At 55.2% G+C, this 114,245-nt stretch carries 105 protein-coding genes (2 of these 105 cut by a window edge); 52 read left to right on the forward strand and 53 right to left on the reverse strand.

Annotated features, from left to right (window positions below):
- Positions 1-372: the final stretch of a nucleotidyltransferase domain-containing protein gene (locus tag DTL42_RS17100; RefSeq protein WP_114370169.1), read on the forward strand. Its footprint begins 378 nt before the window's first position; the window shows 372 of its 750 coding nt (coding positions 379-750); its start codon lies beyond the left edge, outside the window; its stop codon occupies positions 370-372.
- 296 nt (positions 373-668) lie between these two features.
- Here DTL42_RS17100 and DTL42_RS17105 read toward each other — a convergent pair whose 3' ends face one another.
- From DTL42_RS17105 to DTL42_RS17115, 3 genes are all read right to left on the reverse strand, one after another.
- Positions 669-1,742: a redoxin domain-containing protein gene (locus tag DTL42_RS17105; RefSeq protein ID WP_114370171.1), complete on the reverse strand. Its 1,074-nt coding sequence runs from the start codon at positions 1,740-1,742 to the stop codon at positions 669-671.
- 295 nt (positions 1,743-2,037) lie between these two features.
- Positions 2,038-2,487 (reverse strand): carboxypeptidase regulatory-like domain-containing protein, encoded by a 450-nt coding sequence (locus DTL42_RS17110; protein WP_114370174.1) that lies wholly within the window; start codon positions 2,485-2,487, stop codon positions 2,038-2,040.
- A gap of 25 nt (positions 2,488-2,512) precedes the next feature.
- The gene (locus DTL42_RS17115; protein WP_114370176.1) at positions 2,513-3,544 is read right to left on the reverse strand and encodes a DUF1559 domain-containing protein; all 1,032 of its coding nucleotides are present in this window, start codon (positions 3,542-3,544) and stop codon (positions 2,513-2,515) included.
- 373 nt (positions 3,545-3,917) lie between these two features.
- Here DTL42_RS17115 and DTL42_RS17120 point away from each other — a divergent pair, with 373 nt between their 5' ends.
- Entirely contained in the window at positions 3,918-4,910 is a 993-nt protein-coding gene (locus tag DTL42_RS17120; protein ID WP_114370178.1) for a hypothetical protein, read from the forward strand.
- Positions 4,911-4,967: 57 nt separating this feature from the next.
- On the opposite strand, the gene DTL42_RS17125 is transcribed toward DTL42_RS17120, so the two are convergent.
- The gene (locus tag DTL42_RS17125; protein WP_114370180.1) at positions 4,968-5,339 is read right to left on the reverse strand and encodes an antibiotic biosynthesis monooxygenase family protein; all 372 of its coding nucleotides are present in this window, start codon (positions 5,337-5,339) and stop codon (positions 4,968-4,970) included.
- A gap of 125 nt (positions 5,340-5,464) precedes the next feature.
- Between DTL42_RS17125 and DTL42_RS17130 the strand changes: the two genes are divergently transcribed.
- The gene (locus DTL42_RS17130) at positions 5,465-5,902 is read left to right on the forward strand and encodes a MarR family winged helix-turn-helix transcriptional regulator (RefSeq protein ID WP_114370182.1); all 438 of its coding nucleotides are present in this window, start codon (positions 5,465-5,467) and stop codon (positions 5,900-5,902) included.
- Between the two features lie 292 nt (positions 5,903-6,194).
- Here the strand turns inward: DTL42_RS17130 and DTL42_RS17135 are convergent, their stop codons facing one another.
- Positions 6,195-6,419, reverse strand: a complete 225-nt coding sequence (locus DTL42_RS17135; protein WP_114370184.1) for a hypothetical protein — start codon at positions 6,417-6,419, stop codon at positions 6,195-6,197.
- Between the two features lie 263 nt (positions 6,420-6,682).
- Here DTL42_RS17135 and DTL42_RS17140 point away from each other — a divergent pair, with 263 nt between their 5' ends.
- The 8 genes from DTL42_RS17140 to DTL42_RS17175 all read left to right on the forward strand — a co-directional run bounded on the left by DTL42_RS17140 (position 6,683) and on the right by DTL42_RS17175 (position 18,879).
- Positions 6,683-8,080 carry a glutamate decarboxylase gene (locus tag DTL42_RS17140; RefSeq protein WP_114370186.1) on the forward strand — a complete coding sequence of 466 codons (1,398 nt, stop codon included), beginning with the start codon at positions 6,683-6,685 and terminating at the stop codon, positions 8,078-8,080.
- 338 nt (positions 8,081-8,418) lie between these two features.
- A complete protein-coding gene (locus tag DTL42_RS17145) occupies positions 8,419-9,066 on the forward strand; it encodes a hypothetical protein (RefSeq protein ID WP_114370188.1) in 648 nt (215 codons plus the stop codon).
- 182 nt (positions 9,067-9,248) lie between these two features.
- On the forward strand, positions 9,249-10,796 hold the full coding sequence (locus tag DTL42_RS17150; RefSeq protein ID WP_147274319.1) for a HEAT repeat domain-containing protein: 1,548 nt from the start codon (positions 9,249-9,251) through the stop codon (positions 10,794-10,796).
- Between the two features lie 183 nt (positions 10,797-10,979).
- The gene (locus DTL42_RS17155) at positions 10,980-11,849 is read left to right on the forward strand and encodes a hypothetical protein (protein WP_114370192.1); all 870 of its coding nucleotides are present in this window, start codon (positions 10,980-10,982) and stop codon (positions 11,847-11,849) included.
- Positions 11,850-12,959: 1,110 nt separating this feature from the next.
- On the forward strand, positions 12,960-15,884 hold the full coding sequence (locus tag DTL42_RS17160) for a ribonucleoside-diphosphate reductase subunit alpha (RefSeq protein ID WP_114370194.1): 2,925 nt from the start codon (positions 12,960-12,962) through the stop codon (positions 15,882-15,884).
- A 134-nt stretch (positions 15,885-16,018) separates the two neighbouring features.
- On the forward strand, positions 16,019-17,080 hold the full coding sequence (locus DTL42_RS17165) for a ribonucleotide-diphosphate reductase subunit beta (protein ID WP_114370196.1): 1,062 nt from the start codon (positions 16,019-16,021) through the stop codon (positions 17,078-17,080).
- Between the two features lie 575 nt (positions 17,081-17,655).
- Positions 17,656-18,099, forward strand: a complete 444-nt coding sequence (locus tag DTL42_RS17170) for a hypothetical protein (RefSeq protein WP_114370198.1) — start codon at positions 17,656-17,658, stop codon at positions 18,097-18,099.
- Positions 18,100-18,372: 273 nt separating this feature from the next.
- The gene (locus DTL42_RS17175; RefSeq protein ID WP_114370200.1) at positions 18,373-18,879 is read left to right on the forward strand and encodes a DUF6933 domain-containing protein; all 507 of its coding nucleotides are present in this window, start codon (positions 18,373-18,375) and stop codon (positions 18,877-18,879) included.
- 416 nt (positions 18,880-19,295) lie between these two features.
- Here the strand turns inward: DTL42_RS17175 and DTL42_RS17180 are convergent, their stop codons facing one another.
- The 3 genes from DTL42_RS17180 to DTL42_RS17190 are packed head-to-tail and all read right to left on the reverse strand — an operon-like array spanning position 19,296 to position 20,391.
- Positions 19,296-19,439, reverse strand: coding sequence for a transposase (locus tag DTL42_RS17180; RefSeq protein ID WP_114370202.1), 144 nt, complete (start codon positions 19,437-19,439; stop codon positions 19,296-19,298).
- Between the two features lie 14 nt (positions 19,440-19,453).
- The gene (locus DTL42_RS17185) at positions 19,454-20,056 is read right to left on the reverse strand and encodes a hypothetical protein (protein ID WP_114370204.1); all 603 of its coding nucleotides are present in this window, start codon (positions 20,054-20,056) and stop codon (positions 19,454-19,456) included.
- On the reverse strand, positions 20,053-20,391 hold the full coding sequence (locus tag DTL42_RS17190) for a hypothetical protein (RefSeq protein WP_147274320.1): 339 nt from the start codon (positions 20,389-20,391) through the stop codon (positions 20,053-20,055). Before DTL42_RS17190 ends, DTL42_RS17185 begins: the two co-directional genes overlap by 4 nt.
- A gap of 329 nt (positions 20,392-20,720) precedes the next feature.
- On the opposite strand from DTL42_RS17190, the gene DTL42_RS17195 reads away from it, so the two are divergent.
- The 3 genes from DTL42_RS17195 (at position 20,721) to DTL42_RS17205 (ending at position 22,207) form a co-directional block, all read left to right on the forward strand.
- Positions 20,721-20,969 carry a hypothetical protein gene (locus tag DTL42_RS17195; protein ID WP_114370208.1) on the forward strand — a complete coding sequence of 83 codons (249 nt, stop codon included), beginning with the start codon at positions 20,721-20,723 and terminating at the stop codon, positions 20,967-20,969.
- A gap of 36 nt (positions 20,970-21,005) precedes the next feature.
- Positions 21,006-21,386, forward strand: a complete 381-nt coding sequence (locus DTL42_RS17200; RefSeq protein WP_114370210.1) for a hypothetical protein — start codon at positions 21,006-21,008, stop codon at positions 21,384-21,386.
- Between the two features lie 149 nt (positions 21,387-21,535).
- Entirely contained in the window at positions 21,536-22,207 is a 672-nt protein-coding gene (locus DTL42_RS17205) for a hypothetical protein (protein ID WP_114370213.1), read from the forward strand.
- A gap of 260 nt (positions 22,208-22,467) precedes the next feature.
- On the opposite strand, the gene DTL42_RS17210 is transcribed toward DTL42_RS17205, so the two are convergent.
- The 7 genes from DTL42_RS17210 to DTL42_RS17245 form a co-directional block, all read right to left on the reverse strand.
- On the reverse strand, positions 22,468-23,535 hold the full coding sequence (locus DTL42_RS17210) for a hypothetical protein (protein WP_114370215.1): 1,068 nt from the start codon (positions 23,533-23,535) through the stop codon (positions 22,468-22,470).
- A gap of 475 nt (positions 23,536-24,010) precedes the next feature.
- Positions 24,011-24,178: a hypothetical protein gene (locus tag DTL42_RS26350; RefSeq protein ID WP_158545436.1), complete on the reverse strand. Its 168-nt coding sequence runs from the start codon at positions 24,176-24,178 to the stop codon at positions 24,011-24,013.
- A gap of 207 nt (positions 24,179-24,385) precedes the next feature.
- Positions 24,386-25,051: a hypothetical protein gene (locus DTL42_RS17220; RefSeq protein WP_114370219.1), complete on the reverse strand. Its 666-nt coding sequence runs from the start codon at positions 25,049-25,051 to the stop codon at positions 24,386-24,388.
- On the reverse strand, positions 25,017-27,041 hold the full coding sequence (locus DTL42_RS17225) for an RHS repeat-associated core domain-containing protein (protein WP_114370221.1): 2,025 nt from the start codon (positions 27,039-27,041) through the stop codon (positions 25,017-25,019). The genes DTL42_RS17220 and DTL42_RS17225 overlap by 35 nt, the downstream gene beginning before the upstream one ends.
- A gap of 53 nt (positions 27,042-27,094) precedes the next feature.
- Positions 27,095-27,934 (reverse strand): hypothetical protein, encoded by an 840-nt coding sequence (locus DTL42_RS17230; protein ID WP_147274321.1) that lies wholly within the window; start codon positions 27,932-27,934, stop codon positions 27,095-27,097.
- 72 nt (positions 27,935-28,006) lie between these two features.
- Positions 28,007-29,158 carry an ISAs1 family transposase gene (locus DTL42_RS17235; protein WP_114370226.1) on the reverse strand — a complete coding sequence of 384 codons (1,152 nt, stop codon included), beginning with the start codon at positions 29,156-29,158 and terminating at the stop codon, positions 28,007-28,009.
- A 942-nt stretch (positions 29,159-30,100) separates the two neighbouring features.
- Positions 30,101-30,880 carry a hypothetical protein gene (locus DTL42_RS17245; RefSeq protein WP_114370230.1) on the reverse strand — a complete coding sequence of 260 codons (780 nt, stop codon included), beginning with the start codon at positions 30,878-30,880 and terminating at the stop codon, positions 30,101-30,103.
- 621 nt (positions 30,881-31,501) lie between these two features.
- Between DTL42_RS17245 and DTL42_RS17255 the strand changes: the two genes are divergently transcribed.
- The 5 genes from DTL42_RS17255 to DTL42_RS17275 all read left to right on the forward strand — a co-directional run bounded on the left by DTL42_RS17255 (position 31,502) and on the right by DTL42_RS17275 (position 34,453).
- A complete protein-coding gene (locus DTL42_RS17255; protein ID WP_114370235.1) occupies positions 31,502-31,699 on the forward strand; it encodes a hypothetical protein in 198 nt (65 codons plus the stop codon).
- 46 nt (positions 31,700-31,745) lie between these two features.
- Positions 31,746-32,864, forward strand: coding sequence for a hypothetical protein (locus DTL42_RS17260; protein WP_114370237.1), 1,119 nt, complete (start codon positions 31,746-31,748; stop codon positions 32,862-32,864).
- Between the two features lie 114 nt (positions 32,865-32,978).
- Entirely contained in the window at positions 32,979-33,386 is a 408-nt protein-coding gene (locus tag DTL42_RS17265) for an ester cyclase (protein WP_114370239.1), read from the forward strand.
- 61 nt (positions 33,387-33,447) lie between these two features.
- Entirely contained in the window at positions 33,448-33,657 is a 210-nt protein-coding gene (locus DTL42_RS17270) for a hypothetical protein (protein ID WP_114370241.1), read from the forward strand.
- Positions 33,658-33,859: 202 nt separating this feature from the next.
- The gene (locus DTL42_RS17275) at positions 33,860-34,453 is read left to right on the forward strand and encodes a hypothetical protein (protein WP_114370243.1); all 594 of its coding nucleotides are present in this window, start codon (positions 33,860-33,862) and stop codon (positions 34,451-34,453) included.
- Between the two features lie 36 nt (positions 34,454-34,489).
- Here the strand turns inward: DTL42_RS17275 and DTL42_RS17280 are convergent, their stop codons facing one another.
- Positions 34,490-34,930 (reverse strand): hypothetical protein, encoded by a 441-nt coding sequence (locus tag DTL42_RS17280; RefSeq protein WP_114370245.1) that lies wholly within the window; start codon positions 34,928-34,930, stop codon positions 34,490-34,492.
- Positions 34,931-35,101: 171 nt separating this feature from the next.
- On the opposite strand from DTL42_RS17280, the gene DTL42_RS17285 reads away from it, so the two are divergent.
- The 4 genes from DTL42_RS17285 (at position 35,102) to DTL42_RS17300 (ending at position 39,377) form a co-directional block, all read left to right on the forward strand.
- Positions 35,102-35,314 carry a hypothetical protein gene (locus DTL42_RS17285; RefSeq protein WP_114370247.1) on the forward strand — a complete coding sequence of 71 codons (213 nt, stop codon included), beginning with the start codon at positions 35,102-35,104 and terminating at the stop codon, positions 35,312-35,314.
- 18 nt (positions 35,315-35,332) lie between these two features.
- Positions 35,333-35,854, forward strand: coding sequence for a protein-tyrosine phosphatase family protein (locus tag DTL42_RS17290; protein WP_114370249.1), 522 nt, complete (start codon positions 35,333-35,335; stop codon positions 35,852-35,854).
- A gap of 90 nt (positions 35,855-35,944) precedes the next feature.
- Positions 35,945-37,636, forward strand: a complete 1,692-nt coding sequence (locus DTL42_RS17295) for a hypothetical protein (protein ID WP_114370251.1) — start codon at positions 35,945-35,947, stop codon at positions 37,634-37,636.
- A gap of 91 nt (positions 37,637-37,727) precedes the next feature.
- Positions 37,728-39,377: a hypothetical protein gene (locus tag DTL42_RS17300; RefSeq protein ID WP_158545437.1), complete on the forward strand. Its 1,650-nt coding sequence runs from the start codon at positions 37,728-37,730 to the stop codon at positions 39,375-39,377.
- Positions 39,378-39,416: 39 nt separating this feature from the next.
- Here the strand turns inward: DTL42_RS17300 and DTL42_RS17305 are convergent, their stop codons facing one another.
- Both DTL42_RS17305 and DTL42_RS17310 read right to left on the reverse strand, forming a co-directional pair.
- Positions 39,417-39,920 (reverse strand): DUF3592 domain-containing protein, encoded by a 504-nt coding sequence (locus DTL42_RS17305; protein ID WP_114370255.1) that lies wholly within the window; start codon positions 39,918-39,920, stop codon positions 39,417-39,419.
- Between the two features lie 87 nt (positions 39,921-40,007).
- Entirely contained in the window at positions 40,008-41,171 is a 1,164-nt protein-coding gene (locus DTL42_RS17310; protein WP_114370258.1) for a serine/threonine protein phosphatase, read from the reverse strand.
- Positions 41,172-41,393: 222 nt separating this feature from the next.
- On the opposite strand from DTL42_RS17310, the gene DTL42_RS17315 reads away from it, so the two are divergent.
- A complete protein-coding gene (locus DTL42_RS17315) occupies positions 41,394-42,833 on the forward strand; it encodes a hypothetical protein (protein WP_234824248.1) in 1,440 nt (479 codons plus the stop codon).
- A gap of 306 nt (positions 42,834-43,139) precedes the next feature.
- Positions 43,140-43,538: a hypothetical protein gene (locus tag DTL42_RS17320; protein ID WP_114370260.1), complete on the forward strand. Its 399-nt coding sequence runs from the start codon at positions 43,140-43,142 to the stop codon at positions 43,536-43,538.
- 151 nt (positions 43,539-43,689) lie between these two features.
- On the opposite strand, the gene DTL42_RS17325 is transcribed toward DTL42_RS17320, so the two are convergent.
- On the reverse strand, positions 43,690-44,250 hold the full coding sequence (locus DTL42_RS17325) for a hypothetical protein (protein WP_114370262.1): 561 nt from the start codon (positions 44,248-44,250) through the stop codon (positions 43,690-43,692).
- A 282-nt stretch (positions 44,251-44,532) separates the two neighbouring features.
- Here DTL42_RS17325 and DTL42_RS17330 point away from each other — a divergent pair, with 282 nt between their 5' ends.
- Together DTL42_RS17330 and DTL42_RS17335 are read left to right on the forward strand one after the other, a co-directional pair.
- Positions 44,533-45,507: a sensor histidine kinase gene (locus DTL42_RS17330; protein ID WP_114370264.1), complete on the forward strand. Its 975-nt coding sequence runs from the start codon at positions 44,533-44,535 to the stop codon at positions 45,505-45,507.
- Positions 45,508-45,549: 42 nt separating this feature from the next.
- Positions 45,550-46,320 carry a response regulator transcription factor gene (locus DTL42_RS17335; protein ID WP_114370266.1) on the forward strand — a complete coding sequence of 257 codons (771 nt, stop codon included), beginning with the start codon at positions 45,550-45,552 and terminating at the stop codon, positions 46,318-46,320.
- Positions 46,321-46,405: 85 nt separating this feature from the next.
- On the opposite strand, the gene DTL42_RS17340 is transcribed toward DTL42_RS17335, so the two are convergent.
- The 3 genes from DTL42_RS17340 to DTL42_RS17350 all read right to left on the reverse strand — a co-directional run bounded on the left by DTL42_RS17340 (position 46,406) and on the right by DTL42_RS17350 (position 49,098).
- A complete protein-coding gene (locus DTL42_RS17340) occupies positions 46,406-47,395 on the reverse strand; it encodes an acyl-CoA desaturase (protein ID WP_114370268.1) in 990 nt (329 codons plus the stop codon).
- A gap of 245 nt (positions 47,396-47,640) precedes the next feature.
- Positions 47,641-48,096: a hypothetical protein gene (locus DTL42_RS17345; protein WP_114370271.1), complete on the reverse strand. Its 456-nt coding sequence runs from the start codon at positions 48,094-48,096 to the stop codon at positions 47,641-47,643.
- 108 nt (positions 48,097-48,204) lie between these two features.
- On the reverse strand, positions 48,205-49,098 hold the full coding sequence (locus DTL42_RS17350; protein WP_114370273.1) for a family 16 glycoside hydrolase: 894 nt from the start codon (positions 49,096-49,098) through the stop codon (positions 48,205-48,207).
- Between the two features lie 223 nt (positions 49,099-49,321).
- On the opposite strand from DTL42_RS17350, the gene DTL42_RS17355 reads away from it, so the two are divergent.
- The 4 genes from DTL42_RS17355 (at position 49,322) to DTL42_RS17370 (ending at position 53,482) form a co-directional block, all read left to right on the forward strand.
- The gene (locus tag DTL42_RS17355) at positions 49,322-49,684 is read left to right on the forward strand and encodes a TraR/DksA C4-type zinc finger protein (protein ID WP_158545438.1); all 363 of its coding nucleotides are present in this window, start codon (positions 49,322-49,324) and stop codon (positions 49,682-49,684) included.
- Positions 49,685-49,735: 51 nt separating this feature from the next.
- On the forward strand, positions 49,736-50,410 hold the full coding sequence (locus DTL42_RS17360; RefSeq protein ID WP_114370277.1) for a leucine-rich repeat domain-containing protein: 675 nt from the start codon (positions 49,736-49,738) through the stop codon (positions 50,408-50,410).
- Between the two features lie 766 nt (positions 50,411-51,176).
- Positions 51,177-52,061, forward strand: a complete 885-nt coding sequence (locus DTL42_RS17365) for a phytanoyl-CoA dioxygenase family protein (RefSeq protein WP_114370279.1) — start codon at positions 51,177-51,179, stop codon at positions 52,059-52,061.
- A 131-nt stretch (positions 52,062-52,192) separates the two neighbouring features.
- The gene (locus DTL42_RS17370) at positions 52,193-53,482 is read left to right on the forward strand and encodes a hypothetical protein (RefSeq protein ID WP_114370281.1); all 1,290 of its coding nucleotides are present in this window, start codon (positions 52,193-52,195) and stop codon (positions 53,480-53,482) included.
- Between the two features lie 7 nt (positions 53,483-53,489).
- Here DTL42_RS17370 and DTL42_RS17375 read toward each other — a convergent pair whose 3' ends face one another.
- Together DTL42_RS17375 and DTL42_RS17380 are read right to left on the reverse strand one after the other, a co-directional pair.
- On the reverse strand, positions 53,490-54,350 hold the full coding sequence (locus tag DTL42_RS17375) for a CBS domain-containing protein (protein ID WP_114370283.1): 861 nt from the start codon (positions 54,348-54,350) through the stop codon (positions 53,490-53,492).
- 407 nt (positions 54,351-54,757) lie between these two features.
- Positions 54,758-55,648 carry an alpha/beta hydrolase gene (locus DTL42_RS17380; protein WP_114370285.1) on the reverse strand — a complete coding sequence of 297 codons (891 nt, stop codon included), beginning with the start codon at positions 55,646-55,648 and terminating at the stop codon, positions 54,758-54,760.
- 211 nt (positions 55,649-55,859) lie between these two features.
- On the opposite strand from DTL42_RS17380, the gene DTL42_RS17385 reads away from it, so the two are divergent.
- From DTL42_RS17385 to DTL42_RS17400, 4 genes are read left to right on the forward strand one after another with little or no spacing between them, the layout of a single operon-like run.
- Positions 55,860-56,897, forward strand: a complete 1,038-nt coding sequence (locus DTL42_RS17385; RefSeq protein WP_114370287.1) for a DUF3500 domain-containing protein — start codon at positions 55,860-55,862, stop codon at positions 56,895-56,897.
- A 33-nt stretch (positions 56,898-56,930) separates the two neighbouring features.
- On the forward strand, positions 56,931-57,515 hold the full coding sequence (locus tag DTL42_RS17390) for a TIGR00730 family Rossman fold protein (protein ID WP_199590165.1): 585 nt from the start codon (positions 56,931-56,933) through the stop codon (positions 57,513-57,515).
- 2 nt (positions 57,516-57,517) lie between these two features.
- Positions 57,518-58,105 carry an AAA family ATPase gene (locus DTL42_RS17395; RefSeq protein WP_114370289.1) on the forward strand — a complete coding sequence of 196 codons (588 nt, stop codon included), beginning with the start codon at positions 57,518-57,520 and terminating at the stop codon, positions 58,103-58,105.
- A complete protein-coding gene (locus DTL42_RS17400) occupies positions 58,098-58,322 on the forward strand; it encodes a hypothetical protein (RefSeq protein WP_114370291.1) in 225 nt (74 codons plus the stop codon). The genes DTL42_RS17395 and DTL42_RS17400 overlap by 8 nt, the downstream gene beginning before the upstream one ends.
- On the opposite strand, the gene DTL42_RS17405 is transcribed toward DTL42_RS17400, so the two are convergent.
- The 3 genes from DTL42_RS17405 to DTL42_RS17415 form a co-directional block, all read right to left on the reverse strand.
- Entirely contained in the window at positions 58,293-61,142 is a 2,850-nt protein-coding gene (locus DTL42_RS17405) for a hsp70 family protein (RefSeq protein ID WP_234824249.1), read from the reverse strand. The two genes, DTL42_RS17400 and DTL42_RS17405, sit on opposite strands and share 30 nt — an antisense overlap.
- A 305-nt stretch (positions 61,143-61,447) precedes the next feature.
- Positions 61,448-63,235: an Hsp70 family protein gene (locus tag DTL42_RS17410; protein WP_114370294.1), complete on the reverse strand. Its 1,788-nt coding sequence runs from the start codon at positions 63,233-63,235 to the stop codon at positions 61,448-61,450.
- A 3-nt stretch (positions 63,236-63,238) separates the two neighbouring features.
- Complete coding sequence (locus DTL42_RS17415; protein ID WP_114370297.1) at positions 63,239-63,781, reverse strand: DUF2760 domain-containing protein; 543 nt, start codon at positions 63,779-63,781, stop codon at positions 63,239-63,241.
- A 348-nt stretch (positions 63,782-64,129) separates the two neighbouring features.
- Between DTL42_RS17415 and DTL42_RS17420 the strand changes: the two genes are divergently transcribed.
- From DTL42_RS17420 to DTL42_RS17440, 5 genes are all read left to right on the forward strand, one after another.
- Positions 64,130-65,608: an MFS transporter gene (locus tag DTL42_RS17420; RefSeq protein WP_114370300.1), complete on the forward strand. Its 1,479-nt coding sequence runs from the start codon at positions 64,130-64,132 to the stop codon at positions 65,606-65,608.
- A complete protein-coding gene (locus DTL42_RS17425) occupies positions 65,538-67,610 on the forward strand; it encodes an AAA domain-containing protein (protein ID WP_147274322.1) in 2,073 nt (690 codons plus the stop codon). The genes DTL42_RS17420 and DTL42_RS17425 overlap by 71 nt, the downstream gene beginning before the upstream one ends.
- A 161-nt stretch (positions 67,611-67,771) precedes the next feature.
- Positions 67,772-69,043 carry a Gfo/Idh/MocA family oxidoreductase gene (locus DTL42_RS17430; RefSeq protein WP_114370305.1) on the forward strand — a complete coding sequence of 424 codons (1,272 nt, stop codon included), beginning with the start codon at positions 67,772-67,774 and terminating at the stop codon, positions 69,041-69,043.
- A gap of 113 nt (positions 69,044-69,156) precedes the next feature.
- Complete coding sequence (locus DTL42_RS17435) at positions 69,157-69,828, forward strand: SGNH/GDSL hydrolase family protein (protein WP_234824250.1); 672 nt, start codon at positions 69,157-69,159, stop codon at positions 69,826-69,828.
- An 11-nt stretch (positions 69,829-69,839) separates the two neighbouring features.
- Entirely contained in the window at positions 69,840-70,712 is an 873-nt protein-coding gene (locus DTL42_RS17440) for a hypothetical protein (protein WP_114370307.1), read from the forward strand.
- Positions 70,713-70,828: 116 nt separating this feature from the next.
- Here DTL42_RS17440 and DTL42_RS17445 read toward each other — a convergent pair whose 3' ends face one another.
- The 3 genes from DTL42_RS17445 to DTL42_RS17455 all read right to left on the reverse strand — a co-directional run bounded on the left by DTL42_RS17445 (position 70,829) and on the right by DTL42_RS17455 (position 74,367).
- On the reverse strand, positions 70,829-71,818 hold the full coding sequence (locus DTL42_RS17445; RefSeq protein WP_114370309.1) for a DUF1559 domain-containing protein: 990 nt from the start codon (positions 71,816-71,818) through the stop codon (positions 70,829-70,831).
- A 601-nt stretch (positions 71,819-72,419) separates the two neighbouring features.
- Positions 72,420-72,617 carry a 30S ribosomal protein S21 gene (gene rpsU, locus DTL42_RS17450; protein ID WP_105328512.1) on the reverse strand — a complete coding sequence of 66 codons (198 nt, stop codon included), beginning with the start codon at positions 72,615-72,617 and terminating at the stop codon, positions 72,420-72,422.
- Positions 72,618-72,879: 262 nt separating this feature from the next.
- Positions 72,880-74,367, reverse strand: coding sequence for a deoxyribodipyrimidine photolyase (locus DTL42_RS17455; RefSeq protein ID WP_114370311.1), 1,488 nt, complete (start codon positions 74,365-74,367; stop codon positions 72,880-72,882).
- A gap of 434 nt (positions 74,368-74,801) precedes the next feature.
- Between DTL42_RS17455 and DTL42_RS17460 the strand changes: the two genes are divergently transcribed.
- Positions 74,802-75,959, forward strand: coding sequence for a hypothetical protein (locus DTL42_RS17460; protein ID WP_114370313.1), 1,158 nt, complete (start codon positions 74,802-74,804; stop codon positions 75,957-75,959).
- Positions 75,960-75,966: 7 nt separating this feature from the next.
- Here the strand turns inward: DTL42_RS17460 and DTL42_RS17465 are convergent, their stop codons facing one another.
- The 3 genes from DTL42_RS17465 to DTL42_RS17475 form a co-directional block, all read right to left on the reverse strand.
- Positions 75,967-77,334: a TIGR01777 family oxidoreductase gene (locus DTL42_RS17465; RefSeq protein WP_114370315.1), complete on the reverse strand. Its 1,368-nt coding sequence runs from the start codon at positions 77,332-77,334 to the stop codon at positions 75,967-75,969.
- A 279-nt stretch (positions 77,335-77,613) separates the two neighbouring features.
- The gene (locus DTL42_RS17470) at positions 77,614-78,627 is read right to left on the reverse strand and encodes an isocitrate/isopropylmalate dehydrogenase family protein (RefSeq protein ID WP_114370317.1); all 1,014 of its coding nucleotides are present in this window, start codon (positions 78,625-78,627) and stop codon (positions 77,614-77,616) included.
- A 387-nt stretch (positions 78,628-79,014) separates the two neighbouring features.
- Positions 79,015-79,509 (reverse strand): SixA phosphatase family protein, encoded by a 495-nt coding sequence (locus DTL42_RS17475; protein ID WP_114370319.1) that lies wholly within the window; start codon positions 79,507-79,509, stop codon positions 79,015-79,017.
- 197 nt (positions 79,510-79,706) lie between these two features.
- Between DTL42_RS17475 and DTL42_RS17480 the strand changes: the two genes are divergently transcribed.
- Positions 79,707-81,350 (forward strand): Ppx/GppA phosphatase family protein, encoded by a 1,644-nt coding sequence (locus DTL42_RS17480; RefSeq protein ID WP_114370322.1) that lies wholly within the window; start codon positions 79,707-79,709, stop codon positions 81,348-81,350.
- A 5-nt stretch (positions 81,351-81,355) separates the two neighbouring features.
- Positions 81,356-82,297, forward strand: coding sequence for a CHAD domain-containing protein (locus DTL42_RS17485; protein WP_114370324.1), 942 nt, complete (start codon positions 81,356-81,358; stop codon positions 82,295-82,297).
- A gap of 655 nt (positions 82,298-82,952) precedes the next feature.
- Here DTL42_RS17485 and DTL42_RS17490 read toward each other — a convergent pair.
- Positions 82,953-83,522 carry a hydrolase gene (locus DTL42_RS17490; protein WP_114370326.1) on the reverse strand — a complete coding sequence of 190 codons (570 nt, stop codon included), beginning with the start codon at positions 83,520-83,522 and terminating at the stop codon, positions 82,953-82,955.
- Positions 83,523-83,653: 131 nt separating this feature from the next.
- Here DTL42_RS17490 and hslV point away from each other — a divergent pair, with 131 nt between their 5' ends.
- Both hslV and hslU read left to right on the forward strand, forming a co-directional pair.
- The gene (gene hslV, locus DTL42_RS17495; RefSeq protein WP_114370328.1) at positions 83,654-84,193 is read left to right on the forward strand and encodes an ATP-dependent protease subunit HslV; all 540 of its coding nucleotides are present in this window, start codon (positions 83,654-83,656) and stop codon (positions 84,191-84,193) included.
- Positions 84,193-85,536, forward strand: a complete 1,344-nt coding sequence (gene hslU, locus DTL42_RS17500) for an ATP-dependent protease ATPase subunit HslU (protein WP_114370330.1) — start codon at positions 84,193-84,195, stop codon at positions 85,534-85,536. Before hslV ends, hslU begins: the two co-directional genes overlap by 1 nt.
- Positions 85,537-85,753: 217 nt before the next feature.
- Here hslU and tsaE read toward each other — a convergent pair whose 3' ends face one another.
- The 5 genes from tsaE to DTL42_RS17525 all read right to left on the reverse strand — a co-directional run bounded on the left by tsaE (position 85,754) and on the right by DTL42_RS17525 (position 90,854).
- Positions 85,754-86,227 (reverse strand): tRNA (adenosine(37)-N6)-threonylcarbamoyltransferase complex ATPase subunit type 1 TsaE, encoded by a 474-nt coding sequence (tsaE, locus tag DTL42_RS17505; protein WP_114370495.1) that lies wholly within the window; start codon positions 86,225-86,227, stop codon positions 85,754-85,756.
- Positions 86,228-86,247: 20 nt separating this feature from the next.
- Positions 86,248-87,165: a thiamine-phosphate kinase gene (gene thiL / locus DTL42_RS17510; protein ID WP_114370332.1), complete on the reverse strand. Its 918-nt coding sequence runs from the start codon at positions 87,163-87,165 to the stop codon at positions 86,248-86,250.
- A 372-nt stretch (positions 87,166-87,537) separates the two neighbouring features.
- Positions 87,538-88,908: a trypsin-like peptidase domain-containing protein gene (locus DTL42_RS17515; RefSeq protein WP_234824251.1), complete on the reverse strand. Its 1,371-nt coding sequence runs from the start codon at positions 88,906-88,908 to the stop codon at positions 87,538-87,540.
- A 317-nt stretch (positions 88,909-89,225) separates the two neighbouring features.
- Complete coding sequence (locus DTL42_RS17520) at positions 89,226-89,933, reverse strand: hypothetical protein (RefSeq protein ID WP_114370335.1); 708 nt, start codon at positions 89,931-89,933, stop codon at positions 89,226-89,228.
- A 147-nt stretch (positions 89,934-90,080) separates the two neighbouring features.
- Positions 90,081-90,854, reverse strand: coding sequence for a 3-ketoacyl-ACP reductase (locus tag DTL42_RS17525; protein WP_114370337.1), 774 nt, complete (start codon positions 90,852-90,854; stop codon positions 90,081-90,083).
- A gap of 1,712 nt (positions 90,855-92,566) precedes the next feature.
- Here DTL42_RS17525 and DTL42_RS17540 point away from each other — a divergent pair.
- Positions 92,567-93,586 (forward strand): ParA family protein, encoded by a 1,020-nt coding sequence (locus DTL42_RS17540; protein WP_114370344.1) that lies wholly within the window; start codon positions 92,567-92,569, stop codon positions 93,584-93,586.
- 372 nt (positions 93,587-93,958) lie between these two features.
- On the opposite strand, the gene fliG is transcribed toward DTL42_RS17540, so the two are convergent.
- From fliG to DTL42_RS17565, 5 genes are all read right to left on the reverse strand, one after another.
- Entirely contained in the window at positions 93,959-94,987 is a 1,029-nt protein-coding gene (gene fliG, locus DTL42_RS17545; RefSeq protein WP_114370346.1) for a flagellar motor switch protein FliG, read from the reverse strand.
- Between the two features lie 166 nt (positions 94,988-95,153).
- Positions 95,154-95,633: a chemotaxis protein CheX gene (locus DTL42_RS17550; protein ID WP_114370348.1), complete on the reverse strand. Its 480-nt coding sequence runs from the start codon at positions 95,631-95,633 to the stop codon at positions 95,154-95,156.
- 301 nt (positions 95,634-95,934) lie between these two features.
- A complete protein-coding gene (locus tag DTL42_RS17555) occupies positions 95,935-96,420 on the reverse strand; it encodes a 6-pyruvoyl trahydropterin synthase family protein (protein WP_114370350.1) in 486 nt (161 codons plus the stop codon).
- A gap of 24 nt (positions 96,421-96,444) precedes the next feature.
- Positions 96,445-97,302, reverse strand: coding sequence for a triphosphoribosyl-dephospho-CoA synthase (locus tag DTL42_RS17560; protein ID WP_114370353.1), 858 nt, complete (start codon positions 97,300-97,302; stop codon positions 96,445-96,447).
- A complete protein-coding gene (locus DTL42_RS17565) occupies positions 97,299-98,204 on the reverse strand; it encodes an alpha/beta fold hydrolase (RefSeq protein ID WP_114370355.1) in 906 nt (301 codons plus the stop codon). Before DTL42_RS17565 ends, DTL42_RS17560 begins: the two co-directional genes overlap by 4 nt.
- A 377-nt stretch (positions 98,205-98,581) precedes the next feature.
- Between DTL42_RS17565 and DTL42_RS17570 the strand changes: the two genes are divergently transcribed.
- A complete protein-coding gene (locus tag DTL42_RS17570) occupies positions 98,582-99,262 on the forward strand; it encodes a PEP-CTERM sorting domain-containing protein (RefSeq protein WP_147274323.1) in 681 nt (226 codons plus the stop codon).
- A gap of 10 nt (positions 99,263-99,272) precedes the next feature.
- On the opposite strand, the gene DTL42_RS17575 is transcribed toward DTL42_RS17570, so the two are convergent.
- From DTL42_RS17575 to DTL42_RS17595, 5 genes are all read right to left on the reverse strand, one after another.
- A complete protein-coding gene (locus tag DTL42_RS17575) occupies positions 99,273-100,046 on the reverse strand; it encodes a zinc-dependent peptidase (protein WP_114370358.1) in 774 nt (257 codons plus the stop codon).
- Positions 100,047-100,110: 64 nt separating this feature from the next.
- The gene (locus DTL42_RS17580; protein WP_114370360.1) at positions 100,111-100,743 is read right to left on the reverse strand and encodes a DUF4203 domain-containing protein; all 633 of its coding nucleotides are present in this window, start codon (positions 100,741-100,743) and stop codon (positions 100,111-100,113) included.
- A gap of 148 nt (positions 100,744-100,891) precedes the next feature.
- Positions 100,892-102,202: a BBP7 family outer membrane beta-barrel protein gene (locus DTL42_RS17585; protein WP_114370361.1), complete on the reverse strand. Its 1,311-nt coding sequence runs from the start codon at positions 102,200-102,202 to the stop codon at positions 100,892-100,894.
- A gap of 292 nt (positions 102,203-102,494) precedes the next feature.
- On the reverse strand, positions 102,495-102,899 hold the full coding sequence (locus DTL42_RS17590) for a DUF2809 domain-containing protein (protein WP_114370363.1): 405 nt from the start codon (positions 102,897-102,899) through the stop codon (positions 102,495-102,497).
- A gap of 15 nt (positions 102,900-102,914) precedes the next feature.
- Complete coding sequence (locus DTL42_RS17595) at positions 102,915-104,444, reverse strand: hypothetical protein (protein ID WP_114370365.1); 1,530 nt, start codon at positions 104,442-104,444, stop codon at positions 102,915-102,917.
- Positions 104,445-104,640: 196 nt separating this feature from the next.
- Between DTL42_RS17595 and DTL42_RS17600 the strand changes: the two genes are divergently transcribed.
- The 5 genes from DTL42_RS17600 (at position 104,641) to smc (ending at position 111,858) form a co-directional block, all read left to right on the forward strand.
- A complete protein-coding gene (locus DTL42_RS17600; protein ID WP_114370367.1) occupies positions 104,641-105,630 on the forward strand; it encodes a DnaJ C-terminal domain-containing protein in 990 nt (329 codons plus the stop codon).
- A 14-nt stretch (positions 105,631-105,644) separates the two neighbouring features.
- Entirely contained in the window at positions 105,645-106,052 is a 408-nt protein-coding gene (gene rnpA / locus DTL42_RS17605) for a ribonuclease P protein component (protein ID WP_114370369.1), read from the forward strand.
- Positions 106,049-106,288 carry a membrane protein insertion efficiency factor YidD gene (gene yidD, locus DTL42_RS17610; RefSeq protein WP_114370371.1) on the forward strand — a complete coding sequence of 80 codons (240 nt, stop codon included), beginning with the start codon at positions 106,049-106,051 and terminating at the stop codon, positions 106,286-106,288. The genes rnpA and yidD overlap by 4 nt, the downstream gene beginning before the upstream one ends.
- Before the next feature lie 128 nt (positions 106,289-106,416).
- Positions 106,417-108,195, forward strand: a complete 1,779-nt coding sequence (locus tag DTL42_RS17615; RefSeq protein WP_114370373.1) for a flagellar basal body P-ring protein FlgI — start codon at positions 106,417-106,419, stop codon at positions 108,193-108,195.
- A 60-nt stretch (positions 108,196-108,255) separates the two neighbouring features.
- Complete coding sequence (gene smc / locus DTL42_RS17620) at positions 108,256-111,858, forward strand: chromosome segregation protein SMC (RefSeq protein ID WP_114370376.1); 3,603 nt, start codon at positions 108,256-108,258, stop codon at positions 111,856-111,858.
- Positions 111,859-111,864: 6 nt separating this feature from the next.
- Here the strand turns inward: smc and DTL42_RS17625 are convergent, their stop codons facing one another.
- The 4 genes from DTL42_RS17625 to DTL42_RS17640 all read right to left on the reverse strand — a co-directional run.
- A complete protein-coding gene (locus DTL42_RS17625; RefSeq protein WP_147274324.1) occupies positions 111,865-112,344 on the reverse strand; it encodes a hypothetical protein in 480 nt (159 codons plus the stop codon).
- Between the two features lie 16 nt (positions 112,345-112,360).
- Positions 112,361-112,876, reverse strand: coding sequence for a hypothetical protein (locus DTL42_RS17630; protein ID WP_147274325.1), 516 nt, complete (start codon positions 112,874-112,876; stop codon positions 112,361-112,363).
- A 114-nt stretch (positions 112,877-112,990) separates the two neighbouring features.
- A complete protein-coding gene (locus DTL42_RS17635; protein WP_114370382.1) occupies positions 112,991-113,890 on the reverse strand; it encodes a hypothetical protein in 900 nt (299 codons plus the stop codon).
- A gap of 54 nt (positions 113,891-113,944) precedes the next feature.
- A protein-coding gene (locus DTL42_RS17640; protein ID WP_114370384.1) for a hypothetical protein crosses the window boundary here: on the reverse strand, positions 113,945-114,245 show its 3' portion. 227 nt of this gene lie beyond the right edge of the window; 301 of the gene's 528 nt are visible here — the last part of the coding sequence; its start codon lies off the right edge, out of view — the gene reads right to left on this strand; the stop codon is at positions 113,945-113,947.

Genomic DNA, 114,245 nt, shown 5'->3' on the forward strand with positions numbered 1-114,245 from the left:
CACTATCTCGGTTTCGCTGCCAACCAGTGGAAGCTGTTCGCCCAGGAAGAGCCTCCGCGCGTCAAACCGCTGCTATACGTTTACCGCGTGCTGCTGACCGGTATTCATTTGATGCGCACCGGAGAGATCGAAGCGAACCTCGGGCGGCTGAACGAATCGTTCCGCTTGCCGCAATTGCCAGAATTGATCCAGCAAAAAATAGAAGGGCCTGAGAAAGGGACCCTCGACCAAGCCGACATCACGTTTCACCAGCGCGAATACGATCGACTCATCGCAGAACTAGAAGCCGCCTATGCGGAGAGCAAGCTGCCAGAAACTGCCAGTGCTGCGGAAGCGTTGAACTCGCTGTTGATAGAGGTGCGAGTCGGTTAGTTTGAAGTGTTCAGGGGCTGCGAGTTTGAAGTTTTCAGTGTTCCGATTTCAGTGAAGAGTTGCAGATAGATACTTTACTAAGTTAGGTACTCTTCTCTGGTCTCGCCGGGGCTTCGCTAGTGTTCAGTGGGGGAGTAGCCGTTGGTTGCCTTAGCGTGCTGCCGCCCCTCACCCTAGCCCTCTCCCCGGAGGGGCGAGGGGACCGGAAGAGAGCGCGCGGCGGGTGGGGGCTTCTGCTGGCAATTCCCACTGAAAACGGAACACTGAAAACTTCCAACTCGCGCGGCACGAGCGCCCTATTCGGTTAGCAGCGCTTCGATCTTCGAACGCATGTACTTCTCGCCGTCGTTGCCTTGCCATTTTAGTTCGCCGGCCCATTGTTCGCGGAGGTAGCCTTGTTTGTCGATCACGTAGACGCAGGGCCACATCGAGTTGCCCCAGGCGTTCCAGTTTTCTTTCTTGGCGTCGATCAGAATCGGAAAGCGGAACTTGGCTTCGGTCGCTTTGCGGCGGACCGAGGCGCTGTTTTGTTCGGCGTTGGTTTCCGGGGTGTGAATGCCGACGATGACGACCTCTTGGTCTTTAAACTTCTCGCTCCATTCCAGGTACCAAGGGTAGTTGCGAATGCAGTTGATGCAGCCGAACGCGTAGAAGTGGACGACCACCACTTTGCCACGCAGTTCTTTAAGCGAGAGAGGCGAAGAGTTGAGCCATTCTCCTGCGGTGCTAAAGTCGGGGGCGCGAAAGTGAGGTTGGCTCGTTTTTAGGCCGGTAAAAGGTTGCCCGACGACCTTACGCAGCGCGGATTGCTGAATGGGAGTGAGAACCCCCAACAGCTTCTTTTGCTGGCGTTCCAGCAGCTTGGTGTACTCTTGCTGGGCGGCTGTGCGGTCTTTGGTTTGGTCCGCTACCGCTTGACGCAACGCTGCGGCGGCTTCGTTGGTTTCAGCGCTGATCTTTTCGAGCTTGGCCTGCTGGGCAGCGTTGTACTTCAGCCGGTCGACGACCAAGGGATGCAGAAATGCGTCGTTGCCAAGCCGCTGTAAAACCAATTCCTGGTAACGTTGGAACTGTTGCGGTTCGAGCAAGTCTGACAACTTCTCGCGTGCTTCTGCGATGATTTTAAGCGTGCCAGCGGTGGCGACTTCTTTCGTTTGATTGCGGAGCGGAAAGAAACGCAGGTCGAGATCGTCTCGCAGGGCATGAAACGCTTGCTGCTGGTCGGCGTTTAATTGCAATTCTGCAATCGCCGCCGGCTCGTGCAGCAGCGACCAAAAAGGATCGTTCCAGGGTTCCGTTTCCGCAGCTTCGACCGTGCCAGTTGTGGTGCCGCAAAGGCCCAAAACAATTAAAAGCAATCCCCAACGCATCGTTCGCCTCGGTAACTAAGATGAGTAAACCGGCCCCCCTGCCGCAGCAACATCGTACCAAGAACGAACGCCCCTTGTTGTGAAATAGAATACGGCGCTGCGCGAGTTTTCAGTTTGAAGTGTTCAGTGGGAGTTACCGATGGTTGTTTTTACGTACTGCGGCCCCTCACCCTAGCCCTCTCCCCGGAGGGGCGAGGGGACGGGAGAAGAGCGCGCGGCGGGTGGGGGCTTTTACTGGCAATTCCCACTGAAAACTGAACACTGAAAACTTCAAACTCGCGAGGCCACGAGCGCCCTACTTTGTTGTTAAGGCGATCACTCCCATATCAATCGGTTCGTTGCCGGTGACTTCTAACGTGATTGGGGTTTTGTCAGGCTTGGCGTAGCGGTTTTTTAGTTTGTCGGGACCGCCATAGCTGCCTGAGATCGGATTGAACTTTCCCCAAAAGAAAGTGACTTGGTATTTACCGGCAGGGATCCCGTCTCCTTCTTCGTAGGTGGAAAGGTTGAAGGTTCCTTCCGGGGTGGTCAGGGCTTGGGTGACCGAAGGATGCTCGGTATCGAGGCCACCTTCGGGATGACATTTAATAACGATCGGGCTGCCAGGGGCCACGCCGTCGACGGTTACCTTGCCGGTAACCGGGACGGTCGACTTGGCGAAGTACTCGTGCTCGTTCGTGCTACACCCAAGGGAGCACAGCGATACCGTCAAGCACAAGAAAAGCAACTGCATGGGCGAACGCATGAAGAGTCCTTCTGGGGAAATCTAACTAGTTGTTGGCAATGACTTCACCGTTTTTAGCGGTGATTTGCGAAGCAAACGTGTGGGCCGAGACGTTCGACGAAACGAACTGAACCGAGCCATCCCCCATTAAGAATTCCGCCCCGCCGGGGTGAAACGAAAAGAACCCGTGCGAGCGCATGTTCGAACAGTTGATCGGGCACGGGCCACCACTGGAAGTGTACGAACCGTCGTACAACGAACCGGCCACCCAATGCTCGCCATTGAGAACGTCTGCCCAGGCTCCCCCTTGCGTCGACCCCAGTTGCGAGGTCAGCGTCGGGTCGATCTGGCGTTTCTTGTAAACATTCGAGCCTCCAAGCCGTTCGCCAACCAGGAATGTGTTCGAGGTGCCGTCTAAGATATCGGCCATCCGCGAAGCTTTACTAGCGGCTCCGTAGCCGGTGTTGGTCAGGGCTCCGCTACGGTCGCTTTGGCCGACGCCTGAGTAGGCCAGTGTGCTGAAATCGCCGAAAACGCCTGATGTGACGATGTAATCGCTCCGCGATGCTTTCCAGGTTAAATCCATCGGCGGAATGCCGCTGGCCATCGCCCCTTGAGGAATTTTGTACTCGTGCGTTTCGGCTTCGGTGGCCGAAGGGCACATGAACATTTCGACCGGGGTGGCAATGGCCGCCAGGTTCGAGGTGACCGAGGCAGACGGAAAGCCCATTGATGCCGCTTCGTTGAACGAAGGAACCTTGGGATCAATGCGGTCTGCCAGGTTGCCTTGTTCCATAAACGGCAGCAGTTGGGTTCCCCAACTCGAGGCGTTCATGTCGGTGGTAAAGTTCCAACTGAACGGGAAGCTGCGGAACGTATCGTGGTAGTTGTGAAAAGCCAGACCTAACTGCTTGCAATTGTTAGAACATTGCATCCGCCGCGCCGCCTCGCGGGCTTGTTGCACCGCCGGTAAAAGCAGCGAGACTAACACCCCGATGATCGCAATGACCACCAGTAATTCGACCAACGTAAAGGCCTGTTTCCGATCTGTGGAAACACGTTGCGCTCGGTAACTCATAGGAGCACCATTCCTTTGAAGAGAAAGAAGAGAAGAGGAGTAGACTCAGCAAAAGGAGAAAGCCAGCGAAGCGTTTATCGACTTTACCTGTGAGAATCTGATTTTCATGATGTGAAATTTTGACGAGAATGACTAGGGAATTCGTTGTACGGAGAACCCTGTATTTTTACAAGCGGAATATGCCCATATAGATCGACGGTGCCTTATTTGAGAAGTAACCCCGCACGGCTGGAGTAGTTTCTCGACGGGCGATCAGGAAACGTTTTCGGCCAGCCGGAAAACGATTTCCCGAGCGATCAAATTCGTTGACGCCGACTTGGCCAAACCTCATATTGCAGCGAACGCGGATGTTACTACTTGGGGAGGATGCGCTATGCAGTACGGCGAGGGGGCGGAATTGGTTCGCAGGCGACAGCATTGGCTAGTCGTCGTCTGGCTGACGGTTGCTATCAGTGGTTCAACCGCTTGGGCGGAAGAGGGGGACCGCGAACTTCTGGAAGCCATCGACGTGGCCCTGCGGACCCAGGCTCACGAAATCAAAACGGCCCGGGTCGTTTGCAAGTATCTTAACGGCGGGGCGCGCGCTGCGATTTCCGGCCCGAAAGTAGACGCAGCCATTGTGAAGCTTCGTCAGGCCTTGGCAGGGGAAGACGAGGCAGCACAACGGGAACGGTTTAAGGAAATCGTCTCAGAGCTAATCGGTACCCAACCGTGGAGCGAATTGGTGCTGGTGCAGCAAGGCGAATCGATCCGGAATCAGCGGAAGTTGGCCAGCAGCGGCTACGTGCGAGATGTGGCAACGCATGACGATCATCGCACCTACTACTGGGAGGACAACGGAAGAAAGCAGGCCGAGATCGAATCTACCGAGCAGCGTGCCCAACGTTCTATCCGTTCGGTTGGGCTTCTGCGGGTGAACCTGGGGGAGCTAGATGACACTTGGAAGGTCATACCTTCCGCTTCGCCCGGCACGGTGAAAATTGGGCGGACGGAAAACTACCCGTTCTTTGTGTCGTTCGACGAGCGCTCGAAAGTGATGACCCAGGGGATATTTGGGATACCGACGACGACCTACATGGTATGGGGCGGCCTAACGACCTACCCCGGCGACATCGTGATGCCAACGTGTGGTTTCGATATCACGGTGCTCGACGATAAGGTCAAAACGTTTGAAGCATTCGTCGTCGAGAAAGCCGAATACAACGTCGAGCTGACCGAAGACCAAGTGCGTTTGCAAGTTGCAAAGGGAACTCGGGTAATCGATCGTCGCGATCCCCAGAACCAGCGCCATTTCCTTGCCCCGCGTGCAGGCGATGCCGTAACCCTGGCCGATGAACATGCTGCCGACCTCGAAAAACGGAAATGAGCACCAGCCAAACGGGCACGTAGGCCAGCCGCCGAGACAGCCTGACCTACGCAGCGGTCAACCAACACAGTGTCCCGGCACGGTCATTTTTGTGAACAGATGGGGTGATGCTACCGCGCTGGCGGGATAGTCTGCGATTCGTTTTTGGAATTCTGGGTTAAGAAACGCGTTGCGAAAGCTCTCAACGTTTTCCCAAATCGCGTAGTTGACAAATGTTGGGCTGCCACCGATTCCCTTGTGCATTTGCGTTGAGATGTATCCCGGTTGCTCCCGCATAAAGTCAGCATCATGCTTCCACGCCTCGATCAATGCCTCTTCATCGGCAGCATCGACCGTAAATACGTTTATCAGCACTACCGGACCATCGACGGTCGCTTGCAATTGTTGGGCAAGAGAAGTGCTTTCGTTGAGTTCTTTGAATTCTGGCACCTGTTTTCCTTTACGGTCAGGGGATTTGTTTTGCTGCTTTACCGAGAGTAAAATGACAGCATGCTGTCGATGTTGAATTGTTTCGCATTGACAACATGCTGTCAAGATTCAAAAGGGAAAGATGTATGAAGAAAAATGGCGAGCGGTTTACCGAGTTGGTGCTTGAGGTATTCAAACTCAACGGATTGCTGTTGGCTGAGGGGGATCGCATTGCCGGAGAATACGAGCTGTCCAGCGCACGTTGGAAGGTGCTTGGTTCAGTGGCGATCAGTGGACGCCCGATGACGGTCGCCCAAATCGGACGGCATATGGGGCAGGCCAGGCAAAGCGTTCAGCGTATCGCCAACGAGATGGCGGAAAGCGGTTATTTCACTTGGGAGGATAACCCCAGCGATAAACGGGCGATGCTGTTAAAGCTGACCGCCAAGGGGAAGCGAGTCTACAAGCAGCTTGAAGCGGAGCAAGCACAATGGGCAAACGAAGCCGCAAGCGGATTGCCCCCAGACGAGCTTGATTCCGCACTCAAAGTTTTGCGCCGTCTGAGCGATCAATTTGGCACATGACGCGAACGTTCAACCGGCAGCCACTGGGGATCATGCATTACAATATGCCAGACTTCGCCGCTCGGCCTGCTGATAAACTGCCTAGCTGGATAGACCACAGCGAGTAGACGAACCCGGTGGCATTTCTCATCCGTCGAATCGTGGTCACTTGCAGGCAGCTATTTTGAACAAGCCCGATAATTCGGATGCGTTTGAGCTTCTTTTTGGCTGAGGGGGTGTTGCGGTTTAGCTGCGATTCCCAGTCCCGCTGGTCGGTTGATCTCAAAACGACTCTCCTCCTAGCCTCTCTTCTCTAATCCCCAAACGGTGTCCAGAAGGCGAAGACCAAGCAAGCCGCGACCATGAAAAATTGGGCCGCGATGCAGGTCCAGTAGAGTGGCGGATTGTTCTCGCGCGTGACCTTGAACCAGGCCCACCAGGGGAAGATGCTGACGGTGTCGGTGCGATGTCGCTGAATGTCTCTGATGGTCGCGAGCAAGATGAACGTTCCCCCGACCAGCCAAAAAAGTACATACATTCGTCGATTTCCCCTGTGGTACGAAGAGCGACGCGATCGCTGGAGCGACGTGAACAGCGTATGGTTTTCGTCTGACGGGCAACGAAAAGTCGCTAAGCAGAATCGCAGCCGCCGAAGGATGCCCCACAACCCTATATGCTAGCGAGTCTGCCAGAGGTTGCCTAATAGAAAGACTGGCGTTACGACCATGGAAAGTCCCCACAGGACGCCGCTTACGCTATCATGGGGGCTTCTCGATTCACCATCTAAAAGAGGGAGTTAACATGACTTTGCATTCGAAGAAGTCCGCACGGGAGATTGTGGACGACGACGTTTACGCCTCGAAAGATCTGCGGCGGGGACTTCCTAAATCGCAGTTTCCGCAGCAAGAACGCGACCCGTCTCACGTTTATTCGGCGATTCATGACGAGTTGATGCTCGATGGGAACTCGCGGCAAAACCTGGCCACGTTCTGCCAGACGTGGGTCGAAGACGAGATTCATCAGTTGATGGACGAATGTCTCGACAAGAACATGATCGACAAGGACGAGTACCCGCAGACTGCTGAGATCGAGGCCCGCTGCGTACGGATGCTGGCCGATTTGTGGAATTCTCCGGCAAACGCCAATTCGGTCGGCTGCTCGACGACCGGTTCCAGCGAAGCGGCCATGCTGGGTGGCATGGGGATGAAACGTCGCTGGGAAGCGAAACGGAAAAAGGCAGGCAAATCGATCGACAAGCCGAATCTGATTACCGGGCCGGTGCAAATCTGCTGGCACAAGTTTGCCCGCTATTGGGATATCGAACTGCGTGAGATCCCGCTGGAAGGTGACCGGCTGATCATGACGCCAGAGGAAGTGCTGAAGCGATGCGACGAGAACACGATTGGCGTGGTGCCCACGTTGGGCGTGACGTTCACCTGCCAGTACGAACCGGTGCAAGCGGTGGCCGAAGCCCTCGACAAGTACGAAAAAGAAACCGGCATCGACATTCCGATTCATGTCGACGGAGCGAGTGGTGGTTTTCTGGCGCCGTTTTGTGCCCCCGAGATCGTGTGGGACTTTCGCTTGCCGCGGGTCAAATCGATCAATGCCTCTGGCCATAAGTTCGGGCTTTCCCCGTTGGGCGTCGGCTGGGTGATTTGGCGGGACGAAGCCGATTTGCCGGAAGACTTGGTCTTTTGGGTCAACTACTTGGGAGGCAACATGCGCGACATCGCATTGAACTTCTCGCGCCCTGGCGGCCAAGTGGTGTGCCAGTATTACAACTTCCTGCGGCTGGGCAAGGAAGGCTACAAGAAGATCCATTCGGCCTGTTACGAAACGGCCCATTACTTGGCCGAAGAGATCGCCAAGCTGGGACCGTTCGAGATCATCTATGGCGGCGAGATGGATGGCGGCATTCCGGCGCTGTGCTGGAAAGTCAAAGAAGGGGTGAACCTCGGCTTCTCGCTGTACGACTACGCCGACCGCCTCCGCGCTCGCGGCTGGCAAGTTCCCGCTTACAGCCTACCGGCGAACCGCCAAGACCTGGTGGTGCAGCGTATTTTGGTCCGCCACGGCGTCAGCCGCGACTTGGGCTTGCTGCTGCTCGGAGATATGAAGCGCGCCTTAGAGCACTTCGAATCGCACCCGGTTCAGAAGAGCTTGACCGAGGATGAAGCTTCAGGCTTTCATCATTAAAGGGTGTGAGTTTGAAGTGTTCCGTGTTCCGTGAAGCGTTGCCGGTAGACACCCCAAACAGGCTTCCGACCCCATCCTGTTCCCTCGCCCCTTCGGGCAGAGGGCCAGGGTGAGGGGAGGCAGCACGCCATGGTGACCATCGGTAACTCCAACGCTGAAAACGAGCGCAGCTCCCTTTTTTTCTTCGCGAATAAGTGATTCTTTGAAGAATTTTGCTGGTTAATTGCCCTATTTTACTTGTTTCATATACACGCACGATGCCGGCTTGTAAGCTAGGTTAATCCGTAGAGCCGCTCTTTTTCTTGCTGAGCGATCCGTGTGCTGTGAAAGTAAGCTATATGAAACAATTGATTTTATCGTTCGCATTGGTATTGGTAGCGTCTCCCGTATTCGCTCAGGGTTATCCTCCGCCATACTATCCCCCCTACGGCGCGTATACCAATACGGCTACTGCGGCCCAAGGGGCTTTGCAAGGGATGGCCGATGTGGCGAGTGCCGCTGGCTCGTACAACGAGCAGACATCGGAGGCCGATATCAATGAGGCCAAGGCCACGAGCCTGAACATCGCCAATGACCAGCAGTACGCGAACACCTACTATCAAATGCGTGCTCAGCACGATGCGTACGAAGCCAAGCAGCACCCAGCCCCGACCGAAGAACAAGTGGTTCAAATGGCGCGCGCTGGTATCCCGAAGTCACTTTCAGCCAATAGCTATAACCCGGTGACTGCCAAACTCGCTTGGCCTGATTTGTTGCAATACCCAGAGTTCGCCAAAGACCGTACCGAGATCGAGACGCTGCTGAAAAAGCAGGCGAGCCATGGTTCGCTTGGGGGTCAAGATTCCCAGCAATTCACGTCGACCATTGATGACATGTTGGTGATCCTGAAACGGGGAATTAAAAAGGTTCCGCCGCAACAGTTCATGCAATCCTACAACTTCTTGAACAGCCTCCTTTATTCGACTTGCAAGACCGAACTCCCCTAACGCTGGTTGAGTTGCCCAGGTCGACTACTGAAATAAGAGAAGCCCGTTGGCGGCGTCGTGCGTTCTTCAAGATCGCTCGCATTTTGTCCTCGGCCCTGTCTGAAGAACGGGCGACCGAGGCAGAGAATCAACCGCCTGCTAAGCTTCCGCTATCCCATACCATTCCCGAAGGAATACGTCTCGTGAATCGCACACCATTTATTTTTGCTTTCTCGCTTTTGGTAGCGGTAAGTTGTTTGGTCCCCGTTCAAGCAGCCACGCTAGAGCAATCGATTCAGGCCCTGGGTGCTTCTGAAGATGCTACCCGCGTTGCTGCTATGAATCACTTGGGCAGCCTTGGATCGGAAGCCGCCCCTGCGGTCGATCAACTGGTGGGATTGTTGAAAGACAAATCCCCTGAAATTCGTGCGCACGCTGCCCATGCGTTGGGGCAAATCGGCGTGAGTAATGACGAGACCTTGGAAGGCCTTGTCGAGTTGACCGGCTCGAACGAACCCATGGTTCGCCGCGAAGCCGTCTCGGCCTTGTTTGCTTTGCATCCGAGCCACCAAAAGTTGCTCCCGATCTTCACCAAGATGCTGGGCGATAGCGATCCGGCCGTTCGCTTGCGTTTGATGAATGCGATTACCGAGAGCGGCAAGGCTGCCGTGCCTGGTTTGATTTCGGCACTGCAAAACGAAAAGTCTGCCCTCTGGGCTTGTTTGATCTTGCGTCAGTTGGGGCCTGAGGCCGCCGACGCCGCCCCTGCCCTGGCCAAGCTGGTGGCCGACGGGAAAGGTATCGTTCGCCGTGAAGCTTTGCTCGCGCTGGCTTCGATGCCCAAAGCGGCGAGCGCCTATCAGGAATCGATCGCTACCTGCTTAGAAGACAGCACGTTGGTTGTTCCGGCAACGTATGCCTTAGGGCGTATCGGCAACATGCCTAACGATGTCGAAGCAAAGGTGAAAGCGAATGTCGAAAGCAAAGACCCGATGGTTGCCACGATGAGCGCCTGGGCTTTGGCGTTCACTCATCCTGATGACGAAGCCCTCAAGAAGGACGCCATCCATCGCCTGGCAACCGGCATTGGTTCGAGCAATCCCATCGTTCGCGCGATGTCGTCGCAAGGGTTGATCTCGCTGCAGGCCGAGCCAGAGACCTTGAAGGCGGAACTGCAAGATCCGCTGAACGAAGCCGGCGAGCCGGTCGTAAGCAATGCCGTTGGTTTGCTTTCGACCATGGGCCCCGCCGCCATCGACTATCTGCTGCAAGCGTTGAAATACCCGAGCACCCGCTACGACGCCATCGTGATCATCGGCAACCTGGGCGAAAAAGGGGAGCCAGCTACCGATGCATTGATCGAGTTGATCGACGACGACAACCCCCGCATTGCCAACGAAGCGATTGTTTCGCTTGGTAAGATTGGCCCGGCGGCGAAATCCGCAACGACACGTCTGACCAAGTCGCTTCAAGAAGGTCAGGGCGTTATCGCTCACAATTCGGCCATGGCTCTGGGACGCATTGGTCCTGCTGCTGCGGCGGCCAAGTCGACCTTGCTGAGTGTTATGAAGTCTGAGAGCGACCCTGCCCTGCAGTTGACGTGTGCCTGGGCTCTGCTACAGATCGACCCTGATTCAGAAACCACCAAGCAAGCCGTGCTACCGGTACTGAACGCTGCCAAGGCGTCGAAAAATCAGGTCATGCAAAAGGCCGCCACAGAAATGCTCGGCAGCCTCAACGGGGCGAAATAGCACTCGAAAGCAAACAGAGTAAGAACCGTGGGAGGGAAATGGCTCACGTAGGTTTGACGCCGCCAGCGATCAAATCTACCGGGACCATTTCCCTCCCCTTTTTGTTGTTGTGTCTTGGTGGAGGCGAATCGGGGAATGGTCCCCTGGTTGTCTTGCCCAGCCAGATACCGACAATCGAGTGGTATGCAGCAAGATAGACCAGTCGATCAGGACGAGTGTTTCCAGGCGGACGGTGTTGGTCCGTTTGTTTCGCATCGACAGGTGCGTTTGGCCGATGGTAGCGTGGGGGATTGGCTTTCGCGGCACCATCGCAAACGGTTGGTGCTGCGCAAGGTGCAAGGTGCGGTTCATTTCGTGCAGTTGTGTCTGGCCCAACTGTGGCAGCCGGGGCAACTCAACTGGTGGATTGGCGTGACCTTCGCGATTGGGGCTTCGCTGTTCATCCTAGGAAGCGTGCTAAACCTTTCGCCAGAGTTGGCTGCTGCCTTTTCGCTTTCGCCCAACGAAGTGAATGCAGTCTACTTTCTCGGTTCGATCCCCTTCACCACGGCGGCTTACCTGCAACTGTTTCAAGCCGCCAATGCCGACCCTGCCCCAGGCGAAGCGACCAACGATCGGCGTGGCTGGCAAGTGTTCGGTTGGAAGCCCCACGACATCGGCTGGCTAAGCTGTGCGCTGCAGTTTCCTGGGACGGTGCTGTTTAACTTCAACACATTCGACGGCTTGATCCCGTCGCTTTCCTGGTGGCAAAGCGAGCTGGCGGTGTGGTTGCCGAACTTTGTCGGCTCGGTGTTGTTCTTGGCTTCTGGCTACTTGGCCTTTATCGAAGTCACGCACCGTTGGTGGGCGTGGCGACCGAACGATCTTTCGTGGTGGGTGGTGCTGGCCAACTTGGCTGGCTGCATCGGTTTTATGATCTCGGCCCTGTTCGCCGTGGTGCTGCCTGGTGGCGAGATCGACTGGATGGCGACGGTAGCGACCGCGTTCACCCTGCAAGGGGCAATTGGTTTTTGGATCGGCTCGCTTTTGATGCTGCCAGAAGCGGCGGAGTAAAACAGAGTCGGCCCTTTGCGAGGGCAGAAGAAATTTAGTCAACCAGTCTGGTCGAAGAATTGCCTGCTCGGTCTCGTTTGCCTGGGCAGACAACCTTCTTCAACGAACGCTGCACGATCTCCCAGAGCCCCACAGGGGCGCCAGAGAATAGCCCAGGGCGTCAGCCCTGGGTAAGTGTTAGCCAATACCACGCCAGCCCCAACGGGGCGACACAACCTTTGCTGGCAGGTCCTCTGCCGCCCCTGTGGGGCTCTCTCTTCGTGGGGCCAACACTCCCAGGGCTGACGCCCTGGGCTATTCTCTGTCGCCCCGTTGGGGCTGGCGTTGGTGGGACTTGTGTTGTTGCTTAGCGGGTTGGTGGGGTTAGGTAATTTGTTGGGGGAAGATTATACCTGCGTGCCCCCAGATGTTGGGTGGGGGCTGGCGGTGCCCTGGCACAAGATATTGTGTTGCTCTGGTGAAGCTAGAGAGGGTGGCTGGATGAAATCTTCCACTTTTTTTCAGCGGGCGGGTCGGTTGGTGTCTCGCAGGCACAATATCTGGTGCTATCACGTGACCGATTCTGCTAAGTGTCGTAGTTTGAGGGACTTGTGGTGACTATTTAGGCCGTTGTTGGCAGCCTGCTTACTAGGTCTTGGGCATGCATTGCTAGCGAGGCAGGTGTGGAAAGAGTTGTCGGATGTTGACCTTACTTGTTGACTGACAACGTCTTACGGCATGTGAAGATAATGTGGTTGACGTTATCTGCTACCACGATATATTGGGCTCCCGTCGTCAAGAATGACTTAATTCGCCCCCAACATCTGGCGATAAATCATTTTCGACGGCCCAGGATATTGTGCCTTGGGGATCCAGTGATACAATATCTTGTAGTGGTGCACTCAAGGCAGTAAGACCCCGGGTGGTTAAACTGGGTGGGTGGCAAATGCCTCTCCTTGTGAGGGGATCGGAAGTCAGGAGTCTCAAGTTCTCGTCTAGAACAAGTCATGGACGACCAAGCAAAACCGCACGGGATTGCTTGCGCTTGATGCTGCCAAATTCGAAACGTTGTCATCCACAAGGTGTGGTTCATACAAGGTTTGTTTCTTCGCGGAACGTAAGGCGACGGCAATGGAATCGAAAAACAGCGCAGCCGGCATGAAACCGGCCAGCAACGAGCAACCTGTAGGAGACGATGTCATGACGACAGTGACGACCCAGGTATCTTTGGACGTCCGCAAACGGGATGGCCGGATCACTTCCTTCGAGCCGGCCCGCGTAGAGCAAGCGATCGAGCGAGCTTTCCGCGCCGAAATCGGTATCCCCGATCTTCAGCCGATCGAATTGGCTTTGAAGCAGCAGATCTCCGAGATCACGACGAACGTGGTCAACCAGATCGAGAATCGCCCGTTCAGCCGCGATGGCGTGGATGTGGAAACGATTCAGGACGCCGTCGAAATTCAGTTGATGCGGCATGGTCACTTCTCAGTGGCTCGTCGTTACATCCTGTATCGCGAGCAGCATGCCAAGTTGCGTGCTTTGCGTGCGGCGGAAGGGACCGGCGCGCTAGACGCTCCGCGGATCTTCGTGAAGCAGGAAGATGGCGAGAAGCAACTGTTCGACGCGACTCGCATGCGTCGTCGGATTTACTCGGCCGTGCGTGGCCTAGAGCAAAACTGCTCGGCAGAAGAACTGGTCGAAGAGACCTACCGCACGTTGTACGACGGCATCACGCCGCAGGAAATCTACCGCGCCATGATCTTGGCTTCCCGCAGCCGGATCGAACGCGACCCCGATTACGACACCGTCGCTGCCCGCTTGATGTTGATGGTGATCTACAACGAAGCCCTGGGACACATTCACCCCAGCGACGACTTGTCCGAAGTTTGCCAGCGGAAGTTTGAAGATTACATCGAAGTCGGGATCGAAGCGAAGCGTCTTTCCGAGAAGCTGCGTGAGTACGATCTGACGAAGATCGCCGCTGCCCTGCGTCCGGAACGAGACGCCGCGTTCCCTTACCTGGGTCTGCAAACGATTTACGACCGGTACCTGCTGCACGTTGAAGGTCGCCGCATCGAAACGCCGCAATACTTCTGGATGCGGGTTGCGATGGGCTTGGCCTGGAACGAAGACGACAAAGAAGCACGGGCGATCGAGTTCTACAACATTTTGTCGACCTTCCGCTTCACCTCGGCCACACCTACGCTGTTCAACGCCGGCACGCTGCACCCGCAGCTCAGCTCGTGCTACCTCGGCACGGTGATGGACGACCTGGAGCACATCTTCAAGGTGGTTGGCGACAACGCGATGCTCAGCAAGTGGGCTGGCGGTTTGGGCAACGACTGGTCGAACATTCGGGCCACCAACGCCCACATCAAGGGGACCAACGGCCAAAGCCAGGGCGTGATTCCGTTCCTGAAGGTGGTCAACGATACCGCAATCGCCGTCAACCAAGGTGGCAAGCGTAAGGGTGCGGTTTGCTCGTATCTCGAATCGTGGCACTTGGACATCGAAGAATTCCTCGACCTGCGAAAGAACACCGGGGACGATCGCCGTCGTACGCACGACATGCACACGGCCAACTGGATTCCCGACTTGTTCATGAAGCGAGTTCGCGAGAACGGCCAGTGGACACTGTTCAGCCCAGACGAAGTGCCTGACCTGCACGATCTGTACGGCAAGAAGTTCCAAGAACGTTACGAGTACTACGAGCAGCAAGCCGACGAAGGCAAGATTCGCTTGTTCCGCCGGATCAATGCCGTGGAACTATGGCGGAAGATGCTGACTCGCTTGTTCGAGACCGGCCACCCTTGGATCACCTGGAAAGATCCATCGAACGTTCGTTCCCCTCAAGATCACGTCGGCGTGGTGCACAGCAGCAACCTGTGTACAGAAATTCTGCTGAACACCTCGAAGGATGAAACGGCCGTTTGTAACCTGGGCAGCATCAATATGGTCGCCCACGTGAAAGATGGTCAGCTCGACCACGAGAAGCTGCGAGAAACGGTGACCACCGCGGTTCGTATGCTCGATAACGTGATCGACATCAACTACTACCCGACGGTCGAAGCAGGCAACTCGAACCGCAAGCATCGTCCGGTGGGCTTGGGCCTGATGGGCTTCCAAGACGCCCTGTATGCCTTGGGCGTTGGTTATGCCAGCGAAGAGGCGGTTGTGTTTGCCGACCAGAGTATGGAAGCGATTTCGTACTACGCTCTGCTCGCTTCCAGCCAACTGGCTGCCGAACGGGGCACCTACGAGACCTACCAAGGCTCGAAGTGGGATCGTGGCATTCTGCCGATCGATTCGCTGGAAATCTTGGAGCAAGAACGTGGCGTGGCGATCGATATCGACCGCAGCCAGACGATGGATTGGCAAGTGGTGCGTGACGCGATCGCCCAGCACGGCATGCGTAACAGCAACGTGATGGCCATCGCTCCGACGGCGACCATTTCCACCATCATTGGTGTCGCCCAGTCGATTGAACCGGCCTACAAAAACCTGTTCGTGAAGAGCAACCTTTCCGGCGAGTTCCCGCAGATCAACCGCCGCCTGGTGCACGATCTGAAGGAACTGGGCTTGTGGGATTCCGACATGATCGAATCGCTGAAGTACTACGACGGCGGTTTGCTCGAAATCGATCGTGTCCCTGACGACATCAAGCTGAAGTACCTCACCGCGTTTGAAGTCGCCCCGCAGTGGCTGATCGAATGTGCGGCCCGCCGCCAGAAGTGGTTGGACATGGGGCAGTCGCTCAACTTGTACATGGCCGAGCCAAGTGGCAAGAAGCTGCACGAGATGTACTTCCTGGCCTGGAACAAAGGTTTGAAGACAACCTACTACCTGCGAACGCTGAGTGCGACCCAGGTCGAAAAGTCGACGGTCGACGTTAACCGGTTCGGGATTCAGCCTCGCTGGATGAAGAACCAAAGTGCCTCGGCCAACATCAAGGTCGATCGCGAGAAAGCCATCCCGGCGGACTTGGATCAACTTCCGGAACAACAACCGGAAGCCAAGGTCTGCAACTTGGACGGCGATTGCGAATCGTGCCAATAAGCGTCTTCGGTTGTGCCTGACCCATCATGCACGGTTAGGCCCCTGAGCCACAGCGCGTCGGCCGCCAGACCCAACGGCCGGCGCGATTGCATGACGCAATTTTCCTGAACCATTTTTCCTCTCGGAGAAACACGATGTCTACTCCAAGCCTTGGCTTTAATACGGAATTGACCGGAACCAAGCGTGTTCGGGCCAGCGAAAAGCGACTGATCAATGCCCATCAGGTCGACGTCAACCAGTTGATGCCGCTGAAGTATCACTGGGCGTGGGAACACTACCTCAACGGTTGTGCCAACCACTGGATGCCGACCGAAGTTCCGATGACCAAGGACATCGAAACTTGGCGCAGCGACAAGCTGACCGAAGACGAACGCAAGGTCATCATGCGGAACTTGGGTTTCTTCTCGACGGCCGAAAGCCTGGTCGGTAACAACCTGGTTCTGGCGATCTTCAAGCACGTGACCAACGCCGAGGCACGCCAATACCTCTTACGTCAGGCCTTTGAAGAAGCGATCCACTCGCACACCTTCTTGTACGTCGTGGAAAGCCTCGGCTTGAACGAAGGGGAAGTCTTCAACATGTACCACGAGGTCCCGGCGATCACGCAGAAGGACGAGTTCGAGATGAACTTGACCCGCGAAGTGCTCGACCCCGACTTCCGCACCGACTCGTACGAAGGAATTCAAACGTTCCTGAAGAACCTGATCGGTTACTACATCATCATGGAAGGTATTTTCTTCTATACCGGTTTCGTGATGGTGTTGTCGTTCCATCGCCGCAACCTGATGACCGGCATCGGCGAGCAGTTCCAGTACATCTTGCGAGATGAAACGGTTCACCTGAACTTCGGTATCGACCTGATCAACGGCATCAAGGAAGAAAACCCCGAAGTCTGGACCGAAGAATTCCAGCAATCGATCGTCGACCTGATCAAAGAAGCGGTTGAACTGGAAATCAACTACGCCAGCGACTGCCTACCCAACGGCATCCTGGGCCTCAACCGCGAACTATTCCGCGACTACGTCCACCACATCGCCGACCGCCGCCTGGAACGCATCGGCCTGGCCAAACAGTTCAACCAACCGAACAACCCGTTCCCTTGGATGAGCGAAACAATGGACCTGGCCAAAGAAAAGAACTTCTTCGAAACCCGCGTCACCGAATACCAAAGCTCCAGCGGTCTCAGCTGGGACTAACCGGCAGCTTTTGCCAAGTCATGGATTGTGTCTCGTGACGGACCACAAAGGCCGTCTGTCCTGCAAAGGACGGACGGTCTTTTTTTGTGCGTGCGGCTTTTTCATGGGTACAAATTCAATCCACCGCTCGGGTGCCCCGGGCATCTTGCCCGGGTGGTCCTGCTAACCGGGTACCCACTTCGCACGGGCAAGATGCCCGGGGCACACAGATTTAGCCAAGCCCCCTAGCGTGCGTCTCGACGCACCAAGCCGGGTGCCATGCTCACGTCCGCGTGAGCATGCGGCAGTGGAAATGGTTGTGCTGTTTGATAGACGTGCGAACAATGGGGAGAAGTACCCCAGGGGTGGCCTGGTGATGGCATGCTTGCGAAGGCGTGAACCTGGCAACCAGCGCAGACGAACCGGCGGCCAAAATGAACCCCCGTGTTGTTGATACGATAAAAACAGGTAAATACGCTCCGCTGAATGATCCGCTAACCGGACGCGGAAATCTCTGGGGCTGGCCCCTACCGACGCAACTCTAAAATCCTAATAGCCATCGCTAAAATTGGAACGGAACACCAGGAAAATGCAGAATGATTGATCCTCAAAAAGTTCGATTGGCCTACTACGAATCGGGCGATGGGCCACGCATCATGTTATTTGGGCCAAGCCAGGTGGAATTGCAAGCACTTCAGGATTGTTTTTCAAGGCTAAGCAAAGATGAGAACTCAATTGACTTGCACGAGCAGCCCTTCGTGCATATAGCAGGTGATATACAATTACGACTTCAATCAGTAGGTTCAGCGTTTGGAAAGAAGAACCCCTGCACACTGCCCGGCTTGCGACGGAACCCTGAACACAGTAATTCTTTCATATGGACACGGACGGGCGAAGGCTGGGATTACCTTGCTGAGTTGATAGACAGTTCCGTTAGGGCAGTGACACCTGGCCACCAATATTTGACAAGCTATCCTAGCGAGGACGCAATTGTGGTTGTTTCAAAGGGAGAATACGGAGACGAAGTTCTAGATCGTTGAAGCGTTGTTGCCCGGAAATTAGCCACGCCGGGTGGTCCTGCTAACCGGGTACCCACTTCGCACGGGCAAGATGCCCGGGGCACACAGATTTAGCCAAGCCCCCTAGCGTGCGTCTCGACGCACCAAGTCCTGCTAGTTGACGATGGGCTTGCTTTGCGTGGGAACGAAAATAGGTGGCGGGCGGTTGCGTTGCCACGCGGTGACAAGGGATAATCGCTTGAGCAAATTCTGGTGCGTCGAGGCGCACCCTACGGGACTTGAAATGTGCTTGAAATGATTGTTCGTTTGACCCAGAAGCTGGGCAAGAAGCTTCACCTTTCGCCGACGAAGTCGTATCCTGCGGACGCGAATCCTTTGGCGGATTGGACGGCGCATCTTTTCACCGCCGGGCGAACGCAGTACATCTTGGTGACTAACACGCCGACGCTGTACTCGGCGGTCCTTTATGGCCGGGGAATTTCCAATGACGCCCGGTTTTTAGATGCGATTTTCGGCGCGATTCGCGAGGTGATGGAAGCAGACGACTTGAGCCTGGCCTATCAGAAACTGGTTGCCCCGGCGGCCGCAACGGTCTCTTTCTCGAAGACGTTCAGCCGTTCCGTGACAGGCTCGATGAATGACCATATTATGTGTGGCAAAGTCTATTTGACGGAAAGCGGTCTCTCGCTGCAGGAAACATCCTACCGCCTCAATTGCACACCCCTGTCGGCCATCGAATACTCAAACCCCAGGCAAGCCTGCCAGGCAATCTCTGCGGAATTGCTGGCGGAGTCGTCGTAGGTTAGTTTGACGAATCAGGGTTGCCTGTTGATGGCATGCTCGCGAAGACGTGAACTTTGTCCCAAGCGTATACGCTTTAGAAACAAATTACCTAGTAACATCTGAGGAGTGTTCACATGTTTTCAGTTCCGTAGGGTGCGTCTCGACGCACCAAGCCCTGCCAGTTAACGATGCGTTTACTGTTGCGTGGGAACGCAAATAGGTGGCGGGCTGTTGCGTTGCCACGCGGTGATAATGTATAATCGCTTGAGCAAGTTCTGGTGCGTCGAGACGCACCCTACGGGACTGGTGCATCAAAGGAACGGGCCAGAGGCACCGTGGCACACAGAGAGGTTTCATTGGTCAGTGCCACCCGTCGACAGCATGGTAGTCGCGTCGTCGCCGCACGGCTCCGGCGGTGGAGCCAGCTTGGCATGTCAGCTTCGCAGCGCGGCCTCGCAAACGTCGACCGTCTGACAGGCTTTCTTAAACGAGTACCCCTCTACAACCACCAATCGCACGGCGTACTCTTTGAACTCATCGCTGCACGTCGGCCGCTTCTTTTTCGCTTGTTCGTCCACCGTTCGGACCTCCTTCAGGAACCATTATCCCGGCCCTGGCCCCTGTCCGAAAGTCGTGGGCTATCGCACTCGACCGACTGTCTCTCTAGGCTTTCCGAGGTTCGTGCTTCAGCAATAAACATTGCCAGAACACCGAAGCCATGTGCAATCACAATTAGAGACAAGACTTGTCCGATGGCAATAAAAGGTTCTCTTCTTGAATCCCCATGGACGGTTTGACCTGTTATGACGTTGATCGTCGGGCCACCGAATGGATTAGCAATCTTGTGTTCTACCGGCCCACCCTTGTCTTCACGGGGGGCATGCACAAGGGTAAAGATGTTATCGAATAGAATGAATGTTATTGGCTTGGAGTGATTGGTTGCTGTTACAGAGTCGACATCAGGAAGTAGCATGCATGCAACAATAACTAAAGTAGCAGACATCCAATACGTGCGACATAGTCCGTCACTGGCAATAGAAAAACATATGCCCAGCAGCACTAGCGCACTCAAAACCGTAGTCCAGCACAGTGCAATCCACTCAGATGGAAATGCCAACGATGCTAAAGCCACACATGAGAACGCCATGAATGCCACTAGCGATTTAACGCCATATACAAGGCGAGGCATTTTCATTCAGGGAACCTCCATTCGCCAAGATCGCTAAAGTAAACAAATTCTGCGGAATCCACATCTGCCGGACCCTGCCCGCCCCAAACTCCCTTGAACATTTCAGCTACTTCACCAATCCTTTTCCTGACTTCTTCGTCTTTCGAATGCAATGCATCTCGCGCAAACATAAGATCTATATACATATAGGTGAAATCAGCACGCAGCGGGTTTGGATCGGATCGCCGCATCCTATTGGCAAGTCTCCATTGCTTGTCGGTCGCCTCTTTCCCATTTCCTTCTTCCAGTAATGTCTCTTTGTTAAGCTTCGGTTCATCACCGACCATGCGATAGGGACACACGGCGATTGCGCCATGATGGGTAATCTGCGATGCTTTGGCAATGGCAATCAGGCGTTTCTGTGACAGAGAAAGTTGCGGTCTGATGCGGTTTTGCTAGGTGGCGTTTCATGTCGTCACGTTCGGCGGGTGACACTGCCTAATGAAACCTCTCGGTGTGCCACGGTGCCTCTGGCCTGTGTTTTGGAAAGCGGGGATATGGTCCGTCGGCAGTCAAGCAGCCAGTCCCGGGCAAGTGACCACGCTGGAAATTCTGGATTTACCTTCAATACCGGTGGCTTTAAAATTAAGCCATAGTGGTTTTGAGGGCTTTTGGCTAAAAGGCAATCGTCATGGATCCTCATCGTGGTACTTTAATCCTTGTTTTCGGCTTGCTAAGTTTGCTGGGTATTTTCCTGCCGCTGGCACCGATTGCTTGGTGGATGGGGACTGTGGACGAGCTCAAGATGGAAGAGGGCACCATGGATTCAAGTGGACGAAAGGCTACGGAAGTCGGACGATTCCTCGGCATGTTTGTTACGATCGTGGTGCTCGTATTCCTCTTAGGAGGTCTTTTGCTTAACCTTTTCCTGGCAAGCTGATTAGGTTTTGGCTCTCTCAAGCCAAACCATGTCGATGTGGACGGCTTCAATCCGCCGATCTCGGACGATGACGTATTGGGGGATAGTGCCGACAACTACTTCGAGTACAACAGCGACCGGCGCGTTACCAAAGAGGTTGTTTATGGAGGCTCCCAGACGTTCCTCTTCGACGATACCCCCTCTGGCAATACGAGCGATTACAACCCCTGGGCAATGAAGACTGTCGAAACGCTGCAGGATGGTAGCGAGATGAAAGTCTACACGAATTTCATCGGCGAGGTCCTGCTGAAAGAACTCAGCTCCGACGGGGACCGTTGGATCGAATACTACCAGTTCGACGGCGCTGGCCACGAAATCTTGCGGGCCGAACCTTCGGCGATCAGCAACTACATCAACACCCTGGCCAACCTGGGATAACGCTCAAGTCGAGCGAAGATCTCATTCGCACGACCGAGTATTATGCCCCAACCTACGGCAGCTCTTCCAGCAGTGGCCCTCTTGGACCGCTTGGCTACAAGAAGTCGGTAAGCCTCCAGAAAGGAAGCAGCGGCACCCCCATCCTGCAGATGTCGTGGGAATATGCCAACCCAGGAAACTACGGCAGCAATATCCTTCATCCCAAGACAAAGGAAACGGTCTACCGCAACGAAGATGGCACCAGGGCGATCGAGACCTCCTTCGCCTACGAATACCATAGCAGTGCACGTCGGATGAAGCGGATCACCACCACGCTTCCCGCGATCCCCACCAGCCAATACGGCTCAGGCGTCGCCGCGACGACCAAGGTCTATCAAGACGAATACGGCAACGTTACATGGAGCATGGACGAACGAGGCTACATTACCCGGGCGGGTGGCATTGGCCGGTATGGAACACGAAGGGGGTTACAGTTACGCCGGACAGTTACGGTTCGCCAAGAAATCCATTGCCACTTGATCGGCTACAACATCGTCCGCGCGGCCATGATCGCGTCGGCACTCAAATTCCAGCGTTGTCCGAACAGGCTAAGTTTTACCGGGTCCTTGCAAGCGATCGAGGAGTTCGCAGCTTCCCTTCGCCGACGCTCTGGCCGCTATCGCGAACAGTGGGAATGCGTGCTGCGAACGATCGCTGAGTTAACGGTAGGCGATCGCCCTAATCGCAAAGAACCACGCCAGATCAAAAGCCGCCCGAAACCGTACAAGCTCCTGCAGTCAGCCCGAACGTCGATCAAAACTCGGGAGGCTACCATGAGTTAGAGATTAAGCTCGTGCCATTCAGTCCTGACACCTTTTTCTCTTCCCCTGCCTTTGATTTTTTCTTCGCAAATTCGCGTTACGCTTTTGATCCGTCGTATTTTCGTTGGGATTTGTATGCGATACAGCCATGGCTGTCGCTCTTTGGGGGCTGTTGGATTGGTCTCTTGCAGCCAATACCAAATTGCGACAGCTTTTTCGATACAAATTCCCCCAACTTGCCAAACTAACGCCTTGTGCGCCAGACCAGGATTAGGCTCTCCCTATTTTTGAAACGGAAAAGGAAAGCTTGGCGTGCGCATCGCTACAGCTTGCTGAACGTTGGCAAAAGATGCTGGCAGTGGATAGAATCCTTTTTTAAGGATTGCAGCTTGTCCTTGTCGGCTGAGGATGAACTTAACAAACTCGGCCTCTAGCGTTGGTCGATTTCCTTTGCTGCTTGGTTTAATCCATAAATAGAGTGGACGGTTCAAAAGCGGTAGTTCCGGTGCATAGGGGAGATCTTTCTCGCCACTGCTTCTAAACCACCAAGGTTCGTCTGAATCGTCCACATAGATCGGCACACTTCTTATCTCATCGGTGAGCATGCTATGAGACGTGAAACCGATACCATATTTATCTTTGGTCACCGATTCCACCATCGCATCAGCCGAAGCAACAATATTGACATTGTTGATATTCTTGTCGTCTAGCGGGGAAAGCATCCTTGGGCCCGGTATCACGGTTATGCCACCAGGTGTATCACCTACGGTTCGACTCTGGAGGAATGCTCGGTCGTCCGTAAAGCTTCTTCGCTGGTACACGTTAATTGGAGCAGTTTCAAACTTGGGAAGACGCTCAGTGCCGAACTCCTTCCAGTGAACAATTTGGGGATGGTCGATAAATGCGGCATATTGATCTGATGTGATCCCGGGAATAGATCTGCTCTGGGTAGAATAGATCCAAGCGACTTCATGGATACCAAGTCTATCGATCGGATTATTTGGATGAACGATTATCTCGAGTTGATCCACACCAACAACAACAGGCCAAGTAAAACCGATATTGTGTCCTATCTGGCCAAGGACTTTGGGTACCGGCCCTGAGCCTTCAAAGCATACCGCCGACAGATCCCTGATTCTTCCAAAACGCACATGGTCAAAACCGTTGTCGCCCGTAACTTTGGTGAGATTTATTTGGGCATCGGGATAAATCTTTTGAAATTCTGACGCCCATCGAAGGACAAGAGATTCAGTAAGGCGAGAGCACATGATGTCGTACTTACCACTCACCCCCTCCGGAAGTGGCCGATACCCAGGCAACGACTCATCCAGCTTTGAAACGACTGCCATGGACGGTGCCTGGGTCGTATCGGCATTATGAGATGATTCGGGACCAGTGGCGAGTGTTGCCCCCGCATGAGTGAACAACAAACAGAATATGACAAATCGTGCTCTCATAGAGTGCCCCTAACCAATTTGAAAGTCAGCATATCTCAGAAAATTGTTTTACGGAGAACTTTCCGGAGGAGGAGACGTCAATTCAAATGGCTGGTACCCCACGGATATCTCCCATTCCGCAGGACTTAATGGAGCCTGCTCCTTCTTTAGAGATTTCACAATTGTCCAGAATTCCTGAATGTCATTTCCATTCTTATCTTGTCCGACGCGCCACTCAGCTTCAATGTCCCAGTTTTGATTTTCCTGTGTAACAAGTGTATTAACGTATTTAACATATTCGTCTGCGCGTGTTTTTGCTTCGTCTTGGTTTTCTCGTACCCATTCTAGTAGCTCTTCCCATGCTTTTCCCGGCGCGTCCCTGCGAACCTCATTTGCCAAAAGCACCAGGGCTGGTCAGGCGATCGGCCGCGTCGTAGCCGTAGGTGCTGGTGGCGACCAGTTCGGTCCCGGCCAGGTCGGCGTAGCGGCTGATGGAGGTAAACTGGTACGCATCTTCCGCATCGTAGCTGAAGTCGGCCCGCATTGTTCTACCCATTTGAGTGGTATGTCACGGGCCGAGCGGAGGAAAAAAGAGTCCTGACACCTTTTCTTCTCCGCAACCATGAAACGTTTGTTGATGGATTCAGGGTAGCATGGGTGGGGAGATGCGGTTGGCCGGACGGATGCGGCGAAGTTGCCAATCAAGTACGCGAAGCTGTTTAGACTGAGGGAAAATCGTTACTGGCGTTAGGTGCCACTCCAGCTACCCGTACAAAAAATCAAGCTCCATTGGTCCAAATAGCGTCTCAATTTCATAACGCAGTGATTTAAATCCAGCAGAATTCTCAAGCGATTCTTCAAAGATAAATGCATCAGTCGGTGTGGACCGTCCCCAGAAGCAATAGCCAATATTGAACGGCCAATACGTCACATGATCGTTCTCTACTCTTGTTAAGCGACTAGGCCCGATTTTCAAAAAAAAACTGTCTAACGTCAAGTCCCCGCGAATATTCGCCGGAACATCGATGTTTTCAATTGAGATCATCCGGCCTACGATTCCCGCCTCATCGTCAAACGCCAGTATCGTTCGGCCTGGGATGTAGAACGGAAGTAGACAGGAATCGTGAACAACTACATTTTCTCCTACGCATTCGCCTTCGTCCTCCGCGTCTAGTGAAACGATGAATACCTCAGAAATCTCTCGCATTCGCGATTGAAGGGGTGCGAGCTTTATCGCTTCTATCAGCTTCTCATCCTCTACCGTACCGGTAAGCCAAAGTTCAGTGCTTACTGCCATTTCTAGATTGATACTCCACAAGGCTTGGGACTCGCAGTTCTTCTCACGCGCCGTGCAAGAATAACCCGAGCTTTCGTTAACTTTTGCGCGGAAAACACTACTCAGGACAGGGATCGGGATCACTGATTTCATCTAAGATCTGTTTCTGCACCGTAAGCGCCACACCTCGAGCGACAGCACCATTGCCAGTTAAGTCTTCGAGCCAGGGGCGAAGATCAAGATGAATCCAAACCTGAATTTTTGTCGGATCATTGCCAGCTTTTTCTCGTTCGACGATCAAGTTTCTCATTCTTTCCTGGTCCTCTGCTGTGGCTACTGTTGTCATAACCGTTATCACGCCACCAACTGCTCCAGCGGTGATTCCGAGCTTCTTAAGTTTTGTGGCAATATCGTCAACTTTGTGCCATCCCTTGGCCGCAGTGTAGCCCTTGGATGGCTTAATAATTGCAGGTTTCTTTCCAGTGACTTTTTTCTGACGAATAAGTTGCGCGTTGCCAGTTTGTTTCACTTGGCCGACTTTTGCATCATAGACGCTATGAACTTTTGATTTATCGAATTTGTCACCAGGTGCCAATTCGCCATCATAGACAATAATGTCTAGCTGAGTGCTTTTCGCTGAACCAGCACCTGTTCCAATGCTCTCAACTTTTCCATTCTTCACAACCACGTCCGTATAGTATTTTCCGCCACTCTTGCTTGTCTGTCCGTTTGCTTTTGCAAAAAGCCTGCTTTCAAACTCTTTACCGTATGCACCTGGATCGCCTGGATTGTTAGGCTTCCAATTCGCTGCTTCCATTTCCGCAGCAATTTCTTCCGCCCACTTGGCCATCTCTACATCATTTTGCCTAGACTTAGTCAGCTGACGATAGTCAAGTGGAGCAAGTCCATTCGGGTCTATCTTGCTCGTGGGCCCATTCCCCACATACCGATATAGATTCTCATCCCCCGCCTCGAACCCAATCGGGTCCTGGCTCATCCACCTGCCTAGCTGGGCGTTGTACCAGCGGTGGGTGTTGTATTGCAGGCCGGTCGCTTCGTCGAAGTAGCGGGCGGTGAAGCCGAAGTTGGCCGTATCGAGCGAGGCGTTGGATTCGCTTTGCACGTTGCCGAAGGCGTCGTAGGCGATGTGGTTGGCGACGCCGATCGTGTCGGTCAGGTCGTCGTACTCGGCCCAATCGCGGATCGTGTTCAGGTGATCGGTCAGGGCCCAATAGACATCGCCCGAGGCGTTCTCGTCGGCCAGAAGCTGATCGACGTTCGCCCCCCACAGCAGCCGATGGTCGACGTCGCCGTTGTCGTCGAGCTGAAGAATGATCTGGTTGCCGTCGTAGATAAACGTGCCCGACTGGTCGACGGTTCCATCCCCGTTGCTATCAAGTTCCCGCCCGATCAGCCGGTTGAAGATATCGTAGGCATAAGCCACCTTCTGCTGCTTGACTTCGGAAGCATTGAAATCGGTCACGCTGACCAGGCGGTTGCGATAATCGTACTCGTAAACCGTATAGCTGCTATCGGCGATGCTGGTCCGCTGGACCAGGTTTCCTTCGTCGTCGTAGGTGTAGTTGTACGTGCCGTCGGAGAGGATTTGGTTGTTGTCGCCGGTTGAGTAACTGCCGCCGGTGCGGTTGCCGTTTTCGTCGTAGGTATACGACTCGTCGGAGGTGGTACCGCTGCGATCGGCGCCGGTTAGCTGGTCGGTGTCGTCGTAGGTGTAGGTGGCGTCTTCGGCAGAGTAACCGGCAACCGTGAAATCGGTCAGGCGGTTCCCCTCGTCGTAGCCCCAGGTGTAACCGGCCAGCGTGCTGCTGCTGGAATCGGCATGGGTCAGGCTGGTGATCCGATCGGCCGCGTCGTAGCCGTAGGTGCTGGTGGCGACCAGTTCGGTCCCGGCCAGGTCGGCGTAGCGGCTGATGGAGGTAAACTGGCCCTTGTCTTCCGCGTCGTAGCTGAAGCTGGCCCGTTTCTCGGCGACCACGTTGCCGCCTGCTTGCGAACCTTGGGTGACCTGGGTCATGCGATTGAGATAGTCGTAGGCGTAGTTATTGATGAGATCGTCCGTGCCGTCGATCTCCGCGGCCAGGCCGGTGCGGCGGCCGAGGGTATCGTACGTGCCTGAAAACAATGACCCCCGTCCCCTTTTCCTTCCCGGGGGTCTTCTCTTTCCGCCTTGCCCTGTCACTGCCTCTTCACCATATCTTGATCGTCCAGCAAATCTCCTTTCCGAATGTTGTTTACCATAACCTCTGGAATCTGATTGCGAATCTCTTCGAGATCGCTGTGAGAAAACATTCCTCCAGTGTCTAGTTCACGCAAGTTCTTTAGCTTACCGAAGTCTGGAACTGTTCTGTCGGCCACACTCCCATAGATCTTCAGGATCTTGAGATTAGCAGGGAACCTTGAATGGATAAACACGTGACTATTAATTCGGCTGCTCGCAATTGAAATAGTTTCAACGGTACTTGGGGGCATGTGTTCGGCAAACACATAAGACGTAACAAGGCATCCGTCCAAGTCTAATGTCTTTAGTTTCTTCATTTTTGCTATGCTACTCGCAATGCTGTCGTCCGCATCGCTCTCTGACACCTCGAGATTCTCCAAGGCAGGGAATTCAGCGATCACCTTCAGTTTCTCGCTAGCATTGACTAAGCACTGGAATCGGAGTGTCTTAAGTTTTGGCAATGTTTTAAGTTGCCTAAGCTGCGCGACGGTCAAATTGATATCTCGGGTCTCAAGCACCTCCAGTGACTTTGCTTTCCGAAGCATAGCAATATCTGACTCAGTTGCATCCGGTGGCAAAATAGTCACGCAGTCATAGGCCACTTCATCTTCTGCACTTGGAAGCAGAATAATTTCTTTGGATTTACGAACGTCATCTATATCCTTTAGCGACCCTGAAAAAAAGATTTTTTCAGGTACCACGAGGGTGTTGTCCTGAGGAAATGCATTGCCGCACAAGGAATGCAGTGCGCAGATTGAGAACAACCCAACACTAACAATGTATCTAGATCGACTCATGACCATCATCTCCATTTCACGTTACATGATCAGCACAACGCGCATCCCCACGGCTAACGCACACTAACTCCTTTACACACCAATGATTTCGGCCAGGAAGTCCGCGTTCCAGCCGGCCATGCGGCGGCGCATGGCGATGCTTTCCTTGCTCGGTTGCTGTTTGAGTAGGGTGATGGCGAAGCGTTTTAGCCAGGCCAGGTTATCCGTCGCCAGGCGATTTCGCACGCGGCTGTCGTCTTCGCGGAAGGTCATGTCGAGGCACCAGTGCAAGGTGTTTTCAATGGACCAATGTTTGCGAACCGCTTCCGCAAACTGCTTCACCCCCAGCCGCAGCGAACTGATGTAGTAGCGGACATCGCTGGTGTGCTTACCCTTCTCTTCACTCATCCGAATCGCCACGCCGATCGTTCGCAGGCCCTTCCACTTCGCCTTGCCTGGCAGGTCTTTGGGCAGGCTCAGCTGATAATAGACGAGCGTTTCGGTACGCCCGTGTCCCTTTAAATTCTCCTCGAACTTGCGCGCCGTGACGTCGGCGAAATCGTTTTCCATGTGCTGCACGATATAGTCGCGAACATACGCGTGCAGCGTGCCTTGGTTCCCTTTCAGGGCCAGCACGTAGTCTCCGCCGCCGTCCATAATCGACGCGGCAATCTCCTTCTGGCAGCCTGCCGCGTCGATCGTGACGATCGACTTTTGTACGTTGATTTGCTCTAAAAGCTCGGGAATTGCCGTGATTTCGTTCGACTTCTCTTCGGTCGCCAACTGTCCCACGCTGATCCCGCCCCGTACCGCCCAGGCACTCACCAAGTGCATCGCCCCGAGTCCTTTCTTGGAATCATGCGAACGCCGCACCGTTTTGCCGTCGATGGCGATGATCCCAGGACAATCTTCTTCGACGGACGCATCTTCTCGCAAACTCTCAATCCACTTCTGAAAACATTGTTGGAAATAATTTGGTTTTAACGTCGCCAGCAACCGGCCGATCGTGTCGTGCGATGGAGCACCGCCAGGCAAGGCCAGGTACCGCTTGAGCCATTCCACGTTCGACGCTGCCCACATGCCAATCGATCGCGGCCCGTCCGCCCCGGCAATGACCGCCATGATGCAGATGACAATCAAGTCCCCCAGCAAATGCTTGCGATTGATCGAACTACGCGGGTCTTCGAGATCAGCAAAGTAATCGAGAATCGAAACCACATCATCCGATCCAAGCTCCATCTTCATCGCGCGTTTCCCGATCCAGGTTCCATGACAAAAGGAAAACGCCTCTCATGCCAAAAAGAGAACTGCCGCGCTAGCCCAGTTTGCCCAAAGTGCGCGCCGGCCGTGTGACTATCCCCAGAAGCATCATGACTGCACGAAGCAAATCAAGTCCACGGTATCTAGGATTTGAAATAGATGCAGTAGTCAAGATCGTATCTTGTGAATAGAGAGACCAAGTGGTTATTGAAACGGGAGTATGCGGAGTAATGACTATTCGTTTTTCGAGCGACTTTTTCTCACTGTCTGCGTCTTACCTCCAAACAAGGGTAGGTATCTTGCCGAAAACAGTCGAATAGCAGTACGGGTGGGGGTTATTGCGGCTGTGGTTAAGTAACCCGATGTGACTAGGATATTTGGGGGTCATGCATTAAGCAAGTAGTAAAATTGCGTTACTGTCCTGATTGTTAATGCGCTTGCAAACTCCTGTGACGCGGTTCAGGACCATAAGGGCGTCGGGGCGCCAGACGGAAGGATTGGGATCGTGGTTTCGCTCGTCGATATAGTCCATGATTCCCCAGCGCAACGCGGCGACGCTGCGAAATGCTCTGCGGTGGATGCGCTGATTAGTGATTTCCGCGAAGAAGCGTTCTACTTGATTGAGCTAGTTCCATTCGGTGCGTCTCGATGCACCAAGACCTGTCAATTGACCATCGGTTGGCTCTTGCGTGGGAAGGCAGATAGGTGGCGGGCTGTTGCGTTGCCACGCGGTGATTATGGATAATCGCTTGAGCAAATTCTGGTGCGTGCAAGACGGACCCTACGGGACTGGTGCATCAAAGGAACGGGCCAGAGGCACCGTGGCACACAGAGAGGTTTCATTGGCCAGTGCCACCCGCCCGTGCTGGCCGTGCATTGAACTCCGACCACGTTCAGAGGAAGTCGATATATGCAATGACCTGTGAGTTAATACGTGATGGCAAAGTTTAGCTTCGTGGCTAAATTTGAGAGGTCGTGTTCACTGAGGGGGGTGCGATAAATATAGAGTCGCCTCAGACTAGCCGATTTGCCCAAATGCTCCAGCGTTTTGACGGGAGTGCTGGTCCCGGAGAGATCAAGTTCAACAAGGTTTTCCATCTTGGAAATCGCAACGACCGTTTCCTCAGAAAGTTGAACATCGCCGATTCTTAATTCTTCCAGCCGAGGAGAGAACGTAATAAGTTGCCTAACACCTTTGTCGCCAACGTTTGTATAGGACACATCCACTTTCTTCAGCGATGGAAGCTGGGAAACAAATCCTAGCGAATTGGCGGAGATTTCGCACCCTGACAGATCCAAACTTTCCAGATGCTGTAGAGATGCCAACCGTCGCACGTTATCATCACTTGCGATGGGTTCCACAAACTTCAAGCTACGTAGTCGCGTCAGCATAGTAAGCGCTGCCATTTGCTCCTCGGCATCTATAGAATCATACTCGTATTCCAAAGAGAATTCGGAAACCCGATCGAAATACTCTGCACGACACCATGGCCGAAGAAGAGGATAGTACACGGGCAAGTCACGCGTGACGATGTACCCATGTTCAGGTGACGGAAGTTCGCTTAACGCGGCTTGCTCGCGCTTCCAGAAATAGCGAGCTGTTTGACACTGCCACGAAATAAACGCAAAGACGAAACAAAGAAGCGTGAAGCCCGCGATCAAATGCGTGAGTCGGAACTGAATAAACAGTTTGAACTTATCAAGCATCTCGCAGCTAACCTCTTAAAATCTGAAACAATTCTTCATAAAATCGCCGGCCAAGTCAGATGCATCAGCGCGGTGTGCTTGTCTTCGCGCTCCGGCATGTCTTTTGGCGGACCATGAACATGCATATGCGGAGTTGGCACGCTGGCCAGGCGGTTACGATGGCCGTGCTGGTAGTCGGTGTAGCTGGTGCAACAAAGGCACGGGCCAGAGGCACCGTGGCACACAGAGAGGTTTCATTGGCCAGTGCCACCCGCTCGATCCAAGTTAGTCTAAAAAAATAAGCCAAGCGACAAAAAAGGGCTGTTTAATTGCAATTCATCAGGCGTGCAAAGCTGGCGATTGAACGCCAGACCACAAAGCCCTAATCCCGCCGTACAAACAAAGAATTCAGGGTCATACCTATTTTTTTTGGTCCATCCGGCTTTTTCATGGGGCTGCTAGAATTCTCCGAGGAGAAGGGAGCATAAAGGAAGCGTTGCCTGGCGATTGTTGAACATGGTTATGCTACCCATTCGATCTTATCGAGGTCGGCGGCATCAATCCAACAAGGGTGACCAACGGAAGCCCTCGATTCGTGGCAAACCGGCGTGTTGCTAGGTTGGATTCCGAACGCAGGCATCCATGATGTTGGTGGTTGCCGCTGTGGTGGTAGCCCTTCTTTTGGCATTGGCGAGTTTGATGCCCACCGACTGGAACGGAAATGTTTTGATGGAGGAACGGATCAACTCGCAGGAGATCAAAATGATTGTCCTGCCAGACGAGCATGGAAGCAACGGTAAAATGATTACAGAATTATCCCTCGGCGCGGCCTTTTGTTAAACTCGTCTGAAGGACATTGCTCACCATTCACCAGTTAGACCGCCTCATGCTGATTCGCCAACTCTTTGCTTCGATTCTCTTACTGAATTTCGTCGTCCCCTTATTCGCCGACGATCCGGTTCCGCCGTTGCCTGAGTCGGCCCGGTTAGTTTTGGAGGAGGACTGGTCGAGCGGACGCATCGAGCCAGAGCGTTGGTACGTTCCCCGGAAGAAATGGGGAGACGGTAACCATGGCGTGGTACCAGAGAACGTCCAAATTCTTCCGGACAAAGTCGACCAAGAGGAGAAGAATGTCCTCGTCTGTGTCGCCCGTGGTGATCAATACACAGGGCCGATTGTGGGCTTTGAAGGGAATGCGGATCGGGTCGGCAGTTTGGTGGTCAGCCAGGCGCACTTTGCTTCGGGCCGGTTTGAAGTGCGGATGAAGATTGGCTCGTCAGAAGCTTACGCAGGGGGGCCGCACGATCCATTACGCCCTGCTGGCTGCATTCCGGCCGTATGGACCTTCGGTTATCGTTTCGTTGAAGGCCGCTCGAAGGATGAGTTTGATCCGGAGGTCCCCCTCTACAATCCCCACATGCCTGCCTATGGGATCGCCGCGAACGAATACTGGTCGGAAATCGACTTCCCTGAATTCGGCAAAGAGGGGAAATTTGATAAAGCGATGTACAACACGTTCCTGCAAAACCGTCACGACAGTCGGTTGTTCGACGTTTCCTCGGTCTTAGACGGCAAGTATCATACGCTCGTCACCCAGTGGCGGACGCACCTGCGAGAACTACCTGAGATTAAGGATGAACAAGTCGTTGCCGCTGATGGTTTTTGGTGGGTCCAGGACAAATCGGTTCCCTTTGAAACGTACCTTGGCAATCCGCTTAAGCGTCTGGGGAAAGATCGGTATGCCCTGTACGAAGGAACCGAAGCGATCCATTGGATCGACGGAAAATTGATCGCCCGTAACGACAAATGGGTGCCTGCCATGGCAGCCCAATTGAACTTGGGAGTCTGGCTACCCAGTTGGGCAGGACCGGCCCAATGGCAAAAGGCCGAAGTGCGATTCGCTTCCATTCGAGTATGGCAATTTGATGACGAAGGGGATGTTCGCGGAATCCTCTCGGGCAACCTGCAGGACAACTTCGACAAAGCTGGCCGTCCCCTGAACTAAGCTTGTCTGATTGCCGGAAGATCGGTGGTTGCTTTGCCACGCGATGATAATGGATAAGTGCTTGAGCAAATTATGGGGCGTCGAGACGTAGCCTATTAACTTGGTTGGATCTCTATGAAACCGTTGTATTCTGCGAAGATCTTGGCTGCGAACGTGGGGCTATATGTGAATGGCGATTTTGCTGCGGTGGAAGATTATTTCGCCACCGACTATGTTGCTCATATTGCCGGCGACGATTTGTCGTTGGGGCATGCTGGTATTCGGAAAGTCTTGAGCGTGTATCGCCGGGCGTTTTCTGATTTTCAGGTTGACGTTGAGATTCTCGTGCAGAGCAAGGACCGAGTTGCCTGGCAGCGAACGCTTCAAGGGACGCAGCTTGGCGCGTTCAAAGGGTTTCCTGCCTCGCAGAAACAGATTGTCTGGCGCGATATGGTAACCAGCCGATTTCAGAACGACCTGATCGCTGAGGAATGGATCGTGACAGATCTTGCCGAGCAACTTCTGGCTTCACGCAAACGCTGATTGCAGGGAACTCGGCTGCTTCTTGGACGCATATTTCCTATCGGTTTGAAAGAAAGTGGTTGTGCGAGCGTTTCTAAATCCCCTTTACATCTTGGCTGCGGTGGCGTTTCTGCTGCCGTTTGGGGTCAAATTCGTTTTCTCGGCGGTCGCCCAGCGGAGCATGTTTTTTGGCGAAAAAGTGGTCGTGTTTCTATCTCTCTGGTTGCTGCTGGTCCTTGTCTTCCGCTGTTGGTTTCAATTGGTTGGTAACGGCAGCAAAAACGCCAATTAGGCCGAGCACTTCTTGAAGTAGTTCAAGCTGGCCAGAGCGTAAGTCCGCGGAGGTAAGTCGGTAACTAGCCGCTTCGGCAGGCGGAATTTCCAAAGTGGAAATGATAGGCCGCTTGGATTAATTTACCTGAGAACCCCAGGGGAGGCTCACTTGGGGCTTGAAATGCGTTACGATAGTAGGTGAAAAAACTGAGATATCACGCATGAAAACCGCCATTATCGGTTGGGGGTCCTTGCTTTGGGACGACCGGCCACAATTCGATCAGCATCACGGGCCGTGGGTTTACGACGGACCACGTTTGCGGCTAGAGTTTTCGCGGATCTCGGTCCGGCGGCAAAAAGCGCTGACGTTGGTGATTGAGGATCAACTAGGGGCCGAGTGTTCGACTGCCTACACGGTGAGTCATCGCGAGGACGTGCGTGAGGCGATTAATGATTTGCGAATTCGCGAAGGGGCAACGCCCAAGCAGGTAGGCGTTTGGCGGAAAGATCCTTCTTCTGAAATTCCGCAGTTGCGAGAAGTCCCCCCGGCGATCGAACGTTGGGCACGGCAAACCGATTTCGATTATGTACTGTGGACTGGGTTGCCCAACAATTTCAAAGAGCTCAGCCCTGGTCAGGTCGACTTTTCGCTCGCAGCGGCGACGGCGCATATCCGTTCGTTGGACGAGGTTGGGCAAGCGAAAGCCGCAGAATATATCTTCCGGGCCCCTAAGTTCATTCAAACCCCGCTGCGTAGTGAACTTGAGGCGGCCGAGTGGTTTCGGCTATTGTGGGAACGAACGCGAAACGACTAGCTGACTTTGCGTTGAAAGCATCGCTCTGGCCATATCTCATAAGGGAGCAAACCCCGTCCCCGAGGCCACGAAAAAGCCGATGGCGCTCATGGGGATGAGTCCCAGGCAGATCAGGGTTGCAGGCCTCGGGCATTCTGAACGGAATGTAGCGATGCTCCCGGCTATTGCGATCCAAAACACCCCAAACCAGTACATGGCAGGAAAGTAGAAGAAGCACCAATAATAATCTTTCCACATTTGCATATCGACTTCGCTGGTAGTCACTTCTTCGAAAGGTAAGAGGCTTCTAGCATTCTCGGCCCAAAATTTGAACGGAAACAACTGACAAAGCAGCATCATTACCGATAGGCCCAATAAAAACGAAGCGGCGTATTCGATCGTCCGCATTCCAAGCTTGCTTTTGGATGGTTCGGTCTGCCTCTCCTTCACGACCTCGACCGGTGAGATATAGGAACTCTGTGGTTCTGCTTCATTCATGATGATGGGTTCCGTCTTTGTAGTATCGGTAGTTTTTTTGATGTCTGCGCCCGTAATCCAACATGGCAACGGACCGATTTGCCACGAATGCTGGGCTTCCGCTGGTCGCGTCTCTTGGATTGATGACGCAGACCTCAATAAACTGGCTTCGATTATATTCTATCGCCTGAGTTGCCCAACAATTTCAAAGAGCTCGGCTCTGGTCAGGTCGACTTTTCGCTAGCAGCGGTTACGGCGCATATCCGTTCGTTGGACGAGGTTGGGCAAGCGAAAGCCGCAGAATATATCTTCCGGGCCCCTAAGTTCATTCAAACCCCGCTGCGTAGTGAACTTGAGGCGGCCGAGTGGTTTCGGCTATTGTGGGAACGAACGCGAAACGACTAGAGTCCCCAAGAGAATTCAATGCACCCGAAGTTGATGGAAGCTTTGCAGCAAGGTGTTTACCCAATCACCACGCGGATTGCGATTGGTCGATTTGCGACGCCTGAGCGGGTTGCTTACTTGCAAGAGATGGGGATAACCCACATTTTGAATGTGAGCGACGCGGAAAGTTTGGCCACCGTTCGAGCGGCCGGATTTACTCAGGTCAAAGATATTCCGCTGGCCGATTATAGCCGCATTCCCACCGAGCAGGCACTTAACGCAATTCAAACGCTGCATGCGATGTTGAACCTGCCTGGCTCGCAGGTCTATGTGCATTGCCTGGCGGGGCAAATGCGCTGTCCCACGGTGCTGTGGTTGTACTTGATTGGCCTAGGCATGGGTGGGCGACCGGCCAAGCAACTGATCATCGACCGCTGTCCCGACGCCCATCCTGGGCACAATACGTTGGTCGATGCAGCCTTGATGCAAGCAGTAAACGACTGGGGCCGCAAGCTAGGCCATATCGACCGCGCGGCCCTGATGCAGCCGGCTGGTAAGTGACGATTTGTTTGCCTGGCTGGTTGGCATCTGTTACCGTCGAAGCAGCCTAATGTTTACCCTGCCCTGCTTGCTTCGGTTGGTAAGTTTTTGATGCCCCGATTTCTTCGTCAGTTTGGTCTGCGCACGCTGCTGTTGTTCTGCTTGTTGGTGGCGATTGTGTTTGGTCTGCTGCGGTGGCAGATGGATGGGATTCATCGGCAGCATGCGGTGGCGAAGGAGTTGCTTGAGAAGGGAGCTTCCATCGAATGGAAGACGTCGGGGCTGCGGTGGGTGCGAGATTGGGTTGGCGATTATTATTTCACCCAAGTCGTGGCGATTCATCTGCAGGAAAAGAAACTTCACGACGCCGATCTGCAGGTGCTAGAAGATTTGCCGGCGCTCGAGCGGCTTTATTTGGCTGGCAATCCGCTGATTACCGACGCGACGATCGGGCATCTGCAAGGGCTGAAACACTTGCGCCGGCTAGCGCTTTGTGCAACCGGCATCACGGACGACGGACTAACCAAGCTGGCAACGCTGCAGGAACTGGAAGCCCTTGATATCAAGCATACCCAGGTAACGCAGGCAGGGCTTTCGCGTCTGGCTCCGCTTCCCAATCTGGAAGAACTGTACCACCGATTTGAGTTCACCGACGAGGGGCTGGCAGCCGTCGCTCAGTTGCCGGTGGTTCACTTTCGAGAGTTGCAGGTACAGGAATTATCGGAACAAGGGTTTGCCCTGCTTCCTAAAATTCGGTTCAGTGGGATTACGCTACAAAGCCCGCAGGTGCCGGATTGGCCTCGATTTCTTTATCATCACCCCACGATGGGCCAGATTGTTCTTAGCGACGCGGCGATTACCGACGAGCAAGCAAAGCAATTGATCAAAACCAACGATCTCTACAAAGTGATACTGACGAACGTTCCTGTATCCGATCAGGTTTTGCCCGCCTTGGCCGCTTTAGGGAATTGGCTGTCGGTCCATGTGAAAGGAACCAAGATTTCGGCCAATGGGTTTCTGACTCATTTTGGTGATCGCAAGCCGTTGAAGATAAGTATCAGCGAGGAGTCCATTTCGATGTCATCCATGGGACTTCCATCGTTGTATCTGAGTTACACAGGACCGGTCCCCCTGGACGATATACCAGGGTTAGCCCACCTGAGCGATGCGGATTATCTCTCTGTGAGTTCTAAGAAGGTGGCAATCGACTTAAGTCATCTCCCTTCGCTGCCCAGCCTGAGTGGTTGTTATTTTGATGCGCCACTTAACGACACGGCCTTGGCGGGTCTAAGCCACCAGCCAAGCTTAGGTACGATTGCCGTGAAAACAGTCGGAGATCAGTTCACGCCAAATGGGCTGCGGGCACTGAAGGGTTGCCCTTGCCTTGAAACACTTCTACTGGACGCCGAGGTTCCGTTAACCGATAAACATCTTGCCGCAATCAGTGCATGCAAGCAATTGCAAAGCTTGGCCATAGTGTCACATGGAGAGATAACCCCGCAGGGCATCGCGTACTTGGCCGATCTGCCGCAGCTTACGGAGCTGTCTATCGGGTTTAAAGAGCAGCCCGACGGTGAGGTCTTAGCTGAGATTGCGAAGCTAAAGAAGCTAGAAACTCTGAAGATTACAGAGTCCATTATCAAAGATGAAAACATTCCGTCCTTGATGGAAATGACTCATCTTAAAGAGCTGATAGTTTTTAGGGCCCGCATGTCGGCAGCCGGGAAAGAGCGTTTACGTCTGGCGCTGCCCGGGGTGTTGGTGGAAGTGTATGACCAACTAAAACCGCGGTTTCCCCTGTAACGATTTGTTTGCCTGGCAGGTTGGCATCTGTTACGGTCGAAGCAGCCTAATGTTTACTCTGCCCTGCTCGCTTCGCTTGGTAAGTGTTTTGATGCCCCGATTTCTTCGTCAGTTTGGTCTGCGTACGCTGCTATTGTTCTGCACGTTGGCGGCGGTTTGTTTTGGTTTGTGGCGGTCGCACATGACGTGGGTTGATCGGCAGCATGCGATTGCCCAGCAGATTGGTGAGAAAAATGGTAGCGTGCGTTGGGGGACTTGGGGGCCTAGTTGGTTGCACGATGCGTTTGGGAGTCGTTATTTCTCGTACATTATCACAGTCGATTGGCAGCACAAGCTGATTATCAATCAAGATCTGGAACTTCTGCGTGAGCTTACTTCGTTGGAAGAACTGGACGTGGCGGGCAATCGAATCTCGAACAAAGGGCTGGAAGTGTTGGGCGACTTGCCCCATTTGCGGCGGCTGGCCGTATGGCGAACTCTTATCAGTGACCAGGGGCTAAAAACGATTGGCAAGTTGAAGCAACTAGAAGTTCTCGATATTCAGAGAACCGATATCACCGAGCAAGGACTTCGCTACTTGGGCGGGCTGCCAAAATTGAAAGTGCTGCGGCATAGCTTGGAGGTGACCGACGAGGGGATCGAGCATCTGGCAGCAATGCCTAGCCTAAGACTGACGACACTTTCCTGCCGAACGCTTTCCGAAGAGAATTTACGCTGGGTGGCGCAACAACCGAAGCTGCAAACGGTCACGATCGTTGCTCCCCAGGGGAACCGCTGGGCCGAAGCATTTGTCGGGCATCCGACACTTCAGTCGCTAACAATCGCTTTCGCCGACATTCAAGACGCACAGATGCGAAAAATCTTGGAGGCCAACACGCTTACCGAGATAGATCTGCTGAACGTTTCGGTCAGCGACGCTGGCCTGATTGCACTTCCCCCTGGCGGAAAACTGCAGCGATTCCAACTGATGAATACGAAAACGACCCCAGGCGGTTTTCTAAAGGTAATTGGCCCCACGGCGGTCAGAGTCCATATTGAACCTGGATGGATTACCCTCTTCGATAAAAATAACAACGCTAAAATTGAGTGGTACGGCAGGCTCACCGACGATCTCTGGCCGAATTTGGCCCATTGCACTTCAGCCAAGCAATTTTACTGCCAAGCAAAACTGCCTGCGGAAGATGTGCTAACGTCGCTTGGTTCGCAGAAGGAACTGACGAATGTCTTTATTCATTGTCCGATAAACGATCGGGTGATGGAGGCTTTGGCTGGGTTAAGTAAGCTAGAGATTCTTCGTCTGCATGGACAGCAAAATATTTCCCCCGCCGGGTACGGCTTGTTGGCTAAGGCAAAATGTTTAAAGACTCTGTCTTTATTGAAGTCAGAAACGAACGACCAGCACTTGGCAGAAATTGGTAAGCTGCAAAGTTTAACAAGCTTAGTCCTGTCTGGATGCCCTATCAGAGACCAAGGGATCCAGCACTTAGTTTCGTTATCGAATTTAGAAGGGCTGCGGCTGGTGAATTGTCCGCTGCTTACGGACGATGCCTTCCGCGAGATCGCCAAGCTGCCTAAACTGCAATTTCTCACTGGTAAGGGTCAGTGTTTCAGCGATGCTGGGTTGCAACATCTACACGGGATGCCCACGCTGAGAGACGTGCAATTTAAGGGCTACATTTCTTCTCCTGGCTTGCAAGCGCTGAGGGATTCGTTGCCAATGGCCGGTAAGGCTAGTTACTAAGCATCCGTTGGTGAAGAGATTGAAGACGATGCTTACTCGTTAAACCGTCTCGTTTTCTGTCGGGGCGAACAACTTGACGAGAACCGCTCGCTGGGGATTGTGCGGAGCCAAGGCTACCTCGACTTTGGCACCAACACGCAGGGCTTCGCTGGCGGCTGTTTTGGTAAGCAGCAAAAAGGGCGTGTAGGTTTGGTTGAGATACGCGTACGTCAATTCAACCTGTACGCCGTGTTTACGAAAATTCCCCTTGGTAACGGTGGCTTCCACCCGCGGGCCAGCGGTTAAAATGTGCCGGATGCTGGAAACGCGCCAGCAGAGAATCGCCGCACCGATCGCGAACGCCACGATCCCCAGGAACGTCCAGCCCAGCGCGCTGCTGGCCGACAACTGCCAGATGTTGCCCTGGTTCTGCCACTGGTTGCTCCACTTGAGCACCAAGATCAGGCTAATGCCAATCGGCAGGTAACTGCTCAGCCAAATACAAAACGGATCGTTCTTGACGATGGTGGCAAAAGAAAACGATTCCGGTGGCGAAGCAGGCATAGCAGATCAAAACCAGCAAGGTACGGTGACACGTGTGCGCGAAAACGTCGGCCCGCGCATTTTCGCTATAGGGGGAGCGAGCCTTGGTTAGGCAGGCTGAATTGGCAGCGTGAAGCACCACGAGGGGTGATTCCACCAAGGGGATTCGCCGGCATCGAGCTTCAAGGGGGAAAACGTGCGCACGGTGAGCGTCACGCCATCGGGTTCAAATGTGAGCAGCCGCATCCAACCATCGCCGCCGTTACTTTTCTCGAACGAACCACCCCCCAGCCCTTGGGCATTGAACAGCATTTGATGCACGGGCGTTCCTGCGGCGTTCGGATCGACTCGGCGGCCAACGTGGCTTCCCATCTCGTGCCCGTTGAGCACCATTTGAAATTGCGGGGCATCGTGAACGAGCGATTGCCACAGCTCTTCACCATCGTGAGTGTTGCCGTTCTTGCCGTTGGGATAGGTATGCGGATTGCCACCGCGCTGGTGGTTGCCATCTTGGCCGTCGCGGATGGAGTCTGGCGTAAGGAAGTCGTGCACCAGCAGCACGCCGGTGTGGTTGCGATACGCTTCGCGCTGAACGAGCTGTTTCGCCCAGGCAACCGCTTCCCGTCGAGGGCCCCATTCCAAAGCGACGACCAATAGCTTGCGGCCCGCTGGCAAGGCGACTTCGTAAGCGGCATTTTCCAGCGATGGTTGCCCGAGGGCGTTCGGGCACGTTTCAAGCAAGATGCCGCCCCCTTGCCCGTCAGAGACAAGCTTGTTTCCGGTGATGGGGAAGTAATCGTTGACCTGGGTTTCGCGCGATTCCGAGTTGCGAATTCCATAGTCGTGATTACCGGTGGCAAAGACGATAGGGACTTTGTTTTCGAGTATGCCTAAAGCCCGTTTGGCACTTTCCCACTGCGACTCGGAATGTTGATCGCCACCACCTTTGCCGCCGCCGGTAGGGATGTTGTTTTGCTCGACGAAGTCCCCTTCGTGCAGCACCAGACCAATTCGCCAGGCATCCAGATGTTGGTCGACCCAACGGCACATTCGCTCGAAGTGGGCCTGGTTGCGCTGGTACTTGGCATAGTTTTGCGTGTCGGGGAAAACGACCATCGTCCACCCTGCGCGGATACCACGACTTGGATCGGTCGGCAGATGAAGGGGCGTGGTTTCTTGTGCGAACAAAGAATCGGTTTGGCTCAGCAAAGGGAAGCTGGCCATTCCAGAAAGAAACGTACGTCGATTCAACGCAGGAAAATTGCGTGGCATGGTGTTTTCGGCAGGCGAGAGAGAAAGAAGCTAGGCAAAGTGCTGCACGTTATTTTGCACAAAGGACTCGTGGCAATCAATTGCCTGAGAGGAGGGTCTGCCAGCAGAGTGAGGCTGGCGCGGTACGACATTTTTCTTGACACGCCCCGTGGATCCGATAGCTTGAGGCAAACCTCCTCCCCTCCCCCTGCCTGCAAACCTTTGTTGCTATTGGAAGTTGCCATGCCTCGTCTGATTTGCGTTTCGCTGATTGTTGTGCTTGGTTTTCTGGCCGCTTGTTCTGCGCCGCTGAGAGGGGCGGAGAAGCTTTTTCAGGCCGGCGCCGCGACCAGCAACATCACGCCGCCGCTCGGGGAAATGATTGTCGGCAATTGGGAGCCGATCCCGGCCACGCATATTCACGATGAACTGTTTGCCCGCTGCCTGGTGCTGGACGATGGGAAGACGAAACTGGCGATTGTGCTCTGCGACAACGTCGGCATACCAGAGCAGGTATTCGACGCCGCAAAGTCGTTGGTCACCGCAGCGACCGGGATTCCGGCTTCGCACCAGTTAATGGCTTCGACCCATACGCACTCGGCGACGACGGCCCGGGGTAAGTCGAAGATGCTGACCCAGGCCGAGCTTTCCGACTACCAGAAGTTTGTGGTCCAACGTATCGCCGATGGAGTCCGTCGTGCGGTCAATCAGTTAGAGCTAGCGACGATTGGCTGGGGCTCGGTCGAGGAACCGAGCGAGGTGTTCAATCGTCGTTGGTACATGAAAGACTCGGCTCACACTGGCAATCCTTTCGGCGGGGTTGATCGTGTGCGGATGAACCCGCCCCTGGGTAGCGCATCGCTCGATCGACCAGCCGGCCCGACCGATCCGGAAGTGAGCTTTATCTCGGTGAAAAGTGTCGCCGGAAGGCCGATCGCGCTGTTGGCGAATTACTCGTTGCACTACGTCGGCGGTGTTCCTAGCGGAGACGTCTCCGGCGATTACTTCGCCTACTTCGGCAAGTTCATCGCCGAGAAACTAGCCGCCGAAGATCAATCGCCGCCGTTCGTGGGCATGCTTTCTAACGGGACTAGCGGCGATGTGAACAACATCAATTTTCAAGAGAAGAACCCCAAGCGGTACGCGGCATACGAAAAGATGCAGGAAGTCGCCGACAAGCTGGCCACCAAAGTCGCAGCAGAGAACGAGAAGATCACCTTTCACCCGTGGGTACCGCTGGGGGCTGCTGCGACTGAGTTGCCTTTGAAAGTTCGCCAGCCGACTGAGGAAATGAAAAAGCATTTCGCCGCCGTGAAAATCAAAGCCAAAGACGAGCCAGCCGGGCACCGCCGCGAGATGATTTATGCCGAGCGGATCGACGGCTTGAAAGAGGCCCCTGAAGTGGTCCACGTGCCGCTGCAAGTCCTGCGCATCGGCGACTTGGGGATCACGGCGATACCGTTTGAAGTGTTTACCGAAACCGGCCTGGAAATCAAAAGCCGCAGCCCGTTTGAAGACGCCTTCACGATCGAACTGGCCAACGGTTCGTTCGGTTACTTACCCACGCCAGAGCAACATCGCCTCGGTGGCTACGAAACCTGGCTGGGGACGAATTACGTCGAAGAGAATGCGACGGTGAAAATTGTCGATACGTTGATGAAGCTGTCGGATTCGTTGCGGTAGGCGAGTTTGAAGTTTAAGCTGCGCTGGTTTGAAGTTTTCAGTGAAGCGTTGCCAGTCGAAGCCTCCACCCGCCGCGCTCTTCTCCTGTCCCCTCGCCCCTACGGGGAGAGGGCTAGGGTGAGGGGGCGACAGCACGAACAGGCAACCAATGGCAACTCCCCTGCTGAACACTGAGCACTTCAAACTGAAAACTAGCGAAGCTCCATATTCTGGTACGCACAGCGTACCCTACGGAATGGAAGACGTTTGTTTAACCAACTATCAGCGAAAAAGTAATTCTGTTCGCACTCAGTGAGGGGTGTTTTTATGCCTGAGCTTTTCATCGTCCTGCGGCGCGACATTCCTGGGCTCGATCCTTCCGTTACCGGGCGGATGCTATCGGAGCGGGAACCGCTGTTGGCACGACTGGCTCGCAAGTTGAACGTGGTACCGCTAATGGAATTTGCCAGCCAAGATCCGGCAGAAGGAGCGGCATTGCTGGCCGAGATGGGAGTCGATCCGACCGAGATTGAATTGCCGGAAGAGGCTTGGTTTTCTTCCCACCAAGGTTTAGAAACCGTGCAAGTCCTGAGCGAGTACCTGCAAACACATCCGGCGACGATGCCCGATACCGATCGCATTCTGGAAGAACTCGCCGAGTGGGAAAAAGTCCTCAGCCGGGCAGTCGAGGAGAAAATCCCTTGGCATTTGGCCGTTGATTATTAGGGAACTCACGACGGTAATTCAGAACCTAGCCAACATAAAACGCCGGCCAGTGTGCCACGGGCCTCTGGCCCGTCCGGTCTGCTGAGTTGGTCTCTATTTCGCACTGGCAAGATGCCCAGTGACACACCGGAGTACCCTACGGGTGATTGTTTTATGTTAGACAAAGCATCACGCTGGTGATTACGGTTAGGCATATCAGCGAAATGATCGCCCCTTTCAGCGATACCATGTTCGGTTGGAACAACTGGCCGAGTTCTCCCAAGCGGTGCCAAAGCCAGAAGCCGGTCGGCAGGGTGATGGCGCCAAAGAGCCAGAGCGACCAGATGGGGCTGCCGTGCCGGAGCATTTCGCCGCAATCGCCGATGTGGGCCAACGAGCCAAGCCCGATGTAGGACCCGTTGGCAATCAGGCAGAAGCCGGCAAAGAACTGAGTGATCCCCTTTCCCCAGGCTAAGCGAGCCGGAATTGCCAGCCAGGCGAGCAGCGGCAGAAGGACACCCACCAGCGGGCCGCTCCAGACAACGATCAGCGGGCTGGGGTTCGGCGAAACATCGGTGCGGGAAATGGCCAACGGGTGCAGGACGACCTTCTCGACGGTTCCACCGGTAGCCAGCCCGGCCGCGACATGCCCCAATTCATGCACGCCCATCATCGCCAGCCAGCAGAGGCCCAGGATCGAAGCAGCAAACAGGTACGGGGCTAAGCGATTCATCCACTGGCCAATGAAAGGAGTCGAACGGGAATGGCTTCTATGATATTGTCCTGGCTGGGCAGAACCTAGCCAGGATGAACCGCCTGATCGTGTGCCACGGGCCTCTGGCCTGTGCGGTGCTGCTGAGTTGGGGTGATCTCTGTGGCGAATCTCTTGAGAGGGTGTAAGGCGGCCTCGGATTCTCGGCTGGGGGGTTTATAATAGGAAATTCTGCCCAATTCTTTATCATGGGAAGCATGTCCTTGGGCTCTGTGAACGTTCTGGAAAGACTGCCGAAATTTCATGTCTAGCCGCCGTCCTTTAGGTTTGCCGGTTACGATTGCCGTGATCATGATTGTGCTGCTGATCGCGATGATCATCGGCTGGGTGATTATTACGGTTTTCGCGGCGAAAGAAGATCCGAACTCGGCACCTTTTTACTTCACTTTTCTGCCGATTGGGGCGACATTTCTGGCGGCGATTTTGGCCGGGGTCGTCTTTTACATGATTCTCTCGATCAAGGCGATCAATCTGAACCAGCGTCAGGCCAACTTCATCGATAGCGTCACGCACGAGCTGAAAAGCCCGATCGCTTCGCTGAAGCTTTATCTGCAAACACTCAATCGTCGCTCGATTCCGCCAGAGAAGGTGGGCGGTTTCTACGAAACGATGCTAGAAGATGTCGAGCGTTTGGATCATTTGATCAATCACCTGCTAGAGGCTGGCAGGCTCGATCGTCGGCGCGATGATGCCGAAGAAGGAGAGGTCAGGCTCGATAAGGTGCTCGCTGGCTGTGCCCAATCGGTGACGTTGCTGTACCGAATGCCGCCAGAAACGGTCAGAGTGAAGACGGTACCCTGCACCGTTCAGGGGCTGCATGGCGATATTGAGATCATCTTTAGAAATTTAATCGACAACGCGGTAAAATATTCAGGCAAAGATCCCGAAGTAAGAGTGCAACTGCGGGTGAAATACAACGACGAAGCGGTGGTTGAGGTAACCGATAATGGTCCTGGTATTCCGATTTCGCAGCGGCGAAAGATCTTTGGGCGATTTGTTCGCTTAGGTTTGGAACTCCAACGCGAAACGCCCGGCACGGGTTTGGGGCTGTACCTGGTAAGGACATTGGTACGCCGAATGCGAGGTGAAGTCCGCGTGAAGGATTCGCCTAAAGGAACCGGAACGATGTTTGTCGTGACTTTGCCAGGGGCGAAAACCTTGGTCGAAGCTCGTGCGTCCGATCACTCTACCGAGCCGACCGACACGAGTGATCGTTAGCAGGACAACTTGGTCCGTGGTATGGGAAGACTGAGATAGACGATGAAATCGAACTCTGAAACGCATATTTTGGTGGTGGAAGATGAAGAGCATTTGGCCATCGGAATTCGATACAACCTAGAAGCAGAAGGCTATCATGTGTTTGTGGCGGAAGATGGCCGCTCGGCGCTACGGATTGTCGAGGAAAATACCGGGAAAATCGACCTGGTGATTCTCGATTTGATGTTGCCCGGCATGAGCGGCTACGCCGTGTGCGAAACCTTGCGAAGCAACGGCGAGGATATGCCGATCTTGATCCTCAGCGCGCGGACCCTTTCCGAAGACCGTACCCGCGGGTTCGATGTGGGGGCCGATCAATACATGATGAAACCGTTCGATCTCGACGAGTTTCTCAGCCGCGTGAAGAACCTGCTGTCGCTGCGTCGTCGCCGTCAGCCGCAGAAAGATCCCACGGAAGAGCTGCTTCATCAATACGGCTTCGGCGATGTCGAGATCGATTTCGATACCTTCCAGGCGTTCGTCAACGGCAAACCGATTCGCTTGACGCAGTTAGAGTCGAAGCTGCTGCATTACTTCGTCACCAATCCAGGGCGTATCATTCCGAAGCAAGAGTTGCTGCGGGAAGTGTGGGAAATGCCTGGTCACGTCTCGACCCGCGCCCCTGATCAGTTCATCGCCCGGCTGCGGAAGATGTTCGAGAAAGACAAGTCGAAGCCGAAGCACTTCATCACCATTCGGGACGCTGGCTACCAGTTTTTGCGCAACGGGGATGAGAACATCGCCGCCACTGACGACGCGGAAGCGGACGAGTAGTTCGCGTTGGCGAAAGAACTCAAAAAAAAAGGCTCGACCAAATTGGCCGAGCCTTTTTTAAGGCGATGACGCTAACGTTGGGTAATTAAACCTTCAACGCCCCGTCCTTGGTCTTTTGCTTGTAGTCGACCACGTCCCAGGCCAGACCGCACATTCGCATGAAGCGGATGACGTTCCAGGTGAGGTCGAATTCCCACCACTTGTGGCCATGCACGGCCATGCGGGGGTAAGCGTGGTGATTGTTGTGCCAGCCTTCGCCGAAGGCAGCCAAGCCAACCCACCAGAGATTGGTGCTTTTATCGGTGGTTTCGTAGTTGCGATAACCCCACATATGCGTGGCCGAGTTCACGAACCAAGTCACGTGCAGCAGGATGGTCAAGCGAAGGAACATGCCGTACACCACCATCGAGATCCCGGTGTACCAGCCGCCAATGGCGTAACCGGCACCCAGCAAAGCGGCACCTAGCAGCAAATGCCAGACAATGAAGGTCTTGTGGAAGAACCAAATGACCTTGTCTTTGCGTAGATCGGGTCCCCAACGCATGTGGAGTTCGTCTTTTTCGGCAGCGATGTGGTGCGGGAACAGCCAGATGATATGAGCCCACCATCCGCCATCGAGCGGCGAGTGAGGATCGTCTTCTTTGTCGCTATGAGCATGGTGCTTGCGGTGCGTCGCGACCCAATCCAAGGCCGAACCTTCGCCCGAGAGCTGACCGATAAAGGCCAACGCCCAGCGAACCGGCTTGTAAGTGCGGAAGCCAGCGTGAGTCAAATAGCGATGCAAACCTAAGGTGACGCCAACGCAGCCGGTAAAGTAGTACAGGAAGATGGCCGTAAACAAGCCAACCCAGGTAAAACAGAACGGAGCCGCCAGGGCACCCAAGTGAATCATGCCGATCCAACCGATCGTGGCCCAGGCTCCGCCGTGACGGAAACGCTGCGACATCGGCTTCGATTGCCGAGGGCGATTGGATTGCTTCTTCAGGTTTTTGATATTACGAGGTTTACGCTTCTCAGCAACAAGATTGCTTTCGCCGAGGAGGGATAGGTCTTCTTTTTCAGTGACGATCGACATGGGCTTTCCTTCAATCTCGATCTGTGCGGGGGGAGAGAAATGAGCACAACACTTGTGGCATTCCGGCTGAAGTGTTGCCTCGTTGCAGGAATTGTAAGGGGAATCGTCCAGACGAGAGTAAATGGCGTGTCGCAGCTGTGTAATAGTTATGTAAATGCGGCCTATTACACGACTTGCAGCCCCAGGATTAGGTTGGATGATGTCCCTATTGCGGGGGTTTTTGTGGCGTTTAGGGGAATGCAGAGCTAGCGATCCCCTTTGGCTGATCGCTTAACTGGCCATGGCTTGGCTTCTGCTGGCGTAAAAGACAGATCGGAGTAGAGCTTGTAGTACGTTCCTGCCCCTTGGGTGGCGATGGGGCCGTAATTGCGAAACGTTTCCTCAATTTCCTCTTTCGAGACGGTCGACTCGCCGAGAATCCCGACAGCATAGGCTTCCTTTCCGCGAAGTTCATGCGAGGGCAAGGCAATTTCTACACCCAATAAATCTGGGATTTTTGTGTCGGAGACTTTGCCACGAATCGCAATCAACTTCCCCACATACTTCCTGATTTCCTTGCCTGAAGTAAGCAGCGGAGGGGTCATTTCTAATGCCTTCGGACGGAACGCTTCGTCGAGATGCGTCTGCGGTTCGTCGCCTAGAAGAGCGGAGACACCGAAGGAAAATGACAAAATTGTGAGAATCAGAGTACGAACAAGCATCGAAGATCCTACCTAAAGAAAATCGACGCACGCTAATTGATATCTACCGAGAGACTTCGTTAACGTACGTCGATTGTGGGAAAATCTTGTTAGATTTGAGGAGGAAGGTTACTTCTCTTCTTTCGCGTCTTCCTTGGCCGGCTCTGCAGGCTTGGATTCAGGTTCGGCTTTTTCTTCCGGGGCGGCAGAAGTTTCTGGAGCAGGAGCCGTCTTCATCTTCTCGGTGCTCCAGTCGGCTTTGTAGCGGACCATCTCGGTGTCTTCCGGCACGAAGGTAGGCTCGATCGGTTTGATCTCGCGGACCCACATATTGCGGAACTTAACCGGGTTGCCATGGAATTGAAGGCCGATGCTCCCCTTTTCGCCGTGCGGTTCGTAAGCTGGCGGCTTGTGCCAGTTGGTGCTACCACGCACGGCGTAGCTGTTTTGCAGCACGACGCCGTTATGCAGCACGGTGATGTGAGCCGGAGCGATCACGTCCCCTTTGTCGTTACGCACCGGACGGTTGAAGATGATGTCGTACGTGTTCCACTCGCCTGGTTTTTTCATGGCGTTGACCATGGGGGGCGATTGCTTGTAGACCGCACCGGCCTGGCCGTCGAAGTAGGTCGGATTATCGTACGAGTCGAGGATTTGCACCTCGTATTTCCCCATAAAAAAGATGCCGCTATTGCCGCGACCTTGCCCTCTTCCCTTCACTTCTTCCGGAGATGCCCATTCCAGGTGGACTTGCACGTCGCCAAATTCTTCTTTCGTTTCGATGCCACCTTTGTCAGCCGTGGCGACACCCTCGGCAAACTTCCATTGGTCTCCCCCTTTCCAGGCCGACATGCCTTCGGAGCCGATCAAAATCGTGGCGTCCGAGGGGGCATCGGTCGGCTTTTCGCCTGGGGTAACGACTTGGGGCTCTGGCCATTCAATTCCGCTCAGAAATTCCTGACCATTGGCTAGCGAAACCCAGCCAAGGCAACAAACGAGCGCGAGAAAAACCGGTTTTGACATGCGAGGTGGTCTCCGAGGACGGGGATTTTTGTAACAATAATAGCATGGGGCTACCGATTGCGGCTCCTTATTTTAGTCGGACAAAGCTCCAAAAACGATAGCCACCCGTTCGCAGGCTGTGTTGCCCCAGAATTCCATGCTCAGAGAAATAAGCTGCCCCGATTGTCATTGGCACCGTTTGGTGGGAATAGCCGAAAAACTCCGGCTTTTGCACCAAATAGGGATGCTGCGCCGCGAAGAAAACCCCGATGCGGCAATCATTGAAGAATTGTTTGAACGCAGCGGCAGTAAGCTCGTTTGTGGCGAATGTAGCCGCGTGGGGCTGCGGATCGACTACCCCCGCGACGAGGAAGAAGATTGGGGAGATGGCCGCGTGTGCGAACAATGCCGCAAAACCATTCCAGCGGAACGCCTAGAGATCTTCCCTGATACCAAAATCTGCGTTGCGTGCCAGCAAAAAGATGATGACGGCGAAGACGATACGCAGCCAGATTTTTGTCCGAAGTGTGGCGAGATTATGATGTCTGGCACGTCGCGCGGGGGTGGTCTCACGCGGTATCGCTTGCGTTGTCCTCGCTGCGGTTAACGACTGCTCATGGATTGCCCCCTGCCCTTTTGTTTTCTAATCGAGAAAATCATGCGTGCTTTTTTGTTGCTCTCGCTTGGCGTGTTATTGACCGGCTGCTTTGGGAAACCACCCACCCCAGCGGTACAGCCGTTGGATGAAATAAGTTTCGCGCGGCAGTGGCAAGATGTCGAATCGGCGGCGACCGATAGCATTCATGTGGTCAATTCAGCAGTGCCGCTCGAGCAGCTTCAAGCGATGCAGCCAACGGCCAAGCTCCGCGAACTGCGGCTGGATCAAACCCCGGTTACCGATGCCGAGGCAGATGTGATTGCCCAAATGGATAGCCTGGAAATCGTGAATCTACCGGCCAGCCAGTTAACCGACGCAGGACTAGCCAAGATCGCCGCATTGCCGAATTTGGAATTGCTGCGGATTGGTTCGCCGAAACTAACCGATGCCGGCATCGAAAAAGTGGGCCAGAGCAAAACGATTCTTTACTTGCACCTGATCGATACGCCGATCACCGATCAAGCGTTGCCCGCGATTGCCCAAATGGAGCAGTTGCAATCGTTTTACGCGGATGGAACCCAGTTAACCGACGACGGTATGTCGAACCTGGTGAAGGCGCGGCCTCAGTTGCATATCCACTTTAACGATCTGCACCCCGCCGGTAGCCAGGCCGGACATACGCACGATCATGATCACAGTGATGGCCATGATCACAACCACGATCACAAGCATTAAAAGCCAAATCAGGTAGGGTCCGCTGTGCGGACCGGAGTTTGCTTACCACGATTGGGCAGGTTGGGCCCGCACCGTGTTTAGACCGGACACAAGGGGAACACCCGTTCGGACACATAGGTAACACTGAACTCAGGTTGTTTTTCGTCAAGCACGCCGATGCAGAAGTGGCCCTAGTAGACAATCCCATATGCCTGGCCCGGTTGTTTCAAAAAGGCCGATACGTCTACCAACCAGGCGTGCCCAACAGCCCCAAGGGGCGACCGTCAATAGCCAGGTGGCGGAAGCCCCTGGTCGACTTGACGGCTACGAACGCCCCGTTGGGGCTCAATTTCGAGAACGCATACTTCCCTGGGGCTTCCGCCCCTGGCTATTGACTGTCGCCCCTTTGGGGCTGAGGGAAAAGCGATTTCAAGCACGATGGAGAATGCCCATGTAGGGTCCCGCTGTGCGGAACGGAATGTGGTTTCTGTTGGTACTGCGTGTGCCTTCTGCTTGGTCCGCATAGTAGACACGATATGTTGAGAGATCGCGTCAGCGTAGGATAGCGTTACGTGGACTGGAGCTTGTTCACCCACCGCAGACCGTAACCTGTTTGCGCTACCACGCGCCAATAGGTGGGAGCGGTCCGCCCAGCGGACCCTACGGTGGTGTTGCTGCTTCGTTCAAGTGGGACTGCGAACGACTTGATTTCTGTGCGGTAGCTTGCGATAAACAAGCCTGCTGCTGAATTCCCACCCCTTCTCTCTTCCTGAGCGAGTATCTCCCCATGGCCCGAGACTGGTCTGAACTGCACGAACTTGCCACCGATTTGTTTGCCTGGCCGACCGATGCCGCCGGGTGGGAGCCGTATCGTTTGTCGGCGGCGCAGGTCGATACGTTTCATGAGCAAGGCTTTTTGACCGGGGTGAAGATTCTCGACGAGAAGCAGATCGAAGCGTTGAAGACCGAGTTGGCAGAGTTCTTCGAGGCAGATCACGAAGGGCAAGAATTGTGGTACGAGTACCACAGCAACGAATCGACCACGCCGGAAAAGGTTTTGTTTCATGCGTTGGGGGCGTGGCGATTGCGGCCAGCGTTTCACGATGTGTTGTGGGCACCTGGTTTTGTGATGGCGGCCAGTCAATTACTGGGGGGATCGGTCCGTTTCTGGCACGATCAACTTTTCTGTAAGCCTGCCAAGCATGGCGGCGTGGTGGCCTGGCATCAAGATTACTCGTATTGGACACGCACTAAACCGATTGCCCACCTGACCTGTTGGATCGGTCTGGACGACGCCACGAATGAAAACGGCTGCGTGCAGTATATCCCCGGTAGTCACCAGTGGGACTTGCTGCCGATCACTGGCTTGGCGGGCAACATGGAAGCGATTCAAGAGGTGCTTACCGACGAGCAGTGGGAGAAGTTTCAACATCCGGTTGCCGCTGAACTGAAAGCAGGCGAAGCGACGTTTCATCATGCGTTAACCGTGCATGGCTCGTTTGAAAACCGGATCGATCGCCCACGCCGCGCGGTGGTGATCAATGCTTTTCGCGATGGGGTGGTTAGCGATAAGAACGAAGAATTGCTAACTGGTGTCCCGCCGATAGCGCCTGGGGAAAAAATGGAAGGGCAGTTCTTTCCCCTGCTCTTCAACCCTGCGTCGATCGCGTAGCGGGAACGTTGGGCAGCCTGGGACGAAAAGTTGCTTGTCAATTTTGGAGAACCTACCTACGATACGGTGGGTCTTTCCGGTTGGACTTGTCTTCTGCATTTCTTGTTGCGTCTCAGGCGTGGGAGTATTTCGTGGCGTTGAAAACCCTGAGTAAATTTGCCCGCACGCTGACAATGGGGGGCTTGCTGGCCGCTACGTTGTTGGCCCCCATGCCATCGGTTCAGGCAGAAGATGCCGATGCGTTGATTGGGGAACTGCTGAAAGAAGGTTGGCAAGTCGGGCCGGCAGGCATGGACGTTGTCCGCCGCGGGGAAGCTTCAGCCGGGCAGCTGCGCGATCCGAATGTCTTTTATGCCACCGGCTTGGCTTTGTTGCGGCATCATCAGTACGACGAAGCCGCCGCTGCGTTTGACGCGGCGATTCAATTGGATCGCAAGCACTATCCCAGCTGGCGTGGCTTGATATGGGTGCGCACGCTGCAAGAGAAGTTCGACAACGCGTTGGTCTTCGCCACGCGGCTAGGCAAAGAGTTACCCACCAGCGAGTTGATGCCTGACCAGGAAGCCGAAGTGGTCGAGACGATTCGCTTAATGGGAAGGTTGTTCGGTTTCTACGAAGGGCCTCGTTCTGGTGAGGTCTCGGCCGCATTAGTGCAGCGGGCTCGCGACGCCATCGAGCCGGCGCTGGTCGGTTCTCGGCAAGTCGAGTTCGAGAACAACTATCAAGACGTGGCTACGCTGTTCACCGCCTCGACCACGTTACAGCAAGATGCCAAAGACGACGCTTTGCAACAAGAGAAGCTGCAAAAAATGCAGCAACAACAAGAGATTGCCATTCGTCGCAAGCAGATTGATATCGACAAGCAACAAGCGGCCGCTCGAGTCGATCAACTGCGTAGCGAGTGGACGCAAGAGCAGCAGAAGTTCGATCAGGCCGAAGCCCCGCTCAATGCGGCGCTTGGCCAGTTAGACGCGCAGCAGCGTGTCATTCGGAACGAGCTTGCCTTGTTGGTGGACGATATCTTTCGGCTGAATGATGAACTAGGAAGAACGAAAGACCCCAACCGCCGCGATCGCCTGCAACGCGAGATTTTTCGGTTAGAACGCCTGGTGAGCGGCTATGAGCAAGACTTGGCACTCGTTCAAGCCGAAGCGCGACGCTTGTCGGCAAATCGCGATAATTTGCGGACCCGGCGTCTGCAAACGCAACAGCAGTTCGAGGCCGAGATCAAACAGCAAAACGATCGCCAGCAAGATTTGGCACGTGCCGAAAAGCGTGTCGACTTGGAAGCCCGCCGCAACAATCGCCCGGCGGTGGGCAACACGGCCAAAGTTCGTGTTCTTTCGGCAAAAGCCAGCAGCATCCGCACATACGCAGACTTTCCTTTGGAAGTCGAACGATTGACGCTGCTGGGCAACTAACGCTTGTCTAAGTGCTCGCGTTCTGTTCGTAATTCGCCACGTATTGTAAGAGGTGCTCTTGCGAGATCACCCCGTTTTGCAGGAGATCGCGCGAACAGACCATGACGACATTGGCTTGCGCTTCATTCATCCATTGGGCGACGTCCCCCAAGGTGGTATTGGACGGCACGTGGTGGTTGGGCCGAATCAATTCGATCGCGCGAGTAACCTGGGCTGGCTTCTCATGATACAGCGTTTGCGCGATCTCGCGACACTTTTGCCGACGAAGATCCCGTTCCGAGAGAACCCCCAACGTGTATTCACCTTGCGTCACCAGACAATACTTGGCGTGGTGACTTAGCAGCTCGATCCGCATATTGTCTAAGGTGGTTTCCGAGTCGATCAAGTGCGGCAAGCGGTCGTAAATTTGGGAGACGGCAACATCCTTGGCGGGATGTTGGCTGTACGCAAATTCACGAATGAAATCACTGGTGGTGATCATACCGACCAAGTTTTCGCCTTGGGTGACCGGCAGCGAGTGGTAGCCACTTTCTAAGAAGCGTGCTAAGGCGGTTTGGCCTGTCTCTTGGGCATCGATGGTGACTAAGTGGGTTTGCATAATATCGGCAATCGATATTTGCAGCGAGTCGCGCGGCACCTGAAAGTTGGTGGAGGCGGCTTCTCTTTCGGCGGCAGCGCGGACGATATCTTGATCGGAAACAATCCCGATTAGTCGTTTCTCGTTATCGATGACCGGCCAATGATGAAAACCGGTGGAATAAAGTCTTTCCAGCAGTTCGTCGAGCTGGGTATCGCGGTGGATGCAGATGGGATTGAAGGTCACCAGCGACTCGATGCCGTGGCTGAGAAACGATTCGCGGACAATCATGATATTGTCTTGCTCTTATTGAGGACCGCGCTGCCAATCGTACGGGGGCGACCAACGTAAGTCCCGGAATTCGTGGATGAAATGACTGAACAAATTTAGATTACGTGCGCAGCCATCCATAAAATAACGTCGCAAGGCGGGGCTTGAGAAAGTGTACGGCTGAAGCTGCTATTTGCAGATAAAATGCCAAGCCGTAGCTAGAGATTTACGACGCGAATTCGTCGGAAGATAACGATTGTCAGGCGTGTATTGGCGATTCGCGTCCGAGGACGCTTCGCTGGGCATTCGGCGAGAGCGGCGGATGTAGAGTCCGCCGCAGCTCGCCGCTGACGGTTCGCCTTGCTTGGCAAAGAGATAACCGTGGTGTAGCTAGGCCATTAACTGGCCCAGCCAGCCCACGCAGTTGCTTATCGATCGGCGGGAACCATGCCTTGGGTTTTCAGCCAGGCCAAGCACAAATCTGGCCATGCTGCCGACCCTGGAACATCCTTCCCGAGGCCAATCCCGTGACGTCCTTTCTCGAAGATGTGCATCTCCGCAGGAACTCCCTTTTCTTTCAAAGCCATGTAGAAATCAACACTGTTTTGCGGAGGCACAGCGGTGTCTTCGGTGGTGTGAAATAAGAACGTAGGAGGCGTTTCGGCGGTGACTTGGCGTTCGCTCGACATCTCGGCAACCAACTCGGCCGGGGCGTCATCGCCCAGTAGATTTCGCTGCGAACCCTTGTGCGTATACGGCTTGTCGAACGCGATCACCGGGTAGCAAAGGATCATGAAGTCGGGCCGCGAGCTGACCTGTTCGACAGGGTCTTTGGAATCGGGATTCCCTTTGTCGAAGTGAGTACCGGCGGAAGAAGCCAGGTGCCCCCCAGCCGAGAAGCCCATGATGCCGATCCGTTTGGGATCTAAGTTGTATTCTTCAGCCCGGGCACGCACCGTGCGGATCGCTCGTTGGGCATCTTGCAGCGGAGCTGGGTGCTTGTAGCCACGGTTTGCATGGCGGTATTCGACCACGAACGCGGCTACGCCATGTTTGTTCCAAAATTCACCGATCTCGACCCCTTCGTGCCCGGTGGCTAAATGGCCGTAACCACCCCCTGGGCATACCACGATTGCGCAACCAGTGTTGATTTCGGAAGCAGGCATATAGGCGGTAATGGTGGGAATATCCTTATCTTCGGTACCATGGGCACCAGGCGCCCCTTCCGGCCAGAGGGGTTCTTTGGCTGGGTCGGCTGCGACAAGGGATGTGGTAGCAAGCAGGACGGCGAATAGTCCTAAGGCAAACTGAATTCGCATGATGAAACTCCGGAAGGGTAGAAAACAAAGGAGGTGTCAAACTTTGGTCGCAATTGGGGTCGCGGGATGCACCAAGCCATTTCACATGGTAACTTATTAAATTGTATGATTTCAGAAATTCACGACATTTTTATTCCCCCCCCAATCCTGGCAGCCGGTTGAATTTTACCGATCGGCTTCCCCTTGCCCACTGCCTTCCAAAGGATCTACCGTGCGAAAAAGTTTGCTTGCTGCTATTACGTTGGTTGTCGCACTGGTGAGCGGCACGACTGCTTACACCTATTATCGTTTGGCCGGGACCGGAACCAAGATGACCAGCGCGGCTACGGCCCTGGTCGATTCGCTGAACGCAGAACAGCGCCAAGCGATGTTGTTTCCCTACGATAGCGACAAACGCGTGGGCTGGCACTTCATCCCCAAGGATGAACGTAAAGGTCTGATGATGCGGGACATGACCGACCAGCAGCGGGCTCTCACGCACGATCTGCTACAGGTCGCGCTCAGCCAGATTGGTTACGACAAGACCGACAAAATCATGGCCAACGAGGCGCTACTGAAGCATGTGCAAAAGTCAGGGCCGATTCGCGACCCACTGCGTTATTACGTGTCGATCTTTGGCGAGCCGAAGGAAGGACAGCGCTGGGGGCTGAGCTTTGAAGGGCATCACCTTTCGCTGAATTTTGTGGTGGAAGGTGACGAGGTTGTTTCTTCAACGCCCCAGTTTTTCGCCACGAATCCAGCGGAACTGAAAGAAGACTACCACCTAGAAGGTTACCCGCAGGGGATGGCCATTCTGAAGAAGGAAGAAGACCTGGGGCTTTATCTGATCAACATGATGGCGCCGGCTCAGCAGAAGGTGGCGATCATTTCCGAGAAGAGCCCCTCCGAGATTCGCAACGCGGGCGAAACGCACCCACCGCAAACGGCTCCAGAAGGCATTGCCTGGGGGCACCTCAATAAGAACGAAATGGCCACGCTGACCACGTTGATCGATACCTACATTTCAGCGATGCCCCAAGACGTGGCCGCCAAACGGTACGCTGCTTTGAAGGAAGGTGGCTGGGAAAGCATTCACTTTGCTTGGGCTGGCGGACTGAAAAAAGGGGTTCCGCATTACTACCGCATTCAGGGAAAAACGTTTTTAATTGAGTTCGTCAACGCTCAGCCGGACGTTTCGGGTAACCCGGCGAATCACATTCACTGCGTGTGGCGCGACCTGCAAGGTGACTTCGCCCTTCCTGCGAAGTAAGCCTTGCGTGGGCGTCTCCAAAAATCGGCACCCATGATGGACAGTTTGTGCGTATTTTGCGGGTCGGCCTCTGGTAGCCGACCTGTTTACACGGAAGTCGCTTCTGAATTAGGCCGCTTGCTGGCCCAGCGGAAGATCCGTCTGGTTTATGGTGGCGGCAAAGTCGGCATGATGGGCGCCGTCGCCGATGCCGTGCTCGCTGCTGGCGGTGAAGTCGTCGGCGTGATCCCTGGGGCTTTGGTCGAACGCGAGTTAGCTCACCACGGTGTGAACGAGTTGATCGTCGTCGACTCGATGCACCAGCGCAAAGCGAAGATGGCCGAGCTCTCCGACGGGTTCCTGGCCTTGCCGGGCGGGTTCGGCACGCTGGAAGAATTGTTCGAGGTGGTGACCTGGGCCCAGCTTGGTTTTCATCACAAACCGTGCGGCCTGTTGAACGTGGCAGGTTTTTTCGACGCCTTGCTAGCGATGCTCGACCACGCCCACGACGAGGCGTTTCTGTACCAAGGCAATCGCGAACTGCTGCTCACCGCGAACGAGCCCAACGCAATTTTAGAACAACTAATCGCCGCCCACCCGCCGCAGAACCCCCGCTGGATCGATCGGACGGAGACGTGATTATGTCGCGCAATGTCTATGTGATCTCTGGGCCAAATGGTGCCGGCAAGACGACTTTCGCCACGAAGTTTCTGCCCGAGTTTGTGCAGTGCAAGCAGTTTCTGAATGCTGACCTGATTGCCGCCGGTTTGGCCCCGTTCGATCCCGAGTCGCAAAACTTCGCGGCAGGGAAGCTAATGCTCAAGCGGATCGATGAATTAACCGCCCAACGGGAAAACTTCAGCTTCGAGACCACCCTTTCTGGGCGAGCCTATCTCCGGCGATTTCAGGCGATGAAACAAGCCGGGTACCAGATTCACCTCTTCTTTCTGTGGCTGCCCAGCGAAGAAGTCGCCATCGCCCGCGTTGCCAACCGCGTGAAGCAAGGAGGGCACAATATTCCGGAAGCGGACATCCGCCGTAGGTATCATTCAGGAGTGCGGAATTTTTGGCAGTGGTATGCTAAAGAAGTGGACTCTTGGCAACTATATAACGCGATGATCATTCCTCCTAAGTTAATTGCCGAAACGGTGAACGACACGATAACCGTTTACGATAAGACCGCCTTGGACACTTTTAAGAACAGTGTGGAAAGAAGCCGTGATGCCTGAGAAAAGCGAAATGGCGAAGAAAGCTGCCTCCGGATTCCGGGTGGCGATGCTCTCGGTGATCGAAACCTGTCAGCGCACCCAAACGCCGCTGATTACGGAGATCGACGGCCAGGTGCGGCATATCCCTTACGATCAGATTGAAGACTTCATCGACATCGCTGCGCTGCGGCAGGAGGAAGCCAACGGTTCAGCGGACCAGCGTGAGGCCGGTCGGTAGGCTCTCGCCGAAAATTTGCGATTGCTCTTCTTCGTCCAGTTGGCCACCTTCGCGGACGATGCGGACCCAGTGTTCGGGGGCTTTCTCCCGTTCTAGCCACTGGGAGGCTGCCGAGCGGGTTGCTTCGGTCAGGTCGCGGTAACGGTCGCCTGTTTTGCGGGCCAGCTGCATGACGGCCAACAGGTCGGCGCGGTCGGTTGTCTTTTGCTGCTGGAACACATCCAACCACTTGGTGACGATCTCTTTCGGAACGAGCGTATTGAGCGGACCGTAAACGGGAACGCGCGTGCCCAGGCGGCCAATCGTCCACCCCATCGCGCCGCGGGCTGGTTCCAGCTTCTTCTTCCCCAGCAAATCGACCAGCATCCGGCCGATCTCAGTTTTTTCTGAGGCGCCTAGCAGTTCGAGGCTCCCCAGCAGACGCCACGCTTCGATCGCTTGCTGCGGCGTGAACGTAGCGGTCGACGTGCCACCACCACCGCTGGTCATTCGCTTGTGCATCACCCGCGTGGCGAGCAAAAGAGGCTCGGCGACGGCCAGTTGTTGCCCGCGATTCAAGCCGCCAGCGATGCGCCGCCAGAGAATGAGGGACTGATTGCGGCAGTTGTCGTCGTTGTGCAGCACTTTGCCTTGCAGTAACTTCCAAGTTTCGGAAACGCGCCAATCGTCCAAGGCCAGCCCGTAGCCGGGGCGCAAGCAATAGCCGGTCAGATTGAGCCACCGCGATTCATGGGTCGGGCTCTTGCTGCGGCCAGCTGCAAGGTCCATCAGGTGTTCCCACATCCGCCGCAACAGCGAGGTCGGCCAGGCATCGCGTGGCATCTCGAGGGCTGCTTCCAAATCTTTGATCAGCTGCTGCGGCTTGCGGACCGGGTTGTCGCCGAAGGTCTCGTCGAGCAACTTGGCCGCTTCGTTCCACAGCGATTCGTCGAGCATCCCTTCCGCTTCGCGGGCCGACTCATGGGCGGCGACATCGGTTTGCGTGGCGCTGCGGATGTCGAACTGCAGCCGCCAGGTGCGATCGGAATCGACCTCGCCGCACCAAAGCTCGATGGTGCCGATCTCGGTCAGCTTGGCGTGCAGATGAACGGGGATGGTCTCGGCTTCGCTGCGGCGGCGGGCCCGCAAAACAGTGCGAATCGGCGGCAACGCTTTGATCTGCTGTGGATCGATCGGGACCAATTGTCCCGGCTTATCAATCAAACGGGTACTGGAAACAAACAGCGGGAACTCGACCGGTTCGGAAACGCGCAGTTGGAAGTTGTGCTGCAGGTCGATCTCTTGGCCTGGCTCGGTTGTGGCCGGCAAGAGGCACATTGCTTCGGCCTCGCCTGACGTGGTCGAGCCGACGCCAATATAGTACGTGCGGGCCAGGTTGGCCGTGATCTTCACGCCGGTGCCACGGCGAACTTGACCGTAATAGGCGGCACCACGGGCCACGGCCAGATCGAGGTGGGCGTTTTCGAGCAAGGTGGGTTGCCAGGTGGGGTCCTCTTGCTGGAACCAACTACTGAGCACTTCCAGCAGCCGCTGTTTCAAGACGGGGGACTCGAAGAAGCCGCCATTGAATAGCACCAGGTCAGGCCGCACGGCGCCGCTCGGATGACGGCTTTCCTCTTCGATGACTTCGTGGTGCGTTCGTAGAAAATAAGCCAGCCACTTGGAAATCGCCGCGTCGGGGGCGTACGGCAGGCCGAACTCTTGAAAGCCGGACGTGCGCATCTCCGGTGTCTCGTGCAAGCCGCTGGCCGGCAGGAAACCTTCGACTAACACCTGGTGGACTTCGTCGCGGGTGACTTCGCACTGCAGCGCTCCGCCGATCAGCTTCGAGCCCATCGCCGGTAGGCTGACCGTTTGCGATTCTGGAGCTTCGGGGCCGAGGAACGTTTCTTTGATTTGGCGGCAACGGCGCACCAAAATCGACCAGCGATCGGCTGGCAGCTTCTCTTTCGGCGAAAGTTTGCCTTCCAGGTAATGGGCCAGGGCCAGGTCGAGGTTATCGCCGCCGAGAATCAAATGCTCGCCCACCGCCACGCGGTGAAACTGAACGAGGTCTTCGTCGCCAGCGCGGGCCCGGATCAAGGTGAAGTCGCTCGTTCCGCCGCCGATATCGCAGACCAAAATGGTTTGCCCAGGAGAAACTTGCGTTTGCCAGGTGTCGGCGTGCTTGGCCAGCCAATCGTAAAAAGCGGCTTGCGGTTCTTCGATGAGCACGACTCGCTTGAGGCCAGCCTGTTTGGCGGCTTCCACCGTCAGTTCGCGCGCAATTTCATCGAACGACGCCGGCAACGTCAGGACAATGTCTTGCTTCTCCAGCGGCTCTTGCTTGAAGCGGGCGTTCCAGGCGGCGCGGACGTGCTTCAAGTAGCGGCTGCTGACTTCGACCGGCGAAAGCTTCTCGACGTCGGCACTGCCATGCCAAGGAAGCAAAGCGGCGGTGCGGTCGACGCCGGAATGCGAGAGCCAGCTTTTGGCCGAGTTGATCATGCGGCCTGGCACACTCGTACCGTGATCGCGGGCAAAGGTGCCGACCGTGCTGGATTCGTCCCCTTTGCTCCACGGCAACTTCAGCGAGCTAGGTGGGAACTCGTTCTGAGCTGCTTGATAATGGAACGAAGGAAGCGTCGGCCGCGCTTCGACCTGACCCGGGGCAATTACCTGCGGCACGAGAAACGTTTCGATGGCGGCACCTTCGTGGTGCGTATCGAGGAACGTGACGGCAGAGTTGGTTGTGCCGAGATCGATGCCGACGAGGTAACGGCTGGGGAGTTCTTCTTCGAGGCCAGTTGGCGCGGCGGAAGTTGCTTGGACGATGGACATGTTGTTGGGGCGATCTTGAGCAGCCCCTCAACCTAACCCTCTCCCCTCAGGGGCGAGGGGACCAGATAAGGGAGAGATGCGGCGAGTTTGGTCGTACATTATTTTCGTAGGGTGCGTCTTGATGCATCAAGCCCTGGCAAAACGTAGAACTACGTACCAAAGCGTGGTAACGCAAAATATCGTGCGCTGCTGAGTTGCGGCTTATCGAGGTGCTTGCGTTGCCACGCGGTCGATTCAGGTTTGCCGGTTGGGCAGGTTCTGGTGCGTCAAGACGCACCCTACATGCGGTTTGATCTTACAGGTGGTTAATCTTCTTCGCGGACGTTGAATTCTAGCTTCCAGCGGCCGTTGGTCTTGGAGCTGACGCACCATAATTCGAGCATCCCCAGCTCCGTGACTTTGCTATGGAAGGTCACCGGCACGTAGGGCTCGTTGATCTTATCGTCGCGCGGGAGGTTGGCTTCCAGGCTGTCGGTTTCGCTGACTTCGGCTTCGTCCCAGCGCTGGAGCATTTGACCAGGCTTGTCGTCTTTGCGGCTAGGAGACGAGAAGAAGCGGAACTTGGTGGTTTCGCCCACCACCAGGCCGACTTCGGCGCTGGGGACGTCGGTCTCGGTCCCTTCTTCCATGCCAATCGGCACGACGTTCAACAGGTGCAGCGGACGGGGGGCGCCAGGGATGGCCAGGCCAGAGGTTTGGATGCCGACGTAATAGGCTTGGGCCGTTCCGCCCCGAATGCGAATGCCCCCCTTCTCTTTCGCCCAACCATAGAACGCCGCCCCGCGAGCCACGGCGTAGTCGAGGTCGTGCGGACCTTCCAAACGCTGCGGAGGTTGTTCGGGTTGCCACGCGGCGAGTGTTTCCATCAAGCGCGTCTGGAACGATTCGCTTTTGAAGACGCCACCGTTGAACAGTACATGGGTGGGGTTGATCGGGCTGCCCGCTTTTTCGGCATGCACGGCCAGAAATTCGGCCAGATGCCGCGTGACGGCTGGGTCGGACTCGAACGGAAGCCCCAGTTCCTGAAAGCCAGAAACGAACCCACGCTGCGGTTTTTCGCTGCCGGCACACTGTGGGAAGAAACCTTCCAGCAGCATCGCTTGGATCGGCTCGCGTTCGACATCGACTGACACCGTCTTGGCGATGAGCTTGCTGCCACGTCCCAAGATGCTGACAGGGTGCTTCTCGGGACCTTCTTCGCGGAGCAGGTCTTCTTTGGCGGCGCGGCACGAATGCCACAGCGAGACCGATTGCCAAGGATCGAGCGTGACGTTCTTTTCCTTGAACAACTCCGCCACATGGAAGGCGACGGCCAAGTCCATGTTGTCGCCGCCCACGAGCAGATGATTGCCGACCGCCATCCGCTTGAGGATCAACTCCCCCTGCTCTTCTTCGACGGTGATCAGTGTGAGGTCGGTCGTACCACCACCCACGTCGCAAACCAGGAGCTTGTCGCCAACCTTTAAAGCCTTGCGCCAATTATCGCCCATGTGGCCGAGCCACGAGTAAACGGCGGCTTGCGGTTCTTCCAGCAGGGTGAAGTCAGCCGGTAGGCCAGCACCGACGGCGGCTTCGCGGGTCAGTTCTCGGGCACTGGCATCGAACGACGCCGGTACGGTCAGCACCACGGCTTGGTCGGCCAGCGGATGTTCGGGATGGGCGTTGTTCCAGGCGGCGGCCAGGTGTTGTAAGTAGCGGCGGGAAGCTTCCACGGGAGAAACCTTGCCGACTTCTTCGGGGGCATTCCAAGGCAAGATGTTGCCTTGCCGGTCTGCTTTGTGATGCGAAAGCCAACTCTTGGCCCCGCCAACCGTGCGATCGGGGGTATCCGCCGACTGACGCCGGGCCCATTCGCCGATTGCGTAGTTTTGATCCGCCCCCCAAGGAAGTTCCAGCTTGTCTCCGGCCTGGTCGGACTCGGTGGCCAAGTACAGGAACGAAGGGAGCGACTTGCGGCTTTCAATGGTGCTGGGGGCAACCAACTGCGGAATCTCGACCAGGTCGACCACCGGGGCTTCCGCTTCCAGATCGGCCACGGCGATCACGCTGTTGGTTGTGCCTAGGTCGATGCCAACGACATATTTCGCGCTCATCGACTATACCTCCACTTCGGCAGGGTTCAGCACTTGGGCCTGGGTCAAGGTACCGTTGAACTTGGGAACATCGCATTTGGTGGCTTTCCAGCCGCGATGCACCAGCGTGCCACCGGCAGGCTTCTCGTTTTGTACGTTGCCAACCAGGCGAATCTCGACGGCATCGATGTTGGCAGGCAATTCAATGCGGTTGCCTTCTTCTTCGTCACGTACCGGCTGGATGGCGAACAACCGGTTGAGCGTCGCTTTGGTATCGCGCTGCACGTCGCGGACGGCGGCGCCGATTTGGGCGTCTTCGTACTCCGAAAGGTCTTCCTGGAACAGGTCCAAGAAGCGGGCCTCACGCTGCAAAGTTGCTAGCAGCACCAACGCATCAATCCCTTGCGGAGCAGCTGGCTTCGGTTTGGGTGGGGGCGGAGGTGGCGTGGCTTGCTTGCTTTCCTCTTTCGGAGGAGCCGGCAACGACAACGTTTCCGCCCGCTTGGCTACATCAGAATTAAATAGAATTTGAAAAAACAGCTTGAAAGCTAACCCGATACGGCCCATTCACTTCACACTTGGTTGAAATAACATCTACCCTGGCGGCAATGCTCACCGGAACATGAACATCGCACCTGATCGACGATGATTGATTGTTAAATTCACACCCGCCTGGGTGTCTTAGATGTTCCAACGTATCGGTAAGCGGTGAGGCTTGCAATTGGCCCAAGCGGGGTGGCGAGAATGCCGCTGCTAAAAAGGCTTACGGGGGCAATGTTTCATGCTAGAAAATACGGTGAACCGAATCGCCATTAGATGTTTCCTGACTGGGGAGCCGTTGATAGTATATGACTCCGCGCAGGCCGTTTGTTGTCTGCTTCGCTTCGAGAAAATTGATTCAGGCAACCCTTCATCATGGCCACCGACGCCGCCTCGCTTGAGGCAGCTTCTGTCCGTCGCGACCCGATCGTTCAAGCGACACCGTTTTTCTATGGCTGGGTGATGCTGGGCGTGGCGATGTTCACGCAGTATTGCACCAGCCCTGGCCAGACCTACGGTGTGGCCCTGTTCAACAAATACATTGCCACCACGCTGGCCACTGCCACGTTTCAACAAGCCCATCCGGGCCAAGCAGTGGTCCTTTCCAAAGAACTGATCGATGCCGAGATGGTGACGGTCACCACCGCCTATCTGTTGGGGACAATCTTGGCGGCGTTTCCGGTCCCCTGGATTGGGGCTCTTGCCGACCGGTGGGGCTTGCGTCGGACAATCACCGTGACGGTGGCTTTGTTCGGGATGGCCTGCATGTTCATGTCGCAGGTTCAAGGGTTTTACACGCTGTTTATTGGTTTCCTGGCGATCCGGACCTTGGGGCAAGGTTCGCTCACACTCTTGGCGACCAACACGGCCGATATGTGGTTTCAGCGAAAGCTGGGCTTTGCCAACGGCATTCGAAACTTGTCGGCGCCCATCGCATTCGGCACCTTTCCGATCATCACGATTTTTTTGATCAACGAACTGGGGTGGAAGCAAGCTTATGTTGCCCTGGGGGTAGGCGTGTGGCTGATCATGTTTCCGATTCTGATCTTCATTTATCGCAATCACCCGGAAGAGATCGGCCAGCTGCCGGACGGCGACAAGCGGGGCGTGCGCGAAGATGGCCAGCCGCACGATCCCGGTAAGTTGTTTTTGTTGCCGCAATTGAGCCTGGGAGATGCCCTGCAAACCCGTTCGTTTTGGATCGTGCTTTCGTTCATGACGATGTGGGGAATGATTGGCACGGCGTTGATGTTTATGGTGGTGCCGTTCATTGAACTGCGCGGTTTGACGGAAGAAGACGCCCAGGTAGTCTTTTTATCGATGGCGGTCAGCATGGCCCTGTGCCAGTTTTTCGGTGGAATTCTGGCTGACCGTTTCAAGTTGAATTACTTGCTGGCGATCGGCTCGACCATGCTGGGCGTGGGCGTGCTGACATACTGGTCGATCAACTCGGTGTGGATGGCAGGCGTATACGGGGTCATGTTTGGCATGGCTCAAGGGATCTCGGGGGCGGGGTCGAACTCGCTGCTGGCGCGTTATTACGGTCGGGCTCACCTGGGGAAGATTAAAGGCTTCCAGATGATGACCATCGTGGCGGGTAGCGCAGCAGGGCCCTATTTGATGAGTGTCGGGAAAGAATATTGGGGCAACTACGACCGAGTGCTGTGGTTGTTTGCTACCATGTTCTTCGTTCAGGCCGTGGCATGCTTCTTTGCGACGCCGCCAGCCGAACGCAAAGACATCGCCTCACCTCATACGCACCCGAACCTTCCCAACGCAAACCATGGCACGGATCCATTTACGGGGGCTCCCTCCGGGGACCAACCGCAACCAGTTGTTCAAGCTGCTGATTGAGCAAGCAGATGTTCCCGGCAAAGAAATCGGCGCGATCGATCTAATCCGCCGCCAGGCTTCTGTCGAAATCGACGAAGATCGAGCCCGCCGCGCGGTGAAGACCTTGCGCGAGACGTTGCCGGAAGTCGACGCGTTCTACGAGCCTGATAAAATCGAGTGGCCCCCTCTGTTTGAGAAGTTTCGCCGCTGGATGCAGGTCGAAGCGAAGGAAGAGTCGCAGCGATTGGCCGAGGGGAAACGGCAAGAAGGATCGCTCAAGGGGTTGAAGCTGCACGAACAGTGGTCGGCCTTGGCGGGACGGGTGATTTGCCAGTTTCGCCCCAAAACCCAAGGGGCCTCGTTGCCGCCCCATCGCTTTCGCAGCGGTTCGCCGGTGTTGCTGCAAGATATCGAAAACAACCAGATTCGCGGGCTAGTGGCCTCGGTGCGGGATGGTTCGATTGAGGTCGTCACGCAGGACTTTCTGGAAAACGACGACGATCCTTTCACGTTGATTCCCAGCAACGACGAAGTCACCCGCCGCCGGATGGAGTTCGCGCTCAAGCGGGCTGCCAGTGCTCAGGGGAATCGCTTGGCCGAGTTGCGCGATGTGCTGCTAGGGGAAGCCCAACCCAGCTTCGATTCGACGGCAAGGCTTCCCGAGCGTTCGCGCGAACTGAACGATTCGCAGTGGGCAGCCGTGCAAAACGCCCTCCAGGCCAACGACCTGGCGGTGATTCATGGCCCGCCAGGGACCGGCAAGACGGTGACACTGGCCCATTTAGTTCGGGCCTTGGTCGATCGGGGCGAGCGCGTGCTGGCTTGCGCGCCGAGCAATCTGGCGGTCGACAACTTAATGCTGCGGCTGCTTGCGCAAGGGGTGAAAGCGGTCCGCCTGGGGCATCCGGCCCGCGTTTCCGAATCGCTGCACGATGGTACGCTCGACTACCTGGCCCGGGCCCACCCCGATGCCAAGCTGGCCGAGAAGTTGATTCGTGAAGGGCAAGCGAAGATGCGTAGTGCCGGCCGTTACACGCGGGCCAAACCAGCACCCGGCGAGCGATCGGCGCTGCGCGAAGAAGCGCGAGCCTTGTTCGACGACGCCCAACGTTTGCAGCGGCAAACGCTCGATCAAATTCTTTCCGGGGCGGAAGTCTTATGCACGACACTGACTGGGTTCGATGACGATCTACTCGCAGGCCGACGCTTCGAGACCGTGGTGATTGACGAAGCCTGTCAGGCGGTGGAGCCTGCTTGTTGGATTCCGCTTTCGCGGGCACAGCGGGTGATCTTAGCGGGAGATCACTGCCAACTTCCGCCGACGATTCTCTCGCAGGAAGCGGCCGCCGAAGGGTTTGCCGAGAGCATGCAAGAGCGGATCGTGCGGCAGGCGCCGAGCGTGGCCCGCTTGCTGCAGCGTCAGTACCGCATGCACACGTCGATTATGGAATTCAGCAGCCAGGAATTTTACGGCTGCCAATTGGAAGCCGACGACACCGTCGCCGCCCACGACTTGCAGCCGCTGCTAGGGGACGAGGTTTATGTCGACCCGAAGCCGTGGCAGTTCTTTGATACGGCGGGGGCCGACTTTCAGGAAGAAGAAGACGAATCGACCGGCAGCCGGGCCAACGATGCCGAGGCCCGGTTTGTGGCCAAGAAGGTGCAGCAACTCATCGAAGCAGGCCTGCTGCCGGAAGCAATCTCGGTGATTTCCCCCTATGCCGCCCAGGTGCAGCGGCTGCGGAACTTGCTGCCTGCCGGGGTAGAAGCAGACACGGTCGATGGATTTCAAGGCCGCGAGAACGAAGCGGTGATCATCTCGCTTGTCCGCTCGAATACCAACGGCGAAATTGGCTTCTTGTTGGATACTCGCCGGATGAACGTCGCCCTGACGCGGGCCCGCCGCAAGCTGATTGTCGTGGGAGATAGCTCGACGATCGGCGGTAACTCGTTTTATGAACGGTTCTTACAGTACACCGAGTCGGTCGACGGCTATCATACGGTGTGGGAAGAAATGGACTGATAGCCGGTAAGTGGTCTTTAGCGGGGCATAGTATTGCTTTGCCTCGAAACCAATTTCAGGTATCATTAGATACTTGTCTCTGCGGCTGGGTTTTTCCCTGGCGGCTATGGGACGTGCGCAAAACCTACCGCTTTCGATTGCCTACCTAACAAGGAAAATAGATGAGTGCTCGTAATCGCGTCTCGCGACGTCAGTTTTTGAAGACATCGAGCGTGGTGGCCGGATTGGCGACGGCGCCCCTGTTTATTCCTTCGACTGCGTTTGGTGCTAACGAACGAATTCTGACCGGGCACATTGGTGTGGGCGGAATGGGTAACGGCAACCTGGGCAAGTTCATGGACAACGCCGTGGCCGTGTGCGATGTCGATTCGCAGCGGGCCGAAGCGGCTGGTAAGCGGGTTCGCGATAAGAAAGAAAAGTGCGACGTTTACGGCGACTATCGCCAAGTGCTCGATCGTAAGGATATCGATGCCGTCGTGATCAGCACGCCCGATCATTGGCACGCGATTCCGACCATTCATGCGTGTGAAGCAGGCAAAGACGTTTACTGCGAAAAGCCTCTTTCGCTGACGATTAACGAAGGCCGCAAGATGGTGGAAGCAGCCCGAGCGAACAAGCGGGTTGTGCAAACCGGTTCGATGCAGCGTTCGTCGAAAGAATTTCACCGGGCCTGCGAACTGGTTCGGAACGGCTATATCGGTAAGGTCCACACGGTGCATGTTGGTCTGGCCGATGCCAACGACCCCGGCAAGTTGCCTGCCGATAGCAAACCGCCAGAGAATTTGAACTACGACTATTGGCTCGGCCCTGCTCCGGTTCGTCCTTACAACGAAAAGCGAGTTCACTACAACTTCCGCTTCTGGTGGGACTACTCCGGCGGTCAGATGACCAACTGGGGAGCTCACCATATTGATATCGCCCACTGGGGGCTTGGCAAAGACGATAGCGGCCCGCTGTCGGTTTATGCCGAAGAAGTAAAGTTCCACCCGGAAGGTTATCACGAAGTGCCGGAAGCTTGCCGGATCACCTACGATTACGGCGACGGCGTGAAGATGATCGTCGGCCAGGGGCAAAAAGATATTAAGATGGGCACCCGCTTCATCGGCGACAAAGGCGAGATCTACGTCAATCGTGGCGTGTTCAAGCCGTCATCGGAAGAGATCGGAGCGATCCAACTGAAGGATTCCGATATTCAGCTGTACGAAAGCAACAGCCACCATAAGAACTTCCTCAACTGCATTGTGACCCGCGAGAAACCGATTTGCGATGTCGAAATCGGTCACCGCACGGCAACCGCTTGTCACTTGGGCAACATCTCTTGCCGTTTGCAGCGGAAGCTTGTCTGGGATCCGGTTACCGAAAAGATCTCAGGAGATAACGAAGCCGCCGAGATGACCCAACGGGCTCATCGCGCACCGTACGTGCTTGGCTGATTGGCCCCACGAAAGCCAACCTGGGAAGGCGGGATCGATTCGGTCCCGCCTTTCTTTTTGGTTATAATCGAAACGCCCTCCTTCCTTTCCTCCCCTCTCGAAGGCCCCCTGCCATGTTTCGCTCATTTGTTAGCCTCGCTCTGGTTGTTTTGTTGACGACGATGTCCCTAGCTGAAGATGCCAAAGTGCCTGAGAGCATTGCACGTTGGAAGAAGGAGATGGACAAGTTCGCAGCGGCGGACCAAAAGCATCCGGTGCAGCCAGGGGGCGTGGTTTTTGTCGGCAGCAGTAGCATTCGGATGTGGGATTTAAAGAAGTCGTTCCCTGAACTCGACGCCGTCAATCGCGGCTTCGGTGGTTCGCGTCTGGAAGACTCTGTCTATTATGCCGATCAGATTGTGTTGCCGTACCAGCCACGCACGGTCGTCGTGTACGCTGGCGACAACGATATCGCCGCGAAGTACACCCCAGAGCAAATCTTAGAAGACTTCCAAGAGTTCGAAACGAAGATCCATCAGCAGCTACCTGAAACCAAAATCTTATATATCGCGGTGAAGCCGAGCATTGCTCGCTGGAAAATGATCGACCAGGTACGGGGCACCAACAAGCTAATCGCCGAAGAATGTGCTAAGACCGAGAACTGCGAGTTCATCGACATCGACGCCCCGATGCTGGGTGAAGATGGCAAGCCGCGCAAAGAGCTGTTCAAGAAAGACGGCCTGCACATGACCGACGCCGGCTACGTCATCTGGGCGAAAGCCCTTGAGCCCCACCTGGCGAACTAAGGGAACCCGCGATGAAGCCTGCATCGCCGCTTCTTTCCTCGCAGGAAGTGGCTTTGGTCAACGCTCATATCGCCACGTTGAACTATTTGGCGATCAACACGGTCAAAGGACCATATGACTTTTTGCTGCTGAGCGAGATGCGGCGGCGATTACCGCCGCAGTTGCTTTCTGGCCCGTCCTTGCCGCTGGCCATCTTTCCGTTGGCTACGGAGCCTGCCGCATCGAACGAGTGTGGCACCTATGTTGGTGGCAGCGAAGTGCATCAGGGCGTCACCGCTTGGCCGAGCGGAAAGAGTGGAAAACGCCTCCATTTCCTGGCCCAAATCGATTTACGGGGAGCCAGTGAATATCACGGCAACTACGTGGCGATTCAAGTGTTTGGCGAAGGTGCGGACGAGTTTGCCTATCGCTGGGTCGATTGTCTTGATGCTTGGGAGTCTGGGCCTGCTGGGAATGAAGCTCGTCTGTATGGCCACGCCCCGATCGAGGTGCCCTCGTATCCTAGCGGTTGGGACTTCTACGAACAGGATGAAGGGACGCAGCTTCAATGCGAAGAGATCTTCAGCGATCAGCAACTGCTTGATCTTCCATTCTTTTTGACGCCCCTGGGGATTTCTCTCGGACCTGCACCTTACATTCCAGCGCATGATGTCGCGAACGAGGCTTGGCATGATTTAACCATTCTGGCCACGGTTCCCACTATCTATCCGCAGCCCAATTGTCCTCACGAGCTACTGTGGCAAGCCCAACCGTTGTCGGAAGAGGAAGCTCGCACGCTGGCAATGGTGATTGGGCCAAAGCAAGACTGTGATAGCTTCGGCATCTTGTACATCTGCCAGAGCAAGACCACAAACGACATTCAATTGCGGTTTGTTTCGCTTTAGTTGGCCTAGCCAGATCGGGAGCCATGCCGTCGTCTTCGTCGGCATGCTCTTTTCTGCTTCACATGCTAACGCGGCGTGAGCATGGCACCCATTTTTGGGTTGGGGTGCGGTTCGTTTTAATAGTCCGAAACGACTTCGCCCCCTTTGTAGGTCAGCAGGGCCGAGAAGACTTTGTGGTCGACCGTTTCGGCAATGAAGACGCCATGTCCGTCCATGAACGCGAAGAGGCAGCCGCCGGGGTGGAAGCTGTGGAATTCTTGTCCGTAGTCGCACTTCATGGTGCCAACTTCGCCGAAGGAAGGGGCGCACGATTGCCAGACCACATCGCGCCAAGGTTCTTTATCGCCAATGCGGGAGTTAAGGGGAGCGCTTTGATCGAATAGGTTTTTGTGCCCCGCCCAGAGCCCGTGCAGCGAGTTGGGGGCTTCACCGCACCAAATGGTGTTCGAACTGCCGTCGGTGATGTGCTTCATGGCGATATTGGGACTGCCGGCCAGGCTCACATGAACCGGGCCACGCGGGCTTTTATCGGAGCTCCCGTAATTGTTCTGGCAGGCCCCGGTGGCTGATTCCGGCTTGCACCGCAAACCACGTTCGCCGTTGTTGCCGCCGTAGTCGCTTCGCCCGTACAAGATGGTGGATTTGGGGATGTCGCCGTTCGGCTTGCCTTGCTCGGCATTCGGGTTCGAGGGACAAACGAAGACGGTAAGCTGCGTTTGAGCCAGGGCCTGGTTGGGCGTTTGCGTGTACCACAGGGTTTGATCGAACTGATCGTAGAGGGCACTTTGCTCGACGTACGGCAGCAGCGCCGTCCCCCAACTGACCTGGCGACGCTTGATCGCGTTGGGCAGGTTCTCCATGTTGGTGTTGTACAGGCCGCCGCCGTAGCCACCCAACGGTAACGCCCGGTAGGTGTCGTTATACAGGTGCGTGGCCAGGCTGATTTGCTTGAGGTTGTTCTGGCATTGCATCCGCCGCGCCGCTTCGCGTGCTTGTTGGACGGCAGGAAGCAGGATGGCAATCAAGATGCCAATGATGGCGATCGTGACCAGAAGTTCGACCAGCGTGAATCCCAGCCGGATACCACGCAAGGAATGGGGAGGCATCGATACATCTTTCGCTGAGCTTGCAGTTCAGCCGTTCGCCCCCAACTCAGCAGAGGTGCGAAGGTCCCGTCTCGGGGAGGAATCACGATCAAGGTTGGGGATCGGACTCGCCTTCCTATAGAAAGGCATTACCGTTGCGGACCAGCTCTGGGATCTCACCAGAATTCACCCATTGGTTCAGGTTTGACTAACTTCGTCGACTGCGTCTTGACGCATTGAGCGGATGGGGGCCATGCCGTCGCCTTCGTCGGCATGCTCTTTTCCGCTTCGCATGCTCACGCGGACGAGAGCATGGCACCCAATTGTTTTGGGGCACCTGATTGTTTGGGCACCCATTGAGTTCGTTACCCTACGAAGTTACGACGGACACAACCTAATACAAATCCCTGGCGTGGGCAACGAGAGCAGCCCTGCTCTGAAGTGAGGGGTACAGTTGAGGCGTAGTCGTCAAGAAACAAAAAACGCCTGACCGGTTGAGTCAGGCGTTTTTCGTTGACTTGTTTTGGGCTGCAAAACAGCACTTCCACTTGGCATGCTCACGCAGACGTGAACATGGCACCCATCTACAGCAGAATGAAACCTGCCGGATGGAAAGCGGAAACTAGTCTTGGACCAACAGCTTTTCTTTCAGCGAACGGCGTTCGGCACGCAGACGGGCTCGACGCTTCAAGTCGCTCGGCTTTTCGTAATATTTACGGCGGCGCATCTCTTTCTTGAGACCGCTACGCATGACCAACTTACCAAACCGACGAACTGCTTCTTGAATGGATTCCCTGTCGCGAACGAGTACCTTAACCATTGGTTACCTAAAGACTTCCTTATGGGTTGATAGTTCGGCGTGCAGCCCAGGCCGCCGTAAAAATCGTGTATTGAAAAACGCGCGTCCTGTTAGAACGCAGCATGAACTTAAAGGCAAGCAAGTAATATACCGCCCGGGCCAGCGGTGCATCTAGTCCATTTAGGAAAAATCGCCCCCGAGAATGGGCTTTCTTGGGGAAACTTTGGTTAGAATGGGCAAAATGCGTTGAATTTGGGCCGGTTTTTCCCCCTACGGTAGGCCGTTAGTCGAACAGCTGCCCTGCGGCGTACTCTTTTAAGTACCCTTTCAAGCTTAGTTTTCGCATCGCACTATCGCTGGTCATGTAGCGGATCTTGCCGAAAATTTCCCGTTCTGGCCCCCAGGCCCGGTCGTACCGGCCGAGGCACCAGAAGATGCCGCTGTAGCTATTCGGGTTGCGACCATCCAGGGCGTACTTGTTGTTCAGCTCGATCATGACCTGGGCTGCGTACTGAGGTGTATTGGTCCAGTGCAAGATCTTTTTGCCCCACAGCATCCGCAAGTAGTTGTGGATGCGGCCATCCCGCACCAGTTGCCGCTGGGCGGCGTTCCAAAGGGGATCGTGGGTTTGGGCTTGCTCGAACTGCTTAAGCGTGTAAACGTGCTCGCGCTCGTCTGCTTTGTGCTCTGCCAGCGTGGCTTGAGCCCAATCGGGGAGCGAGCCGTATTGGTCGTAGTCGTCGCGCAGGTGGCACATGTTATAGCCCAGTTCGCGCCAGGTGATGATCTCGTCGAGGAATGCTTCTGCCCCCTCGCTCATGTTCCACCACCCTTCGCGCGAGCCGGTTACCTTGGGGCTGATTTGGTCTGGCTCCCACTTCTCTTGCTGTGTCAGTTTGTAAAACACTTCATGGGCCGAGAGGTGGCCGAAGTGTAGGTATGGCGAGAGTTGGCTGGCACATTCGCTTTCGACATCGTTGCGCTGTTCGGCATAACGGGGCAGCCCTTCTTGGAGGAACCACTTCAACTGCCGACGAGCGGCTTGGCTGCCACCACAGGTTTCGACCGGGCGAACCTCGTGATCGATGGGTAAGCCAGCCAGAAACTCGCCGGGGGCGGCTAACGTATCGGCATCGATGGCGGGCCATTTTTTAAGGACGTGCGCGATAAGCTGCCGGTCGGCGGCGGGAAACGATTTGCCACTCAGTGGATTCGCTCGCGGAGTATTCGCCAGGTGCTGGGGCAATTCTTTTTGCAGGAAGCGGCGAAAGCTGTGCGCGCGGGGGAAGTCGCGATCCGCGGCCCGCATGGGTAACAGCCCGTTGCTGTCGATCGTTTCAAGTTTCACTGGCAGCTTCTTGCCGACCGCGGCGACCATGCGGGGCAAAAAGAAGCAAGGAAAGTCGTCCGTCACCACCAAGCAGGCATCCGCCGCAAGCGCTTCGAGCAGACCTTTGGCGGCATCTTTTTTCGGTTCGACATACGGATAATAAGCGACCGGTGCGTCTTGCAGGGCAGAAAGATTGTCGCGCATGCCTTGCAAAACAAACGTATGCAGCCGGTCACTCGCCCAGGGGTAACCAACCCGGAGGGCCTCGAAGATTACCAGCGGCCGCTTCAGTTTTTCTGCCCACCAGGCCGCCCGTTGAAGCGAAAAATTCCACTCGGTCCGTCGATTGGCGATCATCCAGTACAGCACATATTTGCCGTCGGTGTTGACGTCGGCCTGATTGGCCTCTTGGATGCGAAGTTGCCAGAGTTCGGCTGACATGGGCGATCCCTGCTTGCGGAAATGAAAAGTGAGTACGATCAACTTAGCACAACCGCAGCAGGCTGGGCCTGGTTAACTGCTGCCAGGTCAGAACTTGCTCGGTGGATTGTCTTGCCTGAACAGACCAAGCGGGTGCCATGCCGTCGTCTTCGTCGGCATGCGTTTTCTCTGCTTCGCATGCTCACGCGGACGAGAGCATGGCACCCAATTTTGGGTTGAGTATTTGTTGCGGGCTAACCTCGTAGGGTGCTTCTTGACGCACCAGAGTTTGCTTACACGCTTACCAGTTGTCATCGCGTGGCAACGCAGCAGCCGGTGATTGTTTCAAAGTTGGGAGAATTTCGGGGAATTACTGGAAATCTCTATCTTGGATTGGTATTTTGGCCGTCACTTCGCAATCCTCCTTTTTCTCTCTTCCGAGATGGCCACGTATCATGGTGCTCTTCCTGAAAATCGTTGCTGGGTTCTTCATTGCATTCTTGTTGCTCGTCGTGTTTGTGTACTATTTCATTCGGTGGAAGTTCGGCAACTGGATCAAAAAGTTTGCCGACGCGATGAAAGAAGCATTCGCAGGAGGTGTTCCTCCGTTTCGAATTCACTTGCGCAAGCGAGAGCCTAGCGAAGAGGAAGACGAAGACGATTGGGTGCCGCGTGAAAACCGTGAGGCGTTCGAGGAATACTGCGCCGAATTCGAGAGCCTTGGTTTTATCAAGCTGGAAGACTACTTCATCGACGAAATCGCGGCCCAAATGCGGGTGTTTGTGGATGAATCGACGCGAACTTACGGGGTGGTTTATTCCCATCCGATGCTCAACGTTTGGTGCGACATCGTCCGTAAGTTCGAGGACGGTACCGGCTGGACGTTTGGGCTCGTCAAATACCATGGGATGGATTCCCCGCCCCATTCGACGCACAAGTTTTTCCCGGACGAATCGCTGGCCGATATGGTTGCGAAATTTCAGCAAGAGGCTCCGCGCGAAGGAGCAATTCTGGTTTCAAAAGAAGACTTCCCAGCCTTCTTCGAGAAAGAATACGCCGCGGAAATGGACTGGCGAATCGAGCGGTGTGGCCCAACCGAACAAGAGGTACGCCGCATTGCGGATCTTGATGGCCAGGAGTGCACCGACCAGATGGTCCAGCAAACTCAAATGCAATGGAGGCTGGCGATTGCCGAATTTCAGAAGGAACGTGTACTGAAAAGGTATCGCAAAGAGGCAGAGCTCGATTCTTTCCAGTGGGACTATCTGCAAAATTACGGCGTGGTGGTTCATCACAAGATGACCGCGGAAGAGCTGCTGAATCTTTACGACGAAGATTACTTTCCTGTGCACCACATGGAAATCGAAGAGGAAGATCTCGACGACGAAGATATTGCCCAGCAGACGGCGTGGGAAAAGCGTCTCGGGGAACTACGGACCGCTCTGGGAAAAGGATCGCCGCAGGAAGTCTTCCGCAATATGATCGAACTCGGAAATGGAAGTGCGACTCACAAGTGGGAATTCAAAAAATCGGTCAGCGACCCGGTCGTAGCGGATATCTGGACACGCACCTACCAAGACGAAGAAAACCAAAATTGGGATGACGAGGACTAGCCGTCTGTTAATTCGGTTCCTGCCGCCCCAGCAAGCGGCGGAGGCAACGTTCGAGCTGGCCGTCGCGGAAGGTGTAGCCGGTGGTTTCCAAGACCTGGGGCTGCATGTGGCAACTGGCCAATAGCAGGTCGTCGGCCATTTCACCCAGCAGCATGTGCAGGGCGAATTTGGGCACCGGGAATGGTGTCGGGCGCGAGAGGACGCGCCCGAGTGTCTTGGTAAACTCTTGGTTGGTGACCGGCTTGGGAGAACTAAGATTGACCGGTCCGTGAATCGCATCGTTCATCACCAGGTGATGCAAACCGCCAACCACGTCGTCGAGCGAGATCCAGCTCCAATACTGTTTGCCGCTGGAGATTCGGCCCCCCAGGGCGAACTTGAAGGGGGTTAGCATCTGTGCGAGCGCGCCTCCCTTAGGGCTAAGCACCATGCCGAGACGGGCGTGGGCCACGCGTATACCAGCTTCCCGCGCCGGATCGGCAGCCGCTTCCCATTGCTGGCAAACCTCAGGCAGAAAACCTTGCCCCGGAGGCGCCTCTTCGGTCAAGATTTCGTCGTCGCGATCGCCGTAAAAACCCATCGCCGAAGCACACACGAGAACCTTCGGTGGGTTTTTCAGCTTGGCCAACGACTCGCTGATTAGCTTGGTGCCTGCCACGCGCGACTGGCGAATGGCCTGTTTTTTTTGCTCGGTCCAGCGTCCCACAATGCTTTCGCCAGCCAAGTGAATGACAGCATCGAGACCTTCTAACGCGGTGGTGTCGATCTGTTGGTTTTTGATGTCCCACTGAATGGTATGCGGGCCGGCGCTGCGCGAGATTTCGACGACTTCGTGCCCGCCGGTCGAAAGGAAAGGCGCAAGCTGCGAACCAACCAGGCCGCTCGCTCCGGTGATGGCAATTTTCATGGTGGGACGTTCCTGGTACTTGGCATGGGCGATGAGGTCGAAGGTGGTCGTATCGTGACGATAGCGGAACATCTGAAGCAACATTTGTTCCACTTGCGACTTGCCGAATCGCTGACCGAGCGAACCGCCAGGGATTTGGTAATCGACCTCATCTTGTAGCACGCAGTGATCGCCGTCGACCGGGGAGAAGCGGTGGGTGTGCTCCCAACGGGCAAACGGGCCAGAAACCTGACGATCGCGGAAGTAGTCGTTCGGCTGCAGTTCGGTATGTTCGGCAACCCAGCGAATGGGAAAGCCTGCTAGACGCATCCGCATCACCACGCGGCTACCGGGCTCGATCGAATTGGCCCGCTGCTCTATCCGGACGTTTTCCCAGGGAGGGATCAACCGGTCGAGTGCCCCAGGCCGCTGGTGCCAACGAAAAGCCGCGTCGACCGTCACCGGAAGTTTGCTGCGAAACGTAAACATGCCCAATGCTCCGACAAGATGCCTCCAATTGAACGGTAACCGCACAGGAAACGCGAGGTTAACACGCAATTTTTAGCAAGCGTGGGGTATGTTGCCGCAGCATGCAGGACGCGCGGCAAAAAAACTTTGGGAGCAACCGTAGGGTACGCTGAGCGTACCAAGACCTCGCGTTAACGTTTCCGTATTTATCGCTTGCGAGAGGCAATTGCTATACAACCGATTCAAGATTTCGGTACGCACAGCGTACCCTACTTGGGTGTTGTGAGCGCTTCGGTGACGTTAAACGGTCACGCTGTCGAGTTGGTCGATAATGGCATCGGCGAACTCGGTGGTCGAGGCACTGCCTTTCATGTCGCCAGTCAAGGTTTTTCCTTCTGCCAGCACACGGAACAAAGAGGCCTCGATTTTCTCAGCGGCGGCGGTTTCTCCCATGTGCTTGAGCATCATGGTGCCGCTCAACAACAGCGCGGTCGGGTTGGCCAGGTTTTTGCCGGCAATATCAGGCGCTGTGCCATGCACGGCCTCGAAGACGGCAGCGTCTTCGCCCAGGTTGCCACTGGGCGTCACGCCCAAGCCACCCACCAAGCCGCTGGCCAAGTCCGAGAGGATATCGCCAAACAGGTTTTCCATCACCAGCACATCGAACTGATGCGGGTTCATCACCATCTTCATCGCGGCGGCGTCGACAATGCACTGATCGAACTCGATATCAGGATAGTCCAGAGCAACCCGTTCGCACGTATCGAGAAACAGCCCATCGCTAAGCTTTAAGATGTTGGCCTTGTGAATGCAGGTCACTTTCTTGCGACCATGACTTCTAGCCGTTTCAAAGGCAAACTTGGCAATCCGCCGCGAGCCTTTTTCTGTGATGACGCGTAAGCTTTCGACCACGCCTGGGACAACGGTGTGCTCTAGCCCGCTGTACAACCCTTCGGTGTTTTCACGCACGACGATTAAGTCGACATCTTTAAAGGGGGCTGGCACGCCTTGGAGAGTTTTGGCTGGGCGGTAGTTCGCATAGAGCTGCAGTTCTTTCCGCAGCGCGACGTTGACGCTCCGAAACCCGGTTCCGCTGGCGGTCGCCAAAGGGCCTTTTAATGCGAATTTGGTGCGGCGAATGTTATCGACGGTTTCTTGCGGCAAGGGATCGCCCGTCGCTTCGTACGAACTGAGCCCGGCTGCACATGGGATCCATTCGATCTCGACACCGGTTGCGGCAATGACCTCACGCACGGCGTTGGTGATTTCGGGGCCGATACCATCTCCGGAAAGGAGACAAACTTGATGAGACATGAAAACAATCTCCTGCGCAATGCGGAAAGCCTTCCACGCGCGATACGTCCCCGAACGAGGGACCAAAGTATTTCGCTGAGTGAGTTGTAAGGTGCTTCTATTATTAAAGATACGATCCAAGGCCCGGTTGTCGAGCGAAACGAAATATTCCCCGACGAAGCGTTTTTACCGACCTTGAGGAAAGGACTGGCAATCCGCCGCTAGAGCTTCTTTGTGGTATCTGCGTTGCCGTTAGTCACCTGGAAGAGGCATCTTTTTCGTGTCCGAAGATTTTGCTTGCGGGCGGGAAGGTTAGTCTGTGGGGGGTTATGGTTGCCCTTGCGAAACTTCTTGCGCAAAGGTTGGGCGGCGCTGTATTCCCTTATATTGGGGAGGATCCAAGCTGCGTCACAAGCTCAATTCTTTGGGGCGTAGCACGGTGATTAGCTGCCAAGCCTGGCCTGGGCGTAGTAAGTTTCGCCAATCCGAAGTTTCGTTGGCAAATAAGGCGGCGTTGGCGGTTGTCATCCGCTGGTTTTGATTCGACAATTGACTAACCGCTAATTCCCAACCAGGATTGTGGCCGATGATCAAGGAAGTCTGACAGTCTTCCGGCAGGTTATCGACGGCGGCCTGGATGTCGTTGGGCGATCCGTGATAGAGAGATTTCGAGGAGACCACCTGGCGAACTTTGGGAAAGGTGCTGGCCATTAATTGCCAGGTTTGGGTGGTTCGTAGGGCTGCCGAGTGAACCACGATATCGGGGTTCCAACCCAGGCTGGCCAGGGCTGCGGCAATGCGTGGAGCATCGCGGTTTCCTCGACGATTTAAGGGGCGATCAAAATCGGCTACATCATCTTCCCAAGAACTCTTCGCGTGCCGCATCAGGATCATTCGTTTCATGCGTGGGCCCTTCTTGCTGTGTTAAGGTGGCTGGCCATGCTCGGGGACGCTGGCCAAGCCGGGGCCGGTTGGCGACATACGTTTTGCCTGCAACGAATCCATTCGCGCGAACGGCCAGCCCGCTGCCCCATTGTGCCTCTTTGTTTCGCTTAGGGGTATGTGCCCCTTCGAACTTTTGACGTGAGAATGCAATCAACATGAGTCAACACCCTTCCGAAGCACCTGGCGAGACACTGGAAGCTTTGCCCTCGAATTACGAAGAACAAGCCCGCGTGGCCGCGATTGATATTGGCTCGAATAGTATGCGGCTGGTGGTTGCGCAGATTTTGCCAGGTTTCGATTATCGCGTCTTGGACGAGGAACGCGAGTCGACCCGCCTCGCGCACAGCTTGGCGGTGAACGGCTGCCTGGACGAAGGGGCGATCGAGTTGTCTCTGGCGGCGCTGCGTCGCTTTAAGAAGATCGCCGAAGGGTTTGGGGTAGATAACATCCGCACGATCGCGACATGTGCCGTGCGCGAGGCCAGCAACGGCGAAGAGTTTTGCCGCCGGGCGAAGGAAGAGGTCGGGATCGAGATCGAAGTAATTTCGTCGCAAATGGAAGGGCAATTGGCTTTCAAGAGCGTCGCCCAGGCCTTCGATATCCGCGACATGAACGTGGCCATCGCCGACATTGGCGGTGGTAGTACCGAAATTGTTTACGCTTGCGGTGGGCACGTCGAAGAGATCTTTCCGACCAATCTTGGCTGTGTGCGGGTAACGGAAGAGTTTGGTATTAACGACGAGCTTTTTACCACGCCCGATAGTTTTAAACGGTTGATCGCCGGGATCGATAAAGAGCTGAAAACGCTGGTAAAAAAACGCCCGTTTATTCCCCAGGTATTGTTTGGCACCGGCGGAACCTTCACCACGCTGGCCAGCATGTTGATGATGCAGCGGGGGGAAGTTGGCCAGGTGGAATGGGGCTACCGCGTGCATCGCGCCGACGTGAGCCACATGCTCGATCAGCTTAGCAAGATGACCCTCAAGCAGCGAAAATCACTGGCCGGGCTCAGTGCCGACCGTGCTGACATTATCGTGGCTGGCATCGCGGTGATCGACCGGCTGATGCACCGCCTGGATGTGAACATGCTGCGAATTCACGATCGTGGTATTCGCGACGGCTTGATGCTTTCGATGATCGAAGATTTGCAGCCAGGGTTGGGGAGCGAAAAGGCGGCTGCCGAAGAACAGCGCCGTCTGGAAGCGATGGAAGCTTTTTCGCGCAGTTGCGGCGTCGATATGATTCACACCAAGCACGTCGCTTTGTTGGCAGTCAGCTTGTTTCGCCAGTTGGCCCCCATCTTTCAGTTGAAAGAGACCGACGACGACACGATCTTCGCCTCGGCGATGCTGCAAGATGTGGGCTATTTGATCAACTACGAAAAACACCACAAGCATAGTTACAGCTTGATCTTGAACAGCCAATTGCCGGGCTTTTCGCGGTATGCTCTGGAAATTGTCGCCAACGTGGCTCGGTATCATCGGGGGGCGAATCCAAAAAAGAAGCATGGAAATTTCACCCGTTTGAGCGACAATGATCAGTTGCGAGTCAAGCAATTGGCGGCCATTTTACGTTTGGCCGGGGCGCTCGATCGAAGTCATCGGCAACAGGTTTCCCAAGTGGAAGTCGTTGCCCAGCCGGATCACATCTATGTTTCTGTCGAAGCCACCGGCGATCCGGAAGTCGATTTGTGGGCAGCTCGATCGCGTACTGAATTGTTTTGTAAGGCATTTAATACCGACATCCGCTTTGGGCTTCACCGCCCGACGCCTGGCAGCGTCCCGAACGAACTGAGTTAATTTTCATGGCAAACAACGGCAAGTGGCTGGAAGACTTCGAGCCAGGCCACGCGATCTCTGAGGTGGCTCGTGCAGCGATTGCGACTCGGTCGACGCGGATGCTCGAGTGCCTGCCGTTGGCTGCTAAGAAGTGGAAAGAAGACGTCGAGCACGTCCACCATTTGCGAACCTGGGCGCGACGAACCCAGTCGGCGCTGCAGCTTTTTGCTTTGCTGCTTCCCTTGAAACGCTTGACCAGCTTGCGAAAGGCCACGCAACGATTGCGCAAGGCCGCTTGCCCGGCGCGTGATTTGGATGTTTTTCAGAAACGGATTCGCAAGTCGAAGTTCGATTTCGCCGAGGGAGAACGGGAAGAAGTTCTGGCCTATCTTCAAAAGCTGCGCAAGCGTGCCCAGCTAAGCATTGTCGACGCTAATCGTTGGGCCCGTGAAAGGGACATAGCCAGGGAGTGTCGTGGACTTGTCAAGCGAATCCGCTGGCGAGAGGTGGCCGAAGAAGAAACGTTGGAAACGATCGCTCCTACCTTGCTGGAACCGATGATGGTACGGTTCTTCCATTACTCGCAACTGTTAAACGAATCGCCTGAGTCGTTGCATCAGATGCGGATCGAAGGCAAGAAGGCGCGCTATGCGATGGAGTTGGTCGAAGGAGGTTTTCCGCCCAGCTTCCGCCAAGAGCTTTATCCCGCCTTTGAAGAAGTCCAGGCCAAGCTAGGCGTGATCAACGACCATCACACGGCGATCGAGAAAATCGAAGGTTGGCAGGCCCAAACTTCGGCGAAGAAGTTTCCGCCGGTGCTGCTCCGCATGGTCGAACACGAGAAGGCTCAGTTCGATCGCAAAGCGGATGCGTTCCGCGTGTGGTGGACGCAAGAGCGGGCGGTCGAATTGAAGAACCACTTCGACCGCTTTCTGGGTGGCCTCGGAATGCCGGTTGCCGAGAGCTAATCGTCGCTGCCACCGTTGATCAAATCGACGATTGCAGCCTAAATTTATGGGTGCCATGCTCTCGTCTTCGTGAGTATGCGAAGCAGAGAAAACATGCCGACGAAGACGACGGCATGGCACCCAATTTCGCCCCGCTTCGTAGGTCAGGCTGTTTTGACACCAACCAGGGAAGGGTTGCCCATGTTCTTGGACTGATTCCGTCAGGCACAGCTTGACTTACCAGGAAGGACCTGGAAAGGGTTGCTCGTGTGCGATTGGTTGTCCCCTGCTCTTCGTCTGCTTCTTAGCAGCCCCGAAGGGGCGACCGTTAATAGCCAGGGGCGGAAGCCCCTGGAAAAGCGTGGAAAAACAAATCAGAGCCCTGGAAGGGCGACCGAAGGCATCGGTTCAAAGCGACGACCGCCCTTTCAGGGCTTGTTCTTTGTTCGGCCCTATTCCAGGGGCTTGCACCCCTGGCTATTAACGGCCGCCCCCTTGGGGCTTTCTAGCGCCAAGCAACATTTACGAAGGCATCGACAACCAATCTGAAAAGCGATTACCGGCTTCAAGCTAGGCAGAGGGGGAAATGCTGTCAACATGGCTGAGACACGCATGCCGACGAAGAGGACGGCATGGCACCGGTAATGGGGCGATTCTAATTGTGAAACGGTTAATACTACGCCGAGGGCGTTTCGCGAACCAACTGGCTCACTTGCTTGAACTGTGGTGTCCCGGCCACGCGGCACCATTCAAACAAAACGGCTTCGGTGGTGGTCAGCGTGACACCGTTTGCTTCCATCCGGCGCAGGGCGATGCGTTTGTCTTGCCGAAATCTTGAGCCGACAGCGTCCACTGCCAGCAGCACATCGTAACCCATGGCCACCAGGTCGAGTGCCGTTTGCTGCACGCAGACATGCGCTTCGATGCCGGCCAGTAAGATCTTTGGTCGCGCTAGCGTGGCCAGTTGATCGGCCAGGCAGGGGCAACTGCTGAACTCGAGTTTCTCGGGCAGGGTTCCCATCCGCTCGGCTAGTTCCGGAACCGTGGCACCAAGCCCTTTGGGGTACTGCTCGGTTCCCAGAATCGGAACTTCCAACACAGCGGCTCCGTCTAAGAGTCGCCGAGTATTCCACAAGATGGTCGCCGATTTTTCAATGGCCGGCAGCAGCTTTTCCTGCATATCGATGACCAGCAAAGCCGTGTTTAGCGGGGTCATTAGCAGTGGATTATGAATTGGTTCGGGCATGATAGGCAATCAAGGGCGAACATGAGTTAGCAGATGCTCCTAGCCGCTGAAGTCATTTTGCGACACAATACAGGGCGGAACATCAACTCGAACTTGTTAATTGTGAATCACCCGCGCGAGAGGCTTCCCGCATGAGAATTCGTTCGACCACCATTCTGGCCGTTCGCCACAACGGCGAGGTCGCCATTGGCGGCGATGGTCAAGTTACCATGAACACCAGCGTGATGAAATCGGACGCCTCGAAGATTCGTCCTTTACTAGGGGGCAAAGTCTGGTGTGGCTTTGCCGGTTCGACGGCGGACGCGTTTGCCTTGTTAGAACGCTTTGAATCGATGCTCAAAGACTTCCCCGGCAACGTCCCCAAGGCGGCGACCGAATTGGCCAAACAGTGGCGCACCGATCGCTCGATGCGGCGTTTAGAGGCATTGATGGTCGTGGTCGATGCCCAGCAGACGTTGCTGCTTTCGGGCACCGGCGACGTCATTCAGCCGACCGATGGCATCCTCGGTATTGGTTCAGGCGGCAACTATGCTACCTCGGCCGCCAAAGCACTGGTGAAGCATAGCTCGCTTTCGGCGGAAGAGATTGTCCGCGAAAGCTTGAAGATTGCTGCCGACATCGATATTTACACCAACGACAACATCAAGATTCATCGCGTGGAGAAGGACTAATGCCGAAAGCGAACCAGGAACTCACCCCGCGTGAAATTGTGAAAATGCTGGATGCCGACATTGTCGGGCAAAACGATGCCAAACGGGCGGTCGCGATCGCGGTCCGCAATCGTTGGCGGCGTAAGCATCTGCCGGCAGAGCTACAGCAAGAGGTCTCGCCCAAGAACATTTTGATGATCGGCCCAACCGGGGTGGGGAAAACTGAGATTGCCCGCCGTTTGGCCAAGTTAACCGGCGCGCCGTTCATAAAAATTGAAGCGACCAAGTTTACCGAGGTCGGCTATTACGGCCGCGATGTCGAAAGCATGATTCGCGAACTGGTCGACAATGCAATCGGGATTGTCCGCGAGACCGAAAAGGAAAAGGTGCAGGATGAAGCGAAGTCGCGGGCTCAGCGGCGGCTGCTAGATCAACTGATCTCTCCTCGCCCACCACATACGGCCACCGAACCGGAAGAGCAAGAGAAGCACGAACGCTCGCGGCAACGCATGAAAGAGATGCTAGAGGCAGGCCAACTGGAAGACCGCACCGTCGAGCTAACCGTCGAGCAAAAATCGTCGCCGGTGATGCTCGGTGGCATGGGTCTCGAGCAGATGGACATGGACCTGCAAGGCATGCTCGAAAAGATCATGCCAAAGAATTCAACCCGTCGCGAAATGACCGTGGCGGATGCCCGGAAGGTGCTGATCGAGCAGGAAATCGAAGCGCTGCTCGACAAAGAACGCATTCACGATGCCGCGATCAAGCTGGCCGAGAACTTGGGCATGATCTTCCTGGACGAAATCGACAAGATCGTCGCCAGCGAAGGGAAAGGTGGGACCGACGTTTCTCGCCAAGGGGTGCAACGCGACTTGCTGCCGATCGTCGAAGGAACGACCGTCCAAACCAAGTACGGTTACGTCAACACCGACCATATCATGTTCATCGCCGCAGGGGCGTTTCATAAAGTCAGTCCCAGCGACCTCATGCCAGAATTGCAGGGACGTTTTCCGATTCGGGTCGAACTGACCGACCTGACCAAGGAAGACTTCGTGCGCATTCTGACCGAGCCGAAATCGTCGCTCACGCGGCAATATGTCGAGCTGATGAAGACCGAAGAAGTGCTGGTCAACTTCACCGACGACGCCTTGGAAGAGATTGCCTCGTACGCGTTTCAGGTCAACCAAACCACGCAAAACATCGGGGCCCGACGGTTGTATACCATTTTAGAGCGGCTGCTCGAAGAACTAAGCTTCGAAGCCCCCGAAATGAAATACGCCACCGTCGAAGTCAACGCGAGCTACGTGAAACAGCGGCTAGATGACGTCAGCAAGGACGAAGATCTGAGCCGGTTTATTTTGTAGCTAGTTTGAAGTTTTCCGTGGCTGCGAGTGTGAAGTTTTCAGTGTTCAGTTTTCAGTGAAGAGTTGCAGATAGAAGTCTGAACACGCTGCTTACCACGTCCTGTCCCCTCGCCCCTACGGGGAGAGGGCTAGGGTGAGGGGGAGCCACTCGTAAGGGCCAACCAACAGCAACTCCCCACTGAACACTTAGGGGTTCCCCTCATCTCCTGACAGGCGGTTATCGGACGGCGTCTTGGATTTGCTGGGGGATCGTTTCCAGGTCGGTTCCGGCGGACGAGATTTTGAACTGGCGGGTGGTTTCGCCGAGGACTTCGATATCGATGCGGAGGTGATCACGGGGGAGGCAATTGGCCACGCGGTCGGCCCATTCCAGCAGCGTGATTCCGTCCGAGTCGAAATATTCTTCGGGACCGAGTTCTAAAAACTCGTCGTCATCTTGGATGCGGTAGACATCGAAATGATAGAGCGTCTTCCCGCCGAAATAGCGCTGCATGATGACAAACGTCGGACTGATGACGTCTTCAGCAGGGATACCCAGGGCGGCTGCCATGGCTTTGACCAGCCTCGTCTTGCCGGCCCCGAGTGTGCCATTTAAAGCCACGACGGTGCCGGGCGGGATGATCTCGGCCAGAACTTTACCGAGCTTGTGGGTCTGTTCTTCGCTGGTGGCTTCCCAGGTAATGGTGCTCATCGCTTCGTGAAACATCGCGTTTAGTGGTGAGAAAATCCTTCCGGCAACAACGGCTGCCGGGTGCCATCTTCGCCGAGCATCGTTAGCTCGCGCTCATGACGAATCGTTCCAATTCTCGTGATTGGCGTGGCGTTCGTCCATTGGGCCACCAGTTGGTCGGCCTCGCGCTGAGGGACGGTAAACAACAACTCGAAGTCTTCCCCGTCGTTCAGGCCATGCCACCAGGCCGGTTTGCCGGTTTTCTCGCTCATTTTCTGCGCGTCGGCAGATAAGGGAAGCAGGCGAACGTCGATCTCCGCCCCGACGTCACTTTGCTGGCAAAGCCTGGGCAGGTCGATCGAGATGCCGTCACTGATATCCATGCCTGCGGTTAAGCTGCAAGCTTGTGTGAGTTGCAGGGCTTCGTGAACGCGGGGTGTGAAATCGAGATGATGCCGCCAGATGCTGCCACCAAGCTGACCGGTCACAAAGATCGCGTCCCCTGGCTGGGCACCACTACGCAAGAGCGGTTTGCCGGCGAGGCTTTGCCCCAGCACGGTCACGCTGACGGCAACCTTGCCTGGCCAACTGTTGGTGTCGCCGCCAATGATCGGGCAAGCGAACTGCGCGCCCAGTTCCGCCGCCCCTTGGTAGATTCCTTGAGCCAGTTGCAGCGAGCCCTCGCCTTGCGGCAGAAGCAGGGTTAGCAAAGCGCCGACTGGCTGACAGGCCATCGCCGCAATGTCGCTGAGATTGATCGCTAGGGCCTTTCGCCCGATCTGCTGCGGCGTGACGTCGGCCAGGTGAAAGTCGGTCTCGTCTGAAATCAAATCGGTGCAAACGACCAGCTTCGAATCGGCAGGCCAAGCCAGCACCGCCGCGTCGTCGCCAATGCCAACACCTTCGGCTGAAAGCGTTTGCTTTTGCGTCGCCAGAAATTGAAGGAACGCCTGTTCCATGGGGTTGAACTGTCTCTTGCAGGGGAAAGGCTTGCTACGCTGCCCGTTGTATTATTTTGTTTGTAGGGTGCGTCTCGACGCACCAGAGTTTGCTTACACGCTTACCAATTGTCATCGCGTGGCAATGCAACCGCCTGATGAACCGACCGATTGTGGGACTATGCCGTCGTCTTTGGCAGTATGGTCTTTTCTGCTTCCCATGCTCACGAAGACGAGAGCATGGCACCCATCAAGTAGGACGCACCCTACGAAGCTTGGGAGCAAAGCGTGATTGCAATGATAACATTATTTCGCCCACCTTCGAAAAACGAAAAGCCGCCCCTAGGAGTAGGGCGGCTCTCGCGTGAAACTGCTGCGAACAGCAAACAAGGTTTATCGTTGGGTGATCTGCTGGGTGGCGGCCAGGCTGATGTCGCCGTAGAGGGTGTCCCGTTCTCGCAAGATGTAGAAGCGGATCGCACCTCGTTGGGTGACCGATTTGTTCTTCAAGATGTAGTCGAGGTTTTCGTACGAGATCGTTTCCCAGTCGTGCATGCCGACCAGGATGTCACCAATCTGAATCCCTTCCGTTTCGGCTGGGCTGCCAGCACGCACGGCCACCACTTGTAGGCCACCACGGTAGCGGCTGGAAAGTTGAGCGAACTCTTGTTCCGGCATCGATTTCACACGGACACCCATCGTTCGCCAAGCCAGGTCGGAAACGTTGGTCGCTCCGCTGAGGCTTTTAGTGACCAAGGCCAGCTTTTTGCCCAGGTCGTCGGAACGGTCGACTTCCAGCGAGATTTCTTCCCCCAGGGTACGGCTGAGAAGGGCCAGTTCGACGTCGAGTTGACGGGCGATCTTCTGTGTGCCGATCTTGGTCAGGGTGTCGCCAATTCGCAGACCAGAAGCATCGGCAGGGCTATCCTTTTCGATCCCAGTGATCTTGAAGACCGGCGTTTCCCCTTCGTAGACCGTCTTGCCACGAATGCCGTGGAACTGATCGCTCATTCGCTCGGTCGACATCATCCGAGCCGAGATTTCCATGACGGTGTCCACGGGAATTGTGAAACCAATTCCTTGGGCTCCGACACGGACGGCAACGTTGATGCCAATCATTTGGCCGTCGATGTTCAGCAGCGGTCCGCCAGAGTTGCCAGGATTGATGCTGGCATCGGTCTGGATCAGGTCGTCGTACTTTTGGTTCTCGGTGACTTGCACGCTGCGGTGCAACGCACTGATGATGCCCCGCGTGACCGAGTTCTCGTAACCATAGGCATTGCCGACGGCGATGACGGTTTCGCCTGGCATCAGGTCGGATGAGCGACCAATGTTGATGCAGGGAAGGTCCTTGCTGGAGTCGACTTTGATAACCGCCAGGTCGGTGGTCAGGTCGTGAGCAATCAGGCGAGCGATCATCGTTTCGCCATTCGAGAACGTCACTTGGATGCGGCGGACACCGTCAACCACGTGATGATTGGTGACAATATAGCCCCGGTGGTCGATAACTACGCCGGTTCCCATGCCGTTGACCTGGCGAGGCGTATCACCGCCACCCACGGCACTGATGGTCGAAACCGTCTTGTGCCCGTGGATATTGACGATGGAATCCTTCACCGATTGCACCGCTTTGACAATCGGTGTCATGCGGAGATCGGAAGCCGAGGCGGTACTGTCTGGGGTGACAGAACCGTAGCACATCGTCATTACAAGCAATAGCCAGCAAAGACGAATGGCGAGGATACTCAAGGAGGGTGAACGCATAGATCTCTCGTCTTTCGGCAACCCGGAGCGTCGTCGATACTTGATTTCGATAGCACCGCGGCTCCAATCAACGTTTGCGATTGGCAGAGAGATGGATTAGCGGGCCGAAAGGTGTCATCGGAAGTCTTGGCATGGTCCCTTCATCCCTCCCGAGTTGGGCCGCATAGTCTACCTAGCTTCTCATTTGGTAGGTCATTTCTGCGCTAACTATGCGGATCGGGGTAACTTGACCATGACAGCACACGGGCGAACGAATCAGCAGATGCTTGTCGGTTGGCTGAGAGAATGGTAGCCAGAAGATGGGCAGATGCCTGAGACTAGGGGCCGTACTCGAGCGATATCTGATAGTCAGCCGAGGGGGCGATCTCTTCCGTAGCATTGAGCGGCCGCGCCGTATCTTCGGAAAGCGGGCGAGCGATACGAAGGCTTTGGGGAAGCGGGGCCGGCATGCCAGCTTCCCGATCAGATGGGCCTGGTTCGATATCGGCTGGGGGTGGCACCGGGATGGGGTTACCAGAGTGGCTGGGAAGTTGTCCCGGCATCTCTTGCTGGTAAATCACCGGTTGAGCAAACACCGGACGGGAAGGAACCGGAAAGAACTTCGGTCGTGGCGGAATCTGGGGTGGCATGGCGGGCTCGTGGCGAGGCCAATGGAACAAGCCATGCAGCCGGCCACGCAGATTGGGGAGCAACGTTTTTTTGGGTTCACAATCTTCCGTCTCGACGATGGCCGCTACCATCGCAGGCGATTCGCAAGGTTCTTCTAGCTGCGGTGCTGGCAGTTCCTCAGCAATGGCGACTTCAGGAACCTCTGGGATAACAACCGGTTCCGGTGTTTTCGCGGGCGTAGGCTCTAGATCGGGGAATGGCTCAGGGCTGATGGTCTCAGCCACTTGCGGCACAGCCGCAGGGTGTGGATGGGCATGAGGCGGGCAGTTGGCGTCGTCGTAACGCATCGAAACGCAACCGCTTGGAAGCAGCAGCGCTAGGATGAAAACACGGACGAATTTGCTGTCCAACCGCATCGCGGAGGCCACTCCCTGGCATACGTCGATTTTGAAGGTCACTTCTAAACACGAAGAAGCACACATTCATCTATCGGTGATTGCCAGCGGAATCTTTTGCGTAACCGGCAAAGTCTGCCAGTTCGCCGAGTGATAGCATGCGGCGACTTAAAGCCGACGGAGGTGAAAGCCGCCGTCGACGTTGAAGCGTTCGCCGGTGCTGAAAGGAAAGTACTCTGCACAGATCGCGGACACTGCCTGGGCGACGTCTTCGGGTTGGCCCCAGCGACGAATCGGGGTTAGCCCGGCGGCGATCTGTTGATCGTATTTTTCTTTCACCGGCCCGGTCATGTCGGTGGCAATGACGCCAGGGCAGACTTCAAAGACTTGGATCTTTTCGTTGCCAAGGCGGTCGGCGAAAAGTTGCGTCATCATCGCCAGGCCAGCCTTGGCGACGCAGTAGTCAGCCCGATTGGGGGAGCTAGCGTAAGCCGACAACGACGACAGGTTGATGATTTTGCCAGCAGGAATGTGCCCTTCACCGATTTGAGCTAGCATCGCGTTCGCGGCGGCTTGCGACAGAAAGAATGGGCCTTTCAAGTTGGTATCGAGAACCAGGTCCCAGTTTTCTGGCGTGGCTTCTAACAGATCGAGCCGGCCAGGCGACGTGATGCCAGCATTGTTGACCAACACGTCGAGCCGTTTCCATTTCTGCAGCGTGGCATCCATCAGCGCGGCGCGGCCTTCCGGGGAACCGACGTTTGCTTGCACCGCAATCGCTTCCCCCCCTGCCCCTTCGATCTGGGCGACCACCTCGTTCGCTGCTGCTGGGCTCGAATGGTAGTTGACCGTCACGCAGAACCCGTCAGCGGCGAGCTTCTCGGCAATCGCGCGGCCAATCCCTCGGGAACTACCAGTCACAATGGCAACACGTTTCGACATAAAAGCGTCTCTCGCTCGGTTCGGCAAATCAGTGGCGATGCGTCCTCAACGCACCCAATCGCTGCGTAATCGCTTTGTCCCAACGAAGCCTCTAGTTGCCTCAGCAGTGGCGGCCAAAGCAAATGCCAAACCCAAAATGGGGGCCATGCTCTCGTCTTCGTGAGCATGCGAAGCAGAGAAAACATGCCGACGAAGACGACGGCATGGCACCCAATTTCGCCCCGCTTCGTAGGTCAGGCTGTTTTGACACCAACCAGGGAAGGGTTGCCCATGTTCTTGGACTGATTCCGTCAGGCACAGCTTGACTTACCAGGAAGGACCTGGAAAGGGTTGCTCGTGTGCGATTGGTTGTCCCCTGCTCTTCGTCTGCTTCTTCGCAGCCCCGAAGGGGCGACCGTTAATAGCCAGGGGGCGGAAGCCCCTGGAAAAGCGTGGAAAAACAAATCAGAGCCCTGGAAGGGCGACCGAAGGCATCGGTTCAAAGCGACGACCGCCCTTTCAGGGCTTGTTCTTTGTTTGGCCCTATTCCAGGGGCTTGCACCCCTGGCTATTAACGGTCGCCCCGTTGGGGCTTTCTAGCGCCAAGCAACATTTACGAAGGCATCGGCAACCAATCTGGGAAAGCGATTACCGGCTTCAAGCTAGGCGGAGGGGGAAATGCTGTCAACATGGCGCGAGAGCGGTAAGAGGCAGGCAGAAAAAAACGGGGCGAGCGATTCCTAGCGGAAGCGCTCGCCCCGTCGGTGGAGGTGACCTCTGGAGCAAATGACCCAAGCTCCAGAGGCCTAACCGGAAGCCCTCTGTGAAGCACTTGTCAAGATGGCCGACCCAGTAGCCATATTGTCTTGACAAGCATGAGCTTCAACCCAGGAGGGGGGGGCAGGCAGTTCCCGCAAACTACCTTACTACAAAGGACTTCCGATGTCCGTTTCCTGTGCTGTGCCGCATGTGGTTTTCACCAACGACGGGGAAGTAAATACGAAAATGACGGACCTGTGTCACGACCGATTTAGAAAAAATTTTTGGAAGCTAACCCATGGCAAATCGGTCGATCCGGGCCCGGTTTGCGAAAGCCAGGTGGGAAGCTGTTGAGAGAATTGCTCGAACCGCAAGCCTGGGGCGAAAATACAGTTGCTTGGCCACGCCTGTTGCACGGGAAGACTAGCGGCCTACTGCCCTGTGTGGGAAGGCAACGGAAAGAATCCGGCGGAGAGCGTTGCCGCTTGACCTTGGCGACTGAGAACAAATCGTACAAACTCAGCTTTCAAGTTCGGGTCAATCTCTTGAATGCTTTGGGAAACCCACAGGTAGATCGGGCGGACCATGACAGGGTATTTAAGGGGTTCCTGCTGAGGTTCTTCTTTTTCGCCAATAGGCTTTGAGTCCTCGTGCGGGCGCCCTTCAAGTGGGACGCTACGAACCTTGCTGGTCAGTAAGCTGTGGGACACATAGCCGATACCGAATTGGTCGGTGCTTGCTTTTTGCTTTCTCCCCGTATGCTGGGGCGAACTCTCACGAAGATGCGCCGGTGTTCGGCATCCTGCCTGGGTTGTTGATAAGATAGTGTCTGGCCAGAAAAGTTTTGCCGCTTGGATTATTAGTCAGGGGGCAAAATCGCTGGGTAAGCTTAAAAAGGCACTTACACTATATGCAGGGTAGTGTTAACATACTTACGCGGATGAGTTTCGTGACCTATTCGAAAGAAATGTCAGATGAAGAAATACGCGTTTTGGAATAACAAGGGCGGTACTGGCAAGACTAGCTTGGCATTTCAAGCTGCTGCTATATATGCAGAACAGCACTCAGAAGAAGAAGTGCTAGTTCTCGATCTATGTCCACAGGCAAATCTTTCTGAATTGTTTCTTGGTGGGCTAATGGGCGGGGGAAGTGAGCATTTAACTCAACTCCAATCAGAATCTCCGCGAAGGACGGTTGGAGGATATTTTGAAGCAAGATTGCCCGCTCCTTATACTGTTCCAAATATTAATCCTAAAGAATTTCTATCACGGCCATCTGAATACAATAATTCAATAACGGATAACATTCAATTGCTTGCCGGCGATCCATTGCTTGAATTGCAGTCGAACGCAATAGCAACTTTGGCAAACGCTCAAATTCCGGGACAAAAGCCGTGGTTAGCTGTCGCTGACTGGATTCGTGATTTTGTTCATCTGGTTGAAGATGACTTTGATACCGTGTTTATAGATACGAATCCTAGTTTTTCAATGTATACGCAGATTGCGCTTTCTGCTGCTGAAATGTTAGTCTTACCTGTAATGGCAGATGATTCATCGCGACGTGCAATACAAAATGCTTTTGCCTTAATTCACGGGATTAAACTTCCATCAATGATCTATTCTGATTATTCATTTACGAAGAAATTAACGGACGCAGGAAGGGAATTGCCGAAGGTTCACTTACTGCCAAAGAATCGCCTCACGCAGTACATGGGGCCAGCTTCAGCATATGGCTCAGTTATGGGCGAAATTGAAGGGTTTGTGGAAGAAATTCTATTGTCTAATTCTGAAGTCTTTACGTTTTCGACCAAATCTGAGGGATTCGTCGATGTTCGAGACTTTCAAACAACAGGGGTTGTTGCGTTTGCAGAAGGTAAGCCATTTTCAAAACTTAGGACAGGCACGCACAATATAGGTGGAAGACTGACTCAGGTGTCGGCACAATATTTAGAGCATTGCCGGGATGCTATAAACAATGTCGTTAGAAGGCTTTGATATAATCTGAGTGGACTTGTTTCAAATAGTATTTTCTGGTCTGTGGGTAAGCAATTTATAGCAACCCATTATTATTTAACGGCCAGTAGTGTACAGGCGTATGAGTTGCTGAACTCCTTTGATTTTGACAATTGAAACTAATTGACGTCTTGATGATTTGTGAAGTTCAAATCCTCCCTTGCAAGCTGAATGAGATATTGAGATAGCAGTGCGTATGACTTGATTAATTCAAAAAAAGGAAAATAAGCGTCTATTAATCCTTTTTGATTTGCGCGTATAGCTCTTATCTCAATTAGTTCGGTCGGTATGCGCTGCGCCGTTCACTGTTGTGTGGCGATCGTATGGACTTGACGTTCGTAGCCCTCCCCCCCATTACTGGATCATCATCTCTTCTTCGTCGGCAGCGGATAGCTGGATTTCGCCGGCGTCTTCTAGGCGGCGGACGATGTCGACGATTTGTTGTTGGACTGCTTCCACTTCCGACAGCTTGACCGAGCCGAGGAAGTCCATTTCTTCCAGTAGCATTTCGCCAGCCCGTTTCGACATGTTGCCGACGATCTTGTCGCGGAGGTCTTGGCTGGCACCCTTGAGTGCCATTGCCCATTGCGAGGTCTCGACGTTTTTGAGCACCGCTTGAACGTCTTTGTCGGCCAGCTTTTGGATGTCGTCGAAAACGAACATCAAGCGGCGGATTTCTTCGACCAGGTCGGGGTCTTCCTGGGCCAGGTTTTCGAGCAGCGCCTTGCCGGTGGTGCGGTCGGTCACGTTTAAGATTTCTGCCACGCTGGGGACGCCCCCAGCATTTTCAAACGACTGGCTCATCACGCTGGCCATTCGCGATTCGAGGCCACGTTCGACTTCGCGGATCACTTCCGGGTTGGTTTGTCCCATGTTGGCGATGCGGCGGATGACGGACAGTTGCCGCTCGGCAGGCAGCCCGGCGATTAGCTCGGCCCCGTACGAGGCAGGCAAGTGAGACAGAATCAAAGCGATGGTTTGTGGGTGTTCGTCCACGATAAACGTCAGCAGGTTCTGGCTGTCGACCTTCCGCAGAAAGCCGAAGGGAACCGATTCGACCGACTGGCGAACGTTGTCGAGCGTTTCTCCGGCGTTTTTGCCGAGGGCCTTGGTCACGAGCGACTTGGCCAAGCTGATGCCGCCACCACCGCCACCAAGCTGGTTGGGGTTCTGTTCGGCGAACGCGAGAATGGCCGCTTCTTGTTCTGGACCACTGAGATTGTCGAGCTGGGCAATCTCGATACAAACCGCTTCCACCTGCTTCGGAGTCAGCTTGCCCATCAATTGGGCCGCTTCATCCTCGGGCAGCGACATCAAGATGATTGCCGCCCGGCGCAAAGTGGGATTCGAGAAATGTTGGCTTGGATCGCGTTTATTGGCCATGATTGAGCTAGGCGACGACGTCGTGAAAAATTCGACCGTGTATCGTTATTGATCGACCAGATCGACTTTAACGATTAGCGAAAATCGAACAACGTTACCGCTGCTAGCTGGTTGGCTGCCTGGTGAAGTTTTCAGATAGCCACCAAAGCAGAGATTCAACGTTCTGCTATGCCAGCACTGGCAGCGGCGTAAAGCCAACTTTCAAGGCCATTGGCCCCCAGGGACAGGTGAACGTAACCGCAATGGGTTTCACTTCCGAGGGGAAACGAATGTCTGGAGGATGACCCACGACAACGTTAGGAAGGCTGATCGACAGATGATATTCTTCCAGCTCGGCTTTGGCCGAACCGGCAACCATGTTGGCGATTTCACCCACGGCATCGATCACGTCGTCGGTCAAGCCGTCGAACTCGGTGGGTTCCATCATGAGCATGGCTGCGGCAGCCTGGATGGCGACTTCATGGGATAGTAAGACCACGACCGAGCCTTGAGCACGACCGGAAAGCCCGATCACGCCGCTGACTTCGTAACGTTCATTAACCTGATCGGCCATGCACAGTTTGTCACGCTTAATCGGACATCCCAACATGGTATCAAAGGTGTTGGTCGTGGAACGGATGAACGGGTTGATGTATTCGACCTGCATGTTGAACACCGGATAAGGGGTTTACCACGTGGATGCTACGCACGACTTCGGGATTGGCTTCTTCGGCCCTAGCCGAAATGCTTACCGTGACTTGAGAAGTCACCTAAAAATAGGACGTGGCAAGTGCAGGGCAAACGAAATTTATCACTGCTTTGTTAGTTAAGCAGTATTGAAAGATAAATAGAGGAACGCTGTGGTAATTGCGGAGATTACGCAATGCGGCCTGCCTGGCAGCTGTAGGGATGAACGGGGTTAATCAGGCAGATTTCGGGCGAAAACCGTTTGGCCGGAGAAAGCGAAGTTATGAAAATTCGCAATAACCCCACTGACCATGATTTTCGTCAACACCAACCTTCATTGCTTCGGGTTTCCACTGAAGTTTTTCTGCGAGGGCTACTAAGAGGCGTTCGCCGATCCATTCGGCGAGCAACTCGGTTGTCGTGTTGGGAATATCCAGCAGTACGCATTCTGTTCGCGGGAAAACCCAGCGGCGGTCTTCGTACGAGGCGGTGACTTCCTTCTCGTCCATCACCAGTTTGATGCTCGGATGCCGTGTAGGAAGCAGCATGCGGTGATCCAGGCCGTTGACAATCGCCTGGAGCGAGTCCCGCAAGGCAATAAAATCGACCACGTAATGGTTTTCGTCCAAGGGGCCGTGCAGTTCGACTTCGACCCGATAGTTGTGCCCGTGGATTCGCTCGCAGATATTACCGCCGAAGGTGATAAAGTGCCCAGCGCTGAAGACGAGGTGGTCCTTGGTCAAGCGAACCCAATGGCGTTTTCTCATGGTCGGTTCTCGTCGGCCTTTCGCTTAGGCAAATGGGGGGGCAATCAATTTCTGCTGTAGGCAGACCAGCAACCCGGCGGCAATCATGTCGGCGGTTGTGCCGGGGTTACGCTTGTGTTCGTGGCAGCGTAACCAGAAATCGAGATTTGATAGTTGTTCGAGATAGTCTTCGCTAAACGGCGGGCCGGCGTCCAGCACTCGCTGGGCGATCATGCTGCTTTGCAGGGCCAGCTCTGGACCGTTTTTCCGCGCGATCAGCGTATCCGGGAAGGCCGCCATGAGGGCCACATGGGCATGCACGATGCGTTGACTGAGGCTTCGCGAAGCTCGGGCCGGATCGGTAAGCAGCGGCACCACGGTATCGAACAAGTCTGCAAAGCCGGACACATACTGCCTGGCAATGAAGTCGCGATCAGCGGCTAGATGCATTGCTTCCAAAATGTGGGGGGGGGCCTGCCCGGCAATATCGTGCTCGTCGGTTGGTTGCATGCCGCCGGGGTTGGCCAGGCGAATCGCTTCGTAAATGTCCTGAGCATCTTTGGCGGTCGAGCGTTCGACAACCAAGCGGGCGGCAATCTGCAGATCTTCTTCCGGCGAAGCCATGGCCAAAGGGGCGAACAGCAAGAGCATGCCTAGGTTAGTATTGGTGCGGCAGACGTGAGAAGTGGCTTGGACACTCCGCAAAATCAACTTGCCCAGCGATAAGCTTTCTGCTTGATCGAAGACTGGGCCGATTGCGATGGCGCTGGCTAAGAAATCTTGCAGCGTGACGTCCTCGAAATCGGCTCCGCGATGGACATTGCCTGGCTTGGGCGCGCAGACTTCCAAGGTACAAGCCAACGTTGCCCATTGACCGAGCGATAACTCCCCTGCCCTGCTCATTGCGGCGTTCCGACTTGGTGGGATGTCGATTCGGTTTGCAGGAAGTCACGAAGGATCGGTTGGATCTTTTCGATTGCGTCTTCCACGACATAGTGGCCGGCGTCGTCGAAGAGGGTTGTTTGAGCGTCGGGCCAAATCTGCTGAAAGCGTTCCAAGCACTCCAAGCGGAAGCACCAGTCTTTGCTTCCCCAGATCAATTGAATGGGCAGATGTGCAAGGGTGGGGAGTTGCTTCTCGATTTCTTCGAGCACCGCATACGTAGGGTGACTACGAGAAAGAGGGATATCTTGCACAAATCGAGCGGTGGCAATGCGATTGTGATAGTTGTCGTACGGAGCGATCAAGCCAGCACAAACTTCCGGGGTAAATCGTTCGGGCTTCTCGGTTGCCATGCTCAACGCGGGCCGAGCGAACGCATTGAACTGGCGTACGATCCAAGGGCCGAGCAGCGGAATGCGACAGACCCGAATTCGTAGCGGACAGAAAGGGGGAGGAAACGCGGCCGTGTTGAACAAAACCAGGCGTTTGAAACGGTCTGGCCGGGCGAGCGCCGCCCCCAAGCCAATCGCCCCGCCCCAGTCATGAGCCAGCAACGTGATATCGTGCAGGTCAAGCGTGTCGATCAATGTCACCAGGTTTTCGATGTGGCGAGCCAAGCGGTACTCGTAGTCCTGCGGCTTGTCGCTCAGCCCGCAGCCAATGTGATCGACGGCGATGGTGCGGTAGTTGTCGCGAAACTCGGTGATAATGTTCCGCCAATAGAAAGACCACGTCGGGTTGCCATGTACCATCAATAGCGGTTGCCCGCTCCCCTCGTCAACGTAGTGATACCGTGCCTCAGGCAAGGTTAGGTAATGCGACGGAAAAGGGTATAGCTTGCGCCAGTTGGCCGACGGTGTCATGGTATGGCTGGGTCTCGCAAAAGGATCGAAACCCTTAGTTTACCGGTTTGAACCTGTTTCACTAGACGCCTTATTCTCCTTCTTCTTGGGAGGAACTTCGGTTGTCTGTTCGGGGGTTATAAGAATGAGGGCATTGTGCGGGAACTGGTCTTGGGAACGGATGCCGTTTTTCCGTGGCTGGCTGTGTTATTGATCAATAGGCTTGGATGTTCGCGGGCGAATTTCGATTTGTCTCTTGATATTTCTTCGTTGTGCGTAGTAGATTGCGGACTCGAACGGCTGCATCCTTCGGATTTTCGGGCAGCAGCGTTCTATCGAATGTACGAGTGGACCCCAGCCAGATTTCGATACGCAAGATAGCGAGCTTAGACCAACAAATGAAATGGGTATTCTCATCAATCGTAATCTGCCTGTTCGTCCTGCTGTGTACTGCTAGACAAGCAGACGCAGGCATTATCCTTTCGGATAACTTCGATTCAGGCATCAACCCGGCAACGTTTTCTGCTTATCAGAACGCTCAATCCGTTGGAGATGGCCTGCAAGGGTTTCTGTCTGGCAATGCGTTGCATTTTGGAAAAGTGAATGATTTAGAGCGTTTTGCAACCACAAGTTCCTTGGACGTTTCCACGGGGGGAACGATCTCGTTTGATTTTCGCGGGGGAAACGAGAATGTCGACGGGGCCGAGTACTGGGAAAATAGCGAATCGATGAGCGAATGGATGGAGCTTTCGTATTCGATCGATGGTGGGGCGAATTTTGTTCTGCTTGACTCCCTTAGCACGCAAGCGAACATTGGCCAAGATCCAACCGTTTGGGAGCACTTTGACTTCTTGATTCCCGTAGACGCTCAAACCGCCAACACGCAGTTCCAATTTCGCCAACAATCGTCGGACGGGCAAGGCTTCGATTTGTGGGCGATCGATAACTTGGTGGTAACCAACAATGTCGTCACCGCTGTCCCAGAGCCTACTTCGTTGGCTTTGTTCGGAATTGGCGCGGGCTTGGTAGGGATGGGGGCGGTTCGTCGCCGGAGGAAGGCAGCGCTCGTTCGCCAGTGAACCTGGAACGCTACTGCCACTGAGCAGGATCTTGGCAATAATAATCGCGGAACTGCTGATAAAGTTCCGCATGTCGATGCGCCATCGCTTTGGGTTGCACGAAGAAGCATTCTGTGGCCACGGCAAAGAACTCGCCGATGTTGGTCGTGCCGTAGCAATCTAGCAGCGTTGGTAAGCCGTGGCTGCATTCCATCTGCAGTTGTTGGAACTCGCGTGGGATGACTTGGGCCCACTGTTGGTAACGCTCGGCACTGGGCAGCGGAGGCGTGCCGTCGACATCGCGACCGTTTTGCATGTCGAGCTGATGGGCGAACTCATGAAACACGAGATTGTGCCCGGCGGATTCCCGACGCCCACCGGCGTGGGCATCTGCCCAGGACAAAATTACCGGGCCCCGATACCAGGCTTCTCCTTCGCGATTCGATTCCCCTTCAAAGACGACTCCCCCTTTGGTGATTGTTTGATTCGGGGCGACGTACGCATCGGGATACACCAGCACCGATTGCACCAAATCGTAGTAGTTGTCCTCAAAGGCCAGCGTTAATAGGCAGGCCTGGGCCGCCACGGTGACGCGAACCTCATCGGTCATTTTCAAGCCGCCGCACCCTTCCCAATTCTTCTCGGCAACAAAGACTTGAATGTCGTTACAGAGCTTCGCTTGCTCGGCTTGGGTAAGGCAATGGAAGAAGGCGAAGTTCTCGCGCAAGATTTCCAGCCAGGCTGGCGAAAACGTCTCTTCGCGAAGCTGGCGTCGGCGCCGGTTTTTCAGCCACTTGAAAATCATCAAACGTTCTCGGTGTCAGGCAAAGGTGATGGTCGTTTGCGGGAGCAAAATGAGTGGCTTGAATTTACTGCGGTGGAGGATCGCTGGCCACCGGCTGCAACTCTCGGGCTTGGAAAGCAAATCCGATGGCAAACAAAACCAAAAAGACGACGACTTCAATCATCGGAGCCGCAACAAACGCTGCCACAATTGCCCCGGCACCCACTAAGCATGATAGGGCAATGATGGCCCAGTCCATGACCAACGCGGCCACGACGGCACCCAGAATGCCACCAATGATCAGCCATAGCATCGGTTCGGTATTGGGAATCAGCGAAGGGCCGAACGAGAGGGCCAAGTAGCCGCCTGCGTAAAATCCACCCAGGGCGAACGCGACACGTTGAGCGATCACGGCCAAAATCGCCCCCAGCAAGCCGGCCCCCACCGCCACAATCAGGCGAATAATCGCGGTTTGATCTGCTAAAAAGACTTCGGCCAGTTGCAGCCCGACCAAAAAACCCGCGATACCGACAAACAGCCAATACAGTTTTCGGCCAAAAAAGAGCAGGATCGCCCCTAAGATTGCGTTAAAAATCGCCATGCTTGGTTTCTCCGCAGCGAAGGAAGCCTCGCGTTTGGCCCGTTCAGGCGTGTACGGCAAGGCAAGTCGTTTGGGGAAAGGATTCGTTATTCTTGGCCCCAGGTCAAATTGTTGCATCCGGGCAAACCGAGTCCATGGAAGCCAAACCGGCAGAGAAAACGGGCCAGAAGTACACCAACTAGCCACCAATAAAATGGCCAGGGCTCGTTTGTTAAGAAGCCCTGGCCATGTCGATCTAGTCGTTTGTTGGGGGGAGTTCCCCTGATTAATAGTTATACGTCAGTTGGAAGTAGCCCCCGTGCAGAATCAGATCGCCGTTGACTTTTACATCTTGCACGTCCTGAATGCCGCGTAGATCGTGGTAGAGCTGATTCGATGGCAAGGCCAAGCCGCTGACGCCGATCGCGCGATAACCACCACCAATTTGCCAGTTGCGAGTCGGACGGAACATCAGCCCAAGGTCCAACTCACCCATGAAGGCCAAGTTGGTTTTGTGACCGGAAATGTTAAACACCTGACCGTTGTTCGGTCCGTTGTTCACCACGGCATCGCCTGCGGCCCCACCGATTCGCGAGTGATGGTAGACATCGTTGGCAAAGAGACCGCCCAAGATTCTCGTCGTCAAGGACCAGCGTTGCGAGAAGCGATACTCTTGTCGTCCACCTAGCTGAAAACCATACAAGCGATTGTCGACTTTGATGTTGTAGTGGATTTCGTCCGGCGAGCCAGTGAAAACGGTATCGACCGTGTCGGCCCCGAAATCGATTGTTTCGCCAAACCGGAAGACGCGGAAACCGGCGATGGTTTGAAATTGCCAGTTACCACAACCAGGCGGCACCAGGTAAGAGTTCCAGTTCATTTCGTAGTTCTGAAACTCGAAGCTGCGCTGAATCCGGTGGACCATTGCATCGTTGACGAACGCACTTGCTGCTCCGCCGTTGTAGTCGAGCTGATCCCAGTTGTAGATGCCGTTCAGATCTCCGACGACGTCCGAGCCCAGCAGCGAGTAGCTTTGCGAGTTCGGCATCAACCCCCAGAAGACAAACTCGAGCGAGGATTGTCCGCAGCAGAAGTATCGCCCTAGCCGAGCCTCGACACCTCCGGCGACCGAGAACGCGGCGTCTCGATTGGTAACCAGCTGAACGGCTTCGTTCCCGGTGGCATAGCTGAAGGGAAGGAAGTTCTCTTTGTCGCGGGTCATCACCAGGCCGCCAGCCGAAGCGAACCAACCAGTGCGCGAAGTACACGGGGCGCATAGCTCAGGGCCACAGTTGCCCGTCGTGCAGTCACCTCCGGAAAAGAAAGAATTATCTGCCTGCGTCAAAGGAAACGGGTTCAGCGGATCGTATTGCGGCGCGGCGGTAGGTGTGCCTGGGGGAAGTGTTTCCGAGGCCGACTCAGGCTTGTACGATGCCCACGAAGCGTTCGCTGCCGGAGCGAAATACTCTGGGCTGCGACTCGAATTAGGGGCCGGCTGTTGATAATGAGTCGGTGAAAACGTTTGGGCCTGGGCAAGGCCATTCACGGTACTAAGGGCCAGCGCAATGAGCGTGGTCCAACAAAATGAGATTTTCATACGGCATGCGCTTCCCTGCAAAGGTAGGTGACTTGGAATTCCTGGTCGACGTGGGTGACGTCACGAGGATTGCTCCTGGTCCTATTGGCAGTTCATCGGAAGGACTGCTGGCAACTCTAGCATGAATCGGCATGACTACGACAGATTTCCCCACCCTTGTTGCAGATGATCTATTCATCCGTTAAGAGTGGATCAGCCCCCATGGTTTTCGCTTACCGTACGACTACTCCGTTTGTTTTTTTTGTAAACGAACAGACGTGACAATTGCTAAGGTTTGCCTGGGTAGAAGTTCTTATCTAATGGGCTTCTCTGCCGCAGCACGCGCGAGGCGAACAATCGCCCCTTCAGACGCCACGCCCAGAGCAACCCCGACGGTGTAGCAAACGAAGTCGCTCCCTAAGAAACCAAACCCCAGGACCAGACCGCCCAGCGTGGTCGCGCGAATCGCGTCGATCCACGGTGCGTGGTAAAGCTGGCTGACCTCCACGAGAAATGCCAGTGACAACGCGATTGCCCCGCGCGATAGAATCCGCCAGCCAGGCAGCAGCGTACTGACCACCAGGTACATCATCAACGCCCACAAGGTGTCTCCGCTGTACGCGCCGATAAACGCCGGCAGTTCCCCCCGAAAACGACGCGAAGCCAACCCAAGCATGACCACGAGAACTGCAAGGCCGAAATAGGCGAGTCGTTTCATGTTAGAGAAGAAATCTTACGGGGCGTTGGCTTGTTTGGCTCGTTTTTGCCAGAAGTCGCGGGCGCTGCGTTGTAGGTCAATGATTTCGTTACGTTGGTCACCGTCGGGCAGGTCGATGTTCATCGCTCGGCGGAAGACCCAATCGCGAAAGAACTCGCTGGCCGACTTGCTGATGCGGGGCTGGCCGTTCGCTTCGACGTAAAACGGCGCGGTCGTGGCGTATTGGTAATAGCCTGACTCTTGCGTCACAACACGCACGAGGAACCAGCCAGAGTCGGTGAATTCGACCGGCGGCAAAATGCCTTGGCGGTCTTTGTATTCCTCTAACGAGATCTCGACATCTTTTTCGCCGTTCTTAATCACTTCCAGGTAGATAATCGTTTGCCGCGTGGCGAGGCTAAGCGCGATTTGGAATTCGTTCTTTTCCCCAATGCGGATCGGAAAGACATGCCCCGGTAACTTGCCATCGACACTAGCTCGCAGCAAGGGACCGTTGGTAACGAATGTTTGCCCCGCATCAATCGCCTGCCACCAGGCGTCGGGCGTGAAGACACCATCGACGTGGGCGTAAACTCGATCGAGCCGCGAGGTCTGTTCTTCCGACACGGTGCCGTTCGCCGCCACCGGAGGAAGACGGATGCCGGTTTCCAAAAGCTTGAAATACATTTCGAGCGCAAGACGCGAGTTGCCGGTGACATCTCCCTTGCGAATCTTTTGCGCTTGCTCGGCCAAGGGATGCTTGGGGCCAAATTGATACGCTTCGATCTCGGGGCTGAGGATACAAACCGAATCTAACAGGTCTTCAGAGATCCACAGCGGAAGGTCTGGTTCCAGCGGACTGCGGGCGGTGACATGAGCGTTTTTTAAATCGGGCTGAAAGAACGTGGCGGCTGGGTATTCGTCGGAAAGTCGTTGCACTGGCAGAGGTTGTGCCAAACGAGCGAACCACAGCTTGCCCCCTGCCCGGTTGTCTTCGCCCCCTAGTTGCCACAGATAGCGGTCGCCGCCAAACGTGATCACCGGCGAGCCAATCGGCTTGCCGGCCCAGCGATTGAGTTGATTGTCCCAGGTAATATGGTTTCCGAAGACCAAATCGTCTGCCATCATAATGGTTTCCAAGTCGGCCGTTTCGCCAGCCATCGCCAGATTGCCTGGGTACCAGCCTTCTTGGGTCATGTCGATAAATTGCTTTAACTCGATGGTGCGGCTGTCGGAATCGCCTGAGTTGAGGATGAAATTGCCTTCCAGGAAGGGATATTCAGGACCAGCATCCAGGCGGAACTGATATTGCCCGGGACGGAGTTCCATCTTCAGACTGCCGGTAAAATAAGCCGATCCATTGATCATCAAGGCGCCTTTGATCCGTTTGGCTTTGCCGCGCGAATCCGTAATTCGGATTTTGGCGGCGCACGGCAGCTGGGTTTTGGCGTCGACCACGCGTAGCTCGTAATTGGCCGAGGCGGCCATTACCGGCGAAGTAACGGCAAGTGTGGCTGCCAAGAGCAAGCAAGCCAGCAAGCGAGCGAATAGGTGAGAATGCGGCATGATGGCGCAGGTGTTCCGATAAGATGTTTGCAATTACCAAAAGCGGAATAATCGGACCGCTCCACTTTTTACGGCTTCAAAGTATAGAATAGCTTGCAGTAGCAACGATCCGAGGGACGAAAATGGATATCTCGGACAAACGTTACGTGTCGGAAGTTGTTTTCAGATAACGAATTAGACGAAAACCAATAAGTTCATGGCTGACGATTACTATCAAATCTTGGGAGTCAAGCGTTCCGCAACCCCGGAAGAGATCCGCAAGGCGTACAAAAAACTGGCCCAGAAGCATCACCCCGACCTCAACCCGGACGACAAGAATGCTCAGGCCAAGTTTAAAGAGATTCAAAACGCCTACGACGTGATCGGCGACGCGGAGAAGCGGAAGAAGTACGACCAATTTGGCAGCAACTTCGAAAACATGGGAGCTGGTCCCGGTCCCGGCCCCGGACCTGGCGGTTTCCATCAATACCGCTCGGCGGGAGGTGGCCCCGGACCTGGCGGCCAGCAATTTGAATTCGACCTGGGCGACCTCTTCGGTGGTGGAGGAGGCGGCCAAGGTTTCTCGGATATCTTCGGCTTTGGCGGCGGAGGAGGCGGTGCCGGTGGCGGTTCGCGGCGGCGGCATGCCCAACCGATGCGGGGGCACGATATCCAGCACGACACCAGCGTCTCCTTCAAGCAAGCGATGGAAGGGGGCGAGATCAACCTGAACGTCCGTCGGCCTAACGGCGAGATGGACCGGCTGACCGCCAAAATTCCTCCGGGGATCGAAGATGGCAAGAAGATTCGTCTCCGTGGCCAAGGCGACCCCGGCCCAGGGGGCGGACCGAATGGGGATTTGTTGATTCGGATCCATGTCGAGTCCCACAAATACTTCAAACGGAACGGCAAAGACCTGGAAGTCCAAGTTCCCGTGACGTTGGCTGAGGCCATGCTAGGCGGCTCGGTCGATGTTCCTACACCAGGGGGAACGGTCACCATGAAGATTCCGCCAGGCAGTTCCAGCGGACGCCGCCTCCGGGTGCGTGGCCAAGGCGTGCCCAGCAGCAAGGGAGACGCGGGCGACCTCTATGTGGTGCTGCAAGTCACCGTGCCAGAGCACCCTTCGGACGAACTGAAGGCCGCTGTGCAGAGCTTTGCCGACAGCCACCCGGACGAGAACCCGCGCAAAGACCTGCGGTGGTAACCTAAAGGTGCAGCGTGGCCGATAACTCTCAGCGATTTCCGGCGACTGTTCGTTTGAAGAAACCAAGCGAGTTCGACACCGTTTTTACGCGTCGCTCGTCGGCTGGCAACGGTTGGCTGGTCGTTTATGCCGCGCGAAACGATGCCCAGCAAGCGCGGATCGGGTTGGTGGTTTCCAAAAAGAAAATCGGCAACGCGGTACAGCGAAACCGGTGGAAGCGTCGCCTCCGCGAGGCCTTTCGGTTGAACCGCCAAAAGCTGCCGTTCGGTTTCGATTTGGTGGTGCTGCCCCAATCGAAGCAGCACCCGTCGTTCGCAGCACTGGAAAGCGGACTGGTGCAACTTGCCCATCGTGCTGCCCGCAAATGGAAGCGTAACCATGCCAGCACCGACAAGCCCGCGCCTGGGAACGATCAGCGATGAAGTTCCTGTACGCGGCCGGCCAGGCCTTGCTGGCAGAAACCATGATTTTTTTGGTTCGCTGCTACCAATACACACTTAGCCCGATAGTAGGGCAGCAGTGTCGTTTTCACCCGACTTGCAGCCACTACTTCATCCGGGCGGTTCGCAAATACGGCCCAATTTCAGGGGCTTTGCGTGGTGCGTGGCGAATTTTGCGCTGCAATCCTTTCTGCCGCAGTGGCTTTGATCCGCCGTAAGATCAAGCAGGTCAAGAAATTGCTATTGATCGTGCTATCAGATTTGCCTACTGTTTCGACCGATCTGGTTACGAGGCAAAGGAGTTCCTCGAACCGCACCGGTACATCTTCGGCGGATCAACAACCCAATGCCACGGCACGGACGCTCGAACACGGCTCGCATTCTTGTTGCCTGTCTTTTAATAGCAGGACAGATTTCCACGCTTGGCTGCATAGCCCCGTGGACCAGCAACGATCCGAAAGAGGTCGAACCTTCTCACGATTGGGACAAGGTAGAGACCGTTGGTGACTTGACAGGAGTCGTCGGGATGAACTCGGCGATTATCAAGGCGATTACGCTGGTAACTACCTTAAAAGGAACCGGCAGCGATCCTCCTCCTGGGGAAGCTCGCAACTTGGTTCTCGGCGAGATGCGAACCCGTCAGATCGATAATCCCAGCCAGTGGTTAGGCTCGCCTAACACGGCGGTTGTCTTTGCGGAAGCGATTATTCCTCCTGGTGCCCGCAAAGGGGATATTGTGGACGTTCGTGTGGTCGTGCCACCAGAGACCGATACAACCAGCTTAGAAAGTGGTTACATGCCGGAAACCCGCTTGGGCGATATGGCAATGCTGGGTGGCAAGATGCGAAAAGGGCGTGATATCGCCAGGGCTTCTGGCCCGATCGTGCTCGATAGTGTGATTGATGGAACGGTAACCGAGGCCAACCAAAAACGTGGCAACATTTTGGGTGGTGCTCGTCTCGTCGAAGAACGTCCTCTGGGCTTAGGCTTGGTGAAAGATCACGTTTCGATTGCGGCGAGTAGCCGAGTTGGGGCCGTGATCAACAAACGGTTCTACATGTACCTGGACGGCTCGAAGCAAGGAGTCGCCAATCCACAGTCCGACAAATACATCGAACTAGCCGTTCATCCCCGCTACAAAGATAACATCTCGCGCTACATGCGAGTCATTCGCTACATCCCTATTGCGATGACCACCCCTGCCCGTCTCGAGTATATCGCTGAGGCGGAGAAGTTGCTGTTGGATCAAGCCACGACCCAAGTCGGGGCAATGAAACTGGAAGCGGTCGGCAAAGAAGGGATCGAATCACTCAAAAAGGGACTCGATTCCGATCACGAACTGGTGCGATTTTGTTCGGCGGAAGCGTTGGCTTACCTGAACGATTCCGAGTGTATCGAGCCGCTGACCGAAGCGGCCCGGCGGAACAATGGTTTCCGCTATCGCGCTTTGCTCGCATTGGGGTCGTTTGACGACTTGGACGTGATCGATGCTATGGAAGGTTTGCTTAACGCCGAAAGTGCGGAAGCTCGGTACGGTGCGTTCGATCAGCTGAAGAAACGCTCGAACGAACTTCCTTCAATTGCGGGGATAACGCTGGCCAATGGTGTGCAATTGCACGCGATTCGTTCGATTGCTCCGGCGTTGGTTCACTTTCGTTTGAAAGACCGACCTGAAATTACCGTGTTTGGCAACGATGTCCGGCTCGAAGGGGATGTCATCTTCATCGGCCAGAATGGACTCACCATTCGCAGCAATGGGCATCGCAAGCTGAAAGTGATGCGATTCACCGCTGGCGAAGAGGAAGAGATTCGTGAGTGCTCGACCGATGTGGTCCAGCTGATCCGCGCGTTGACAGATTTGGATTGTCAGTACGGCGAAATCGTGCGTACGCTGTTCGGCCTGCGAAACGAAGGATACATGTCGGTACGTGTTGAAGTGAACGCGATGCCGCGACCAGACCGCAGCTACATCAAATCGGAAGAAGAGGACGCTGGCGAGCTTGAATCGAGCGAAATGCTAGCCGATAACTTCACCCAAACCGGAGATTCTGCCAAAACCGAAGAGTCTTCCGAGGTATCCACCTCCGCTGAAGGGGATGGCGCCTTGATCCCGACGTTCGATTAGAGGACTCTAGTGTGTTTGTACACGATGTTCCTTTAATTCGCCGCCCTTGCGGAGCCGACCATGCTGAAAGCCTTAGAGCTTCACGGCTTTAAGAGTTTTGCCGACAAGACTCGCCTGGAATTCCCGCAAGGAATCACGGTGGTTGTTGGTCCCAATGGTTCCGGCAAGTCGAACATTGTTGACGCGATCAAATGGGTTCTCGGCGAACAAAGTGCCAAGAGCCTGCGTGGCAAGGAAATGGCCGACGTCATCTTTAAGGGCTCGGCCGCCCATGGACGCAAACCGATGAACGCCGCCGAGGCGACCATTGTGTTTGACAATGCGGAAGGAACCTTGCCGATCGATGCCCCGGAGGTTCACGTCACGCGGCGTGTTTTCCGCAGTGGCGAAGGGGAATATCTAATCAACCGGCATCCCTGCCGCCTGCGCGATGTGAAAGACTTGTGCCGTGGTACCGGGATCGGCACCGACGCGTACAGCATCATCGAACAGGGGAAAGTCGATACCCTGCTGCAAGCTTCGCCGCGCGATCGCCGGGCAGTGTTCGAGGAAGCTGCCGGCATCAGCCGCTTCAAAGCCAAAAAACTGGAAACGCAGCGGCGGTTGGATCGTGTCGACCAAAATCTGGTTCGCCTGTCCGATATTGTGGAAGAGGTCGGCTCGCGTTATCGCAGCATCAAAGCTCAGGCCGGCAAAGCGCAGAAATATCGCGAATACACCGAACGGCTGAAGCTGCTGCGAACGGTTGTCGGGATGCAAGATTGGAACAGTCTTTCTACCCGCGTCGAACAATATTCCAGCGAACTGGAAGCCCTGCGGCAAGAACAAGCCGATGCCCAGCAAATCATCGCTCAAGCGGAAGCAGGCTTAGAAAGTGCCGAAGCGAAACTATTCGAGCTGCAATCGCTGCTGAGCCAGAAGGAAGAGCAGCACGCGAAGCTGGCTCAACGTTTGGCCACGATTCATTCCGCTGCCGGCATGCAGTTCCGAGCCTTGGAAGACCTGGAGCAGGAAGCCAAGGTGCAAGCCATCAACCTGGCTCGCAACTTCACTGCCCTGCGCACCCTGACCGCCGACCTGGCCGACGCGCGGCAGCATCTTTCCAAAGCGATGACGCAGCGCGATGTGGTCTCGGCAGATCTCGAAAGTGTCGAGGCCGCTACGCAGGAAGTTCAAGCCGAGATCGAAACCAAACGAGAACAAGGGGAAACCAATCGCCAGAAGCATCTGGAAATGCTGCGGCATGTCTCGACTTTGGACAACGCTCTGGGGGCGGTTAAGGCGCGAATTGAAAGCGACCGAAACCAACTGACCGCGATTGAACAAGCGATTGAGCGGGACGAGGCTCGCTTGGAAGAGCATCGCTCTGAACTGGGGAAGTTAACGGAAGACGAAGGAAGCCTGGTCGAGCACCTTTCGACCGCCCAGGCCGACGTGACCGACGCCAAGGGAGCCCTCCGCGTTAAAGAGCAGGAAGCGGCTGACATCCAAGCCGATCTCGATGCCCTGTCTCGCCGCCGCGCCGTGGCTGCCGAACGGGCTTCGGTTCTCGACGAACTAGAGCGGACCAGCGAAGGGGTCAACTCGGGGGTAAAAGAGATCCTTTCCCGGGCACGCGTCGAACGATTGCCGTTGTTTCAATCGGTGATTGGCCTGGTGGCCGACGTGGTGCGGGTCGACGTCGAATATGCCCGCATGATCGAAATTTCGTTGGCCGATGCCGCCCAGTTGGTGCTGCTGGAAAACGGCGATCTGTTGCAGCAAGTGTTAGAGCGGGAAGTGATCTTTCCGGGGCGGGTTGGCTTGCTCGATATCGAGTCGCTGCCGCAACCACAGAGCGAAGAGCCCGCCGGTCTGCGGCAGGAATCGGGCGTGCTAGGCAACGCACTCGACTTTGTGGAAGCAGAGGACGAGTTCCTGCCGGTCGCTGCGTTTTTGCTGAGTGATATCTGGTTCGTCGATAATGCCCGCTCGGCAATTGAACTAAAAAAACGGTATCCGCAGCGTTTGCGTTTTGTTACCCGCGATGGCGAGTTGTTAGAAGCAGATGGTCGCGTTTATGCCGGACCGACGACCAACGTCGGGGGCATCATTTCGCGACGAAGCGAACTGCGTGCCCTGCGTAACGAGGTCGAAAAGCTGGAACAGGCCTTCGAGAAAAAAGAAGCCCTCCTAAGCGATGAGCAGCAAACGATCGCCCAGCAGAAACAAGCCTTGGAAGACCTGGTCGGTCAGCAGCAGGAAGCCTCGTCGGTACTAACGGAACATCGCTTGGTGAAGCAGCGGCTGGAATCCCGCATTGCCGATGCCGATAGCGAACTGAAAAAACGGCTGGAACAACGGGAAACGATTGAAACTCGGATCGAGAGCGACGAGAAGCAACTCGCCGAACAGGAAATCGAGTTGGCCGCCACGCGCGAAGCGATTTCCCAGTTGGAAGTCGAAAGCGAAAGCCTCACCCAAACGCTGGGCGAACTGGAAGCGAGCCTGAGCGATAGCCGCGGGCAGATTACTGGTTTGAAGGTGGAACTGGCCCGGGCCGAACAGCAGGTCGAATCGCATGAGGCAAGCAGCCAGCGTCTGCAAGAGAACCTTGCCGAACGGAGCGCGGCCCTGACCGACGTTCGCCAGGCCATCGCCCAGAATGCCACCAAGATTCAAAACCAGCAGCTCGAAATCTTACGCGGGACCAGCGAGTACGCGTCGGCGATGCTCAAGCTGGCCGAGTCGAACGACGCCCTGGCCGCTGATCGCGCTAACCGCAAACATTTAGAAAAAGCCAAATCAGAAAACACCTCGAAACTGGTCGAAGCCCGCCAGCGGCAACGGACCGTCGACGATCAATTGCACCGTAAAGAGCTTTCGTTTACCGACCTGCGGCACGAGCGAAGCACGCTTGAACGTCGCTTGCGAGACGACTACGCGATCGAGATTTCGGAAGTAGAACTCGATTTGGATGCGGTCGAACTGCCTGGCGACCGGGCTGCGGTCGACGAAGAAATCGCCGACCTGCGGCGTAAGATCAGCAACATCGGTTCGGTCAACATGCAGGCCTTGCAAGAGCTAGACGAGTTTCAAACCCGCTTTGAACAACTCGACGGCCAATTGAAAGACTTGACGGAAGCGAAAGAGTCGCTCGAAAAGATTATCAGCAAGATCAACGTCGACAGCCGCCGTTTGTTCGAGGAAACGCTGGAAACTGTTCGGAGCAACTTTCAGGTTATGTTCCGCCGCGTGTTTGGGGGTGGTTCGGCGGATATTATTGTGGAAGAAGGGGTCGACATTCTGGAAGCGGGGATCGACGTGATCGCCACGCCGCCTGGGAAAAGCTCGCTCAATATCTCGCTACTTTCTGGTGGCGAGCGGGCCCTGACGGCGGTGACGTTGCTGCTGGCTATCTTCCAGTTCCGCCCTAGTCCGTTTTGTATTCTGGACGAAGTCGACGGCCCGCTCGACGAAGCCAACATCGGTCGTTTCGTCGACGTGTTGAACGGCTTTCTCGACTGGACGCGGTTTGTGATCGTGAGTCACTCGAAAGCAACCATGTCAGCCGCCACGACCCTGCACGGTGTAACGATGCAAGAGTCTGGCATCTCGAAACGAGTCAGCGTTCGCTTCGACGACGTAAACGAAACGGGCGACGGCGATGTCTCGGTCGCGTAGCGTTTGCTATCGATAGAAGGCACTCGCCGGTCCCAAGATCAAAGCGGCGATCAAGATCGCCATGAAGATCTCAATCAATGAAATCTGCTCGGACTCGAGATTGTCAGGAACAATCGAGCGCTGTTCGACGAGCGACACGGCCCAGATTGTATTGAACGCGGCTGTAACCAACGATATGACGAACGGAAATACGGCAGCGCATCCTCCCTTTAAAAGCAAAAAACCGCATATCAGACTAAGCAATAAGAGTTGCAGCGTGGCCACGCACATACAGTGAAGATTCCTCCGATACGTGCTCGCATATTGGCAGACAATGAGCACCAGCCCGAACCCCGCGATCATAAAACCGAGTGGGTTTTTGGAACCGGTCGCCAGGCCAGCTATGGCGATCAACATTCCTTGGATGATCGTAAGCCAGGTGAAGATGATAAAGATCGCAGAAGGCTTCTCGTAAGCGAAATGCCGACGCTGTATTCTATCTCGCACGTTGTACATCATCCCCTTAGCGATCCAGCATGCGGCTTAAGATCTGCGCCGGCCCCAAGATCAAAGCTAGGATCACAAACGCCCCTAGTAATTCTCGCAGCGTCATCCTGGTGGAAGCAGGATTAGGAACGCCTGCTTGCTCTTGGTGGAGTATCGCGGTGCGGTGGTGCCAGTTCATTTTTAGGATTGTTGCCGTGATGGCAGCGAAGAGGAAGAATAGTGGTGGATAGGCGATGGTCAACAGAACAAAAAGCAAGACGATCGCGATTAGAATGCCGTTGGCAATCGCCAGGCAGACACGATTGCGGCGGGTTATACCCACATATTGACCCACGATCAGAACCGTTCCTAGACCGAGCAAAACGACCCCTTTATCTCGCTCGAAAGGCATGTTGAGCCAAGCAGCCCCCAAAATCGAAATCAAAATCCCGATTCCCATGACCAGAAACGTGGTGACCGCTGCGTCCACTGGGCTCGGAAATTGGCCGGGCGAGGGACGCAGAGGTACGGTTGGGGACGGTTCTTCACTCACGTGATTGTCTCAAGAGGTGTCGTCGCAGGAACCTTTCAGGGGCGTGCCTTGGTTTTACCAGAAGTGCTTAGGCTGCGAAACGACTGAGGCGTCTTAACTGGCGTTTGTCAGCGACTAGCGGGTATTGATCTCGTAGTAGAGCCGCTTGTTGAGCCGATCGTAGAGGACGCTCACCCAGCGGTCTTCTCGGTTCCAATAATATTTCCAGCCGCTGGTTACCGATTGCGGCTCGGTTATCGGACCGTTCGCGGCGAAGCCCACGATCACGCCGGTACCGGTCGGCTTTTGAATGGGATCAAGAGGTTGGTTCGCTGCCAGCGATTCTAACGTGCCGACACCTTCGTCGTACCAGGCCAGGAAGGCATCTTCCTCCGCCGTGCATTGAAAGCGAGTTCCGCCGAAGTACCGAAAATAGGTAACGTCGTAGGCACCTTCAGGTAGCGAGAACGGTGTCTCCTCGGCCGTGACGTGCAGGGCTTGATTCGGCTTCGTGTTGTGGACAATCGGCACGGCAACACCCAGCACCACGCAGATGGCACCTACGAAGAGCAAACTTTCCCGCAGCGAGATGATTCGCGAAGCGGGGCCAATCCAGTCATCCGTGACTGCTTCTTTGAGTTCCCAGTACCAGTGCCCATTGGCCAGCATCATCCCCAAGGTAAGCAAGCTTGCCGCCATCAATTTTAGCCAAAACGAAAAGCGGATGGCAAACGCTGCTCCACTCGTAAGCACCACCCCCAATACCAGAAACGGTAATACGGCGAGAAAAACGGAAGATAGGAAAGCTATTCTGGCCGACTTGGGGTTCCGCCGGAAAGTCCCTCGATACTGCACCACTGCCAAGATCACCGGCCAAGGAAGAAAAATGATGGCACTGAACGTGGTACAACCATCAGGGATAATCAGTGCCGGAACGAGCGTACCGATAAACACGAGAGAAAGCAAAATGATCGCCACCGCCGCCAGAATGTGCGCAAGATTGGGACGTGGATAATCCAAAGTAGTGGCATTCATGGTGCGTGACTTCCAGATGTTGGTTGTGCCTGGGCGTAGAGCAATTGGCGAATTTTAATAGCTGGAATAGAAGCGAGCGACTCCCAGGGCGATTCCCACGCAGAGGGTGAGCAGGAAAACCTCTTGCAAGGTGAAGCGATGCGTTGGCAACAGGTCCCCCTTCTCTTCCTGCCACTGCTTAAGCTCTAACCACCAGCGAAGGTTCGAGCGGGCGATGCTGATCACGACCGCCAGGAAAACCAGGGTGAGTCCAAGTCGGTTCAACGGAGGTAATGCCAGTTTGGTGAAAAACTGATAGGCCATCATGAACATGAAGATGAGGAAGATCACCGTAAAGAATACCGCGCTACAACAG

This window comes from Bremerella cremea (genome assembly GCF_003335505.1).
Classification (GTDB): domain Bacteria; phylum Planctomycetota; class Planctomycetia; order Pirellulales; family Pirellulaceae; genus Bremerella; species Bremerella cremea_A.

Excerpts from the sequence above, each read along its gene's own strand:
- yidD (WP_114370371.1), top strand. The coding sequence starts at position 106,049 with ATGAAGTTCCTGTACGCGGCCGGCCAGGCCTTGCTGGCAGAAACCATG.
- DTL42_RS17360 (WP_114370277.1), top strand. The coding sequence starts at position 49,736 with ATGCGTGCTTTTTTGTTGCTCTCGCTTGGCGTGTTATTGACCGGCTGC.
- rpsU (WP_105328512.1), bottom strand. The coding sequence starts at position 72,617 with ATGGTTAAGGTACTCGTTCGCGACAGGGAATCCATTCAAGAAGCAGTT.
- DTL42_RS17615 (WP_114370373.1), top strand. The coding sequence starts at position 106,417 with ATGCCACGGCACGGACGCTCGAACACGGCTCGCATTCTTGTTGCCTGT.
- DTL42_RS17375 (WP_114370283.1), bottom strand. The coding sequence starts at position 54,350 with ATGATTGTCCGCGAATCGTTTCTCAGCCACGGCATCGAGTCGCTGGTG.
- DTL42_RS17580 (WP_114370360.1), bottom strand. The coding sequence starts at position 100,743 with ATGCAACAATTTGACCTGGGGCCAAGAATAACGAATCCTTTCCCCAAA.
- DTL42_RS17320 (WP_114370260.1), top strand. The coding sequence starts at position 43,140 with ATGCCTGAGCTTTTCATCGTCCTGCGGCGCGACATTCCTGGGCTCGAT.
- thiL (WP_114370332.1), bottom strand. The coding sequence starts at position 87,165 with ATGGAACAGGCGTTCCTTCAATTTCTGGCGACGCAAAAGCAAACGCTT.
- DTL42_RS17115 (WP_114370176.1), bottom strand. The coding sequence starts at position 3,544 with ATGAGTTACCGAGCGCAACGTGTTTCCACAGATCGGAAACAGGCCTTT.
- DTL42_RS17550 (WP_114370348.1), bottom strand. The coding sequence starts at position 95,633 with ATGCAGGTCGAATACATCAACCCGTTCATCCGTTCCACGACCAACACC.
- tsaE (WP_114370495.1), bottom strand. The coding sequence starts at position 86,227 with ATGAGCACCATTACCTGGGAAGCCACCAGCGAAGAACAGACCCACAAG.
- DTL42_RS17315 (WP_234824248.1), top strand. The coding sequence starts at position 41,394 with ATGCCTCGTCTGATTTGCGTTTCGCTGATTGTTGTGCTTGGTTTTCTG.
- DTL42_RS17400 (WP_114370291.1), top strand. The coding sequence starts at position 58,098 with ATGCCTGAGAAAAGCGAAATGGCGAAGAAAGCTGCCTCCGGATTCCGG.
- DTL42_RS17540 (WP_114370344.1), top strand. The coding sequence starts at position 92,567 with ATGAAGAAATACGCGTTTTGGAATAACAAGGGCGGTACTGGCAAGACT.
- DTL42_RS17570 (WP_147274323.1), top strand. The coding sequence starts at position 98,582 with ATGAAATGGGTATTCTCATCAATCGTAATCTGCCTGTTCGTCCTGCTG.
- DTL42_RS17140 (WP_114370186.1), top strand. The coding sequence starts at position 6,683 with ATGACTTTGCATTCGAAGAAGTCCGCACGGGAGATTGTGGACGACGAC.
- DTL42_RS17255 (WP_114370235.1), top strand. The coding sequence starts at position 31,502 with ATGATGTTGGTGGTTGCCGCTGTGGTGGTAGCCCTTCTTTTGGCATTG.
- fliG (WP_114370346.1), bottom strand. The coding sequence starts at position 94,987 with ATGGCCAATAAACGCGATCCAAGCCAACATTTCTCGAATCCCACTTTG.
- DTL42_RS17425 (WP_147274322.1), top strand. The coding sequence starts at position 65,538 with ATGGCACGGATCCATTTACGGGGGCTCCCTCCGGGGACCAACCGCAAC.
- DTL42_RS17520 (WP_114370335.1), bottom strand. The coding sequence starts at position 89,933 with ATGCGGTTGGACAGCAAATTCGTCCGTGTTTTCATCCTAGCGCTGCTG.
- DTL42_RS17380 (WP_114370285.1), bottom strand. The coding sequence starts at position 55,648 with ATGCGAATTCAGTTTGCCTTAGGACTATTCGCCGTCCTGCTTGCTACC.
- DTL42_RS17310 (WP_114370258.1), bottom strand. The coding sequence starts at position 41,171 with ATGCCACGCAATTTTCCTGCGTTGAATCGACGTACGTTTCTTTCTGGA.
- DTL42_RS17465 (WP_114370315.1), bottom strand. The coding sequence starts at position 77,334 with ATGTTTACGTTTCGCAGCAAACTTCCGGTGACGGTCGACGCGGCTTTT.
- DTL42_RS17195 (WP_114370208.1), top strand. The coding sequence starts at position 20,721 with ATGGATCCTCATCGTGGTACTTTAATCCTTGTTTTCGGCTTGCTAAGT.
- DTL42_RS17390 (WP_199590165.1), top strand. The coding sequence starts at position 56,931 with ATGATGGACAGTTTGTGCGTATTTTGCGGGTCGGCCTCTGGTAGCCGA.
- DTL42_RS17330 (WP_114370264.1), top strand. The coding sequence starts at position 44,533 with ATGTCTAGCCGCCGTCCTTTAGGTTTGCCGGTTACGATTGCCGTGATC.
- DTL42_RS17600 (WP_114370367.1), top strand. The coding sequence starts at position 104,641 with ATGGCTGACGATTACTATCAAATCTTGGGAGTCAAGCGTTCCGCAACC.
- DTL42_RS17455 (WP_114370311.1), bottom strand. The coding sequence starts at position 74,367 with ATGTCAGCCGAACTCTGGCAACTTCGCATCCAAGAGGCCAATCAGGCC.
- DTL42_RS17420 (WP_114370300.1), top strand. The coding sequence starts at position 64,130 with ATGGCCACCGACGCCGCCTCGCTTGAGGCAGCTTCTGTCCGTCGCGAC.
- DTL42_RS17515 (WP_234824251.1), bottom strand. The coding sequence starts at position 88,908 with ATGCGTTCACCCTCCTTGAGTATCCTCGCCATTCGTCTTTGCTGGCTA.
- DTL42_RS17395 (WP_114370289.1), top strand. The coding sequence starts at position 57,518 with ATGTCGCGCAATGTCTATGTGATCTCTGGGCCAAATGGTGCCGGCAAG.
- DTL42_RS17460 (WP_114370313.1), top strand. The coding sequence starts at position 74,802 with ATGGTGCTCTTCCTGAAAATCGTTGCTGGGTTCTTCATTGCATTCTTG.
- DTL42_RS17350 (WP_114370273.1), bottom strand. The coding sequence starts at position 49,098 with ATGTCAAAACCGGTTTTTCTCGCGCTCGTTTGTTGCCTTGGCTGGGTT.
- DTL42_RS17110 (WP_114370174.1), bottom strand. The coding sequence starts at position 2,487 with ATGCGTTCGCCCATGCAGTTGCTTTTCTTGTGCTTGACGGTATCGCTG.
- smc (WP_114370376.1), top strand. The coding sequence starts at position 108,256 with ATGCTGAAAGCCTTAGAGCTTCACGGCTTTAAGAGTTTTGCCGACAAG.
- DTL42_RS17235 (WP_114370226.1), bottom strand. The coding sequence starts at position 29,158 with ATGAAGATGGAGCTTGGATCGGATGATGTGGTTTCGATTCTCGATTAC.
- DTL42_RS26350 (WP_158545436.1), bottom strand. The coding sequence starts at position 24,178 with ATGGGTAGAACAATGCGGGCCGACTTCAGCTACGATGCGGAAGATGCG.
- DTL42_RS17405 (WP_234824249.1), bottom strand. The coding sequence starts at position 61,142 with ATGTCCATCGTCCAAGCAACTTCCGCCGCGCCAACTGGCCTCGAAGAA.
- DTL42_RS17170 (WP_114370198.1), top strand. The coding sequence starts at position 17,656 with ATGATTGATCCTCAAAAAGTTCGATTGGCCTACTACGAATCGGGCGAT.
- DTL42_RS17485 (WP_114370324.1), top strand. The coding sequence starts at position 81,356 with ATGGCAAACAACGGCAAGTGGCTGGAAGACTTCGAGCCAGGCCACGCG.
- DTL42_RS17595 (WP_114370365.1), bottom strand. The coding sequence starts at position 104,444 with ATGCCGCATTCTCACCTATTCGCTCGCTTGCTGGCTTGCTTGCTCTTG.
- DTL42_RS17590 (WP_114370363.1), bottom strand. The coding sequence starts at position 102,899 with ATGAAACGACTCGCCTATTTCGGCCTTGCAGTTCTCGTGGTCATGCTT.
- DTL42_RS17230 (WP_147274321.1), bottom strand. The coding sequence starts at position 27,934 with ATGAGTCGATCTAGATACATTGTTAGTGTTGGGTTGTTCTCAATCTGC.
- DTL42_RS17145 (WP_114370188.1), top strand. The coding sequence starts at position 8,419 with ATGAAACAATTGATTTTATCGTTCGCATTGGTATTGGTAGCGTCTCCC.
- hslU (WP_114370330.1), top strand. The coding sequence starts at position 84,193 with ATGCCGAAAGCGAACCAGGAACTCACCCCGCGTGAAATTGTGAAAATG.
- DTL42_RS17410 (WP_114370294.1), bottom strand. The coding sequence starts at position 63,235 with ATGAGCGCGAAATATGTCGTTGGCATCGACCTAGGCACAACCAACAGC.
- DTL42_RS17565 (WP_114370355.1), bottom strand. The coding sequence starts at position 98,204 with ATGACACCGTCGGCCAACTGGCGCAAGCTATACCCTTTTCCGTCGCAT.
- DTL42_RS17415 (WP_114370297.1), bottom strand. The coding sequence starts at position 63,781 with ATGGGCCGTATCGGGTTAGCTTTCAAGCTGTTTTTTCAAATTCTATTT.
- DTL42_RS17290 (WP_114370249.1), top strand. The coding sequence starts at position 35,333 with ATGCACCCGAAGTTGATGGAAGCTTTGCAGCAAGGTGTTTACCCAATC.
- DTL42_RS17555 (WP_114370350.1), bottom strand. The coding sequence starts at position 96,420 with ATGAGAAAACGCCATTGGGTTCGCTTGACCAAGGACCACCTCGTCTTC.
- DTL42_RS17245 (WP_114370230.1), bottom strand. The coding sequence starts at position 30,880 with ATGCTTGATAAGTTCAAACTGTTTATTCAGTTCCGACTCACGCATTTG.
- DTL42_RS17345 (WP_114370271.1), bottom strand. The coding sequence starts at position 48,096 with ATGCTTGTTCGTACTCTGATTCTCACAATTTTGTCATTTTCCTTCGGT.
- DTL42_RS17130 (WP_114370182.1), top strand. The coding sequence starts at position 5,465 with ATGAAGAAAAATGGCGAGCGGTTTACCGAGTTGGTGCTTGAGGTATTC.
- DTL42_RS17585 (WP_114370361.1), bottom strand. The coding sequence starts at position 102,202 with ATGAAAATCTCATTTTGTTGGACCACGCTCATTGCGCTGGCCCTTAGT.
- DTL42_RS17305 (WP_114370255.1), bottom strand. The coding sequence starts at position 39,920 with ATGCCTGCTTCGCCACCGGAATCGTTTTCTTTTGCCACCATCGTCAAG.
- DTL42_RS17435 (WP_234824250.1), top strand. The coding sequence starts at position 69,157 with ATGTTTCGCTCATTTGTTAGCCTCGCTCTGGTTGTTTTGTTGACGACG.
- hslV (WP_114370328.1), top strand. The coding sequence starts at position 83,654 with ATGAGAATTCGTTCGACCACCATTCTGGCCGTTCGCCACAACGGCGAG.
- DTL42_RS17430 (WP_114370305.1), top strand. The coding sequence starts at position 67,772 with ATGAGTGCTCGTAATCGCGTCTCGCGACGTCAGTTTTTGAAGACATCG.
- DTL42_RS17335 (WP_114370266.1), top strand. The coding sequence starts at position 45,550 with ATGAAATCGAACTCTGAAACGCATATTTTGGTGGTGGAAGATGAAGAG.
- DTL42_RS17155 (WP_114370192.1), top strand. The coding sequence starts at position 10,980 with ATGCAGCAAGATAGACCAGTCGATCAGGACGAGTGTTTCCAGGCGGAC.
- DTL42_RS17340 (WP_114370268.1), bottom strand. The coding sequence starts at position 47,395 with ATGTCGATCGTCACTGAAAAAGAAGACCTATCCCTCCTCGGCGAAAGC.
- DTL42_RS17635 (WP_114370382.1), bottom strand. The coding sequence starts at position 113,890 with ATGAATGCCACTACTTTGGATTATCCACGTCCCAATCTTGCGCACATT.
- DTL42_RS17160 (WP_114370194.1), top strand. The coding sequence starts at position 12,960 with ATGGAATCGAAAAACAGCGCAGCCGGCATGAAACCGGCCAGCAACGAG.
- DTL42_RS17475 (WP_114370319.1), bottom strand. The coding sequence starts at position 79,509 with ATGAAACGAATGATCCTGATGCGGCACGCGAAGAGTTCTTGGGAAGAT.
- DTL42_RS17210 (WP_114370215.1), bottom strand. The coding sequence starts at position 23,535 with ATGGCAGTCGTTTCAAAGCTGGATGAGTCGTTGCCTGGGTATCGGCCA.
- DTL42_RS17120 (WP_114370178.1), top strand. The coding sequence starts at position 3,918 with ATGCAGTACGGCGAGGGGGCGGAATTGGTTCGCAGGCGACAGCATTGG.
- DTL42_RS17300 (WP_158545437.1), top strand. The coding sequence starts at position 37,728 with ATGCCCCGATTTCTTCGTCAGTTTGGTCTGCGTACGCTGCTATTGTTC.
- DTL42_RS17260 (WP_114370237.1), top strand. The coding sequence starts at position 31,746 with ATGCTGATTCGCCAACTCTTTGCTTCGATTCTCTTACTGAATTTCGTC.
- DTL42_RS17365 (WP_114370279.1), top strand. The coding sequence starts at position 51,177 with ATGGCCCGAGACTGGTCTGAACTGCACGAACTTGCCACCGATTTGTTT.
- DTL42_RS17205 (WP_114370213.1), top strand. The coding sequence starts at position 21,536 with ATGTCGTGGGAATATGCCAACCCAGGAAACTACGGCAGCAATATCCTT.
- DTL42_RS17105 (WP_114370171.1), bottom strand. The coding sequence starts at position 1,742 with ATGCGTTGGGGATTGCTTTTAATTGTTTTGGGCCTTTGCGGCACCACA.
- DTL42_RS17165 (WP_114370196.1), top strand. The coding sequence starts at position 16,019 with ATGTCTACTCCAAGCCTTGGCTTTAATACGGAATTGACCGGAACCAAG.
- DTL42_RS17135 (WP_114370184.1), bottom strand. The coding sequence starts at position 6,419 with ATGTATGTACTTTTTTGGCTGGTCGGGGGAACGTTCATCTTGCTCGCG.
- DTL42_RS17445 (WP_114370309.1), bottom strand. The coding sequence starts at position 71,818 with ATGCCTCCCCATTCCTTGCGTGGTATCCGGCTGGGATTCACGCTGGTC.
- DTL42_RS17525 (WP_114370337.1), bottom strand. The coding sequence starts at position 90,854 with ATGTCGAAACGTGTTGCCATTGTGACTGGTAGTTCCCGAGGGATTGGC.
- DTL42_RS17355 (WP_158545438.1), top strand. The coding sequence starts at position 49,322 with ATGCTGCGCCGCGAAGAAAACCCCGATGCGGCAATCATTGAAGAATTG.
- DTL42_RS17440 (WP_114370307.1), top strand. The coding sequence starts at position 69,840 with ATGAAGCCTGCATCGCCGCTTCTTTCCTCGCAGGAAGTGGCTTTGGTC.
- DTL42_RS17185 (WP_114370204.1), bottom strand. The coding sequence starts at position 20,056 with ATGAAAATGCCTCGCCTTGTATATGGCGTTAAATCGCTAGTGGCATTC.
- DTL42_RS17275 (WP_114370243.1), top strand. The coding sequence starts at position 33,860 with ATGAAAACCGCCATTATCGGTTGGGGGTCCTTGCTTTGGGACGACCGG.
- DTL42_RS17175 (WP_114370200.1), top strand. The coding sequence starts at position 18,373 with ATGATTGTTCGTTTGACCCAGAAGCTGGGCAAGAAGCTTCACCTTTCG.
- DTL42_RS17325 (WP_114370262.1), bottom strand. The coding sequence starts at position 44,250 with ATGAATCGCTTAGCCCCGTACCTGTTTGCTGCTTCGATCCTGGGCCTC.
- DTL42_RS17265 (WP_114370239.1), top strand. The coding sequence starts at position 32,979 with ATGAAACCGTTGTATTCTGCGAAGATCTTGGCTGCGAACGTGGGGCTA.
- DTL42_RS17470 (WP_114370317.1), bottom strand. The coding sequence starts at position 78,627 with ATGTCTCATCAAGTTTGTCTCCTTTCCGGAGATGGTATCGGCCCCGAA.
- DTL42_RS17280 (WP_114370245.1), bottom strand. The coding sequence starts at position 34,930 with ATGAATGAAGCAGAACCACAGAGTTCCTATATCTCACCGGTCGAGGTC.
- DTL42_RS17480 (WP_114370322.1), top strand. The coding sequence starts at position 79,707 with ATGAGTCAACACCCTTCCGAAGCACCTGGCGAGACACTGGAAGCTTTG.
- DTL42_RS17560 (WP_114370353.1), bottom strand. The coding sequence starts at position 97,302 with ATGAGCAGGGCAGGGGAGTTATCGCTCGGTCAATGGGCAACGTTGGCT.
- DTL42_RS17220 (WP_114370219.1), bottom strand. The coding sequence starts at position 25,051 with ATGAAATCAGTGATCCCGATCCCTGTCCTGAGTAGTGTTTTCCGCGCA.
- DTL42_RS17575 (WP_114370358.1), bottom strand. The coding sequence starts at position 100,046 with ATGATTTTCAAGTGGCTGAAAAACCGGCGCCGACGCCAGCTTCGCGAA.
- DTL42_RS17490 (WP_114370326.1), bottom strand. The coding sequence starts at position 83,522 with ATGCCCGAACCAATTCATAATCCACTGCTAATGACCCCGCTAAACACG.
- DTL42_RS17295 (WP_114370251.1), top strand. The coding sequence starts at position 35,945 with ATGCCCCGATTTCTTCGTCAGTTTGGTCTGCGCACGCTGCTGTTGTTC.